103 protein-coding genes (1 of these 103 running past the window's edge) are annotated in these 115,343 nt (G+C 58.8%); 40 read left to right on the top strand and 63 right to left on the bottom strand.

The window, feature by feature from the left end; genetic code table 11:
* On the bottom strand, positions 1-3,168 hold the 5' portion of the coding sequence (locus NLU14_RS03760) for a DUF1631 family protein (RefSeq protein WP_275704837.1). The gene continues 582 nt to the left of window position 1, outside the view; the window shows 3,168 of its 3,750 coding nt (coding positions 1-3,168); the start codon lies at positions 3,166-3,168; the stop codon falls past the left edge of the window.
* 168 nt (positions 3,169-3,336) lie between these two features.
* Between NLU14_RS03760 and NLU14_RS03755 the strand changes: the two genes are divergently transcribed.
* Positions 3,337-4,407, top strand: coding sequence for an aminopeptidase (locus NLU14_RS03755; protein WP_275704836.1), 1,071 nt, complete (start codon positions 3,337-3,339; stop codon positions 4,405-4,407).
* Here NLU14_RS03755 and argA read toward each other — a convergent pair.
* The 7 genes from argA to coaBC form a co-directional block, all read right to left on the bottom strand.
* Positions 4,378-5,688, bottom strand: a complete 1,311-nt coding sequence (argA, locus tag NLU14_RS03750) for an amino-acid N-acetyltransferase (protein WP_275704835.1) — start codon at positions 5,686-5,688, stop codon at positions 4,378-4,380. The genes NLU14_RS03755 and argA overlap by 30 nt on opposite strands.
* Before the next feature lie 180 nt (positions 5,689-5,868).
* Complete coding sequence (gene argE, locus NLU14_RS03745; protein ID WP_275704834.1) at positions 5,869-7,029, bottom strand: acetylornithine deacetylase; 1,161 nt, start codon at positions 7,027-7,029, stop codon at positions 5,869-5,871.
* A 26-nt stretch (positions 7,030-7,055) separates the two neighbouring features.
* Positions 7,056-8,309: an LSm family protein gene (locus tag NLU14_RS03740; protein ID WP_275704833.1), complete on the bottom strand. Its 1,254-nt coding sequence runs from the start codon at positions 8,307-8,309 to the stop codon at positions 7,056-7,058.
* A gap of 71 nt (positions 8,310-8,380) precedes the next feature.
* Entirely contained in the window at positions 8,381-9,277 is an 897-nt protein-coding gene (gene argB / locus NLU14_RS03735) for an acetylglutamate kinase (protein WP_275704832.1), read from the bottom strand.
* A gap of 51 nt (positions 9,278-9,328) precedes the next feature.
* A complete protein-coding gene (locus tag NLU14_RS03730; protein WP_275704831.1) occupies positions 9,329-11,956 on the bottom strand; it encodes a phosphomannomutase/phosphoglucomutase in 2,628 nt (875 codons plus the stop codon).
* Between the two features lie 85 nt (positions 11,957-12,041).
* Complete coding sequence (gene dut / locus NLU14_RS03725) at positions 12,042-12,503, bottom strand: dUTP diphosphatase (protein WP_275704830.1); 462 nt, start codon at positions 12,501-12,503, stop codon at positions 12,042-12,044.
* 12 nt (positions 12,504-12,515) lie between these two features.
* Positions 12,516-13,730: a bifunctional phosphopantothenoylcysteine decarboxylase/phosphopantothenate--cysteine ligase CoaBC gene (gene coaBC, locus NLU14_RS03720; protein ID WP_275704829.1), complete on the bottom strand. Its 1,215-nt coding sequence runs from the start codon at positions 13,728-13,730 to the stop codon at positions 12,516-12,518.
* Between the two features lie 167 nt (positions 13,731-13,897).
* On the opposite strand from coaBC, the gene radC reads away from it, so the two are divergent.
* From radC to rpmG, 3 genes are all read left to right on the top strand, one after another.
* Complete coding sequence (gene radC, locus NLU14_RS03715) at positions 13,898-14,572, top strand: RadC family protein (protein ID WP_275704828.1); 675 nt, start codon at positions 13,898-13,900, stop codon at positions 14,570-14,572.
* Between the two features lie 212 nt (positions 14,573-14,784).
* Positions 14,785-15,021, top strand: a complete 237-nt coding sequence (gene rpmB, locus NLU14_RS03710) for a 50S ribosomal protein L28 (RefSeq protein ID WP_135803957.1) — start codon at positions 14,785-14,787, stop codon at positions 15,019-15,021.
* Between the two features lie 11 nt (positions 15,022-15,032).
* Positions 15,033-15,188, top strand: coding sequence for a 50S ribosomal protein L33 (rpmG, locus tag NLU14_RS03705; RefSeq protein WP_135953841.1), 156 nt, complete (start codon positions 15,033-15,035; stop codon positions 15,186-15,188).
* 54 nt (positions 15,189-15,242) lie between these two features.
* Here the strand turns inward: rpmG and NLU14_RS03700 are convergent, their stop codons facing one another.
* The 6 genes from NLU14_RS03700 to NLU14_RS03675 form a co-directional block, all read right to left on the bottom strand.
* Positions 15,243-15,989, bottom strand: coding sequence for a sulfite exporter TauE/SafE family protein (locus tag NLU14_RS03700; RefSeq protein WP_275704827.1), 747 nt, complete (start codon positions 15,987-15,989; stop codon positions 15,243-15,245).
* A 193-nt stretch (positions 15,990-16,182) separates the two neighbouring features.
* Positions 16,183-17,265, bottom strand: coding sequence for a porin (locus NLU14_RS03695; protein ID WP_275704826.1), 1,083 nt, complete (start codon positions 17,263-17,265; stop codon positions 16,183-16,185).
* A gap of 145 nt (positions 17,266-17,410) precedes the next feature.
* On the bottom strand, positions 17,411-18,391 hold the full coding sequence (locus tag NLU14_RS03690) for a DctP family TRAP transporter solute-binding subunit (RefSeq protein WP_275704825.1): 981 nt from the start codon (positions 18,389-18,391) through the stop codon (positions 17,411-17,413).
* Positions 18,392-18,788: 397 nt separating this feature from the next.
* Positions 18,789-19,649 carry an endonuclease/exonuclease/phosphatase family protein gene (locus NLU14_RS03685; protein ID WP_275704824.1) on the bottom strand — a complete coding sequence of 287 codons (861 nt, stop codon included), beginning with the start codon at positions 19,647-19,649 and terminating at the stop codon, positions 18,789-18,791.
* 59 nt (positions 19,650-19,708) lie between these two features.
* On the bottom strand, positions 19,709-20,347 hold the full coding sequence (locus tag NLU14_RS03680; protein WP_275704823.1) for a thiol:disulfide interchange protein DsbA/DsbL: 639 nt from the start codon (positions 20,345-20,347) through the stop codon (positions 19,709-19,711).
* A gap of 142 nt (positions 20,348-20,489) precedes the next feature.
* Positions 20,490-21,098, bottom strand: coding sequence for a c-type cytochrome (locus NLU14_RS03675; RefSeq protein WP_275704822.1), 609 nt, complete (start codon positions 21,096-21,098; stop codon positions 20,490-20,492).
* A gap of 174 nt (positions 21,099-21,272) precedes the next feature.
* Here NLU14_RS03675 and yihA point away from each other — a divergent pair, with 174 nt between their 5' ends.
* The gene (yihA, locus tag NLU14_RS03670; protein WP_275704821.1) at positions 21,273-21,899 is read left to right on the top strand and encodes a ribosome biogenesis GTP-binding protein YihA/YsxC; all 627 of its coding nucleotides are present in this window, start codon (positions 21,273-21,275) and stop codon (positions 21,897-21,899) included.
* A gap of 13 nt (positions 21,900-21,912) precedes the next feature.
* On the opposite strand, the gene NLU14_RS03665 is transcribed toward yihA, so the two are convergent.
* The 6 genes from NLU14_RS03665 to NLU14_RS03640 form a co-directional block, all read right to left on the bottom strand.
* Positions 21,913-22,911 carry a substrate-binding domain-containing protein gene (locus NLU14_RS03665; RefSeq protein ID WP_275704820.1) on the bottom strand — a complete coding sequence of 333 codons (999 nt, stop codon included), beginning with the start codon at positions 22,909-22,911 and terminating at the stop codon, positions 21,913-21,915.
* Between the two features lie 17 nt (positions 22,912-22,928).
* Positions 22,929-23,447 carry a gluconokinase gene (locus NLU14_RS03660; protein WP_275704819.1) on the bottom strand — a complete coding sequence of 173 codons (519 nt, stop codon included), beginning with the start codon at positions 23,445-23,447 and terminating at the stop codon, positions 22,929-22,931.
* Position 23,448: 1 nt separating this feature from the next.
* A complete protein-coding gene (locus tag NLU14_RS03655) occupies positions 23,449-24,765 on the bottom strand; it encodes a TRAP transporter large permease (protein ID WP_275704818.1) in 1,317 nt (438 codons plus the stop codon).
* Positions 24,765-25,286 carry a TRAP transporter small permease subunit gene (locus tag NLU14_RS03650; protein ID WP_275704817.1) on the bottom strand — a complete coding sequence of 174 codons (522 nt, stop codon included), beginning with the start codon at positions 25,284-25,286 and terminating at the stop codon, positions 24,765-24,767. Before NLU14_RS03650 ends, NLU14_RS03655 begins: the two co-directional genes overlap by 1 nt.
* Positions 25,287-25,352: 66 nt before the next feature.
* Positions 25,353-26,363 carry a TRAP transporter substrate-binding protein gene (locus NLU14_RS03645; protein ID WP_275704816.1) on the bottom strand — a complete coding sequence of 337 codons (1,011 nt, stop codon included), beginning with the start codon at positions 26,361-26,363 and terminating at the stop codon, positions 25,353-25,355.
* Between the two features lie 264 nt (positions 26,364-26,627).
* Positions 26,628-27,326: a TetR/AcrR family transcriptional regulator gene (locus tag NLU14_RS03640; protein ID WP_275704815.1), complete on the bottom strand. Its 699-nt coding sequence runs from the start codon at positions 27,324-27,326 to the stop codon at positions 26,628-26,630.
* 232 nt (positions 27,327-27,558) lie between these two features.
* Between NLU14_RS03640 and NLU14_RS03635 the strand changes: the two genes are divergently transcribed.
* The 4 genes from NLU14_RS03635 to coaD all read left to right on the top strand — a co-directional run bounded on the left by NLU14_RS03635 (position 27,559) and on the right by coaD (position 32,278).
* A complete protein-coding gene (locus tag NLU14_RS03635) occupies positions 27,559-29,004 on the top strand; it encodes a coniferyl aldehyde dehydrogenase (RefSeq protein WP_275704814.1) in 1,446 nt (481 codons plus the stop codon).
* A 183-nt stretch (positions 29,005-29,187) separates the two neighbouring features.
* Complete coding sequence (locus NLU14_RS03630; protein ID WP_275704813.1) at positions 29,188-29,832, top strand: hypothetical protein; 645 nt, start codon at positions 29,188-29,190, stop codon at positions 29,830-29,832.
* Between the two features lie 18 nt (positions 29,833-29,850).
* Positions 29,851-31,440 carry a GMC family oxidoreductase gene (locus NLU14_RS03625; RefSeq protein WP_275704812.1) on the top strand — a complete coding sequence of 530 codons (1,590 nt, stop codon included), beginning with the start codon at positions 29,851-29,853 and terminating at the stop codon, positions 31,438-31,440.
* A 355-nt stretch (positions 31,441-31,795) separates the two neighbouring features.
* Complete coding sequence (coaD, locus tag NLU14_RS03620; protein ID WP_275704811.1) at positions 31,796-32,278, top strand: pantetheine-phosphate adenylyltransferase; 483 nt, start codon at positions 31,796-31,798, stop codon at positions 32,276-32,278.
* Between the two features lie 47 nt (positions 32,279-32,325).
* On the opposite strand, the gene NLU14_RS03615 is transcribed toward coaD, so the two are convergent.
* The 5 genes from NLU14_RS03615 to NLU14_RS03595 form a co-directional block, all read right to left on the bottom strand.
* A complete protein-coding gene (locus NLU14_RS03615) occupies positions 32,326-33,618 on the bottom strand; it encodes a DUF945 family protein (RefSeq protein WP_275704810.1) in 1,293 nt (430 codons plus the stop codon).
* 67 nt (positions 33,619-33,685) lie between these two features.
* Positions 33,686-35,824, bottom strand: coding sequence for a polyphosphate kinase 1 (ppk1, locus tag NLU14_RS03610; RefSeq protein ID WP_275704809.1), 2,139 nt, complete (start codon positions 35,822-35,824; stop codon positions 33,686-33,688).
* A gap of 59 nt (positions 35,825-35,883) precedes the next feature.
* Positions 35,884-36,900, bottom strand: coding sequence for a porphobilinogen synthase (gene hemB / locus NLU14_RS03605; protein WP_275704808.1), 1,017 nt, complete (start codon positions 36,898-36,900; stop codon positions 35,884-35,886).
* A 117-nt stretch (positions 36,901-37,017) separates the two neighbouring features.
* A complete protein-coding gene (locus tag NLU14_RS03600; RefSeq protein ID WP_275704807.1) occupies positions 37,018-38,046 on the bottom strand; it encodes a lipase secretion chaperone in 1,029 nt (342 codons plus the stop codon).
* A 179-nt stretch (positions 38,047-38,225) separates the two neighbouring features.
* A complete protein-coding gene (locus NLU14_RS03595) occupies positions 38,226-38,447 on the bottom strand; it encodes a hypothetical protein (protein WP_275704806.1) in 222 nt (73 codons plus the stop codon).
* Positions 38,448-38,716: 269 nt separating this feature from the next.
* Between NLU14_RS03595 and NLU14_RS03590 the strand changes: the two genes are divergently transcribed.
* The 4 genes from NLU14_RS03590 to panP all read left to right on the top strand — a co-directional run bounded on the left by NLU14_RS03590 (position 38,717) and on the right by panP (position 43,399).
* Positions 38,717-39,349, top strand: a complete 633-nt coding sequence (locus tag NLU14_RS03590) for a TetR/AcrR family transcriptional regulator (RefSeq protein ID WP_275704805.1) — start codon at positions 38,717-38,719, stop codon at positions 39,347-39,349.
* A 2-nt stretch (positions 39,350-39,351) separates the two neighbouring features.
* Complete coding sequence (locus tag NLU14_RS03585; protein ID WP_275704804.1) at positions 39,352-41,055, top strand: isovaleryl-CoA dehydrogenase; 1,704 nt, start codon at positions 39,352-39,354, stop codon at positions 41,053-41,055.
* 199 nt (positions 41,056-41,254) lie between these two features.
* The gene (locus NLU14_RS03580) at positions 41,255-41,596 is read left to right on the top strand and encodes a DUF503 domain-containing protein (RefSeq protein WP_275704803.1); all 342 of its coding nucleotides are present in this window, start codon (positions 41,255-41,257) and stop codon (positions 41,594-41,596) included.
* 126 nt (positions 41,597-41,722) lie between these two features.
* Positions 41,723-43,399 (top strand): pyridoxal-dependent aspartate 1-decarboxylase PanP, encoded by a 1,677-nt coding sequence (panP, locus tag NLU14_RS03575; RefSeq protein WP_275704802.1) that lies wholly within the window; start codon positions 41,723-41,725, stop codon positions 43,397-43,399.
* A 221-nt stretch (positions 43,400-43,620) separates the two neighbouring features.
* Here panP and NLU14_RS03570 read toward each other — a convergent pair whose 3' ends face one another.
* A complete protein-coding gene (locus NLU14_RS03570; RefSeq protein WP_275704801.1) occupies positions 43,621-43,887 on the bottom strand; it encodes a hypothetical protein in 267 nt (88 codons plus the stop codon).
* A 105-nt stretch (positions 43,888-43,992) separates the two neighbouring features.
* Positions 43,993-45,552: an inorganic phosphate transporter gene (locus NLU14_RS03565; RefSeq protein WP_275704800.1), complete on the bottom strand. Its 1,560-nt coding sequence runs from the start codon at positions 45,550-45,552 to the stop codon at positions 43,993-43,995.
* Positions 45,553-45,766: 214 nt separating this feature from the next.
* On the opposite strand from NLU14_RS03565, the gene NLU14_RS03560 reads away from it, so the two are divergent.
* From NLU14_RS03560 to NLU14_RS03550, 3 genes are all read left to right on the top strand, one after another.
* A complete protein-coding gene (locus tag NLU14_RS03560; protein ID WP_275704799.1) occupies positions 45,767-46,873 on the top strand; it encodes a GGDEF domain-containing protein in 1,107 nt (368 codons plus the stop codon).
* Positions 46,874-46,958: 85 nt separating this feature from the next.
* Positions 46,959-47,405, top strand: coding sequence for a flavodoxin (locus NLU14_RS03555; protein ID WP_275704798.1), 447 nt, complete (start codon positions 46,959-46,961; stop codon positions 47,403-47,405).
* A gap of 150 nt (positions 47,406-47,555) precedes the next feature.
* The gene (locus NLU14_RS03550) at positions 47,556-50,072 is read left to right on the top strand and encodes an EAL domain-containing protein (RefSeq protein ID WP_275704797.1); all 2,517 of its coding nucleotides are present in this window, start codon (positions 47,556-47,558) and stop codon (positions 50,070-50,072) included.
* Here NLU14_RS03550 and tesB read toward each other — a convergent pair.
* The 3 genes from tesB to NLU14_RS03535 form a co-directional block, all read right to left on the bottom strand.
* Positions 50,069-50,926, bottom strand: coding sequence for an acyl-CoA thioesterase II (tesB, locus tag NLU14_RS03545; protein ID WP_275704796.1), 858 nt, complete (start codon positions 50,924-50,926; stop codon positions 50,069-50,071). The genes NLU14_RS03550 and tesB overlap by 4 nt on opposite strands.
* An 80-nt stretch (positions 50,927-51,006) precedes the next feature.
* Positions 51,007-52,161 (bottom strand): NAD(P)/FAD-dependent oxidoreductase, encoded by a 1,155-nt coding sequence (locus tag NLU14_RS03540; protein WP_275704795.1) that lies wholly within the window; start codon positions 52,159-52,161, stop codon positions 51,007-51,009.
* 37 nt (positions 52,162-52,198) lie between these two features.
* Complete coding sequence (locus tag NLU14_RS03535; protein WP_150911405.1) at positions 52,199-52,366, bottom strand: rubredoxin; 168 nt, start codon at positions 52,364-52,366, stop codon at positions 52,199-52,201.
* A 265-nt stretch (positions 52,367-52,631) separates the two neighbouring features.
* On the opposite strand from NLU14_RS03535, the gene NLU14_RS03530 reads away from it, so the two are divergent.
* The 5 genes from NLU14_RS03530 (at position 52,632) to phoR (ending at position 56,910) form a co-directional block, all read left to right on the top strand.
* Positions 52,632-53,189 (top strand): hypoxanthine-guanine phosphoribosyltransferase, encoded by a 558-nt coding sequence (locus NLU14_RS03530; RefSeq protein WP_275704794.1) that lies wholly within the window; start codon positions 52,632-52,634, stop codon positions 53,187-53,189.
* Positions 53,190-53,226: 37 nt separating this feature from the next.
* Complete coding sequence (locus NLU14_RS03525) at positions 53,227-53,775, top strand: chorismate--pyruvate lyase family protein (protein WP_275704793.1); 549 nt, start codon at positions 53,227-53,229, stop codon at positions 53,773-53,775.
* A 68-nt stretch (positions 53,776-53,843) separates the two neighbouring features.
* On the top strand, positions 53,844-54,731 hold the full coding sequence (ubiA, locus tag NLU14_RS03520; RefSeq protein ID WP_275704792.1) for a 4-hydroxybenzoate octaprenyltransferase: 888 nt from the start codon (positions 53,844-53,846) through the stop codon (positions 54,729-54,731).
* Between the two features lie 101 nt (positions 54,732-54,832).
* The gene (gene phoB / locus NLU14_RS03515) at positions 54,833-55,525 is read left to right on the top strand and encodes a phosphate regulon transcriptional regulator PhoB (RefSeq protein WP_275704791.1); all 693 of its coding nucleotides are present in this window, start codon (positions 54,833-54,835) and stop codon (positions 55,523-55,525) included.
* Positions 55,526-55,593: 68 nt separating this feature from the next.
* Entirely contained in the window at positions 55,594-56,910 is a 1,317-nt protein-coding gene (phoR, locus tag NLU14_RS03510; RefSeq protein WP_275704790.1) for a phosphate regulon sensor histidine kinase PhoR, read from the top strand.
* Positions 56,911-56,915: 5 nt separating this feature from the next.
* Here the strand turns inward: phoR and NLU14_RS03505 are convergent, their stop codons facing one another.
* Complete coding sequence (locus NLU14_RS03505) at positions 56,916-57,773, bottom strand: response regulator (protein WP_275704788.1); 858 nt, start codon at positions 57,771-57,773, stop codon at positions 56,916-56,918.
* 297 nt (positions 57,774-58,070) lie between these two features.
* Here NLU14_RS03505 and NLU14_RS03500 point away from each other — a divergent pair, with 297 nt between their 5' ends.
* From NLU14_RS03500 to NLU14_RS03490, 3 genes are all read left to right on the top strand, one after another.
* The gene (locus NLU14_RS03500) at positions 58,071-59,258 is read left to right on the top strand and encodes a lytic murein transglycosylase (RefSeq protein ID WP_275704787.1); all 1,188 of its coding nucleotides are present in this window, start codon (positions 58,071-58,073) and stop codon (positions 59,256-59,258) included.
* A 76-nt stretch (positions 59,259-59,334) separates the two neighbouring features.
* A complete protein-coding gene (locus tag NLU14_RS03495) occupies positions 59,335-60,366 on the top strand; it encodes a metal-dependent hydrolase (protein WP_275704786.1) in 1,032 nt (343 codons plus the stop codon).
* Positions 60,367-60,368: 2 nt separating this feature from the next.
* On the top strand, positions 60,369-61,061 hold the full coding sequence (locus NLU14_RS03490) for a pseudouridine synthase (protein ID WP_275704785.1): 693 nt from the start codon (positions 60,369-60,371) through the stop codon (positions 61,059-61,061).
* Here NLU14_RS03490 and NLU14_RS03485 read toward each other — a convergent pair whose 3' ends face one another.
* On the bottom strand, positions 61,062-61,541 hold the full coding sequence (locus tag NLU14_RS03485; RefSeq protein WP_275704784.1) for an asparaginase domain-containing protein: 480 nt from the start codon (positions 61,539-61,541) through the stop codon (positions 61,062-61,064).
* Positions 61,542-61,568: 27 nt separating this feature from the next.
* Entirely contained in the window at positions 61,569-62,483 is a 915-nt protein-coding gene (gene pbpG, locus NLU14_RS03480; RefSeq protein WP_275704783.1) for a D-alanyl-D-alanine endopeptidase, read from the bottom strand.
* Between the two features lie 287 nt (positions 62,484-62,770).
* On the opposite strand from pbpG, the gene NLU14_RS03475 reads away from it, so the two are divergent.
* A complete protein-coding gene (locus tag NLU14_RS03475; RefSeq protein ID WP_275704782.1) occupies positions 62,771-64,948 on the top strand; it encodes a putative bifunctional diguanylate cyclase/phosphodiesterase in 2,178 nt (725 codons plus the stop codon).
* A 17-nt stretch (positions 64,949-64,965) separates the two neighbouring features.
* On the opposite strand, the gene ilvD is transcribed toward NLU14_RS03475, so the two are convergent.
* Positions 64,966-66,642 (bottom strand): dihydroxy-acid dehydratase, encoded by a 1,677-nt coding sequence (gene ilvD, locus NLU14_RS03470; protein WP_275704781.1) that lies wholly within the window; start codon positions 66,640-66,642, stop codon positions 64,966-64,968.
* A 207-nt stretch (positions 66,643-66,849) separates the two neighbouring features.
* Between ilvD and NLU14_RS03465 the strand changes: the two genes are divergently transcribed.
* On the top strand, positions 66,850-67,248 hold the full coding sequence (locus NLU14_RS03465) for a glutaredoxin family protein (protein WP_275704780.1): 399 nt from the start codon (positions 66,850-66,852) through the stop codon (positions 67,246-67,248).
* 70 nt (positions 67,249-67,318) lie between these two features.
* On the top strand, positions 67,319-69,736 hold the full coding sequence (locus NLU14_RS03460) for a phosphoketolase family protein (protein WP_275704779.1): 2,418 nt from the start codon (positions 67,319-67,321) through the stop codon (positions 69,734-69,736).
* 25 nt (positions 69,737-69,761) lie between these two features.
* On the opposite strand, the gene NLU14_RS03455 is transcribed toward NLU14_RS03460, so the two are convergent.
* The 11 genes from NLU14_RS03455 to ald form a co-directional block, all read right to left on the bottom strand.
* Positions 69,762-70,373, bottom strand: coding sequence for a Yip1 family protein (locus NLU14_RS03455; RefSeq protein WP_275704778.1), 612 nt, complete (start codon positions 70,371-70,373; stop codon positions 69,762-69,764).
* Between the two features lie 130 nt (positions 70,374-70,503).
* Positions 70,504-71,466 (bottom strand): carbohydrate kinase family protein, encoded by a 963-nt coding sequence (locus NLU14_RS03450; protein ID WP_275704777.1) that lies wholly within the window; start codon positions 71,464-71,466, stop codon positions 70,504-70,506.
* 35 nt (positions 71,467-71,501) lie between these two features.
* A complete protein-coding gene (locus NLU14_RS03445; protein ID WP_275704776.1) occupies positions 71,502-72,566 on the bottom strand; it encodes a LacI family DNA-binding transcriptional regulator in 1,065 nt (354 codons plus the stop codon).
* Between the two features lie 14 nt (positions 72,567-72,580).
* Positions 72,581-73,717, bottom strand: a complete 1,137-nt coding sequence (locus tag NLU14_RS03440) for an ABC transporter ATP-binding protein (protein ID WP_275704775.1) — start codon at positions 73,715-73,717, stop codon at positions 72,581-72,583.
* A 49-nt stretch (positions 73,718-73,766) separates the two neighbouring features.
* Positions 73,767-75,383, bottom strand: coding sequence for an alpha-amylase family glycosyl hydrolase (locus tag NLU14_RS03435; RefSeq protein ID WP_275704774.1), 1,617 nt, complete (start codon positions 75,381-75,383; stop codon positions 73,767-73,769).
* Between the two features lie 16 nt (positions 75,384-75,399).
* Positions 75,400-76,176 carry a carbohydrate ABC transporter permease gene (locus tag NLU14_RS03430; protein ID WP_420845038.1) on the bottom strand — a complete coding sequence of 259 codons (777 nt, stop codon included), beginning with the start codon at positions 76,174-76,176 and terminating at the stop codon, positions 75,400-75,402.
* A 62-nt stretch (positions 76,177-76,238) separates the two neighbouring features.
* Positions 76,239-77,111, bottom strand: coding sequence for a carbohydrate ABC transporter permease (locus tag NLU14_RS03425; protein WP_420845037.1), 873 nt, complete (start codon positions 77,109-77,111; stop codon positions 76,239-76,241).
* Positions 77,112-77,236: 125 nt separating this feature from the next.
* Positions 77,237-78,508 (bottom strand): ABC transporter substrate-binding protein, encoded by a 1,272-nt coding sequence (locus tag NLU14_RS03420; RefSeq protein ID WP_275704770.1) that lies wholly within the window; start codon positions 78,506-78,508, stop codon positions 77,237-77,239.
* Positions 78,509-78,538: 30 nt separating this feature from the next.
* The gene (locus NLU14_RS03415; RefSeq protein WP_275704769.1) at positions 78,539-79,945 is read right to left on the bottom strand and encodes a carbohydrate porin; all 1,407 of its coding nucleotides are present in this window, start codon (positions 79,943-79,945) and stop codon (positions 78,539-78,541) included.
* Between the two features lie 329 nt (positions 79,946-80,274).
* Positions 80,275-80,847: a glutathione S-transferase family protein gene (locus NLU14_RS03410; RefSeq protein WP_275704767.1), complete on the bottom strand. Its 573-nt coding sequence runs from the start codon at positions 80,845-80,847 to the stop codon at positions 80,275-80,277.
* A 23-nt stretch (positions 80,848-80,870) separates the two neighbouring features.
* Complete coding sequence (gene ald, locus NLU14_RS03405) at positions 80,871-81,989, bottom strand: alanine dehydrogenase (RefSeq protein WP_275704766.1); 1,119 nt, start codon at positions 81,987-81,989, stop codon at positions 80,871-80,873.
* A 159-nt stretch (positions 81,990-82,148) separates the two neighbouring features.
* On the opposite strand from ald, the gene NLU14_RS03400 reads away from it, so the two are divergent.
* Positions 82,149-82,964 (top strand): dienelactone hydrolase family protein, encoded by an 816-nt coding sequence (locus tag NLU14_RS03400; protein WP_275704765.1) that lies wholly within the window; start codon positions 82,149-82,151, stop codon positions 82,962-82,964.
* Positions 82,965-82,973: 9 nt separating this feature from the next.
* Here the strand turns inward: NLU14_RS03400 and NLU14_RS03395 are convergent, their stop codons facing one another.
* From NLU14_RS03395 to NLU14_RS03380, 4 genes are all read right to left on the bottom strand, one after another.
* A complete protein-coding gene (locus NLU14_RS03395) occupies positions 82,974-83,669 on the bottom strand; it encodes a lysophospholipid acyltransferase family protein (RefSeq protein WP_275704764.1) in 696 nt (231 codons plus the stop codon).
* Positions 83,670-83,810: 141 nt separating this feature from the next.
* A complete protein-coding gene (locus tag NLU14_RS03390; protein WP_071265711.1) occupies positions 83,811-84,017 on the bottom strand; it encodes a cold-shock protein in 207 nt (68 codons plus the stop codon).
* Between the two features lie 240 nt (positions 84,018-84,257).
* Positions 84,258-84,638 carry a fluoride efflux transporter CrcB gene (gene crcB, locus NLU14_RS03385; protein WP_275704763.1) on the bottom strand — a complete coding sequence of 127 codons (381 nt, stop codon included), beginning with the start codon at positions 84,636-84,638 and terminating at the stop codon, positions 84,258-84,260.
* A 177-nt stretch (positions 84,639-84,815) separates the two neighbouring features.
* On the bottom strand, positions 84,816-85,730 hold the full coding sequence (locus NLU14_RS03380) for a LysR family transcriptional regulator (RefSeq protein ID WP_275704762.1): 915 nt from the start codon (positions 85,728-85,730) through the stop codon (positions 84,816-84,818).
* 188 nt (positions 85,731-85,918) lie between these two features.
* On the opposite strand from NLU14_RS03380, the gene NLU14_RS03375 reads away from it, so the two are divergent.
* Together NLU14_RS03375 and NLU14_RS03370 are read left to right on the top strand one after the other, a co-directional pair.
* Positions 85,919-87,430 (top strand): CoA-acylating methylmalonate-semialdehyde dehydrogenase, encoded by a 1,512-nt coding sequence (locus NLU14_RS03375; protein ID WP_275704761.1) that lies wholly within the window; start codon positions 85,919-85,921, stop codon positions 87,428-87,430.
* A 28-nt stretch (positions 87,431-87,458) separates the two neighbouring features.
* A complete protein-coding gene (locus NLU14_RS03370) occupies positions 87,459-89,129 on the top strand; it encodes a GMC family oxidoreductase (protein WP_275704760.1) in 1,671 nt (556 codons plus the stop codon).
* A gap of 9 nt (positions 89,130-89,138) precedes the next feature.
* On the opposite strand, the gene NLU14_RS03365 is transcribed toward NLU14_RS03370, so the two are convergent.
* The 3 genes from NLU14_RS03365 to cysZ all read right to left on the bottom strand — a co-directional run bounded on the left by NLU14_RS03365 (position 89,139) and on the right by cysZ (position 95,351).
* A complete protein-coding gene (locus NLU14_RS03365; RefSeq protein WP_275705353.1) occupies positions 89,139-91,592 on the bottom strand; it encodes an acyl-CoA dehydrogenase in 2,454 nt (817 codons plus the stop codon).
* A gap of 103 nt (positions 91,593-91,695) precedes the next feature.
* Entirely contained in the window at positions 91,696-94,560 is a 2,865-nt protein-coding gene (gene rapA, locus NLU14_RS03360; RefSeq protein ID WP_275704759.1) for an RNA polymerase-associated protein RapA, read from the bottom strand.
* Positions 94,561-94,595: 35 nt separating this feature from the next.
* Complete coding sequence (cysZ, locus tag NLU14_RS03355; protein ID WP_275704758.1) at positions 94,596-95,351, bottom strand: sulfate transporter CysZ; 756 nt, start codon at positions 95,349-95,351, stop codon at positions 94,596-94,598.
* Positions 95,352-95,435: 84 nt separating this feature from the next.
* Here cysZ and NLU14_RS03350 point away from each other — a divergent pair, with 84 nt between their 5' ends.
* Positions 95,436-95,849: a VanZ family protein gene (locus tag NLU14_RS03350; protein ID WP_275704757.1), complete on the top strand. Its 414-nt coding sequence runs from the start codon at positions 95,436-95,438 to the stop codon at positions 95,847-95,849.
* A gap of 466 nt (positions 95,850-96,315) precedes the next feature.
* Here the strand turns inward: NLU14_RS03350 and NLU14_RS03345 are convergent, their stop codons facing one another.
* Entirely contained in the window at positions 96,316-96,981 is a 666-nt protein-coding gene (locus NLU14_RS03345) for a class I SAM-dependent methyltransferase (RefSeq protein ID WP_275704756.1), read from the bottom strand.
* Between the two features lie 136 nt (positions 96,982-97,117).
* Here NLU14_RS03345 and mnmH point away from each other — a divergent pair, with 136 nt between their 5' ends.
* The 5 genes from mnmH (at position 97,118) to NLU14_RS03320 (ending at position 101,669) form a co-directional block, all read left to right on the top strand.
* The gene (mnmH, locus tag NLU14_RS03340) at positions 97,118-98,209 is read left to right on the top strand and encodes a tRNA 2-selenouridine(34) synthase MnmH (RefSeq protein ID WP_275704755.1); all 1,092 of its coding nucleotides are present in this window, start codon (positions 97,118-97,120) and stop codon (positions 98,207-98,209) included.
* A gap of 120 nt (positions 98,210-98,329) precedes the next feature.
* Positions 98,330-99,163 (top strand): mechanosensitive ion channel family protein, encoded by an 834-nt coding sequence (locus tag NLU14_RS03335; protein ID WP_275704754.1) that lies wholly within the window; start codon positions 98,330-98,332, stop codon positions 99,161-99,163.
* A 171-nt stretch (positions 99,164-99,334) separates the two neighbouring features.
* Positions 99,335-99,892 carry an aminoacyl-tRNA deacylase gene (locus NLU14_RS03330; RefSeq protein ID WP_275704753.1) on the top strand — a complete coding sequence of 186 codons (558 nt, stop codon included), beginning with the start codon at positions 99,335-99,337 and terminating at the stop codon, positions 99,890-99,892.
* An 86-nt stretch (positions 99,893-99,978) separates the two neighbouring features.
* A complete protein-coding gene (locus NLU14_RS03325; RefSeq protein ID WP_275704752.1) occupies positions 99,979-101,265 on the top strand; it encodes an FAD-dependent monooxygenase in 1,287 nt (428 codons plus the stop codon).
* 38 nt (positions 101,266-101,303) lie between these two features.
* Positions 101,304-101,669: a histidine triad nucleotide-binding protein gene (locus NLU14_RS03320; protein WP_275704751.1), complete on the top strand. Its 366-nt coding sequence runs from the start codon at positions 101,304-101,306 to the stop codon at positions 101,667-101,669.
* A gap of 185 nt (positions 101,670-101,854) precedes the next feature.
* On the opposite strand, the gene phoU is transcribed toward NLU14_RS03320, so the two are convergent.
* The 5 genes from phoU to NLU14_RS03295 form a co-directional block, all read right to left on the bottom strand.
* Positions 101,855-102,577, bottom strand: a complete 723-nt coding sequence (phoU, locus tag NLU14_RS03315) for a phosphate signaling complex protein PhoU (protein WP_275704750.1) — start codon at positions 102,575-102,577, stop codon at positions 101,855-101,857.
* Between the two features lie 33 nt (positions 102,578-102,610).
* A complete protein-coding gene (gene pstB / locus NLU14_RS03310) occupies positions 102,611-103,498 on the bottom strand; it encodes a phosphate ABC transporter ATP-binding protein PstB (RefSeq protein WP_275704748.1) in 888 nt (295 codons plus the stop codon).
* Positions 103,499-103,509: 11 nt separating this feature from the next.
* A complete protein-coding gene (gene pstA / locus NLU14_RS03305) occupies positions 103,510-104,784 on the bottom strand; it encodes a phosphate ABC transporter permease PstA (protein ID WP_275704747.1) in 1,275 nt (424 codons plus the stop codon).
* Complete coding sequence (gene pstC, locus NLU14_RS03300; RefSeq protein ID WP_275704746.1) at positions 104,777-106,165, bottom strand: phosphate ABC transporter permease subunit PstC; 1,389 nt, start codon at positions 106,163-106,165, stop codon at positions 104,777-104,779. The genes pstA and pstC overlap by 8 nt, the downstream gene beginning before the upstream one ends.
* Positions 106,166-106,307: 142 nt before the next feature.
* Positions 106,308-107,360, bottom strand: a complete 1,053-nt coding sequence (locus tag NLU14_RS03295; protein ID WP_275704745.1) for a substrate-binding domain-containing protein — start codon at positions 107,358-107,360, stop codon at positions 106,308-106,310.
* Positions 107,361-107,554: 194 nt separating this feature from the next.
* Here NLU14_RS03295 and NLU14_RS03290 point away from each other — a divergent pair, with 194 nt between their 5' ends.
* Complete coding sequence (locus NLU14_RS03290) at positions 107,555-107,959, top strand: acyl-CoA thioesterase (RefSeq protein WP_275704744.1); 405 nt, start codon at positions 107,555-107,557, stop codon at positions 107,957-107,959.
* 18 nt (positions 107,960-107,977) lie between these two features.
* Here the strand turns inward: NLU14_RS03290 and NLU14_RS03285 are convergent, their stop codons facing one another.
* The 5 genes from NLU14_RS03285 to NLU14_RS03265 form a co-directional block, all read right to left on the bottom strand.
* The gene (locus NLU14_RS03285; RefSeq protein WP_275704743.1) at positions 107,978-108,775 is read right to left on the bottom strand and encodes an ABC transporter permease; all 798 of its coding nucleotides are present in this window, start codon (positions 108,773-108,775) and stop codon (positions 107,978-107,980) included.
* Positions 108,762-109,370 (bottom strand): ABC transporter ATP-binding protein, encoded by a 609-nt coding sequence (locus tag NLU14_RS03280; RefSeq protein ID WP_275704742.1) that lies wholly within the window; start codon positions 109,368-109,370, stop codon positions 108,762-108,764. The genes NLU14_RS03285 and NLU14_RS03280 overlap by 14 nt, the downstream gene beginning before the upstream one ends.
* A 189-nt stretch (positions 109,371-109,559) precedes the next feature.
* Positions 109,560-110,753, bottom strand: a complete 1,194-nt coding sequence (arsJ, locus tag NLU14_RS03275) for an organoarsenical effux MFS transporter ArsJ (RefSeq protein ID WP_275704741.1) — start codon at positions 110,751-110,753, stop codon at positions 109,560-109,562.
* 1 nt (position 110,754) lies between these two features.
* A complete protein-coding gene (locus tag NLU14_RS03270; RefSeq protein ID WP_275704740.1) occupies positions 110,755-111,759 on the bottom strand; it encodes an ArsJ-associated glyceraldehyde-3-phosphate dehydrogenase in 1,005 nt (334 codons plus the stop codon).
* Between the two features lie 25 nt (positions 111,760-111,784).
* Complete coding sequence (locus tag NLU14_RS03265) at positions 111,785-112,549, bottom strand: metalloregulator ArsR/SmtB family transcription factor (RefSeq protein WP_275704739.1); 765 nt, start codon at positions 112,547-112,549, stop codon at positions 111,785-111,787.
* 162 nt (positions 112,550-112,711) lie between these two features.
* Between NLU14_RS03265 and arsB the strand changes: the two genes are divergently transcribed.
* The 3 genes from arsB (at position 112,712) to NLU14_RS03250 (ending at position 115,243) form a co-directional block, all read left to right on the top strand.
* Positions 112,712-113,779, top strand: coding sequence for an ACR3 family arsenite efflux transporter (gene arsB / locus NLU14_RS03260; RefSeq protein ID WP_275704738.1), 1,068 nt, complete (start codon positions 112,712-112,714; stop codon positions 113,777-113,779).
* A 370-nt stretch (positions 113,780-114,149) separates the two neighbouring features.
* Positions 114,150-114,545 carry a hypothetical protein gene (locus NLU14_RS03255; RefSeq protein ID WP_275704737.1) on the top strand — a complete coding sequence of 132 codons (396 nt, stop codon included), beginning with the start codon at positions 114,150-114,152 and terminating at the stop codon, positions 114,543-114,545.
* A gap of 95 nt (positions 114,546-114,640) precedes the next feature.
* The gene (locus tag NLU14_RS03250; RefSeq protein ID WP_275704736.1) at positions 114,641-115,243 is read left to right on the top strand and encodes a hypothetical protein; all 603 of its coding nucleotides are present in this window, start codon (positions 114,641-114,643) and stop codon (positions 115,241-115,243) included.
* Positions 115,244-115,343 lie beyond the last annotated feature (100 nt).

Below are 115,343 nucleotides of genomic sequence, written 5' to 3'. Positions count from 1 at the left end.
GACAAAGTCCTTGCCGGTGATCAGGTTGCCATCATCGTCATACATGCTGATGAGCACTTCATACTGCGCCGCCATGGATGTGCGCGCATGCAGCGGTATCATCTTCTGGCATCGCAACAGCATGCGTTCTTCATCAAGGTCACCGAGATTGGCCACCTTGGCCGCGATCTGTTCCTGGCGGGCGTGATCGTGGGCATCCAGAGAGTACTCCGTCACCTTGCCATGGCCGCGTTTCTTGGCCGCTTTCATGGCTTCCTCGGCCGCCTTCAGCCAACGCTCGGCGTTCGCCAGCGCAGGCATCTCGGGAGCCAGGCCGACACTGGCGGAAAGGTGGTAGCTGCCGCTATCGAAACGGAACTCCATGGCTTCAATGGCCGACACGATCCCGCGGGATGCTTCCAGGGCGTTTTCCGCCGGTAACAACAGAGCAAATTCGTTACCCGATAACCTGGCCAGCGGCATGCCATCGCCAACATGACTGCGAAGCACATCCGCCACCCTGCGCAGGGCCTCATCGCCGGCCTGGTAGCCGGCGGTATCGTTGAGCAGGCGGAACTGTCGCAGATCCAGCCGCACCAGCGCCCGCTCGTCCTCCCGCCGGGCCAGTTGCTGCTCCAGCATGCGCTCGAATTCGCGACGCCCCAGCAGGCCGGTCAGTTCATCGTGAGTAGAGGCCCAGGACAACTGGTCATAGACCTTGCGCACCATCCGGTCGATGCTTTCATCCACCAAGGGCCGTTCATACTGGTTGTCCGGAACAATGATGCCCTTGCGCATCTGCTGAGCGAGGGCCTCCAGTGCCAATTCAACCACCCGCATACCCTGGTGGTTGACGAACACAAAGCGACTGAAGCCGCGGGCCACCCATACCAGGCGGATGTACTGGGGTTCGTCCGGTGTTTCCTGGTCGCGCAACCAGTCACCGGTTCGCAACTGCTGGGCCCGGTTAATCCACCGCTGCAGGCTGCGCTGCTCGCGCTCGGATACTGCCTGCTTCTTGTCGTCCTCACTTTTTATTGGCGGAATTTCCACCATTTCGGGCGGGCTTTCAGGGCTGCGCACCAGGAACTGTTTGAGCTCATCCCGAATCTGGGACGACGGCATGTGATTGCTGGAAATGGACGCCAGTCCGTCCTGGATCACCCGTAGCAGTTCCGGCAGATTGACATTACTCTGGGGATCGTCCGCAAAGGTCATCAGCGAATCGATCACCGACAGGTAGTCCTGCCACAACGGGCTGTCTTCCCCCTGGCGAATCCAGGTCAGCGACAACAGGTCGCGCCAGCCTCCGTCCAGCAGACTGACCACCGCCTTCGGGACTTTCCTGCCGGCCAGTTTCTGCTCCAGCACCCGGGCAACCGCCTTCTTGGACTCGGAGACCTTCTGGGCCCCCTCCGCGGCCGCCGTTACCCGCTCGACGTTGCGACGATACACCAGGTTCTGGCGATCAATCAGCGAATCCAGCTCCTGTACCGCGCTGTCGAACACGCCGGTATCCTGCTCAAAGTCGGTGGCAATTCGCTGGATCAATTCGTCAACACGCCGCTGCACTACCGGATTGATACGGCCACCCTTCACACCCAGTTGGGCCAGGCGGTTCATTACACCGCGTACCGGGCTTTCATGGTCGTCGAAGAATTCCGGATCGCGCATGACCACTTTCAGCACCGGCACTTCCAGTTGGCGCATCCGCGACTGGGCGTATGCACTGAGTTTCGGGCTCTCCACCACGCTGTTGAAGAACCGGTCGACCACATCTAGGGTGGTTTGCTGTTCCTCGCCGAGGGCGTGTTCACCACTCTCCTTTACCCTCTCCACAACCCGTTCCCGCAGGGAGGGCTGGTCCGGGCTGACAGACGCCGACTGCAACTGAAGTTCCTGCAGCTGCTTCTGCAGTTCTCCGGCAGACAGCTCCCGCGCACCCGGTGCAAACTCCACGGGCGCAACGTCACCGCGGGCCAGGCGACTGGCTGAGAGGGTACCCAGTAGGTTCTTGACCGTTGCAAAGGCGGTCTGGGCGGCGCTGGCATAACCCCGGAACTCAGTCGATGCCTTGCGGGCCAGCGGCCGGTTGATTTTTTGTGTCGGTGCCGCCTTTACCTGGGTATCAGACGCTTCGGTCTGTTGCGGCTCCCGCGGCCTGGCGGGCTTTTCTTCACGCTGTTCGGGCTTGTTGGGCACCTGTTCGCTGAGATACTTGCTCAGGTCGAGATCCGGCAACACACCGTGGCGCACGAGGATGTTGTTCAATTCCCGATACAGCGGGCCCAGATGCATCAGCACCGCTTTCTCGAAGGCACGCAAGCAGACTTTCTCCACTTCCCGGTCCGCTTTAAGCTGGCTCAAACCAACGTGAAAGGACTCGCAGATCAGCGACGGACCCAACGGGTTGTGGTGGCCCGTGGAATTGGCCACGCCCAGTTTATCCAGCCTGAGTTTTAACTGAAGCAACTCGCCCCGATACTGGGTATCGGCCTTGGTGACCATCACCCGGATGGTCAGCCAGTCTTCAAATTCTCCCTTGTCGACCACCGACAGTTCAGAACCCGGAAACCCCTTAGGGGCCGGTTTGAGCGGCGACTCCAGGCTGCGCGCCATCTGGTGCCAGATAACCCGCTGACGGGCCTGAAGCTGGCCCGAGGCATCCATGAACTCGTTCGCCTGCTGATCATTGCCTGCCTTCTGGGCAGCCTCCCGCAGGGCGGTGACCATCTGCATAAAGCAGGCATCCATCAACGGTTCTATGTACTGTATAACCGCCTTCGCGGATTGATGCAGTACAAACTGGACCTTGTCACTCGGCGCCCGTAAAGAGGCACGATCCTGATGACGATTGGCCCCGCACTGCTCCAGCATGGCGCTGACGGCTTCCGGGCTGGAGCGGGTAAAACTCACGCCCATGGCACCCTCAATCCGGCGCCGGATGTTCACATGGAGTTCGTGGCGCTTGCGACCATCCGGGCTGCGGAAGCGCACAATCAGTTCCCCGGCACCCCGTGCAAGCACCTGATCCAGTTTCCTGGAGGTTTCCCCGGAATAACGCACGAAAAGACCTTCGGCGCAGAAATCCGCGATCTGGCATGGCAGGTTTTCACCACTGCCAACGTCCAGCTGAGCTGCGAGTTTGATCGGTTGACGGGGGCTCGAACGACGTTCTTTCGGATCCATGAACTACCTGATATCTGGCAAAGCCGGGTGACCTGATAGAGTAAATTGTTCCGGTCACCGGCCGGTATCCCTGAAAGGCAGCGACAGCTACCTGCTACTTGAGGGAACATAGCTGTAATATAACCCCTGACTGATCAGCCAGCCAGCAACAAAATAACAACCTGAACCATGAAACAGCTTAGTCAGATCTATCTCGTTATGCTACTGATAACGACACTTTCGGGGTGTACAACCCTAGGTTATTACAGCCAGGCGGTCAGTGGCCACCTGTCCCTGATGATGTCCACGCAACCGGTGTCGGAACTGATCAATGCCCCCTCTACCCCGCCAGCTTTGAAGCACAGGCTCACCGTAGCAAACGAGGCCCGCCAGTTTGCCGACCACCGGCTGGCATTGCCCGTGGGCGACGCCTTCTCCGACTATGCCGAGCTGGGGCGCCCCTGGGTTGTTGTGAACCTGGTGGCCGCGCCGGAGTTCTCCCTGCAAGCCCATCGATGGTGTTACCCGGTGGTGGGCTGCCAGGCCTACAGAGGCTACTACGAGTTGGAAAAGGCCCGGAATGAGCAGCAATCGTTCATAGACGACGGCTACGATACGTTCATTGGCAGCGTCACCGCCTATTCAACCCTGGGCTGGTTCGATGACCCACTCCACACCGGTTTCACCTCACTATCCGAAAACCGTATGGTGGCCCTGATGTTCCATGAACTGGCTCATCGCGTGGTCTACATCAGCGACGATACGGCCTTCAACGAGAGCTTCGCAACCGCCGTGGAGTTGGAAGGACTCAGGCTATGGCTGGAGGCAGAGGGTGACGAGCTGGGATTCCGGAGAGCTCTGGCGCGGCTGCACCAACGCAACCAGACCCTCGCCCTGGTGGAAGACGCATCCGGGCAGCTTGACGCACTCTACAAGCAACAGGACACGCTGCCAAAGGCCGAGCTCCGGCATCGAAAGGCACAGATATTCCAGGCTCTCCAGGCGGATTATCAGGCCCTGTCGGAAGACTGGGATCAACCGGGCCCCTTTGGTGACAACCCGACCGGGCTGAACAACGCCAACCTTGCCCTGTTCAGTCAGTACAATCAGTACGTACCGGCCTTCCGGCAGCTACTGAGGGAACAGAACGGCGACTTCAGTGCTTTTTACGAAGCCGTGGAAGCCCTGGCCGAGCGGTCACAGGAAGTTCGCCAACACACACTGTCCCAATTAGGACAGCGTTTTCACGAAAACCTTTGAGTTACGCTGGGTATTGTAGGAGGCCAGTTTCGGGCCCGGCAACTCACGCACGGTGGAGGGCTGGAAACCACGCTCCCGGAACCAGTGCTCCGTCTGGGTGGTGAGTACGAACAGCCGCTGGATACCCTGCCCCCGGGCCAGCTTTTCAACCATCGCCAGAATGTCGTCTCCGCGACCGGAACGGCGATAGGCCTGGTCAACCGCAAAGCAGGAGAGCTCACCCGCTCCCTCCTCCGGGTAATGGTAAAGTGCCGCACACCCGACAATCGTGCCGTCCCGTTCGGCTACCACAAACCGGTTGATTTCGGTTTCCAGCATCTCGCGGGAGCGGCGCACCAGAATGCCCTGCTCTTCCAGCGGCTGAATCAGCCCAAGAATACCGCCAATGTCTTCCACCCTGGCCTGGCGAATTTGCTCGTAGTTGTCACCGCTGACCAGCGTGCCGGAGCCGTCACGGGTGAACAGTTCTTCCAGCAATGCGCCATCATCCGCATAGCCGATAATATGGGCCCGGCGTACCCCTTTCACGCAGGCATCACACGCGGCTCGCAGCAAGTCTCCGTCATGGCCCTGCACCATGTCTGCAGCCAAACGGTCGGACGCCTGCCGTGCGGACAGCTCCCGTATCAACTCGCCATCTTCATCCAGCAGGCCCTGATGTTCGGTAAACATAATCAGCTTCTCAGCCTGCAACGCTGCTGCAACCTGGCTGCCCACATCCTCGTAGGACAGGTTGAAGGCATCACCGGTAGGCGAATACCCCAGCGGCGGCAGCAGGACGATGTGGCCCAACTCCAGCAGCTTTTCGATACCGGCCACATCCACCCGGCGTACCCGGCCTGTATGACCAAAATCGATTCCATCAAGGACACCTACCGGCCTGGCAGTAACGTAATTCCCACTGCTGACCCGTATCCGCGCATTGTGCATGGGCGAATTCACCAGTCCCATGGAGAGCCGGCTTTCCAGGAACGCCCGCAAACCACCGATTGCCTCCAGCACCAGCGGTAACTGCTGCTCTGGCGTTACCCGCAACCCTCGATGGAAACTGGACTCTTCGTTCGCATTGTCCAGTCTCGTCTGAATCTGAGGTCGAGCACCAAAAGCTACAACCAGGCGAATACCCAAGCTGCTAAGCAGTGCTATATCGTGGATGATATTGATTAAGTTGCCATGGGCAATCGCATCGCCCCCAATGGTCAACACCACTGTGCGACCCCGGTGAGCGTTTATATAAGGCGATGAGTGACGGAACCCATGCAACCATTCGTTCGATTTCAAACTCTTCTCCTGCGAGTCTTCGGCTATTGAAGTCTTCCGGGTATTGGCGGGACACTCTCCCAAAACACGCCCGTGAATACGTCCCTGTAGGGCTCGGTCGCGCCATCCATGGCGCTTCACGGTTTTGGGAGAGTGTCCCGCCAATACCCTCGTTGTACCTCTGAATTGCCTTCCAAACGATTAGAGGCAGAACTTTGTGATCAATCCTTTGAGGATTTTTACCGCCGGGTCTAACTGGGACAGCTCCAGGAACTCATCGGGTTGGTGGGCCTGGTCGATGTAACCTGGGCCCATGACCAGCGTTTCCATTCCCAGTTTCTGTAACCACGGGGCTTCCGTCGCGAAGGCTACCGCCTCCGCCTTGTGGCCCGTCAGTTTTTCACAGGCACGGACCAGTTCCGCTTCAGCCGGCGTTTCGAACGGAGGCACACCGTCGAACAGCGGCTCAAATGTCAGCGACAGTTCCCGGTTTCTGGCGACGGGTTGCAGCTTATCGAGTATTTCCTGGCGCAGTCCTTTCATGTCCATGCCCGGCAATGGTCGCAGGTCGAAATGCAGCTCACAGCGGGCGCAGATACGGTTGGGATTGTCGCCGCCGTGGATACAGCCCAGGTTCATGGTGGGCACCTGAACCTTGAAATTGGGATTGCTGTACTTCGCCTGCCATCCTGAGCGCAGGGCCAGCAGCTCGCCCAGCGCCTCGTGCATGCCTTCCATGGCGTTGCGGCCGAGGGAGGGGTCCGATGAATGGCCGGACTGCCCCTCGAAAACCAACCGTTCCATCATGATGCCCTTGTGCATACGCACAGGTTTCAGGCCCGTGGGCTCGCCGATGACGGCATAACGGGCCTTGGGCCGGCCGGCTTCGGCCAGGGCGCGGGCGCCGTCCATGGAGCTTTCCTCGTCGGCGGTGGCCAGGATGATCAGCGGCTGCTTCAGGTCCTTGCCCACGAACGCCCGGGCCGCTTCAATGGCCAGCGGGAAAAAGCCTTTCATGTCACAGGTGCCAAGACCGTACCAGCGGTCATCGCGCTCGGTCAGGGTAAACGGGTCACTTTGCCAGCGCTTGTCGTCAAAGGGCACGGTATCCGTGTGGCCAGAGAGCACCAGGCCGCCGGGGCCGCTACCCAGGGTGGCAATCATGTTGTACTTGCCGGGCAGCCCAGGGACTTCCAGCAACTCGACACTGAAACCCATAGGCTCCAGCCATTCGGCGAGGGTGCGTACCACCGGCTCATTGCTGTGGTCCCACTCGGCGGATGCACTGCTGATCGAAGGCTGTGAGATCAGCTTCGTCAGCATCTCGCGAATGCCGGGAAGGTGTTGTGTGGATCCGGACATAGAAATCTCTCCGCCCCGTCTCCGGGTTAGCGCGCCTGGCCGTGACGCCAGACCTCGAAAGTTGCAATCAGTCGAATGGCGATGGGATACGCCACTTCTCCGCCGTCCATCAGCCGTGCGACTTCCATTCGCGAGTCGCCGACGCTGGCCAGGCGGCCTTCCACAACATTACCATTGTCCAGGGTAACTCTCACCGTCCGCCCGACCCAGGCCTCGGCCTTCTCTTTATCGGCCAGGTTCCAGCCGGCGACTACATTCGCGCCCTCGCCATTGGCACTCTCCCCCGCCACACCGGGTTCAAGCACTTCCTCTGGTAATTCGGGTGCCGCTGGCTCGATACGATCAAGATAGACATCGGGCACCATCGAACGGTTGTAACGAACCGTCAGGGTAGCGTTTGCAGAGTCCTCGGTGCGCACGGGCACACCCCACGCCGGCGCGGAAGGGTTCAATTCCACAGTCAGCTCACCACCTTCGGTGAGCCATTGCCGGTACAGTGCCAGCAACTGGTCACTGGCACTGAAGCCACGGGCTGCCAGGGCCTTGCGGAATGCATCCATGACGATGCTGGTCCATTCTCCGGTTTCCACTCCTGATTCCCGGGCACAGTAGGCTGCCACCCGACGCATCATGCCACCATCCCGCAGCGTCACCGTCATAGGCGACTGCGTGGACTCCGGCAGTGCCGCTGGCGATAGTGGCTCCAGGCGGGCGCCGGGCCAGTCCACTTCCACACTGCCGGTGTTGGCGGTCGTCAGCTCTGCATAAAGACCGTCGGCGCTCTGGATAACAAGGGCCTCACCGGAGACGCCTGAGATGCCAAGCCGAAGCAGATCGCCACTGCCCAGATGCTGGCGGTGATCCGGGCCGCAGACCGGAGAAAATAACGCCGGCGTGGTATCGCCAGCTGCGGTCACCCAGTTGCGGAACATGTTGGCGCCCAGGCTCAAACGCAGGTTTTCCGCCACCAGCGACCAGTGCGCGGGCAGATCCGCAGGGTCCAGCAGGGCACTCAACAAGGCCATAGGGGAGCCGGCGTTAAACACCAGCCGATCAAAGTCCAAGGGTTGGGTGAGCCGGAAATCCTGGTAACTGCCGTTACCCAACACCAGCCGCCCTTCAACACCGGAGCGAATATCTCCCCGCTCAATGACACCCATCTCCTCGACTGCATTCCGGGCCTCGGCCAACCGCTGGTCAGCCAGCCACCAGACCGCCCCCTTGAATGACAGGTAGCCTATAAGGGCCAGGACAACCAGAAAGGTCAGCAGGCGCTTCATGTTCAGTCCTCTTGGGGCGTGAGGCCGGCGCTGTCCCGGACCGTAAAGGCCAGTGCAGCGGGCAGCTATGGTCAGTTACGGGAGATCAGCGTGCCCACGCCTTCGTCTGTAAAGATTTCCAGCAAGGTCGCATGGGCCACGCGGCCGTCAATAATGTGGGAGGTCCGCACGCCATTTTCCACGGCGCTCAGGGCACAGCGGATTTTTGGCAGCATGCCACCGTGGATGGTGCCGTCTTCAATCAGGTCGTTGACCTGCTTTGCGGTCAAGCCGGTGAGTACCTTGTCTTCCTTGCTCTTGAGACCGGATACGTTGGTCAGCAGGATCAGCTTTTCCGCTTTCATGGCTTCCGCCACCTTGCCGGCCACCAGGTCCGCGTTGATGTTGTAGGAAGCACCATCCGGGCCGACACCAATCGGCGCGATGACGGGAATGACATTGCTACGGGTCAGCATTTCAATGACTTCCACGTTCACGCTGGCGACTTCTCCAACATGGCCGATATCGATGATTTCCGGGCGCTCAAGTTCGGGAGAGCGATTCATGACTTCCAGCTTGCGGGCCCGGATCAGGTTGGCATCCTTACCGGTCAGGCCCACGGCCGTGCCGCCATGGGAGTTGATCAGCGAAACAATCTGCTTGTTCACCTGGCCTCCCAGCACCATTTCCACCACATCCATGGTCTGGCTGTCGGTGACCCGCATGCCGTTCACGAAGTTGGATTTGATGTTGAGGCGTTCAAGCAGTTCGCCGATCTGGGGCCCGCCGCCATGAACCACGATGGGGTTGATACCCACCAGTTTCATCAGCACCACGTCCCGGGCAAAACTGCTTTTCAGTTCCTCGTTCTCCATGGCATTGCCGCCATACTTGATCACCACCGTCTTTCCGGTAAACCGCTGAATATAGGGCAGGCCCTTACTCAGTACGGCCGCCACCTGCATTGCTGTTTCACGATCCAGAGCCATTCATCTTGCCTTGTTTGTCAGATACGTCTGTTTGCGATTATTCCAGAGCCGTCAGAAGTCCGCGACAAGGTCCGGAGCCGCTTTTTGAAGCTGATCACGGAAGACCGCCTTGATACGCTCGAGCGCTTCCTCGGTTTCCGCCTCGAAGCGAAGCACCAGCACCGGCGTGGTGTTGGATGCCCGGCAAAGCCCCCAGCCGTCAGTAAATTCAACACGGATGCCGTCAATGGTGCTGACGTTGCCGTCGCCGAAATCCCCTTTCTTGCCCAGTTTTTCCACAATCAGGAACTTGGTCTCTTCGGTGACATCCACGTTCAACTCCGGTGTGCTGATATCCTCGGGGAAATCCTCGAACACCTCATCGCAATGCCGGTCCTCGATACCAAGGATTTCCAGCAACCGGGCGGCTGAATACAGTCCATCATCAAAACCCAGCCAGCGTTCGCCAAAGAAGATGTGGCCGCTCATTTCACCAGCCAGCAGGGCGCCGGTTTCCTTCATCTTGGCCTTCATCAGCGAGTGGCCGGTTTTCCACATGATGGGCCGGCCGCCGGCTTCGGAAATCACACCCGCCAGCCGGCGGCTGCATTTCACGTCATAAAGCACGTCTGCCCCCGGATTGCGGGAAACCACGTCACGGGCAAAGAGCATCAGCAGGCGGTCGGGCCAGATAATCTTGCCGGTGTTGGTCACCACGCCCAGGCGGTCGCCATCACCGTCAAAGGCCAGGCCGATGTCGGCGCCTTCCACCTTGACCCGCTCGATCAGATCCGCCAGGTTCTCGGGCTTACCGGGGTCGGGATGGTGATTGGGGAAGTTGCCATCCACTTCGCAGTACAGCGGAATAACCTCGCAGCCCAGTTCCTCTATCAGCAGCGGCGCCAACTCTCCGGCAATGCCGTTACCGGCATCCAGCACCACCTTCAGTGGTGCTGCAACCGCGATGTCACCCACAATGCGGTCCAGATAGGCACGGCGCACATCTTCGGACGACTGGGCACCATGACCACTGGCAAAATCACCGGTGCGGATTCGCTGCAACAGTTTCTGTATGGCCTCGCCGGACAGTGCTTCCCCACCCAGCATGATCTTCAGGCCGTTATAGTTGGCGGGGTTGTGGCTGCCGGTCACCATCACACCTGAGCCGGTACCCAACTCGTGGGTCGCAAAGTACAACACCGGCGTCGGCACGGCGCCCACATGGATGACGTTACAACCGGTGGCCTTGACACCACGCGCCAGCGCATCGGACAACTCAGGGCTGGAATGGCGGCCATCGTAGCCGATACAGAGGCGGTCCACGCCCCGCTCAATGGCCTCGCTGCCAATGGCACGGCCAATTACCGTAACGATGTCCTCCGTCAGCGTTTCACCGACGATGCCACGAATATCATAGGCCCGGAATATGGTGTCTGAGACCTCGGCTTCCGGCAGGCTGACTTCCTCAACGTCCGGCGTATCTTCGGGGCCGCCGGAACCACCAAAACCCAACACGTCGTCATCGCCATCCAGCATATCAATGTCCAGCATGTCCTTGTCCTGGAACAATGGTTCGTCAGCAGCCGCTTTCGCGGGCTGTTTAGCGCCGGGCCTGGGGCGTGCCGACTCGCCAGCTTTGGCGACCCGCTTTTCCACCATCTGGGCAAGTCGGTGCAGCACTTCTGCGGTCGACGCCACCATGTCCCACTTGAATACCGGTGGTTTAACCCGTTCGCCACCGAACACCTTATGAGCCCATTGGATCAGGGCGGTAACGTCCTGCCTCAGTCCGCGCTGGGCCCCGCCAAGCAGTACCCAGACAATAATGGCGGCGACCAGGGCGGGAATCAGGACAAAAATGATCACCAGGATGATGTTGAACATCGGCTGTGGTGCGGAGGCCGGTATGTACTGGAGTTTCCAGTCCGGATTAATGAGGTCACGCTCAAACATCGGACCACTGCCGCTGCCCTGGCTGACAATCGCGCGCGTCGAACCGTTCACGGACTGGACCAGTGCATACTGCCCGCCCAGTTCCTGGTTTACGCCGGAGAGCAGTGGCTGCAGGCGAGCCGCATCGAAAACCACCAGTACACTGCCCGTGACCGCCCGGCTCTGGGGGTTGCGAACTGGTGCTGCCATCTGCAGATACCATTGTCCGTTGCGGGGGAACGCATCCGGGAACAGCCGCTGGCCGGTTTCGGCACGGCGAGCCAGGTCGAGGCCGGCAAAGCCCAGAGTAGGCTCGGTGGATGTGCGGGGAATCTCGCCATAGGGAAAAAGGTAGACCGCCTGAATGTCGGGTAGCACCCGGGCCAAGTCAGCTGCGGCTGCTGTCATTGACGACTCACCCTGCAGTGCGGCACGCACGTAGTCCTGGGCGGCGACACCTTCGACCGTGGACTGCAACAGGGAAAGCTGTTGATTGATGCGCACGGCCGCTGTATCGGCCTCCAGTGCGGCCTGAGCTTCATAACGACGGGTCTCTGCCGGAACCGCCAGCAAAAAATACAGCAAAGCCACCGAAGCCACGCCCGCAAGCACTACAACCAGCGCCTGGGAAACGGCGACAGAACTTAACCGCTTGAGCCGTGGGCCACCTGCCGATTTCTTCTCCTTGCTCTGTTTTCCGGCCTGCTTCTTGTCTGGTTTAGCATCAGGTGCAGCGTCGTCAGAGTTCTTCTTTTTGCCAAGCTTCATAGTCCATCCTGCAGGTGTTTTTTCGCCCGGATTCTTCATTTATCAGGGAAGTATAGACCCTGGGTGTTGTCCTGCGCCTGATCCCTCAGCGGGTCCCAGTGGAACCAAAGCCGCCATCCCCGCGCAAGCTGGCGTCAAAGGAAGACACCACCTCAAAGTCTGCCTGCACAACAGGTACCAAGACCAGCTGCGCAATGCGTTCACCCACATCTATGGTGAACTCGGTTTGCCCCCGGTTCCAGCAGGAGACCATCAATTCGCCCTGGTAGTCGGAATCAATCAGGCCCACCAGATTACCCAGCACAATGCCATGCTTGTGGCCGAGCCCACTGCGGGGAAGAATCATCGCCGCCAGTGAGGAATCGGCAATATGGATGGAAAGACCTGTCCTGATCAGTTCTGTCTGGCCGGGCTTCAGCGTTAAAGGCGTGTCGAGACAGGCGCGCAGGTCCAGGCCGGCAGAGCCTTCGGTCGCATACTCCGGAAAGGGGACCGAAGTGCCGATCCGGTCATCCAGAATGCGTACCTGAAATGTTTTGCGGGTCATTGGTTTTCCTTGTCAGATAGCGCCGGCGGAGCCAGCCTTTTGGTTGAGATGCTCGCCTATCAGGGCGATCAGCCGCTGTGCAAGCGCCGACTTGGTATCGGGCCCGATGGCTTCGCGGCCCTGGGGCCAGAATGCAATGACCGCGTTGTTGTCACTGTTGAACCCCAGCCCCGGGGCCGACACATCATTGGCCACAATCATATTCAGTTTTTTCCGTGTCAGCTTGTCGAGCGCATAGCGCTCAACGTCACGGGTTTCCGCCGCAAATCCCACGGTGAAGGGCGCATCGGAACGACCGGCTATGGTAGCGAGGGTATCCGGGTTACGCACCAGTGACAGGCTCATACCTTCGTCCGATTTCTTGATCTTGTCAGCGGCACAGCTATCGGGACGATAATCCGCCACCGCCGCCGTCGCAATAAACAGGTCGCAGCCCTCATCCACTGCCTTCCCGGCTTCCTCCAGCATGTCCTGCGCGGTAACCACACCGCGCACTTCAACGCCCACCGGCGCAGCAATGGCAACCGGGCCGCTGACAAGAACCACCTCGGCGCCGGCAGCCCTTGCTGCTGCAGCCATGGCATAGCCCATCTTGCCGGAACTGTGATTGCTGATATAGCGCACCGGGTCAATCGGCTCCCGGGTGGGGCCTGCGGTAATGACCACACGCCGGCCCGCCAGCGGCCCCCTGGAGGCACCCACAATCAGGTCAAGCAATGCTGCCGGCTCGAGCATCCGGCCCGGTCCTACGTCGCCGCAAGCCTGGTCACCCTGGTCTGGCCCCCAGAGGGTCACCTGTGCGTCCGAGGCCAGAAGATCAACGTTACGCTGGGTTCGACCATTGCTCCACATGGCCTGGTTCATCGCCGGGGCCACTGCAATGGGCGCCTCCGTGGCACAACACAGGGTAGTCAGCAGATCGTCTGCCATGCCCTGGGCCAGCCGCGCAATAAAATCCGCGGAAGCCGGCGCAATCACCACCTGGTCCGCCCATTTTGCCAGTTCAATGTGCCCCATACCGGACTCTGCTTCCGGATCCAGCAAAGAGGTTCTTACCGGCTCGCCACTGAGCGCCTGGAACGTCAGTGGTGTCACAAAGGCTTCCGCACCGCGGGTCATCACTACCCGTACTTCGTGGCCGGATTTTTTCAGCAGGCGAACCAGCTCTGCGCTCTTGTAGGCAGCGATACCACCGGTCACACCCAGCAGGATTCGTTTAGCGGCCATTAATGGCTCCGTATTCATCACAAAATGAAAGGCTTATAAGATAGCATGCCAGAGCGCTGCCGGCAGCCTCCCGAGCATGCTAGAATTTCAGCTCGCAGAACCGGCCCCTAAAGCCTTTGGCGACACAAGCGCAGGAAGCGCACAATGACAACGGAAAGGACTCAACCATGCCCAATACTGACTGGCCCACCGACGAACGCCCCAGGGAGCGCCTGCTGGCTCACGGTGCTGCAAGCCTCTCGGATGCAGAACTGCTGGCGATCTTTCTGCGTACCGGTACCGCCGGCATGCCCGTAATGGCGCTCGCCCGCCATCTTACCGAGGCCTTTGGCGGCCTGCGCGGGCTGATGACGGCATCCCGGCGGCAATTCTGTGATGTTAAAGGCCTGGGTACCGCAAAGTACGCCCAGGTTCAGGCTGCCATGGAAATGGCCCGCAGGGTGATGGACGAACCTCTGCGCCAGGGGGATCCGCTTCGCTCTCCGGAAGACACCCGGCGGTTCCTCTGCAGCCGCCTCGGCACCTATCCCCACGAAGTGTTTTCCGGACTGTTCCTGGATAACCGGCACCGGGTAATCCGCTACCAGGAGCTGTTCCGGGGCACCATTGACGGTGCGGCGGTCTATCCCCGAGAGGTGGTCAGGCAGGCCCTGGAATTCAATGCAGCGGCGGTTATTTTCGCGCATAATCACCCTTCGGGGGTGGCCGAGCCCAGCCAGTCCGACATTTCCCTAACAAAACGCTTGAAGGAAGCGCTGGGGCTCGTGGATATCAGGGTTCTTGACCATATGGTTGTGGGCCACGGTGAGGTAATATCACTCGCTGAACGGGGGCTGATGTAAATCGAACGGGTGTTCACTGGAAAACTGGCCAAATTCCCAACAATTTTTTGCGTTGGGCGGGCAGTTCTGGTATAAAAGCGTCCCTTTCTGGCGGCGTCTGGCGAGTAGCGTGCACTTTTCAGTAGAAGTTCTTGCACAAGCAAAACACCAGAAACGCGAACGAACGAATTTAAAACGTATTTTCAGGACCCTAGCTCAGGTCGGAGGCAAGTATGTCCAGAGTCTGTCAGGTTACCGGTAAGCGACCGGTATCCGGTAACAACGTTTCTCACGCGATGAACCATTCACGTCGTCGTTTTCTGCCCAACCTGCAGAACCACCGTTTCTGGGTTGAGTCCGAGAAGCGCTTCGTAAGGCTGCGTGTATCCACCAAGGGTATGCGTGTTATCGATAAAAAAGGCATTGACGCTGTGCTGGCCGATCTTCGTGCCCGCGGCGAGAAATTCTAAGGAGCCGCATCATGCGCGAGAAAATCAAGCTGGTTTCATCAGCAGGTACTGGTCACTTCTACACGACCAAAAAGAACAAGCGTAACACTCCGGAAAAAATCGAGATCAAAAAGTACGATCCGGTTGTCCGTAAGCACGTTGCGTACAAAGAATCCAAGATCAAATAATTGATCCTGGCTTTGAAGAAAACCCGGCCTGGCGCCGGGTTTTTTATGGGCTCATCAGTAAAGCACCAACCTCACCAGTATCGCCGCCACCATCACCAGAGTAATCCACTTCACCCATTGCGCTCCCTCCCGGCTCAGGTTCACCCTCACAGCAACGAAAGCCCCCACGATATTTCCCGCGGCCAGGGTCAGCCCCAACCCCCAACGCACCTGACCGTTAAAGGCAAAGATCATCAGGGCCGGCAAGGTGTACAGCAGAATAATGGAGACCTTGAACACATTAACCTGGCGAAGGTCGATGCGCAGCATCCGATAGAGCACCACCAGGAAAAGCGCGCCGACTCCCACCTGGATAAAGCCTCCATAGCAACCAATCAGGAACATCGACAGGTAGACGACCGGCCCCAGTCGGTCCGGCGTCAGAGGCCGGGTATCCAGCGTCGGCTGCGGTAGCAGCATGAACACTGAAGCGCCGACCATTGCCACAACCAGTACGAACTCAAAGACGGCATCCGCCACCCAGGTTGCTACCCAGGCACCCAATAACGCACCCATGACAGCAGGCACGGCCAAGTGCAGGCTGACCAACAGGTTGCCATGCCCCATGCGATGGAAACTGCTCACTGCTGTGACACTCTGGAGGGTAATGGCAACCCGGTTGGTGCCATTGGCAACCTGGGGCGGCAGCCCAAGGAACATGAGTAGCGGCAAGGTGAGCATTGAACCACCGGCCGAGAGTACGTTAATGAAGCCGGCAATGCCTCCGATGGCGAACAACGCCAGCACTTCCATCAAGCTCATCCTGCCCTGCCTGTCACGGTTTCTATCTGTCAGGTTGTTTTTGCCAGACTCAGTGTGGCCCGGTTCTGCCCATAGCGACAGTATGATCTCCCGGTTTCACCATGGAACACTAAAAAAAAGGCCGCACCATCCCTATGGTGCGGCAAAGCCTGTACAACTCGGTTACAGGCAGGACAACAAAATGCACATCGGGTCAGAACTTGAGGATGCCCCCCACCAGCACAGTACTCACATCATCAAAGTCGGCACCATCACGATCCAGTGAGTGGTTATTGTAGCCAGCATAGGCACTGAACCACTTGATGGGCGAGAACACATAGCCCGCACCAATGGTTTCAACGCTATCGCCCTCCTGGACCCGGTCCTTTGCTTCGGCAAAGTGGACATCAAAGGCATGCTTGCCGGATTTGTAACCCAGCTTGACCAGATAGAAGTCGGAATCCGGATTGGCGCTGTCATCATCCTGACTGGTCGAGTAGGATCCGGTCAGGTTGACGCCACTTTCATGCAGCCAGGACAACGAGCCACCGAGGGTTTCAACATCACCGGTTGCACCACCCACATCCTTGGTGGAATAACCCAGGCCGGCAGAGACCTTGCCTCCCAGTTCCCCCGAGAAACGCGCACCCACCTCGGTAACATCGTCATTACCCTTGATACCCTGGCTTATTGCTGCACTGACAGGGCCCAGACCCGGCAAGTCGTAGCGCAGGCGGTCATAGCGGCTCTCGAAATCCTGGTCGCTCATCGCCGCTCCCAACCGAACGTTGCCGCCACCCATGTCGTCCACAAATTCCAGCGCACCACCAACCAGTGCCGGGTTGGTGTAGGAAACAACCTTGGTTCCGGACAGGTCCACTTCCACATTGCCATTCGCCGCACCATCGCCCTGCCCCAGGGAAAGCTTTCCGAAGCCACCGGAGACAAACAGGTTCAGGTGACGCTCGCTAAACTCACCGCCAATGGACCGATTGTCAGGGTCCACCAGGTTGGATGCGTTTTGCTGGTACTCCAGTTCCACATGCGCGCCTACGGTTAAATCAACTTCCTTGAGGTCTCCGCTCAGTTTCACGCCGGCACGGGTTGCACTGTTATCGTTATCAACGATGTAGTGCTCGCTTCCATCCCCGGTATCGCCGACCATAAGACCGTGGTTGATCTGGCCATAGACATCCGCCGATACATTCGACACCGGCGATTGCGCAAAAGCGCTGGATGCAGCAATACTGCTCGCGAGAAACGCAATACACGAAGTCAGTCTTTTTTGTTTTATCACTGATAACACTCCTTTATTGATTATATAATTATGCAGTCGACTTTTAAAAAAGCGAGCTTATTACCTACATATAAATGTCATCTTAATTAATGACACAACTGTAAAGTTATTCGCGTTGAGTAACAGAAATCCAAACTGATAATCATTATCCCGAGCTATAAGCTGCCTTTATTATATCCTCACCGATTATCAGCTCATATTCCTTCCAGATTGGCTCCATACTATCTCTCCATAGATCAACCTCCTTACCTGTTGGCTTAAACACCTTAATTCCTTTCATGGCACGCAACTCGTTCCTGTCATTTATCGATTTGGCTATGGCAACAGCATTTCCATATCTGATCGCCATATTCATCGCGAACTCAAATTTTCGCTTTTCTGACTTATCAAGCGAATCCAAGAAACCATTGCTGGCAATGACCATATAATCCAGAACACCGTGATTGGACTCCATAATGTAGGGCTGATGCTCATAGAACCGCTTTGAAAAAATATTCGACCAGGTATTTTCCTGCCCCTGAATACGGTTGCTCCCAAGAGCGTCGTATACATCCGAGAAAGCCATTGGTACAGGTATGGCACCGATTGCCCGGAACTGTTTGTCGAGAACATCGGAGTCCATGATGCGGAAGCTTAACCCCTCAAGATCGGAAGGCAGTTTGAAGGGCTTGTTGGCGGACAATTGTTTTAATCCATTATGCAGGTAGCCAAGGCCGACAATGCCACGAGACTTCATGCTCTCCAGCAAGGATTGTCCGACCGGACCATTTTGAAAGCGCTCGACGGCATCAATATCAGAAAACAGAAAGGGCAGATCAAATACCTTCAGCTTTTTTGTATAGGCATCGAACTTTGACACAGAAGGCGCTGCAAAATGGATTCTGCCCTCCGAAACGGCATCAATCGCCTCTTCATCATTCATTAACTCGGCATTGGGGTGAATAACAACCGTAAACTTTTCCCCCATCTTGCTCTCCACAATCGACTTGAACATTGCGGCCATTTTCTCCTTTGGGGTATCAGGGCTGACCACATGTGAAAAAATAAGGGATTGGGGATTAGCGCCAACACTGAGTGAAAGCATCAATAAAAGAATGAAAGCCGGTCCGGTTAGCCGCAAACTCATGAGTAATTCCTGCTTCTAGTATTTGTTATTAGTGCTATGGGCACGGTTATTATGTTTTCTTGGTTAGCCACGCCTGTTATCATCAAAAGCAAACCTCAAGCCAACATCAATTCGGCCCGTTATTTATCTAGAATTTCCCTGATATTCCAAGCAATAAGCGTTTTTCAGACAACCAGCCAATGAAAATATCGAGTCAGAATATGGGTGGGCATCTACACATAGACAGGGACAAAAAAGGTGGAAATCCACCCAAACCTGCAATTGCTGCATTCAAAAATGATCGTTATTGGCCCGAGAACAAAAAATGGATAACGGAGATATCGACTGGCGATGGCTGTCACACCCCGGAATCAACATGAGGAAGAATGTTCAGGATTTGAGGAACGGCAAACAGCGCTCAGAATTTCCCGACGTATCCCTTCGGCAGGGCGATATCCATGGCAATAGGCAGGTGATCGGACATCGGGTAGCGAACCACTTCCGAACGACGTATTTCCAGGCTGGGGCTGACCAGTATGTGGTCTAGCGCCCGCTCCGGCCGCCAGCTGGGGAAGCTATGGGCGGTTTCCGGCAGGGGAACAAGGTTGGAATGTTTTAGTGGCGTATTGCTTAACAATTGCTCCGCATGGTTGTTGAGATCTCCCATCAACACCACATGCTGGTAGTCCGCAATCATTTCCTGGATGTAGGCGAGCTGCCTTTGTTGGGCGGCCTTGCTCAGGGACAGATGCATCATCACCAGCACCAGTGGGTCATCCTCGGACCCGTAACGCGCGATGATGGCACCCCGCCCCGGGATCAGGCCAGGCAGCCGGTGCTCAGTGACATCCAGCGGCCGGTAGCGACTCAACAAACCGTTGCTGTGCTGAGCAAATTGCCCAAGATTGCGATTGAGCTGCTGGTACCAGTAGGGAATCCCCGACGCCTCCGCCAGGTACTGGACCTGGTTGATATAGCCACTGCGAAGGCTTCCGCCATCACACTCCTGCAAGGCAACCACATCGTAGTTACTCAACAGCGTGGCAATATGATCCAGATTATGGATACGACTTCGATGGGGAAGGAAATGCTGCCAGCTACGAGTGAAATAGTGGCGATAGGACGACGTATTGATGCCAACCTGAATGTTGAACGTCAGCAGCCGGATATGGCGGTGAGCCTCGAACGCCGGAACATGGTCGTCACCGGAACAGGCTCCGCGAGGACTGTTCGTCGGTTTGAGGATACCATTCAGCTGCTTGCGAATACGATTGTACATGATGGCAGCTCAGACTCCGGACTGGGCCCGGTCATTGCAAACAGACCGGGCCCGGACATTTACTCGGCCTGACCGGCACGCTCCTGCTCAATCAGGTAATCCACGACTTCCAATACCGCCTCATGGCCACCGGCCATCGACGCCGTAACCCGGTACTTCCCATTCACAAGCATAGTGGGTGTACCGGTAACGCGCGCGCCACGAATCTTGGACTGGGCCTGCTGCATCTTGGCATTCACACCAAAGCTGTTGTAATTCTTGAGGAACTCTTCCCCATCCACACCGTGGCTTGCCACGAAATCAGCGAGTGCTTCGCCCGAGTTCAACGGGCGACGTTCACCGGCGAGCGCATCAAACAGGGCGTCGTGCACCTTGTCCAGCTCACCCATGGCTTCCAGCGCATAGAAGGCCTTGGCATGGGGCTCCCAGGAACTGCCCAGAGCGGCGGGAATCTTCACATAATTGACGTCTTCCGGCAGGTCCTCCGCCCAACTTTCAACCAGCGGCTTGAAGGTATAGCAGTGGGGACAGCCATACCAGAATACCTCGGCCACCTCGATACCGCTTTCGCTTGCGGTTCTTACCGGGGTGTCGAGCACCTGGTAGTGTTTGCCTTCTTCCCAGTTGGCGGCGCTGGCCTGTGCCATAAAAGACATGGCCAGGATGGACAGTGCGACGGTCCGGATTATTCGGATCATTCATTATCTCCGGTTTTTCAGATTGGACGATGAGAGAGGATTATGACCCAGCAGAGCCAGAAAGTTCCACCAGGGATAAATTAAAGAGCAGCAAGCAACAAAAAACCCCGCCAGAGCGGGGTTTTGAAACGGCCTGGCTCGATCAGTTCAGACCTGAAACGTAACTGGCCACTGCTTCGATCTCGGCGTCCGTCAATTTGGCGGCAACATCCATCATGATGGAGGCATTCTGGCCAGCGTCACGCTCGCCGTCCCTGTAGGCCTTGAGCTGCTTTTCCACGTACTCGGCACTCTGCCCACTGAGTCTCGGATAAGCTGCAGGTTCGTTTCCCATGCCCCGGGGATTGTGGCAACCGGCACAAGCCGGTACGCCAGAAGCCATGTTGCCGCCACGATAAAGCGACTGCCCCTCATCAACGAGATCGGGGTTCGCCTGGGCGACCGTGATGTCCTGGCTGTCGAAATAGGCGGCAAGGTCCTGCAGATCCTGGTCAGACATGTCATTCAACAGCCCGGTCATTTCGGTAATTTCGCGGTTGCCTGCCTTGATCGCGACCAGTTGCTGGTATAGATACTCTTCACCAATGCCTGCCAGTTTCGGGTAAACCGCCATCACCGGCTTGGCGCCGCCCTGGCCGTGGCACCCGGCACACACCGCTGCATTGGCTTCGCCTGCTTCAGGATCTCCTGCCCCGTGAGCCATCGCTGTGAGGCCAACACCGAGAACAACTCCTGCGATCAGTTTTTTCATGCTCGCTCCGCTTCTCTCATCCAAAAGTATTCTTCGTTATGCAGCCGGCAGGCACTGGCCCGAAAGGCACAAACCGGGGCTGGTCAGCAGCAACGCTCAACGTGCTGCCCGGAATTGGTGTAGCATTATACATTAATCCCTGATAACTGAAATCCAATAGGAATACCAACACCCGTGTCACCTGACCTGACTCAAAAAAGCATCTCTTTCAACAGTGCCCGGTTCCTGATCAGCGCCTCCCGCCTGGAGGAATGCCCTCCGGACCATGGTTCTGAAGTGGCCTTCGCCGGCCGCTCAAACGCCGGCAAGTCCAGCGCCATCAATTGCATCACCACCAACGGCAAGCTGGCCCGCACCAGTAAGACGCCGGGGCGTACCCGCCTGATCAACTTCTTTTCCCTGAATCGGGAAAACTGCCGCATGGTCGACTTGCCCGGCTATGGCTACGCCAAAGTATCCCGGGACATGAAAGACGACTGGCAGAAGCACCTCGGCCATTACCTGAACGACCGCCGCTGCCTGCGCGGGCTGGTCCTGGTCATGGACATCCGGCACCCGCTGACGGATTTCGACCAAATGATGGTGGAATGGTGTGAACATAACAACCTTCCGCTGATGATTCTTGCCACCAAGGCCGACAAGTTGAAATTCGGCCAGGCCAAAACAGCCATGATGGGCATTGCCAGGAAGCTGGAAGCATTTCAGTGCGTGGAACACCTGGTCATGTTCTCGGCAACGTCAAAGCGGGGAGTTGAGGAGTGTCGTGAGGCGCTGACTGCCTGGCTGGAAACCGACGGTTAGACGATCGGGTTAATCAGAGGGTGCCCCCGCGCTCTATCCGGTAACCCAGGTCGATACGCTGCTCACTGATTGCAGCACCGCCCAGGCGGGCAAGCAGCTCTTCAGCGGCTCTCTCGCCGACGGCTTCCCGTGGTGTGATCACGCTCGCCAACGGCGGCACCATGACGCGGCCAACATCGTGACCATGAAAGCCGGCGATGGCGATCTGCGCCGGTACCGGGATGCCCCTGCGCTGGCACTCGAAAAAAGCACCGATGGCCACGTCGTCGTTGGTGCAGAAGATGCCATCGGTATCCGGATTTTCCTCCAGTATCCGCGCCATCAGGGTGGCGCCCACGCTGAATGAGGAACGCTGTTCGCTGCGCAGGGTTACCGGTGTCAGGCCTTCCTCCTCCATGGCCCGACTATAGCCTTCCTGGCGCTGCAGGGTACGGGCATCCAGCCGAACCGCAAGATAAACCACCCGCTTGCGTCCGAGACGGGTCATTTCCCGTACCATGTCATAGGCCGCGCTGACGTTATCAAACCCGACAGCCTGCTCGAACGGGGCCGAATGGGTATCCATGATTTCCACCGTAGGCACCCCGGCGGTCTGTAGCATTCTCAGCGTGCGTGCGGTGTGCTGACTTTCAGACAGAATCACGCCATCCACGTTATAGGACAGCAGCGAGGACAGGCTGCGTTCTTCGATCTCGGGGCTGTAACCATAGTGCGACAGCATCAGGTGATAACCGGCCGGCTCGGTGATCGATTCCACGCCTTTGATTACATCCGCGAAGACCTGGTTGGTCAGTGACGGAAGCAATACCCCGATGGCATGGCTGGTGGACTTGGAAAGCAAGTCGGGCGCGCGGTTGGGGATGTATCCCAATGCCTCGGCTTCGGCAAAGATTCGCTCCCGCATGGGCTTGGAGACATTGTCCGCTCCCCGCAGACAACGGCTGACCGTCATCTTGGTGGCGCCGACCCGGTCAGCAATATCCTGCAATGTCGGGCGTTTGTTCTTTACCATTTACTGCTCCAAAATGGTCAGAAAGACCTATCATACCCGAGCCCGGCGAGGCAGTGGCTGATCACCTGCTCCGGCGTGCCGGATACATCGACGGCAACAGCGTTCTCATCAGGCCCCGGTTCTTCCAGCAGCTGAAACTGGCTTTCCAGCATGGCGCGACCGTTGAAGTAATGGTCCGTCCTCCTGGAATGCCGCGCCCAGATGGTTTCAAAATCGCCCCTTAGGTAGACGAAACGGGTGTCCGGATTGCGACCCTGCAGGCGTTCACGGTAGGCACGTTTCAGCGCCGAGCAGGCCAGCACCAGCCCGCTCTCTTCCCGCCGGATCAGTTCCGCAAGGTCGTCCAGCCAGCCAAGGCGGTCCTCGTCGGTCAGCGGAATACCGGCCGCCATTTTCTCAACGTTGGCGCGGCTGTGGTAATGGTCCGCATCGTAGAAGGGAACTCCCAGCTCCTGCGCAAGCATGGTCCCGGTGAGGCTCTTGCCGCACCCGGACACACCCATCACGACCACTTTCGGTATCTTCCTCTCACTCATGTTACTGCCACCATAGCGCCAACTGGGGGAACGCAATCAGCAGACCGAGAGCCACTATCTGAAGCGCAATAAACGGCAGCAGGGCACGAAAAATCTCCCCCAGGGAAATGTCTTTCGGCGTCACGGTCTTGAGGTAGAAGGCAGCAGGACCGAACGGAGGCGACAGGAAGGACACCTGCATGTTCATGCAGAACACCACCCCGAACCAGATGGGACTGTAGCCCAGCTCGGTCACAATGGGCACGAAGATCGGCATGGTCAGCAATGCGACGCCAACCCAATCCAGGAACATACCCAGGATCAGCAGTATCAGCATCATGAACAGGATGGTGGTCAGGCCATGGCCCCCACTGACGGCGAAGACCATGTCACGGACGAAATCGATGCCACCCATGAGGTTGTATACACCGACCAGCGCCGTGGCACCGATGCCGATCCAGATGATCATGCCGCACACCCGCAGTGTGCTGATGGTCGCCTTGCGCACCATGGCAAGGGACAGCTCACCGCGAATCCAGGTACTGATGGCAATACCCATCACACCCAGGGCCGAGGCTTCCGTGACCGACGCCACGCCACCGTAGATACTGCCCAACACCACAACCACCGAAAGCAGGGGAAACAGCAACGCCTTGAAGAAGTTTGGCATCGGGGTTTCGGGGGCGTCCTGATCCGAGGGCAACGGCGCCATCTCCGGCTTCAGCCAGACCCGGATCAGCACATACCCCATGTAGAGCAGCGCCAGAATCAGCGCAGGCAAGAAGGCGCCCTTGAACAGGTCGCCAATGGACACGTTGGCGGTAAGACCGTAGATAATCAGCACGATACTGGGCGGCAGCATGGTGCCGAGTGCCCCACCGGCACAGGTGGTGCCAATGGCCAGCTTGCGATCATACCCCAGGCGCAGCATCTGCGGCAGCGCCAGGATGCCCAACAAAACCGTCTCGCCACCAATCACGCCGGACATGGAGGCCAGGATCACCGCTACAACCAGCGTCTGGATGGCAACGCCCCCACGGAGCTTTCGCCCCAGGCGGGCCATGGCGTCAAACAGGTCCCTGGCAATACCGGAATGGTCCAGCAGCGACGCCATCAATACGAACATGGGCACGGCCAGGAAGACATAGTTGCCGATAAAGCTGTACAGGCGGCTGCTGACAATGGGCAGGGCATCCGGGCCAAACCAGCCCAGTGCGAAGACAAGAGCGACCAGGCCGGTGGCAAATGCCAGTTGCATGCCGGTCAGGAGCAGGACAATCAGCATGACAAGCATCAACAGGCTGCCATAGCCAATCCCAAGGGAGGCCAGTTCAAACATTATTTATCTCCCTTGCCACGAAGATCGCGAATAAGGTGCAACACGAATTGCAGCATCATGACCACTACCGCAACCAGAATGATCACCTTCAGCAGCGCGGGAAACGGCGGGTTCCAGGCAGAGCCGGAGGTTTCCAGGCGAATGTCGCCCCAGGGAGCCAGTACCGCGCCCTTTGCCATCGACCAACTGGCGAACAGCAGCATGCCACAGAAGGCAAGGCCCAGCAGGTGGTGGACTACCCGCAACCAGCGCTGGGCACGGTGCGAGACGGCGTCATAGATCAACACAATGCGGACGTGCCGATCGGTGGCCAGCGCATATAGCCCGCCAACGACAAACAGCGTGGCACCTGCAAAGGTGACAGTTTCATGCACCCAGAGTGTGGGGGCATCGAAAACATAGCGGCGAATGATTTCGTAGAACGACACCAACACGATCACCGCAAACACCAGGCTCAGTTTCTTGCCCAACCAGACAATGGCCCTGTCCAGCCAGGTAAAGCCTACATCTTCATCCTTCATAACGAACTCCTCGCTCCGGGCACCGGTCAGGTACCCGAAGGCTGATATCGAGGGAACCGGCTTTTGCTAGAGGAGGCCCTGGGACTCCAGGTAGTCAGTCACCGACTGGTACACCTTCTCGGCATTGGGCGACTGTTCGGCGTAGGCCTTCCACTGGTCGCGGGCAATGGCGCGGAACTTACGGCGCTCCTCCGCGGACCAGTCGTGGATGGTGATATCGGGGTTGGCACGGGCTTCACTGACTGCTTCCAGGTCCGCCATTGCCAGTTGCGTGCTGATATCCTGGGCGAAGTCCCTGGCGGACACCGTCATGATGGCCTGGATATCCTCCGGCAGCTTTTGCCATTCCTTGAGATCCATGGCAATTTCAATGAGCGGCAGCGAATGAAACCCCGGGTAAACCGGATGGGCGGCGATTTCGTTGAGGCCCGCCTCATGGTTGGTGGAGAAGACCGTGTAGTCGGCAGCATCGATCACACCCTTGCTCAGGGCGGTGTACACCTCTGAACCCGGCAGGTTCACCGGCGAGGCACCGGCGGCGGCAAACACCGACTGTACCAGGCCCTCTGGTGCGCGCATTTTCAGCCCTTCGAGATCGTCGACACCATCAAGCGGCTTCTTCGACACGAACGACTCGAGGCCGGTGCCACCGCCGCCGATGAACTTCACGCCGTAAGGCTTATACAGCTCATTCATCAACTCGTAGCCACCGCCGTAGTTGATGTAATCAATGAGCTGGTCGGGGCTGGACCAGGCACCCACGGTATTGCCGATCAGGCCAAACGCCGGGTCCTTGCCCGAGAAATAGCCGGTTACCGAAACGTGGCCATCCAGAACGCCCATTTTCATGGCACCGAGGGTTTCCGTGTGGCTGACCACACTACCCACGGGCAACAGGTCAATCTCAACGCGGCCACCGGTCATCGCTTCCACGCGATCGGCCCAGGCCTGTTGGATCTCGAAGTTCTTGACACCGGAAGGGTCTGAAGACTGGAACTTGAAGTTGAAATCAGCGGCATTGGCGCTGAACGCCAGAGCGGCTGACAGCAGACCAGCTGCGAGTCTTGTCGGGAACATATTGGTATCTCCTGATTGTTTTTGTGCCGGCATATGTTACCGGTAACATTGACGAGTTTATTGGATTTGAAAAGCGCTGACAAGGATGCAATGAAAGGTCGGTTTGGAGGGGAATAAAAAGAAAAAGCCGACCTGCCAACAGACAGGCCGGTAAAACGTCAGGGTTTGCGACGTGCTAAAACCTGAGAACTCACTCAGGAGACACCGTGAATGTCCGAATTCCCGATGTCGTAATTCTAGACACGCCGGTTGATCAAAAGTTCCTCAACGGTTCCCGATTGTCTCATTTGGTAACGAGGCCGGTGTCTCCGCCGATTCCGGCAGGCGGGGCCGGTACTTCTCCCGCAACGCCAGGACCTGGTCCCGGTAATCCTCTGTCAGGTAGGGGATTTCCAGGGTCAGCACCTGATAGATGCCCTGTTTCAGTTCGGTCAGGGTGAGGCTCGCCGATTCCTCCGCGGCGTGGGCGGTTTTCAGGAACGCCATCCAGTTGGTAATTACCAGCCATACATTCAGCGACATTGCGGAACGCAGTTCCTCGGGCTGGGGCTGGATAATTCCCGCCTCCGCCAGCTTTTCGAAAATCCGGCTGATCGCCGTCAGGCAGCGGTTGGTGAATTCGCGATAATCCCGGCGCAATTGACGGTCGCTGTCGAGGAGGTATTCCAGGTCGCGGTGAAAGAACCGATAGCTCCAGAGCCCGTCAAACACCGACTCCAGATAGAAGGTCAGGTCGTCCAGGGTAATCGGCCGGTTCTCGGGAATATCCAGATAGAAGTCCACTAGCTTCTCGTACTCGAGAAAGATCTCGTAAATAATGTCGGACTTGTTACGGAAGTGGTAGTAAAGGTTCCCCGGCGAAATCGCCAGGTGAGCGGCAATGTGGTTGGTGGTTACATTGCGCTCCCCCCTCTCATTAAACAGATCAAGGCTCGAAAGAAGAATCTTGTCTCGGGTTTTCATAGGCTCTGCAATGCGTGTTGTTGTGTGTAGGCCTTTACCTGGCCCCTCGCAAAACGGGATGGCCCGATCCGCCATTGGGGCCGGCTTGACTACCTAGAGTATATACTCTAATAATAGCCCCAAGCGCAAACTGAATACTTTTTCACCACTGAATTCCGGAGCCCCCAGCCGGCTCCACGAACAACAAAGACGGTGATCCGGCCGCGCCCGGTGCCGCAAGGAGAGAGCGATTATGGTTGCCACCGTTGTCCAGTTGACTGAAAGCAAAAAGCAGATCCAGCACACCCATCGCGTATTCGATGATCAGAAGAAAGCGTTCCGCAACAATCCGATGCCGTCGCTGACCGAACGCCAGGAAAACCTGAAACGCCTGAAACGGGTGCTGATGACCAATCAGGATCGCCTGCTGGACGCCATCGACCGGGACTTCAGCTGTCGCTCGAAGGACGAGTCCCTGATCGCGGAGGTGATGCCGTCCATCCAGGGCATCAATTACACCCTGAAAAACCTTGAGGGCTGGATGAAGCCGTCCAAGCGGCATGTCTCCATGTTGTTCCAGCCTGCCAGTAATCGGGTCCACTATCAGCCCAAGGGCGTGGTGGGGGTCATCGTGCCCTGGAACTACCCGCTGTACCTGGCGGTTGGGCCATTGGTCACATCACTGGCGGCGGGCAACCGCACGATGATCAAGATGTCCGAATTCACGCCCCATACCTCTGCGTTATTCAGGGAGATTGTCGAATCCGCGTTTCCGGAGGATCTGGTCTGCGTGATTAACGGTGAGGCGGACGTGGCAGCGGACTTCTCCAGCCGGCCCTTCGATCACCTGTTGTTCACTGGCTCCACGTCGGTGGGCAAGCTGGTGATGCGGGCTGCGGCTGAGAATCTGACTCCGGTCACCCTGGAACTGGGCGGCAAGTCGCCGGCCATCGTTTCCCCGGATGTTCCCATGGAGGATGCGGCCCAGCGTATTGCCTTTGGCAAGGCGCTGAATGCGGGCCAGACCTGTGTGGCGCCGGATTATGTGTTGTGCCCGGCGGACCGGGTGCAGGCGTTTGTGGATGAGTACCGTAACCAGTTCGCGGCGATGTACCCGAGCCTGCGGGACAATGACGATTACACTGCGATTATCAATGAGCGCCAGTACGAGCGGCTGCAGGGTTATCTTGAGGATGCGCGGGCCAAGGGCGCGGAGCTGATCGAAATCAATCCGGCCAGTGAGAACCTGAAGGATGGTACCCGTAAGATGCCGATTACGCTGGCGCTGAAGACGACGCCGGATATGAAGATCATGCAGGATGAGATTTTCGGGCCGATTCTGCCGGTGGTCAGTTATGGCAATCTGGATGAGGCGATTCATTACATCAATGACCGTCCGAGCCCGCTGGCGCTGTATTTCTTCGGCTATGACAAGTCGATGCAGGAGCATGTGGTCAATAACACCCATTCCGGTGGTATGTGCATCAATGATGCGTTGATGCATGTTGCGCAGGATGATTTGCCGTTTGGCGGTATCGGCGATTCGGGTATGGGGCATTATCACGGCAAGGAAGGTTTCCTGACGTTTTCCCACCAACGGGCGATCTTCAGCAAGCAGAAGTTCAACAGTGGCAAGTTTGTGTATGCGCCGCACGGAACGACAGCCCACAAGATGGTGTATAAGTTGTTTATTCGGTGACTTGGGTGCCGGTCGCCAGTGAGAGGGGCTTGTCCGGGACACGCCGTGAATACGTCCATGTAGGCTCCTAAAAAACGTCCCTGTTTTTTAGGGTCCCGGACAAGCCCCTTTCACCGGCTCCTGCAACCCTCGGAGTAGTCGGCCAAAAAGGACAAGAAAGACAATAAAAACAAGAGAACATTTATGCCTGAAAACCTTTCTCGATCCGTGCAAACGGAGCTTCCAGATACCGCCATGGACCGCCGGAGTTTTCTCCGGACCGGGCTTGGTGGCGCCATGTTTCTTGGCACGGTGAGTGTTACCGCTGGTTTATCCGGCTGTGCCACTGCGCCCGCCGGTCGGGACTACCCGATGCCGGGGGCGATGGACCAGAGCTACGAGTTCCAGTTCCTGACCCGCGACGACATTGTGCTGTTCCAGGCACTTCTGCCGGCGATGGTGGGTCCCGGGCTGAGCGAAGAGCCGGTGGTTCGCCGCCAGCAGACTCAGGCAACGATCGAGCGCATTGATGCGGGCATTCACCAGTTCGGGCCAGCCAATCAGAAGGAGCTACGGGGGCTGTTTGACCTGCTGAACTTCGGGCTCACACGGGTGACCGTGGCGCGGGTCTGGTCGAGTTGGGAGAATGTCAGCACGGAGACTGCTCATGCGTTTCTGGAGCGTTGGCGTACCAGTGGTATCGGCCTGTTCAACAACGGCTACATCGCGCTGACCAAGGTCAGCAACGTGGCGTTTTACGGCCATGAGGACCACTGGCACCTGTCCGGGTATCCCGGGCCACCCACGTGGGCTATGGACGCCCTGCCCCAATTCAAAGACAACGCCTGAGCCACCGGGAGCGCAACTATGTCATTAACGGATCGTATTGCCCGTGGGCTTGAGGCTGGCTGGAAGGTCTCCGACGGCGCCACGTTGACACGGAACCAGACCCACGAAGCCGATGTGGTAATCATCGGTACCGGTGCCGGGGGCGGTACCACGGCGGAGATTCTGGCGAAGGCCGGGCTGTCGGTGATTCTGGTGGAGGAAGGTCGGCTTTATCACCAGAAAGATTTCAAGATGAACGAGCTGGATGCCTATGCCTCCCTGTACCAGGAGGGCATGAGCCGGGTCACCAAGGATGGTGCCATTGCCATTCTCCAGGGCCGCTGTGTAGGGGGCTCCACCACGGTGAACTGGACCTCCAGCTTTCGTACCCCGGCGCCGACCCTGAATCACTGGGCCAGCCGTTTCGGGCTGGATGACCTCAGCCCGGAGGCCATGCGGCCCTGGTTTGATGGCCGCGAGGAGCGTCACAACATCGAACCCTGGCTGACCGCCCCCAACGTTAACAACGACATCCTCCGACAGGGTTGTGAGGCACTGGGCTGGTCCTGGGAAGTGATTCCCCGCAACGTCAAAGGCTGCTGGAACCTGGGTTACTGCGGCGTGGGTTGCCCCACCAATGCCAAGCAGGGAGCACTGACCACCTCCATCCCCGGCGCGCTGGACAACAACGCCCACCTGTTCCACGGCCTACGCGCCGATAAATTGGTGATGAACCAGGACCGGATCGACCACCTGCAAGCCTCCGCCATGGCCGCCGACGGGGTCACCCCATCCGGTATCACTGTAAACCTGAAAGCCCGGCATTTCGTCGTCGCCGCCAGCGCCATCGGCTCACCCGGCCTGCTACTGCGCTCCGACATCCCCGACCCCCATGCCCGCCTGGGCAAGCGCACCTTCCTGCACCCGGTCAACGCCACCATTGCGGAAATGCCGGACACCGTCGACCCCTACTACGGCGCGCCCCAGTCGATCTACTCCGACGAATTCAACTTCTCCCAGGGCGTCGACGGCCCCGCCGGCTTCAAACTGGAAGTACCACCCCTGCACCCGGCCATGTCCGCCGGCGTCGTCCCCGGCCACGGCGAACAACAGGTCAACGACCTGTCCAAACTGCCCCGGATGAACTCCGTCATCGCCCTGCTGCGCGACGGCTTCCACCCTGATAGCCCCGGCGGCACCGTCAGTCTCCGCGACGACGGCAGCCCGATGCTGGACTACCCGGTCACCGACTACCTCTGGCAGGGCCTGAGAGACGCCTTCTACAAAATGGCCGAAATCCAGTTCGCCGCCGGCGCCCGCAAAGTCCGCCTAATGCACCTGGACTCCCCCTGGTACAACACCTGGGCCGACGCCAAAGCCGGCATCGACAACCTCCCCATGGAACCCCACCGCGTCCGCCTGTTCACCGCCCACCAGATGGGCGGCTGCGGCATGGGCCGCAACCCGGAAGAATCCGTGGTCAACGGCTTCGGCGAACATCACCAGGTTCCCAACCTCAGCGTCCACGACGCCTCGGTCTTCCCCACCAGCATCGGCGCGAATCCGCAGTTGTCGGTATATGCGCTGGCGGCGAGGAACAGCACAAGACTGGCTTCGAGGCTAAGTTAATCCATGGATCAGCTGTCGCAAAACTCGGCAGGAGCTTAGGCAGGCACACAGCCAGAGGTGCCGCATGAGGTGGGCTTCCCAGGATTGTGTAAAGCCAAGGATGGCTTTACTCAAGCGCACATGGGTGAGGCCGAGCGTTTATGAAGCGAAGCTTCATGCGACAGCCGAACGACAGCAATCTGTGATTGCTGGCCGGACCCCGAAGGGGTGCTCGTAGCGTATCCTGGGAAGCCCACCTCATGCGGCACATGCACCAAAGCCCGCAATCCGATGCGAAACTCTGCACCGAAACAGAACATTTTGGTTCAAGACGAAGGCTGCTATCCTGTGCGCTTCCGGTGAAAAGGAGCTCCGAATGCCAAAAGTCATCTACCCGGGTACATTTGACCCAATCACCAACGGCCACACCGACCTCATCGAGCGCGCCGGCCGACTCTTCGACGAAGTCGTCGTCGCCATCGCCTACAACCCCAAGAAATCCCCGCTGCTAAGCCTGGAAGAACGCTGCGAACTGGTCGACAAAGCCACCGCCCACCTGCCCAATGTCAGCGTCACCGGCTTCAGCAACCTGCTGGCCGATTTCGTCCGGGAACAGAACGCCACCGTGATCATCCGCGGGCTCCGTGCCGTCTCAGACTTTGAGTACGAATTCCAGCTCGCCGACATGAACCGCCGCCTGGCACCGGAAGTGGAAAGCGTATTCCTGACGCCCTCCAACCACCTATCGTACATTTCCTCCACCCTGATTCGGGAAATCGCCTCACTGGGTGGAGACGTATCGGAATTTGTCGATCCGGCCGTCGAGGCCGCACTCAAGAAGAAGTTCATCAAGGACTGAAAAGGCGGGAAAATGCTGCCCCCTTGGGCAGCATCATTAACGAAGAATCAGAATATCGGTGGCAGCGGAATCACATTGCCATTAATGTCCAGGGCGAGGTCTTCCAGTTTGCCCTGGATCCGCAAGCGGTCGCCCTCCTGCACAACCATACCCTGCTTGATCAACGGTGCCACCTGCATACCCAGCTCCGGGTGCCGTTCCACCAGAGCCAGGGGCATGCTGACATCCAGGTTGCCGGTCAGCCGCTGCATCACCATCATCATCTGGTCTTTCTCTTCGTCGGACAGCGTCGGGTGCTGCACCAGGATCTCGCCATTAATCGGGCCATAAGGCGTGGCGAAGGACAGCTCCGGGAACCCGAATGAAAAGCCGTTGGCCGCAAGGTCCAGCATGGCCTGATTGATGCGATTCATGGACTCCATCTGCTGCTGCATCATGGCACGGGAATCACCACCCGCACCGTTAAGGGCCGCTGCCTGCATATCCGTCAGTGCCGCTGTCAGGTCACTCCAGCTTTGCACGTCCAGGCCGCTGAAGACCAATTCCAGCCGGTGAGGGCCGAAACTCTCGTTATCCGCCGTTATTTTGTCCAGGGTAACAACCGCCTCCGAATCAATACTTTCACCGTCATCATCGGTGGTGGTCTCACCCTTTATGGCAAACTGGTCGAAGCGAAGGGTGGGCTCGTCCCGGGCCGCCACCTCAAGGCGCGCCAGCGACATGTCCCCGTCGCCCAGCCAGACTTCGTCAGTCAGGTGTTCCATGGTCTGCTCAAGGCGGAAGTCCTCGATACTGATACGCAGATCCGGCGCGCGGATGACTGCGCCCGGCCAGAGCATGAGGATATCGGCATGGGCACCGTTGTCGGTGATTTTCGCGCGGCTGTAGCTTTCCGACATGTCGAAGGACTCGCCGGTTTCCTCATTGATCACGCTCACCGCCGGCACCGAGAGCTCGACCGTTGCCGTGCCCCAGATACGGGTTTCCAGGGTCAGTTTTGGCTTTTCGTCCGGAAAGATTTTCTCGACTTCAGCACCAAGCTCACTGGGCGGGGAGAAGTCCATCAGGCTGCCGGTGACGCCATGGCTTACCTGGGCCTGGTAGTCAAATTCGTGTTCATCACCGGTCTCGGGGTTCTGGATCGTGATGGTGCCGGTAAAATCAGCACCCATGTAACCCCGGTTGTAGTCCCGCGTCTCCAGGCGGAACAGTGGCTGCGACTGATTCACTTCCGTGGTGACGCTCTGCCATTGCTGCTCGGTCACGTAGCCCACTGCCCAGGGAGCGACCACTCCAACTGCCAGTATTGCGGCACCGGCAACCATCCATTGTTTTTTCAACTGTCCATTCTCCATTACAGCGCCCGCACTTCCCTGCACAATTGCCACAGACAGGCACGGGTTATCGTTATTTACCGGTCAGGCGGTCAAGCAGAACCAGTTGCGACGCCAGACGATCCTCACCCTCGGCCGGCTGATTCTGAATGTAACTGCCGTCCAGCTGCAAGACCCAGGACTGACAATTATCGGCCAGGTAGGTATCCAGATCCTCCCGGACTCGGGCTATCAATGCCGGGTCCTCAATCGGAAAGGCGGTTTCCACGCGGCTCAGGAGGTTGCGCTCCATGCCGTCGGCACTGGAACCGTAGACTTCCGGCCGGCCATTGTTGCCGAAATAGTAAACCCGGGTGTGTTCCAGGAACCGGCCAATGATGGAACGCACGCGGATGTTCTCCGACAGGCCCGGCACTTCCGGGCGCAGGCAACAGATACCACGGATGATCAGGTCGATTTTCACCCCGGCCTGCGACGCCCTGTACAGCGCCTTGATCAGCTCTCGTTCAGTGAGGGCATTAAACTTGAAAATAATGCGCCCTTTGGGGCCCAATTCCGCTTCCCGTTCCACCAGTCCCAGCAGGCGCGTGTGCAGGGTGAAGGGCGAATGGAACAGCTTCTTGATCTTCAGTGCCTTGCCCATACCCGTCAGCTGCTGGAACAGCTTGTTGACATCATCACCAATGGATTCATCACAGGTCATGTAGCTGTAATCGGTGTAAAGGCGCGCGTTGCCGGCATGGTAGTTACCGGTGCCCAGATGCACATAGCGCCGCAGTTTTCCTTCCTCCCGCCGTACGATCAGGATCATCTTGGCGTGGGTCTTGTAGCCCACCACGCCATAGACCACGATCACGCCGGCCTCCTGCAGCCGGCTGGCAAGCTCCAGGTTTTCCGCTTCACTGAAGCGTGCCCGCAGCTCAATGATAGCGGTGACTTCCTTGCCCCGGCGGGCCGCGTCCATCAATGCTTCGACAATTTCCGAATCGGCGCCGGTACGGTACAGGGTCTGACGAATCGCCAGCACTTGCGGATCCTTGGCCGCCTGCCGCAACAGGTCGGTCACCGGGCTGAAGTTTTCATAGGGGTGCAGCAACAGCAACGGACGCTTGCGGATGGCATCGAACATGGATTCCTTGGTACGGATCTGCCGCGGAATCGAGGGAGAAAAGCCGGAATAGGTCAGGTCCTGGCGGTCAACCAGCCCCCCGACCGCCATCAGGCGGGTCAGGTTGACCGGGCCGTGAACCTGATACAGGTCGCGGTCGGTCAGGCCAAACTCCCGCAACAGGAAGTGAACCAGCTCCTCCGGGCAGTTATCCGCCACCTCCAGCCGCACACCGTCGCCAAACCGCCGGCTCAGCAACTCGCCCCGCAGTGCCGAGGCCAGGTCTTCAAGGTCGTCTTCCAGCTCAAGGTCGGCGTTGCGGGTCAGGCGGAACTGGTAGCAGCCCTTCACTTCCATTCCCGGGAACAGCTCGTCGGCATGGGCGTGAATCATGGACGACAGGAACACCAGGTTGTCGCCGCCGTTGCACACATCGTCCGGTAGCCGCACCAGGCGCGGCAGGGAACGTGGCGCAGGCACGATGGCCATACCGGTTTCGCGACCAAAGGCGTCCTTGCCGTCCAGTTCAACAATGAAGTTCAGGCTCTTGTTGACCAGGCGTGGAAACGGATGCGAAGGGTCGAGCCCGATCGGGCTGACCACTGGCAGGATTTCCTCATCAAAATAGCGGCGCACCCATTCCGCCTGGGCTTCGGTCCACTCCCGGCGCCGAACAAAGTGGATATTCTCCTTTTCCATCTCGGGAATCAGTACGTTGTTCAGGATGTCGTACTGTTCCCGGATGTACTCGTGGGCCACCCGGCTGATTTCGCCCAATACCTGCTCCGGCATCATGCCGTCAGAGCCCAGGGTTTCCCGGCCATACTTGATCTGCTGGCGCAGGCCCGCCACCCGAATCTCGAAGAACTCGTCCATGTTGCTGCTGAAAATGCAGCAGAACATCAACCGATTAATCAGCGGATGAGTGGTGTCCAGCGCCTGCTTGAGTACCCGGTAGTTGAACTGAAGCTGGCTCAGCTCGCGGTTGAAGTAGTTTTCCTGGGCGGCTACATCAACATCGTTGCCAGGTGCCGGCACTTCCACGGGGGCCGGTACATTCCGGGTATCGACAGCCTTCAGGTTGTTTGCAGATTCAGTACTCATTGCTTACTGCTTCCATTGTCAGGGCGCCGGTACAGCGCCCCGCTTGTGACTGTAGCCTGTCAGGTACGGCTATCGCGCATCATTCGCGCCGCCCTGACGGCAAAATAGGTAAGAATGGCGTCAGCGCCCGCACGGCGCATGGCCATCAGGCTTTCCATCATCACTGCATCGCCATCCAGCCAACCGTTCTCCGCGGCCGCCATGTGCATGGCGTATTCACCGCTGACCTGGTAAACGAACGTCGGTACCTGCAGTTCCTGTTTCACCCGGTAGACAATATCCAGGTACGGCATGCCAGGCTTGATCATCACCATGTCGGCGCCTTCCGCGATGTCCATGGCCACTTCCTGCAGCGCTTCATCGCTGTTGGCCGGGTCCATCTGGTAGGTGGCCTTGTTGCCTTTACCCAGGTTGCCGGCCGAGCCCACTGCATCCCGGAACGGCCCGTAGTAACTGGAGGCGTACTTTGCAGAATAGGCCAGAATCCGCGTGTTCACATAACCGGCGGACTCCAGGGCGTCGCGGATGGCGGCAACACGGCCATCCATCATATCGGAGGGGGCCACGATATCCGCACCAGCGTCCGCATGGGACAACGCCTGGTTGACCAGCGCCTCAACGGTCACGTCGTTCAGCACATAGCCGTCGTTATCAATGATGCCGTCCTGGCCGTGGGTGGTGAACGGGTCCAGCGCCACATCGGTAATAACACCCAGATCAGGGTAGGCCTTCTTCAATGCGCGCACCGCACGCTGGGCCAAGCCATCGGAATCCCAGGCGCCAGAGCCGGACAGGTTCTTGCGCTCTGCCGGCACCACCGGAAACAGCGCCACCGCCGGAATGCCCAGATCCACCAGCTCTGCTGCCTGCTCCAACAGCAGATCAATGCTCAGGCGTTCAACACCGGGCATGGACGGCACAGCCTCACGCTGGCCCTCGCCTTCCAGTACGAACACCGGAAAAATCAGGTTATCGGCACTGAGCTGGTTCTCCCGCACCAGCCGCCGGGAAAAACTGTCGACCCGGTTGCGACGCAGACGAGTGGTTGGGAAAACGCGGTTTGCCGAAAAGCTCACGGAACACCTCCTGTGGAAAATGGGGCTACCGCCCCATCATACACGCCCGCAAGCGGCGGTGGCAGAGCCTGCAGCTGATCCGTCGGCCCAGGCTATCATCACCAGATGAATGGAATGTTACCGGATGGAGTCGAGGGCTTCCGCGCGCAGTTTTTCCGTGCCCTCGAAATAATTGTCCCTGAGCGAATCAATGGCGGCTTCACGCTCAGGGCCGGCAAGCCCCAGATCTTCCAGCTTCGCCAGTTCCCTGCTGTAGGCCTGCCATTTGTTTTCCCAGGCCTGCTGTTCGGCTTCCACTTTTTCCAGCTCCCGGGCAGCTTCTTCACCAAATCGCTGCTCCCGCCAGGCACTCAGCGCTTCCGGGTCGTCAGCAAACTCTGATCGCGCCCGCTGGTAGTCGGTAAACTTGCGGGTTTCCCGGCGGGCTTCGCGCACCGGTGCCGGCAATGCCAGCTCCGCACGCGCCAGCGCCTGCTCCCGCTGTTCATCCGACAGCGAGGGGTCGGTTCTGATGCGCAACTGTTCTACCCGAAAGCGGTCCACGGCTTCGTCAGCCGAAAAAAAGGCATCGGCAGTCTCTGCATCCATCCAGGTGCGCCGCAAGGCGCGAATTTCTGCCATTTGCCGCTGCATTTCCCCGGCATCCAGGGCTCCGGCATTGCCATAGGAGGCTTCCAGGTCACCCAGAGCCAGCTTGTAATCCAGATAATCGCCGAGGGTGGCCAGGGCTTCCGAGCGTGCTGGCTGATCAAGTTGATCAAGTGCCTGCTCTATTCGAGCAATAAGTTGAGGCAAGGTCTCCTCACCCAGGGCGGCAAGGTAATATTCGAACAGTTGTCGCAACTGCGGTGTGGGAACGAGAGAGCCATTGGCATCGGTTCTGGCCCAACCGCCCGGCAGGCTGGTTCCCGCCAGCGATGCCGGCAACTCATCGGGCACCGCCGCACTGGCCTCGCCGACCAGTTTTGAGGGCGTTTCACTCCGTTCCGCTAATGCCCGCCCTGGCGGAACCCCGATGGTGGCGTCGTTGGTGGCTGCACCGTCCCGGGACGTTGCCGGGCCATCCCCGAAGAAAACGACCACGCCGGCAAAGACTACCGCCATGGCGAGAAGCGCCAATGTGGCGAAACGAAGGAATCCTGTCATGGATCGGCCTGTTTAAGAGTCAAATGTGGTGTGTATAACGGTCACGAAAGACAGGACGAGCTATCCTGCTTGGGGCAGCATAGAGGAATGCGGGACGCGGCTCTGAGACCGACGTCAAAACAGGCGTAAAATAACAACGCCAAAACAGGCCGCAGCCCCGAGGCTACGACCTTACGAATTCAGAGGGAGCGATTATTGAAGCCGACATCCACCTTGCGGGAAGAATCCGAGCGAAATGCCGTATCAACTTCCTGAATTCTACCACCCTGGCTCAGAAACGATTCAATATCCTGCTGAAGCTGAGCGCGGATACGCGCACGGCCGGCAATGGAATGTGTATCGTCGCTGTCATGTGTCCAGCTACCGGATTGCTCCAGATTGCTTTCGTCGAATTCACTCATGATTTTCTCCATCAACGAAAACACTACAACGAGCGCACCAAGCCTGTTCCGGCGGGCGGCTCCATCTCAGCGGGAAAGCCTGCTGACCCGCCTTGGCGTCTTTATAATCCGCTTTTGGTTTCAACGCTATTTCCTGACAACGCCTTTTTTGTAATTTTTTGTAACAGATTCCACAGCACTGTTTTTAAACAACAATATGAATCAAACTGTACAGCCTGATTGATTGACACAAAGAATGAATAATGATTCACTACTTATAAGGAACCCGCATGGCCTATCGGGAAACTGAAAAAATGCGCAATCGCAAGGCAGAGGCCCGCAGGCGCATTATCGAATGCACATACGGATGTGTTGCCGGCGGTGGCTTTCGTAGCGCACAAATCACCCGTATCGCAGCCTGCGCGGGCGTCGCCACGGGAACCATCTATCGGCATTTTGAGTCCAAGGAGCATCTGTTTGCAGAGGTCTTCAGGATTGCCACCCAGCGGGAAGTGGACAAGGTCGCCGAAGCGCTGGCCACGGAGGGTAACGTCGTTACCCGGCTGGAAACAGCCCTTCGCCAGTTTGCAGACAGGGCCCTGAGGGGCCCGGTAATGGCCTGGTCGCTGATCGCCGAGCCGGTGGACCCGAAAGTTGAAGAAGAACGCCTGAAGTTTCGCCGTGCCTATGCCCAGTTGTTCGAACAGGCCATCCGGGAAGGCATCGAAGAAGACAGCGTACCGGACCAGGATGCCAGACAAAGCAGTACCTGCCTTGTAGGCGCCATTGCCGAAAGCCTGGTGGGGCCACTGTCCCCCGCCCAGGCAGGCGCCACCGAACCGGCAGAAACCAATGACCATGATCCGCTGGTCGACTCCATCATTTGCTTTTGCATGCAGGGGTTGACTGGCACCAGGAGGTAAACATGAACGCCCGCCAGCCCCTGCCGCAGGACGCAGCACAACCCTCTGGTGACGACCGCTACCTGGCCGTCACCCACGAGGTCTTCAACCAGCCACCGGCCCTGGAGGACTACAACCTGTTCGAGCAGGACAAAGCCCTGCAGGAAGCCGTTGCCCGGGAAGGTGCAGCGGCAGCGACCGGCGACCTGAAACAGTTTGGCGCCTTGGCCGGCGCGACGGAAACCATCGAACTGGGATTCCGCGCCAACGAGAACAAGCCGGTGTTCAACACCCACGACCGTTTCGGCCACCGCATTGACCAGGTGGACTTCCATCCCGCCTATCACCAGTTGATGTCCCTGGCGATGGAAAACGGCCTCCACAGCAGCCCCTGGGCCAACCCCGGATCAGGTGCCCATGTGGCCAGGGCGGCCAAGTACTATATGCACTCCCAGGTGGAGGCGTCCCACTGCTGCCCCATCACCATGACGTTTGCGGCCATCCCATCGATCCGCAAACAACCGGAACTGGCCGCCATCTGGGAAGCCAAAATCCTCGCCAACAACTACGACCCCCGCAACCTGCCGGACAGCGAAAAACAGTCCGTCACCATCGGCATGGCGATGACCGAGAAACAGGGCGGCAGCGACGTGCGGGCCAACACCACCCGCGCCTACGCCACCGGCACCGAGGGCCCGGGCCAGGCCTATGAGCTTGTCGGGCACAAATGGTTCGTGTCGGCTCCCATGTGCGATGCCTTCCTGGTACTGGCCCAGACCCAAAGCGGCCTGTCCTGCTTCCTGATGCCACGCTGGCGCCCGGACGGCAGCAAAAACCCCTGGCAGATCCAGCGCCTGAAAAACAAGATGGGCAACGTTGCCAACGCCTCCAGCGAAGCGGAACTGCGCGGCGCCCTGGCCTGGATGGTCGGCGAGGAAGGCCGTGGTGTGCCCACCATCATCGAAATGGTCGCCATGACCCGCTTCGACTGCATGATTGGCAGCTCCGCCGGCATGCGCCAGGCCTTCGCCCAGGCCAGCCACCACTGCCACCACCGCAGCGCCTTCGGCAACCGCCTCAGCGAGCAGCCATTGATGCAGAACGTCCTCGCGGACCTGGCCCTGGAAAGCGAAGCCGCTCTCGCCTACACCATGCGCGTCGCCCGGTCGCTGGACAACCAGCACCTCGAACACGAACGCCTGCTGGCCCGACTGGCCACACCCGTGGGTAAATACTGGATCTGCAAACGCACCCCCAACCACGCCTACGAGGCCATGGAGTGCATCGGCGGCAGCGGCGTGATGGAAGACTGCATCATGCCCCGCCTGCTGCGGGAATCCCCGGTCAACGCCATCTGGGAAGGTAGCGGCAATGTCCAGTGCCTGGACACCCTACGCGCCCTGCAGAAAGAACCGGACACCCTCGACGCCTTCTTCAACGAAGCCGCCGAAGCCCGGGGTAGCGATGCCAGATTTGACCGCTTCCTGGCCCAACTGCAGAACGACTTCGCCGACATCAGCGACGTCGAATACCGCGCCCGCAACCTGGTGGACCGCCTGGCCCTGCTGATGCAGGCCTCGCTGCTGCTGAGAAACTCCGACACCGCCGTTGCCGACGCTTTCTGCGCCTCCCGGCTGGAACACAACGGCGGCCTGAACTACGGCAACCTGCCCTCCGGCACCAACCCGGCAGCCATTATCAAACGGGCAACGCCTGTAGTAGGCTAGTTTGGACGTCCATCAGGCTGTTATGAAGACCAACCTGATGGACTCCACCTGAATTGTTAGCGAACCGGTGGGGGAGGACTTGCCAAAACTGTGCGGAGCCATGGATGGCGGAGCCCAAGCGCCACATGGATGTGCCGAAGGAGCGTGTTTTGGCAAGTCCTCCCCCACCGGTTCCAGCACCAAAGCCGGAAGCATAGAGATGTCTGAAGCCCTGAGAAAACTCCTGAACCAAGGCAACCCCCAGCAGCCAGTCATCACCCCGCACGTGGGCATCCTGACCCTACACTTCCAGCTCTACGCCTGCGAAGACCTCAAAGCCAAACGCAAAGCCTTCACCGCCATGAAAGCCGTCTGGGGCAAAGAACCCGACCTCGCCGTCGCCGAAACCGCCGACCAGGACGCCCTAGATTGCGTCACCTGGACCATCGCCGCCCTTGGCGGATCCTCCCAGCAGATCTCCCAGCGCCTCGACCAGATCGAAAAAGCCATACAGGAACGCATCGACGCTGCCATACTGGACGTACACCGGGAGATACTTTGACCCTCCCACCAGGCAGGGGCCATGCTGTAGCGTATGGTTTCACGACACCGTATACTACGCCCCCTCAGGGAGAACAGAGCGCCCGGGACAGGCTTGGCGAATGACCACTGATAGTGTGTGGCACCTATGACCGGAAAGAAAAAATCCGCCCAGGCCTCAGTAGAGGCCATGTATCGTGTATTCACCGTGCCCGAGGCACCTGAATCCACCCTGAGCCGGATTGACCAGAACATATCCCGCAACCTTGCCGGCTTCCTGCAGGAACACATCGTTGCGGTTGAACGGGATCTTTCCGACGTCGAGAAAGACTTCTCGGATTACGCCATTCCCGAAAAACCCATCTTCGTCTCGGAACAGGCCCAGTTCCTGCTCGACAAACTGGTCGCCAACTCGGTACATACAGCATCTCCCAGCTTCATCGGCCACATGACATCCGCGCTGCCCTACTTCATGCTGCCGCTGTCCAAGATCATGATTGCCCTTAACCAGAACCTGGTTAAAACCGAAACCTCCAAGGCCTTCACCCCCATGGAGCGCCAGGTACTGGGCATGATCCACAGGCTGGTCTACGAACAGGACGGCGCCTTCTACCGCAAGTGGATGCACGACCCCCGCTACGCCCTGGGGGCCATGTGCTCGGGTGGTACCGTCGCCAACCTGACCGCACTGTGGGTGGCGCGGAACAACGCCTTCCCCGCCGAAGGCAGCTTCCGCGGCATCCATCAGGAAGGGCTGTTCCGGGCATTGCGCTATTACGGCTGTGAAGGCGCAGCCATACTCGTCTCCCGCCGTGGACATTACTCCCTGCGCAAAGCCGCCGATGTACTGGGGCTGGGCCGGGACTTCCTGGTGCCCGTGGACACCGATGACGACAACCGCATCAACACCGATGCGCTGCGGGAAAAGTGCCTGGAACTGCACCGCCAGAAAATCCGCGTCATGGCCATTTGCGGCATCGCCGGCACCACTGAAACCGGCAACGTCGACCCTCTGGACGCCATGGCGGACATCGCCCGGGAATTCGGCGCCCACTTCCACGTGGACGCCGCCTGGGGCGGGCCAACCCTGTTCTCACGCACCCACCGGCACCTGATGCGGGGCATCGAAAAGGCAGACTCGGTCACCTTTGATGCCCACAAGCAGCTCTACGTACCCATGGGCGCCGGCCTGGTCGTGTTCCGCGACCCGGGCCTGGCAAGCGCCGTTGAGCATCACGCCCAATACATCATCCGTAAGGGCTCCCGGGATCTGGGCAGCACCACTCTGGAAGGCTCACGGCCGGGCATGTCCATGCTGATCCAGTCGGGGCTGAAAATCCTGGCTCGGGAAGGCTACGAGATCCTCATCGACCAGGGCATCGACAAGGCCAGAACCTTCGCGGAAATGATTAACGCAGAGACGGATTTCGAGCTAATCACCAAACCCGAGCTCAATATTCTGACCTACCGCTATTGTCCCGAAAAGGTGCAGCAAGCGCTCTCTGTCGCCGATCCCCTGCAGGCCGAGCGGCTGAACACGTCTCTGAACCGCATCACCAAATTCCTGCAGAAAACCCAGCGTGAGCGGGGCAAGGCGTTTGTCTCCCGGACACGACTGGAACCGTCACGTTACTTCAGCTTCCCATGCATAGTATTTCGGGTGGTATTGGCCAACCCATTGACCACAAAAGAAATCCTGGCAGACATATTGAAAGAGCAGCGGGAACTATCAGCGGATGAAGGGATCCAGGACGAAATGGAAATCCTGGATCAGATGGCAGATGCCGTACTGAAACTGCATGAGACTGGAGCTCAGCAGGCCTGACTTCACCCTGCCCGGTCAGAAACCCGAGGGTCGAGGGCCCTCCTCTTCCAAGAGTCGCGCGGCGCCGAGCACGGATTCACCGTGAGCGGGGCGGAACAGGCTTCAGAAACCGTGCGGAGCCATGGATGGCGGAGCCGAGCGTACAGGGAGGTATTCACAGCGTGTTTCTGAAGCCTGTGCCGCCCCGTTCACCCACTCCGCTTTAGCCAAAGCAGAACGGCTCAGTAAAGCGCCTCTTCATCATCAAGCACTTCGTCCAGAATCTCTAAAAACATATGATCGGCGCTGCTCCAGTTTTCCGGAATGCGAATCGTTGTGTTAGCGCTGATCTCCCGGGCGATAAGCTCGTTGGCACCGGGCTGATTACGGTATTTACGGGCAATTTCCACCGATTTCACCGCAATTGTCGGGTCACTGAGGACCTTCTTGATAAACACCCTGAGCTCGTCAATCACCTTCGCCTGACGGCTTTCTTCTGCTGAACTCATGAATCAATCCCCGGACAAGTTGCAATTATTGGGGAGGAAAAACACCTCCCATATCAGAAATAGTATGGGCCAAACAGGCACCTGACAACCAGCCCCGGTTATCCTTTAGAGCAACAGGCCCCGCAGCGTGAAGAACAGGATCGCCGCCATGCAGGCCGACGCGGGCACCGTGATAATCCAGGCGGCAATGATTCGGGTCAGATGGGAACGTTTGACCATTTCCTCGCGGTAGATCTTCTTGAGGCGCTTACGCTCTTTCTTGGACAGGGGCACCTGCTTCTTTTTCTTGGCCTGCTTGAGCAGGTTCTCCATTTGCTCAACCGACGCGTTGCGGAAATCCTCCAGGAACGGGCGCAGGCGCTCACGCTCCTCTTCCTCATGGCTGTCCATGATGTTGTGAAGCTGCGTCGCGTAGTTGGATTTCAGATACTCCCGCAGGAAACCGACACCGAACACACCACCAATGGCAATATGCGTCGAGCTCACCGGAAGCCCCAACTGAGAGGCAATGATCACGGTAAGCGCAGCAGAAAGGGCAATACAGAACGCCCGGGTTTTATCCAGTTCGGTGATTTCGCTGCCCACCGTCTTGATCAGGCGCGGGCCAAACAGCATGAGGCCGACCGCAAGACCAAGGGCGCCCACCAGCATTACCCACAATGGAATGGAGGCGGCGGTTACCACCGCACCCGCCGACAGCGCGTCGTTGATGGCCGCCAGGGGACCGATGGCGTTGGCAACATCGTTGGCACCATGGGCAAAACTGAGCAGGGCGGCGGCAAAAATAAGCGGCCAGGTGAACAAGGTGTTCACGCCGGCAGAGCTGTTCTCCATAGTGGCGGCCCGGCGGCCAACCAGCGCCCTCATCAGGAAGAAGATGACAGCCGCCACACCCAAGCCAACCAGCGAGGCTCCCAGGAAGTCCACCTCAACAATCTTCTTGACCCCCTTGACCATCAGGTAGGTACCAAACGCCCAGGCCATGATGGCCACCAGCCAGGGTACGAAGAGCCTTGCCGCCGACACGACGTTTTTCCGGTACAGCACGGTTTTCTTGATGGCATACAGGAACAGGGCCGCCAGCACGCCCCCCATCACCGGAGAGATCACCCAGCTGGCAACAATCTTGGCCATGACAGCCCAGTCGGCAATGCCCCAGCCACCGGCGGCGATACCCGCACCGAGCACGCCGCCGACAATGGAGTGCGTGGTGGACACTGGCGCGCCCATCCAGGTTGCCAGGTTGAGCCAGAGCGCGCCCGCCAGCAGCGCTGCGGTCATCAACCAGACAAAGGCACTGACATCGTCGAGCCGCTCAGCGGCGATAATGCCCCCCTTGATGGTAGAGACCACATCACCACCGGCAATAATGGCGCCCGCTGCCTCGAATACGGCAGCGATCAGAACCGCGCCACCCAGTGACAACGCCCCGGAACCTACGGCAGGACCAACGTTGTTGGCGACATCGTTGGCCCCAATATTGATAGCCATATAGCCGCCGATAACCGCTGCGGCCATCAACAGCATGCTGTTGGGCATGCCGCTGCTGATTTGCCCGACGGCAAGAAAAATACAGAGCAGGAACAGGAAACTGAAGCCGACTCGGTAACGTTCGGTCGATGGACTGGTCAGGAGAGTATCGAGAAATCCGTTTTTGCCGGCCATATACGTCAGGTCTCGCAACAGGGGGACACAGGGAGTTGCTGTTTCACGTTCTTACGGCGGCAACTATAAATTTTTTGCCATGAAAATGAAACAAAACGGTCATGATGGTGATTGCTTGACCAAAGTCGCTGTAAAGACTTTCCGCTTCGACTAACCTGACCCATAATCGCTAACCACGCAGCCTGCGTAGTGAATCAACAATAACAAGAGCTTCATGACCAGACTCCCTGATCCCAACCAGCAAATTGTCGACGAAAGCGAGGAAGAGCAGGTATCCCGCCTGCTGACCGGCCTGTCAGCCATGGCCATCCTGTTTCTGCTGGGCATCGGTGCCAAGGCTTGGTTCGCAACCCACACGGCCCATGCCTGGTCACTCTGGCTCTTTGCGGCACTGGTGGCCGTGAACATGCTCGCCTTCGCACGGTCCGGCAACCGCCGCCGCCAGAAGGTTGGCATGATCTCCATCGTCGGCCTGTTATTCGGGTATCTGATCGTAACCGGCGGCGAAAATAACACCGGCCCGCTCTGGTTTTATGTTTTCCCGCCCCTGTTGTTTTACCTGACCGACCTGAAAACCGGCACAGCGGTACTGTTGTTCTGTTGTCTGCTTGCGGTTGTCGTCTTCCAGTTTCCGGAATTACCACTGGTCACCGCGGAATACAGCACCGATTTCAAGATACGCTTCTTCGCCACGCTGACCTTTGAGTCCATCTTCTGTTTTGTGCTGGAAGCCAGCCGTCTGAAAGCCCGTAATGAGCTGATGGACCTCGCCCGTACCCACGAACACGCGGCCCGCACCGACGAACTGACCGGCCTTTCCAACCGTCGGGATATGCTGCACCGGCTTAACGAGGAATACTCACGGTATCGGCGTTCCGGCCACCACTTCTCCGTTGTCCTGATAGACCTGGACCTGTTCAAACACATCAACGACGATTTCGGTCACGACGCCGGCGATGAGGTGCTGCGGTCCTTCTCGGAGCTGATGCAAACCGTCATTCGCCAGGCCGATGTGGCCGCACGATGGGGCGGAGAGGAATTCCTGATCCTGCTGCCGGACACATCGCTGCTCCAGGCCCTGACGCTGGCCGAACGGTTGCGCTCTGAGGTGGCCAGCGCCGAGTTCTCCTTCGCCGGCCAACGCATGCCGGTCACCATCAGTGCAGGCATCTGCTCCATCGCCAAGACCGGCACGGTGGACGAATTGCTGAAACAGGCCGACGTTCACCTGTACAGCGCCAAGGAAGACGGACGTAACCGTGTCGCCCCGCGGGTACGAACCTCCAACAAGGAAGCAAGCACACCTGGCACGGGTTCTTGAGCCCTGCCACCTCACCCGTTATGATCGTGCCGCAATACAGGCAGGGCCCAAAGATGACTGCCACTACGAACGAACGGGAAAACTCATGGCCTCTATCCGGATTCTTGTTGGCAGCGTTTACGGCGGCGCCCTGCTGACGGCACGTACCCTGAAGAAAACCCTGGAACAGGAAGGTCACCGGATCACCGTCCTTGAGGAACCAACACTGGAGGAGGTATCCGAGAACGACGAACCGGTACTAATCTGCACCTCCACTACCGGTCAGGGCGAACTTCCGCCAAACCTGCTTCCATTCTACCTCCAGCTTCGTGAACAACTGCCCCAGCAGCCCGGGCGCGCTTTCGGGGTTATCGTGCTTGGCGACAGCTCCTATGGTGACACTTTTTGCGGTGCCGGTGGGCTTATGGAGGAGGCCTTTTACGAAACCTCAGCCCGGAAAGTGGGCGAGACGCTGCGGATAGACGCCCTGGAAACCGCCGAACCAGAGCTGGAAGCCATCCCCTGGGTGCGGGAGTGGCTGGAAGCACTGTAACGCCCGTGTTGGGCGATCCCTACAAACCGGCCATTTCGTCCTTGAGCACCCGATCAGTTAAAGCCATACTTGATCTGACAATCACAACAACATCGGTACTACGTGCGCCATATTGTTCAGTTTTTCGCCCTGACGGGTGCATTGATCATAATGGCTTTCGGAACCCAGGCAAGCCCGGCCCCATCCGGGTTTGCAGAGCCGGATATGGACTACATCCGGGTGGCACCCGCGGAACAGATGGATCTCAAGGAGGCTCTTGCTTCCGACCGCTGGCAGTCACTGGAAGGCGAAAGTCCGAACTTCGGCTACATCCGCGACACCGTGTGGCTTCGTATTCCTGTATCGGCCATACCGGGCGAACGTAAATTACTGGAGATACGCTACCCGCAACTCGACGAAATCACCTTTTACCTGCTTGAGAACGGCGTCGTCCGGCAACGCATCCCGACCGGTGACCATTTCCCGTTTGACCAGCGCCAGATCCAACACCGCAATTTCCTGTTTTCCTTTGAAACCGATCCGGAAAGCGATTATCAGGTGATACTGCGTGTCCGGACCCAGGGAGCCATGCAGATTCCGGTAAGGTTGTGGAACCCCCGCGACTTCTTTGAAGCAACGACCATCGAAGACCAGATGCACGCAATCTACTACGGCATCCTGATCATGGTTATTTTCTTCAACCTGTTTATCTTCCTGGCGCTACGGGAGCAAATGTACCTGCTGTATGTGCTTTCCACCCTGGGCTATCTGCTGTTGATCGGCAGCCTGAATGGCAGCACCTACCAATTGCTCTGGCCCGGGTCGCCCTGGTTGCACAACCAGGCGATGATGCTGACTGTGCCGACGGCGCTGATATTCACCCTGCTGTTTTCCCGTGCCTTTCTCAACCTCCCGTCCACCAGCCCAAGGATGGACAGGCTGGTGTGGTATACGGTGGTGGTCAACCTTGTGGTGGCCGTGATCACCTTCCTGACCGACTACAGCGTAGCCAGCAGGCTTACGGTTGCCCTCGCCATTCCCAGTTGCCTGCTTTTGACGGTGATCGGCCCCCTGCAATGGATCAGAGGCAACCCCCAGGCCAGCTACTACACCATCGCCTGGGGATTGCTCACCCTGGGGAGCGCTGTCACCGCCGCCAACAAGTACGGGCTTGTTCCCACCAACTTTGTGACCGCCTATGGTATGGAAATCGGATCGGCGCTTGAAGCCATCCTGCTGACCATCGCCCTGGCGGCCCGGCTCTACCAGGAGCGTGAAGACAAGGTCCGCGCCCGGGAGGCGGAAATTACCGCCATGGCGGCAAGGCGTGCGGCAGAGCTGAGGCTGATCGACCAGGCCCTGCACAACCCGTTAACCGGACTGCCCAATCGTACCTGCCTGGAGATGACAATCAACGAACTGATTACCCGGGAGCCGGACAGGCGTTTTTCCATCGCGGTGATTCATCTAACCAACCTTCCGGCCATCACCAAAACCCTTGGGCACCGCAATACCGACCGGCTGATCGAACTCGCCGCTCGGCGATTCAACAGTGTCGTGGGGGAGCTCCCGGGCATATGCCCGGTCGAATCGACCGAGCAGCAGAATTTCTATCTGGCTTCGCTGGAAACGGCCACCTTCGGTTTTGTTGTAGAGGCAGACGTTCTTGCGAAGACACCCCGCGCCATCGTCCGTGCACTGGAGGAAATCCGCGCACCGCTGGATTACCTGGGCATGCAATTGCCGCTGGACCCGCGTACCGGCACGGCCATTTATCCAGATCATGCCACCGACGCCACCACGCTGATCCGGCGCGCCTTTATTGCCCAGGGTTCCAGAGATGCCCGGGATCGGGGGCTGGCCCATTATCAGCCCTTCCGGGACTCCTACAGTGCCGACCGTCTCACTCTGGTGTCTGAGCTGCGACATGCGCTGCGGCACAGCGAACTCGCCCTGTACCTGCAGCCAAAGCTGTCACTGAAAACCCGGAACGTGGTCGGCCTGGAAGCTTTGATTCGCTGGCCCGGCCGAAAAAAACCGATACCCGCCGACGAACTGATCGCTCTTGCTGAACAGACCGGGCTGATCAAACCGCTGACCCGCTGGGCGCTGGAGCAGTCCCTGGAACTGAGGAGCCGATTGCTGGACAACGGCTGTCCGCACAATATCTCCGTGAACATCTCACCCAATAACCTACGGGAACCGGACTTCCCGCTGTTTGTTCAAAGGTTAATGAGCCGTTACCACGTCCATCGGGGAGCTATCACCCTGGAGGTCACCGAGACCTCGATGATGCAGGATCCGGTCAATTCCCTGCGCGCGCTCAATTCCCTGCACGCGACCGGCATTCCGCTGTCCATTGATGACTTTGGATCCGGCTACTCGTCGCTCTCCTACATCAAGCAACTGCCCGCCAGCGAGATCAAGATCGACCGCTCACTGGTCACTGACCTGGCCACCCAGGCCGATGACCGGGTGATTGTCCAGACCACTATTGAGATGTGCCACAGCCTCGGCTATCGCGTTGTGGCCGAGGGTGTGGAGAGCGAAGAGACGATGAAACTGCTGGAAGCGATGGGCTGCGACATGGTCCAGGGCTACATCCTGACCCCACCATTGCCCTTCGATGAAATGACCCTATGGCTGAGCGAACGCAACATTCAGGACAACAAACGAAAGATCGGCTAGCCCCGCTGTCGGATCAGCGCTTCCTGGGTGGTCGACGCCACCAGCCGGCCCTGGCGGTCAAAGAAATTACCGCGATTGAAGCCACGCCCGCCGGACGCGCTGGGGCTGTCCTTGTCATAGAGCAACCACTCGTCCATACGGAACTCACGATGGAACCAGATGGAATGATCCAGGCTGGCCACCTGCAATTGCTTGCTCATGAAGGTTACGCCATGGGGATTCAGGGAAGTGCCCAGGAAAGAGAAGTCAGAGGCGTAGGTCAACAGGCACCGGTGCAGCACCGGGTCATCCGGGAGGTGACCCTGGGTCCGGAACCAGCTTTGCTTATAGGGCGGACGCGGCTCCGGCTTCAGCGGGTTCACCGGGTCCACAGGCCGGATCTCAATGGGGCGGTCCCGGGTCAGGGTGTCACGGTGGCGCTCTGGTACGTGGGGTGCCAGTAACCTGCCGTATTCCTGCTCGGATTTGAGGCTCTCGGGGTCCGGCGCCGCCGGCATGTCCAACTGGTGCTCAAAGCCCTCTTCCGCAACCTGGAACGACATGGATCCGGTAAGGATTTCCTTGCCATCCTGGCGCGCAATCACCCGGCGCACGGAAAAACTGCCGCCGTCACGAACCCGCTGGACTTCGTAGTCGATGGGCATGCTGTGGTTGCCGGGGCGCAAAAAATAGGCATGCAGGGAATGAGGCAGACGCCCTTCCACCGTGCGGCTGGCCGCCATCAGTGCCTGGCCCAGTACCTGGCCACCAAACACGTTGGGAAAGCCAAGATCTTCGCTGTCGCCCTGGAAATGGTCATCGCCAATGGGGGCAAGATCCAGCAGATCCACCAGTTTTCTGGTTACTTCAAGCATGCCTGCTCCTGTCGATTTCGTTAGCTCACGAATGAGTTTCTACCGCAAGCCGGGGATTTTCGCAATCCCGATGCCACCAATCAGTTGTGGATCGGCGGAACCTCCTTCGACAGGGCCTGCTTCTCCACTGCGTAACGACCGGTCACCGCAAACCCCAGCACCTCGCCGGAGTCGCTCTTGAACAGGGCACGGACATCCTGGCCATCTGCCTCCACCTCCCAGTCGCCCGTCGCATTGGCCGGTGGCGGGCAGACAGCTGTCGGGCAGCAGGGGGTTTTGACCATGACCGGCATGGTGCCGTATTTCACCTCGGTGCGTTCGGCCACCAGGGTTTTGGCCAGTGAGCGGGCACAGGCCATCAACGGCAAAACATACAACAGCACGTGTCCATCCACTTCCGCGCAATCACCCAGGGCGTAAACATCCGCTGCCGACGTTTCCAGGGCACGGTTCACCACGATTCCACGATTGGTCTCAAGGCCCGCCGCGGCCGCCAGCTCCGTGCGCGGCCGCAGCCCCACCGCAGAAATCACCAGGTCGGCATCCAACTGCTCGCCATTGGCCAGGCTCAGGCGCACGCCGTCGCCGCTCTCGGCAATGTGCTCCACCACCGTCTCCAGATGAAACCGGACACCCAGTTCTTCGAGACCCTCACGCACCGCTTGCGCGGCACGCGCCGGCAGCAGGCCTGGCATCAGGGCATCGGAGGGGGCAATCACATCCACTTCGACATCCCCGTTACGCAGGTCATTGGCAAACTCGCAGCCGATCAGACCGGCACCCATGATGGCCACCCGCTTCCTGCCCTGTAGAGCCTTGCGAAAAGCACGATAGTCCATCAGATCGTTGATGGAGAACACGCGCTCATGGCCATCCCCGGCTATGGACAGGCGAATCACGTCCGCGCCCCAGGCCAGTACCAGTTTGCTGTAGCCCAGCCGTTCATCACCCAGCACCAGTTCGTGGGCGTCCGGATCAATACCGGTAACTGTGGTGTGGGTACGCAACTCCAGGTCCAACTGCTCCACCATGGTATCCGACGAGGCCTGGGCCAGCTCATCGGCCTCCTTGCCCTTGGTGAAACCGGTGGAAAGCATGGGTTTGGAGTAACTGAAGCCATCGTCCGCCGTGACCATCACAATCGGCGTTTCCTTATCCTGCTTGCGGATTTCCCTGGCCAGTGAATAGCCTGACAATCCGGTACCCACAATCACGATGGGGGCGTCTATGCTCATTACCTGCTCTCCAAACCTGTTCGTCAATACCGGCGTATCAGCCGATCTCAATCATCTCGAAATCTTCCTTGCCCACGCCGCAATCCGGGCACTCCCAATCTTCAGGCACATCTTCCCAGGCGGTTCCAGGCTCGATACCGTCGTCGGGCCAGCCCTCCGCCTCGTCGTAAATAAATCCACAGACAACACACTGCCACTTCTTCATGCCACTCCTCCGAAATTCATCAAGGCGCGATAGTAATTGTCAGACAATCATGCGCGCAAGTCATTGTTGCTCCGTCCAGACACCGCTGCCACCGGGAACCCATCATACCCATCGCCGCAGCGTTGACCAATGCCAGCGCAGACAGCCATTCAACGGGTTTTCTGCCAATACCCATAAATACCGGGGCCGCACCCGCAAAACGCCCCCTCCCTTCGGCGCCTCTCCTCCGGTATAATCGACCGTTTTACGACAGGACCCGACCGCTATGACCGATACCGTCGCCGAACTGAATCAGGTAATGGCCGAAGCCGACTGCCTGGTGAGCGAGCAGCAGGTTCAGGCCGCCATCCAGTCCCTTGCGGACGACATCACCGGGCGCCTGAAGAACACCAACCCCCTGCTGTTCTGCGTGATGAATGGCGGACTGATCCTCACTGGCCAGTTGCTGCCACGGCTCACGTTCCCGGTACAGGCGGAATATCTCCACGCCACACGCTATCGGCAGGAAACCACTGGCGGCATCCTGGAATGGAAACTGCAGCCGGAGGCGGACATGAACGGCCGCACCGTACTGATCGTCGATGACATCCTCGACGAAGGTACGACCCTCTGCGCCATTGTGGATTACTGCCTCGCCCATGGCGCCAAAGAGGTCCTGACGGCGGTACTGGTCGACAAACAACACGACCGCAAGGCGAGACCGGATCTCAAGGCCGACTTTACCGGCCTGGAGGTAGAAGACCGCTTCCTGTTTGGCTACGGCATGGACTATAAGGGTTACTGGCGCAACGCCCCGGGAATTTATGCCGTTAAGGGGCTTTGAGCTGTCCGCGGCTGTCGTGGCTGACAACCATACGATAATGCGTATTCCACCCACGGACTGGTACCGGTCTTTTTCCGCTGCCGGGCTGAGAGAGCCAGATATACACGGCCCGCTGGGCCACTGGCTCAAGCTGGAAGGCTCTCTCACCCGCGCCCTTCAGCTTCGGTGCCGGTACCGCTTTCGTGTGGATATCCTGCGCGAAGGGTTTGCCCGGCCAACCCTCGAAGAAGCACGCACGCTGGGCATCCCCCCACGCCAGAACGCCTGGATTCGCGAGGTAAGCCTGAATGGGGATAACACGCCCTGGGTCCTTGCCCGCACCATCATTCCGCTGGCAACGCTGGCGGGGCCTGGCCGGCGCTTGCGCAACCTCGGCCGCAGGCCCCTTGGTGCTTACCTGTTCAGCCAGCCCGAATGGCAACGGGGCCCATTCGAAACCGGCCTTTGCCAACGCACCATAAGCGCCCAGCCTCTGGCGGCAAGACGTTCACGGTTTTTCAGTGGCAACCGCTCCCTGCTGGTGGGCGAGTATTTTTTGCCAACCCTGTTCGACTCGGATCCCAGCCATTCATCCCCCGCCCTTTAACCCATACCCCGCCGCTGGCTATAATCCCGGCTCAGTTGCCCGAACTTCACCCGATACGGACCAAGCCCATGCTGCCCAATGCCGTGCCCGATCACATCCAGGCCCGCCTTGCAGACTATACCCGCCTGTTGCGCCTCGACCGCCCCATTGGCAGCCTCCTCCTGTTATGGCCGACCTACTGGGCACTGTGGCTGGCCGCTGACGGGTTTCCCGGTATCGGCAATTTCATCGTGTTTACCCTGGGCGTTTTCATGATGCGGGCCGCCGGCTGTGCCATCAATGATTTTGCCGACCGCAAGGTGGACCGCCATGTAAAACGCACCAAGGACCGCCCGCTGACCTCCGGCCGCATTGAAGCCTGGGAAGCGGTGGCCCTGTTTGCGGGCATCTGCCTGGTGGCCTTCCTGATGGTGGTGTTATTTACCAACACGCTGACACTCTACCTTTCCTTTGGCGGTGTGGTTCTGGCCTTCATATATCCGTTCATGAAACGCTACACCCATCTGCCCCAGCTTTTTCTCGGCGCGGCGTTTTCCTGGGCCATCCCCATGGCCTGGGCCGCTGAGGCCGGTGAGGTCACGCGGCTGGCCTGGCTACTGTTTACCGCCAACGTCCTCTGGACCGTCGCCTACGACACCCTCTACGCCATGGTCGACCGAGATGACGACGTCCGGATCGGCATCAAGTCCACGGCCATTCTTTTCGGCGAGGCCGACCGGGCGGTGATCGCGGTACTGCAGGCGTTGGTGGTGCTGATCCTTATCCTGGTGGGTCAGCAGGCTGAACTGGGTGTATTCTACTGCCTGGGCCTTGTCGCCATGGCCTGCCTGTTTGTTTTCCAGCAGCATCTGGCCCGCTTCCGGGAACGGGATGGTTGCTTCAAGGCATTCCTCAACAATAATTGGGCGGGGTTCGCCGTTTTCGCTGGTTTGCTGGTTGACCGAATCATCAGTTAGGCGAACAAATCCGGACACAGCCTGCTACTGTCATATACTTGTAACACTACCCGGTTGTAATGAGGCAGCAACAATACTCGGTATGACACAGGTTAATGCTCATGACTGGAAAAACTGTCCTGATCGTCGATGACGAGGCTCCCATTCGCGAAATGATCGCCGTTGCCCTCGAAATGGCCGACTACGACTACATTGAGGCAGCGGATGCCCGCGAAGCGCATGCCCTGATCGTTGATAAACAGCCCGATCTCATACTCCTCGACTGGATGCTGCCAGGCACCAGCGGCGTGGAACTGGCCAGGCGCCTGAAGAAAGAAGAAGCGACCGCTGAAATTCCCATCATCATGTTGACGGCCAAGGTTGAGGAAGACAACAAGATCCAGGGCCTGGAAGTGGGTGCGGACGACTACATCACCAAACCCTTCTCGCCCAGGGAACTGGTGGCACGGCTCAAGGCTGTGCTACGCCGCGCCACGCCCCCTGGCGTGGAAACGCCCATTGAGGTGGATGGCCTGACACTCGACCCGGTAGGGCACCGGGTAACCACACTGACCGGCGCGCTCAACATTGGCCCGACGGAATATCGACTGCTTCAGTTCTTCATGACGCACCAGGAACGGGTCTATACTCGGTCCCAACTGCTGGACCAGGTGTGGGGCGGAAACGTCTACGTTGAGGAGCGGACGGTCGATGTTCACATACGCCGTTTGCGCAAGGCCCTCGGCGACCAATACGATCACCTGATCCAGACAGTGCGCGGCACCGGCTACCGGTTCTCGACGAGGGCGGCATAGTCACAACCGAAGCGGTGCCCTCGAACCCCAACGAACCGGGGCCCGGAACTGACTCAGGGGCAGCAGTAATGCAACACAACTGGTCAAAGTATGTGCGATGGATCATCGCATTCCTGATTGCCTGTACGGCAATCGGGCTCTTCTTTGGCAAACCGCTTTACGGGCTGACGGTGGGGCTGCTGGCCTACCTCTGGTGGACCCTGGCCCAGGCCAAGCGCCTGTACCACTGGCTTGGCAACCCCAGTGCCAGCGATGAAGCCCCGCAAAGCGTCGGCCTGTGGGGTGATATTTTCGACGGCCTCCACAAGCTTCATCAGAACCACCTCCGGACCCAGGACAAACTGCGCGCCCAGATCAACCGGGTCCAGGAATCCACCAACGCCATGCGCGATGGCGTGATCATGACCGATTCACGCGGCGCCATGGAGTGGTGGAACGGATCCGCGGAACATCTGCTTGGCTTTCGCCGCAGCTCGGATAGGGGCCAGTTAATCCATAACCTGATCCGCAATCCGGCTTTCAAGGCCTATTTCGACTCCAGGGACTACCGCGAACCGCTGGAACTGAATTCACCGGCAAAACCGCATATTCACCTGCAGATCCAGATTAGCCTGTTTGGCGACGATGACCGCCTGATCGTGGCCAAGGACGTTACCCGTCTCTATCAACTCGAACAGATGCGGCGTGATTTTGTTGGCAACGTATCCCATGAAATGAGAACGCCCCTGACGGTGATCAGTGGCTACCTGGAAACCCTGGTGGACAACGCCGATGACCTGCCACCCAAGTGGCGGCGCGCCATCAACACCATGGCCCATCAATCCTCACGCATGGAAGCGCTGATTACCGATCTGATATTGCTGTCCAGGATTGAAACCGGCGAGCAGACCGTCAGCGATGCCGTGACAGACATACGGGCGATGATTCATCAGATCTGCTATGACGCCAAGGCACTCAGCGGTGAGCAGGGCCACGAGTTCAATGTCAGCATTGGCGATCGTCATTTGCTGACCGGCGACGAGAGCCAGCTACGAAGCGCCTTTTCCAACCTGATATTCAATGCAGTAAAGTACACACCGGCTGGAGGGAGCATTACTGTTATCTGGGAGACGGACCGCGATGGCGGACATCTGTCGGTGAAGGATACCGGTATTGGTATCGACCCGGTCCATATTCCGCGGCTCACCGAACGCTTCTATCGCGCCGACCCCAGCCGCCACAAGGAAACCGGGGGAACCGGCCTGGGGCTGGCCATCGTCAAGCACGTATTGCTGAACCACGACGGCAACCTGGAAATCCGCAGCCAAATTGGCGATGGCAGCGAGTTTATCTGCCATTTTCCCCGGGAACGGCTGGCGGAAAGGTTGCCTGAGACCGCTTCCTGAGGGGCTTAACCGCCACCACTGCGGAAGCGGGCAATAAAGCGGGAGAGGTCTTCGAGTTTCTTCGGGTCTTCGTCAACAAACCGGATGGTCACGCTCACGAAGTCGGTGTCTTGGCGCTTGTCCACCGCCTGCAACTGATGCACATAACCGTTCAGCCGCGCCACCTGCCCCTCGGCCACTTCAACATCGACCACAGCCTGATCAAGAATGCCCGGAAACTGCTGGTCCCGCTTGGCGATCACCCGGACCTCCGTGAGGGTAATATCCTTGATAACGGATCGGAGGGTGCTGTCTGAAAACCGCACCGACGCCACGCTCATGGCCGGGCGGCCCGAGGTAGCCGCGGTTGTGGATAGCCTGCCCGGACGTGCAGGTGCTGCTGGCTCTGCCGATTCACGCTTCTGAGTCAGCAGGGTCGCGGATTCCTTGAAGGCTTCGGCAGGGCCGCCCATGGATTTGCCGCTGCGGTCCATGGCATCTTTCAGCCGTCGCCCCATGACCTTGATGATCTTGTTGCTCAGCCCCTCGGGACTGAAGGGTTTGCCCAGGTACTCGGACACCCCACCCTTGACGGCCTCCACCACATGATTCTTGTCACCACGGCTGGTGATCATGATGAACGGTGTTTTCGCATACTGGGGCTGCTGACGCATCCACTGCAGCAACTCCAGGCCAGACATCTCGGGCATCTCCCAGTCACACAGGATCAGATCGAACACCGTGCGTGACATCAGTGACTGGGCCCGGCGACCGTTCTGGGCATCGGTGGTTTCAATCACCGGGAAACGCTGACGCACTGTTCGCTTGACCAGATCCCTCACAAAGCTGGCATCATCCACCACCAGCGCCTTCAGCGTTGCCATGATTCGGACCTTTTATCTTTCGGAATGTTGTCGTTCATATCCCCGAACTATAGAACAAGCCGCTAGCCGGGAATAGCCAGACTACAAAAAGACGACACATCCGGAGCTGTGTGAAACGCCAGGTTAAAGAATTGTCACCGAAAGCCGGTGACAACAGTGTTTAAGCCCCCCAAAAACAGGCTACCATGACCCACGAACATCCACCCCAGACCGAGGTTTAGCGTGCCGAGCATATTCACAGGGACATTTCCGGGCCAACGGACGATTCGACACCTTTCACTCGCCGGACTATTCGCCATGAGCAGCCTGCCTGCCGCCGCCGACACCGACGTTGCCAGCGACTTTCCCCAATGCATAAAGCGGCTGGAAAGCCAGGCTATTGAGGCCGGGGTATCTTCCAGAACAGCCGGCGATGTACTGGCCAGCGCGGAATACCTGGAGCGGGTCATCGAGCTTGACCGGCGCCAGCCGGAGTTCACCACCACGTTTGCCGACTACCTAAACCGCAGGGTCAACGAACAGCGCGTCAGTCAGGGTCGTGAGCTGCTGCAGGAACACGAGGAACTGCTCGGCCGTGTCACTCGCAAGACCGGCGTACCTGCGCCTTACCTGGTGGCTTTCTGGGGGCTGGAAACCAATTTTGGCGCCTACTTTGGCAAGATGCCGGTACCCAGCTCACTCGCGACCCTGGCCTGTGACGAGCGCCGCAGCGAGTTCTTCACCGAGCAGCTGATTGCGGCGCTACGGATCATTGACGAGGGCGCGATACCCGCCGAACAGATGGAAGGTTCCTGGGCCGGTGCCATGGGCCACGTCCAGTTCATGCCCACGGTCTTTCTCCGCCATGCCGTGGACGGCGACGGCGACGGCAAGCGGGACCTGTGGAACAGCCTGCCAGACGCCATGATGTCTGCCGGCCACTTTTTGCAAGACCTGGGCTGGGATGGGGACTACCGCTGGGGACGGGAGGTTCTTCTGCCGGACAACTTTGACTATGAGCTGTCCGACGGCCGCAAACTGCCCCTGGAAGAATGGCGACAAATGGGCGTGACCGACGCCTTCGGCAACGCACTCGCCAACGAGCCTATCAAAGCATCGCTGGTGGTTCCCGCCGGGCACCGCGGGCCAGCTTTTCTGGCCTACCGGAACTTCGGTGTCATCATGGGCTGGAACCGCTCCGAGTTCTACGCCATCGCGGTCGGACACCTGGCGGACCGTATTGCCGGCGCCGGCAAGCTACAGAACCCGCCACCGGAGGACATGCCCGCACTGTCGCGGGACAACATCATGAACATCCAGCGGGCGCTGAGTGACAGGGGATTTGATACCGGAGAGCCGGACGGCATTATGGGCCCCAATACCCGTTCCGCGATCCGGGCTTTCCAGTCAGACCGGGGAATTATTGCCGATGGCTACCCCGGCGATACGGTTCTGGACGCCCTGGGAGTCAATCTTCAGACAAACGCCGCCGGGGCCGATACCTGAAAGGCCCCGGGCGTGATCCGAAAACCGATTCCGCGCATAATACCTGTCGGATTTCACTGACAAGGCTTCAATCCCGATGGACTCGATAACCCAGGCGGCTCTCGGCGCCTCTCTGGCTGGCGCGGTTGCCGGAAAAACCCTTGGCCGCTCGGCACTGCTGATCGGCGCGGCCCTTGGCACCCTACCCGATCTGGACGTGGTCATCGACTATGGCACCGCCGTCGCCAACTTTACCCAGCACCGCGGATTCAGCCATTCGCTGTTCATCCTGCTTCCGCTGTCGGTATTACTGGCATTCGCATTCCATCGCTGGCGCCCCGCTCTCAGTCTTGGGCGCTGGTTTGCACTGACCGCCCTCGTACTACTGACACACCCGTTGCTCGATGCCTTTACCACCTATGGCACCCAGTTGTTCTGGCCGATTGGCCCGCCGGTGGCCATCAGCAGCATTTTCATTATCGACCCTCTTTACACACTGCCGCTGCTGGCTGGAATACTGGCTTACCTGGTACGTGGGCCGCACACCAGTGCTCTCATGGCGGGCCTCCTGTTCTCAACCCTGTACCTGGGCTGGAGCGCAACCGCCCAACAGATCATTTCGGAGCGGGTCGGGCCGACACTGGCTGCTGAGGGCCTGGAAGATGCCCCGCGGCTGGTTCAGCCCATGCCCTTCAACACCATACTGTGGCGGGTAACCGTTGTGGGTGAGCACAGGCGGGCGGAAATCGTGACCGGATTCCTGGATGACAATGGGCCTGTCACGGTGGAGTACTTTCCACGCGACCCCAACCTGGAAGCAGCCGCGACGTCACTGCCGGAGGGCCAGCGACTGGCGTGGTTCACCCACGGCTTCCTGCATTACGAGAAAGCCGGAGACCAGTTGACGGCCACGGATATCCGCCTGGGCATTCCCGGCGCGCACCCGTTCACCTTCATTCTGGCCAGATACAATGAGGATGGACTGAATCCGGAGCCCAGTTCGCGCCTGGAGCGCCCCGATATCGGAGGCGAACTGCTCGGCGTACTATGGTCCCGAATGACCGGCTCTGCCGAGGTACTGTGCCTCGCCAGCCTGACACTGCCACCGCCGGGAGAAGGTTGCACCTGAGCATGCGCCTGGATTTTTTCATCGCCAACGCCACCACCCTGTCGCGCCGGGATGCCAGGAAAACGATCAGTGCCGGCCGCGTTCAGGTTCAGGGAAAGATATGTCGCAAAGCCGCCTCTGCCGTGGACGAGGAGGCCAGGATCACCCTTGATGGCGAGCCGCTGTCGCTGCCCGGCGAACGTTACCTCATGCTGCACAAGCCTGAGGGGGTGATTAGCGCCACTAAAGACAGCCAGCAACCAACGGCACTGGATCTCCTGCCCACGGATGTTCGCCACGGGCTGCACATCGCGGGCCGGCTGGATGCCGATACCACCGGGCTACTGTTACTGACAACCGACGGCCAGTGGTCACATCGCATCACTTCCCCCAGGGTAGAGTGCCCAAAAACCTACCGTGTAACCCTCGCCGAACCCATCGGGAACGACGCCATTGGGCGGTTACGAGAGGGCCTGCTACTGCACGGTGAGAGCCGCCCCACCCGGCCAGCGGAAGTCAGTGTGGTGGGTCCCGGAGAGATTGACCTCACCCTGTCGGAGGGGCGTTATCACCAGGTAAAACGCATGCTGGCGGCGGTCGGTAACCATGTGACGAGGCTGCATCGGTGGCGGGTGGGTGCCATTGTACTCGACGCCTCATTGGCGCCGGGACACTATCGGGAACTGACTCCGGAAGAAGTGGCCAGTGTGCGCTGATCAGGTTCGCTCGAACCGCTGGGCCTTGAGGTTCTTGCGCACCGAGCCGGCTTCGAACACCTCGCCGTTCATGGCGATATACACCCCGTGAGGTAATAGCTGAAGGGCGGCCCATGCGAAGCCAATGTTGAAGACTGCGTCGCTACGACGCATCCGGGCCGGCTGCATGGCGCCCATAAGCACAATGGTTTTCCCGGTTACCGATAGCAGCGCTCTGGCGGTTTCCGGCATGGTGTCGGTACCATGGGTGATCAGCACTCGCTCTGCACCGCACTGGCCGACAGCCTCCCGGACAGCCGCCCTGTCGTCGTCCGTCATCTCAAGGCTGTCCTTGCGCATCAACCCGGTCACCGCAAAACCGTCACGGATATTGGACTCCGCAAGCAGTTCTCCGATCAGGCTGTCGCCGATCTCGAATTCGCTGTTGGCGTCGAAATACACCTTGTCGATGGTGCCACCGGTGGTGAATATCTCAATCATCTGCTGCGTTTCCCGAGTCGCTGAAGGTCAATTCACACTGGCGGAGGCCGGTTCCGAAGATGCGTAGGCAGCGTTCTTTTTCCGCTCATACGCCCGCGCTGCCGCGGCCACGCTGCCGCCGGCTCCGGTAGTCAGCCACCGCTTTATCCTCCCGGCGTCCCCCATCGGTGATCGGGTACCAAGGGAATCGAGCAGCACGGTCACTACTGGCCGACCTTCCAGCTCAAACAGCATCACCAGACAACGACCGGCCTCGGAGAGATAGCCGGTTTTACTGACGCCCACGCCCCAGCTCTCGCGGTGAACCAGGATATTGGTGTTTCCGAATGCCAGCCGGTATCTGGGCTGACGGAAACGAGCGGTAAAATAACGGGTGGTGGTGTACTCCCGAATCTGCGGATACTGGCTGGCGGCCTTGACCAGGCGCACAAGGTCTGCTGCCGTGGAACGATTGTCTGCAGACAGTCCGGTTGCATCCACGAAGGTTGTGTTCACCATCCCCAGCTCACGGGCCTTGGCATTCATGGCTTCGATAAATGCGTCATAACCGCCGGGATGATGCCTGGCCAGGGTATAGGCCGCAAAATTCTCCGAGGACATCAGCGCAACCCGCAGCACATCGGCGCGTCTCAACTCCGAGCTCACGCGAATACGGGTGTAGGCGTTGGCCGGCGCGGGAATATGGCGCTCCTGGAAGTCCAGCCATTCAGTCAGTGGTTCGCCGGATTCCATCACCACCAGCGCGGTCATCAGCTTGGTGATTGAAGCAATGGGCACACGGCGATCCGCATTCTTGCTATACACCAGGCTGTCGCCGTCAGCGTAGGCCACGGCGGCATTGACCGATGCCAATTGCAACTCCGCCCTCTCAATAGCCCCGGCCCGGGATACGTTCAGCAAAAACAGGGCTGTCAGCGCCAGAACAACGGCCGTTCGGATCATTTGTTTAACCTTTTTATATGTCATTCCGATGTCAGCTTCCCACTATACCAGCGAAAACAGCCACTGGCTCCGGTCAGGCCCCGGTAAAAGCGTTACCGGTTTGTCAGATCTTCCCGTATCCGGCAACGAACGTTGAATGTCTGAATTCGCTCAGGCGTTTAAAACAGCAAATGCAAAAACTTATAAAATCGCGTAAAATTACATATAAATCATATTGTTACATAATGATTCAGAAAGTAACCAAAGTGTAACCGGAACTGTGGAAAGCGAGCAGGATATCACCGCGAATGGATTCAACCGGAAACCCATCGGCAAGAACGAGCGTCAGTAAAACCTTGCCCATGGACATGTCTGATACCTTCTGGCGCTGGCTGCCGCTTACCCTGCTGGTGTTTGCCATCGTTTACGGATTACTTCTTGCCTCGCTCCTGCCCCAGTCATTGAGCACGGTTAACGGGCTGACAAGTCCGGAAACAACCTCTTCGGACCTGCCGCGGAACCTCATCTCGCTGATCTGGAAAGCCTTTATCGGTGGCATTCTGGCGTTTGCACTACTGTTCAACCTGGTGGTTGTGTTCATGCTGCAACGTCCCGGCCTGGCCTGGCTTAGCGTGTTGATGGCCGGGGTTATCCATAGCCAGTTGGTGCTGGAGGGGTTTGGCCTTTGGTTTATCTGGCCCGACTGGCCACAGTTTGATGCCCTGCTGCACATAAGCCTGCCCCTGTGCCTGATCGCACTGTGTGAGTTCACACCCCACTTCCTGTCCCTGTCACAGCGTTCCGGGCGGATCATTCATGGCATCAGCCTTGCGGCCTTCGTGCATTTACTGGCAACCCCCCTGGATGTGCCACTGATTGGCCAGGAGTCTTTTCTCGCCCTTACCCTGGCAGGCGGCACCTTCATTCTCCTGGTGGTTGTCGGGCAGATTCGCCAGCATGTCTATGCCCGTTACTACGGGCTCGCCATCCTCGCCATACTCACTGGGGCGGTGCTCTCGTCATTACGGACATTGGGTTGGGGACCAAATATCAGCGTTGCCGAGTCCGCACTGTTCCTGGGCGCTGCGGCAGGTTCCGTCATCCTCACCACCGGTGCTGGCCGCCTGCTGCTGGAAGAACGACGAAAACGCCTGAGCGCGGATTTGCGGGTGCAGCGGGAACAACAGATGCGATCCCGGATTGAGCAGGACTACGATCGCCTGCTGAAAACCCACCGGGTAACCGGCAAACCCAACCGGGCCATACTTGAAGAAACCCTGGACAGCATCGATATCGACCAAGCGCCCTACACCCTGTGCATGGTCCGGCTCCAGCGCTTCAACGAGATTGAACAGGCATTGGGGTACCGCACCGCCGAGGAGCTTCTGAAAAGCTACCTGCGCCAGTTGAACGGTTACCTGAAACGCCGTGCGGGTGCCAGACTGGTGGCCATCAACGGTTATGGCTTGGCCACCGTGGACACCATCAACCACGCCTTTGCCCTGTACCGGGAAGACGAAAGTGAACCGACCCTGGAACTGCTCCATGACATCCGCGACTGGCTGGACGATAACTTCCGGGAGGGCCGGTTTTCCTTCTCATGGAATCCCTCGCTGGGTGTCGCCCACGCGCCGGAACATGGCCAGGATGCCGCCGGCATACTGTCTTCCGCAGGCGTTGCCTCACTGAACACCGGGCAGGTCCTCACCGTGTACGACCCGGCCATTGCCGAATGGCAATACCGCCAGCAGATATTGATGCTGGATGTGGAAGACGGTCTTGCCAGCAACTGCATGTGGCTGGAATACCAACCCAAGGTGTGTATCCGGGATTCGAAAGTCAGCTCGGTGGAAGCACTGATCCGCTGGCGTCATCCCGAATTCGGGTATGTGGCACCCGACCAGTGGATACCGCTGGCGGAACAGATGGGGGTTATTCACCCGGTAACCCTTTGGGTCATCGAGCGGGCCTGTAGCGAGTACCGCCACCTGATCGCCCGCTATGGCAGCAACCTGTCAGTAGCAGTCAATATTTCCGCAATGGACCTGACCCATGCCAGTTTCGAGGATGAAATTATCCATATCATCGCTCGCCATGGCATGAAGACTGAAAACCTGATCCTCGAGATTACCGAAACCGCCATGATGACTGACCCGGAGGCTTCCCGCCGGATGATTCATGCTCTCGGCCGCAAGGGATTCCGGATAGCCATGGACGATTTCGGCACCGGCCACTCCTCACTCGGCACACTGGCCAGCTTCGATCTCGATGAGCTCAAGATTGACCGCAGTTTCCTCAAGGACATCCTCGCCCACCCCACCCGCCAGCGTATCTTTCGCGCGGCCCTGGAGCTGGGCGAGGCGCTGGACCTGGATGTGGTGGTTGAAGGTGTCGAGGACGAAGCGGTGGTTTGCTGGTTGCAGCAGTTCCCGGGCCTCTATGGTCAGGGGTATTTCTGGGGCCGGCCGGAACCGGCCTGCCCCTGACGGGATCCGGCGAGCGGTCAGGGCTTATCCGTAACCGCACCTTCTGAAGCGGAGCTTACGGTGCGCGCATACTTTGCCAACACCCCCCGGGTGAACCTTGGAGCGGGTGCTCGCCATGCCTTGCGGCGATGGGCCATCTCCTGGTCTGAAACATCCAGTTCAATACGGTTGGCAACGGCATCAATGGTGATGGTGTCACCGTTCTCGACCAACGACAGCGGCCCGCCTTCAGCGGCTTCCGGCGTAATATGGCCAACCACGAAGCCATGGCTGCCGCCGGAGAAACGCCCGTCGGTAATCAGCGCCACATCGCTGCCCAGGCCCTTACCCATGATGGCGGAGGTGGGCGTCAGCATCTCCCGCATACCCGGGCCGCCTTTCGGCCCCTCATAGCGAATCACCAACACATCCCCGGCCACAACGGTGCCATCCATGATCCGCTCCTGGGCTTCTTCCTCGGAGTGAAACACGCGGGCCCGCCCCGTGAAATGCGTCCCTTCCTTGCCGGTGATCTTGGCCACCGCCCCGGTAGGCGCCAGGTTGCCGTAGAGAATGCGCAGGTGGCTGTCCGCCTTGATGGGGTTGTCAAAGGCGTGGATGATGTCCTGGTTTTCCGGATAGGGCGCGACGTCCTTCAGGTTCTCCGCCAGTGTCTGGCCGGTCACGGTCATACAGTCGCCGTGCAGCATGCCCCGGTCCAGCAACATCTTCATCAACGGCTGAATGCCGCCGATGGCGACCAGCTCGGACATCATGTAATGGCCGCTGGGACGCAAGTCCGCCAGCACCGGAACCCGCTTGCCAATCTCCACGAAATCATCCAGCGCCAGTTCAACGCCAACGGTGCTGGCCATGGCGATGAGATGCAATACCGCATTGGTTGAACCACCGAGGCTAATCACCACGGTAATGGCATTCTCGAACGCTTCCCGGGTCATGATGTCCGATGGCTTCAGGTCCCTGTCAAGCAGGTTGAGCACTGCCGCACCTGCCGCCCGGCAGTCCGCCGCCTTGGTGTCGGAAATGGCGTTCTGGGCCGAACTTCCCGGCAGGCTCATGCCCATGGCCTCAATGGCCGAGGCCATGGTGTTGGCGGTATACATGCCACCGCAGGAACCCGGGCCCGGAATCGCGGTTTCCTCGATCTGCTTAACCTCAATCAGGTCCAGGTCGCCACGGGCGTGGGCACCCACCGCCTCAAACACCGAGATGATATCGGTGTGGTTCTCACCGGGCATGATGGTGCCGCCGTAGACAAATACCGACGGCCGGTTCAGCCGCGCCAGGCCCATCATGCAGCCGGGCATGTTCTTGTCGCAGCCACCGATGGCCACCAGGCCGTCAAACCCTTCGCAACCGGCCACGGTTTCAATGGAGTCGGCAATCACTTCCCGCGAGACCAGTGAATACTTCATGCCCTCCGTGCCGTTGGCAATGCCGTCCGACACGGTAATGGTATTGAACGTCAGGCTCTTGCCCCCGGCCTCGTCGGCCCCGGCGGCGGACTCTTCCGCCAGCCGGTTGATGTGCATGTTGCAGGGGGTCAGGTTGCTCCAGGTGGACGCAATGCCGATCTGGGGTTTGCGGAAATCATCATCAGTGAAGCCCACGGCCCGCAACATCGCGCGGCTTGCCGACTTGCCCAGACCATCCACCACTTGCGACGAGTGGCGGCGGCGCTTGTCATCTGTCATCGCTTTGTTCTCCTGTAAACCGCCGGTAAGCCCGGCTTGCTGTTATGAACAAGAGACTGGCAGAAACACCCCGTGACAGCAATACACCCTCGGCGCCAACGCTGGCCAGGCCTGGCCCGAAACCCGGTCAAATGATACTGTACGCGCTTCCGTTCCTGGTGAGGTCGGGTACCGGCCCACCCCTCTAACCGGAGCCGTATCCCGTCCATGAGATTCATTATTCGTTATTTCTTCCGCACTCTTCGGCTGATCCTGACACCGTTCATGCTGATCAGCGAAAAAATCAGCACTCCAAGCAGCGTCAAGCGCAGCGCTGACGAACAGGCAAAGGTCGACCGTGCCTGCGAGGACCTGGCGCTTTACCAGTTCACGGCCTGCCCTTTCTGCATCAAGGTTCGCAAGGAAATGGCCCGCCTCGGGCTGAATATCGAAACCCGCAATGCGCAGCATAATGACGACCACCGCTCCGCGCTGGAAACCGGCGGCGGCCGCATCAAGGTGCCCTGCCTGCTGATCCACCAGGACGGTGGCGAGGAAACCTGGCTGTACGAATCCGACGACATCAATAAGTGGCTGCAACGGCAGTTCGAACCAGCCGCTAACTGATCTGCATCAACGGCAGTTACGCTCATGGCTTCTATACTTTCTCCATAGTTTGAAGCCACGGAGGCACCACATGTCATCGCCCACCCAGCACGACGCCACGGAAAACACCGGTTCGCCCGTCCCGCCGTACGAACACTGGCGCCGTGGCTACGGCGTTATCCGGCATTCTGAGGCCACCTGCGAGCAGGCCAGGGCCCTGGCAAAAGAACTGGTCGCCGCCGGCCACCAGCCGGACACCGACACCGTCTTTCGCAAACTCGCGGGCCTGGACAGACTGGCCAGCGCCGGGCTCTGGCTGGTGGCACACATGACCTACACCAACCGGGTCGATGTCGCCGGTAACCCGCTATCGCCCCGGGACTTCAAAGCCAGCCCCGAGGGCCACACCGGCGGAGCGCTGAATATGGTGCCTGCCTATGCCGCCTACCTTGCACTGAACAATCTCACCGGCCAGACCCGCAGCTGGCTGATGGGCCAGGGGCACTGCGTTGCGGCTATTGACGCCCTGAACGTACTCACGGGTAACCTCCACCCGGAACAGGATGCCCGCTACTGGGGCGACGAAGGGTTGTCCCGGCTGGTTTCAGACTTCTACAGCTACCGCCAGCGGCCGGATGGAGGGATGGAAGCGCCCCTGGGCAGCCACGTGAATGCACACACGGCTGGCGGCATCATTGAGGGCGGTTATCTGGGCTTCGCCGAGCTCCAGTACACCCATATGCCACTGCCCGGGGAATCCCTAGTGGCCTTTCTGTCCGACGGTGCCGCGGAAGAACAACGCGGCAGCGACTGGGTGCCACGCTGGTGGCGGGCTGAAGACTGTGGTGCCGTGTTACCGGTGATGATTGCCAATGGCCGCCGTATCGAGCAGCGCACGGAACTCGGGACCCGGGAGGGCCTGGAGAGGTACAGCGAACATCTGGCTCATTGTGGCTTTGAGCCCATCCGCTTTGACGGTCGTGATCCGGCTGCGTTCGTTTGCACCCTGTTCACCATGGAACAAAGGCTTGCCTGCTACGGGGAACGCGCCCGCACTGGCGATGTCGGCTACCCGGTTTCAATACCCTATGGCATTGCGGAAACCGCCAAAGGCTATGGCTTCTATGGTGCTGGCAGCAATGCTGCCCACAACCTGCCACTGCCCGGCAACCCCAGGATCGACGCCCGTGCCCGGGAGCTGTTTCATCACCATGCAGGCCTGCTGTGGGTGCCACCGAAGCAGCTGGCGGATGCTGTCAGCCTGCTCAACCAGCATCAGCAGCAAATGCGCCCGCTGGAACGGGATCATCCGCTGGCGGTCCGAAATCCCCCGGAACCGGCAATGCCGTCATTACCGTCGTCAACGGAAAATCGCTCCCCGATGCAGGCGGTCGATGATTTTTTCCGGGCCCTGGTCCAGGCCAATCCCGGCCTGAGACCTCGTGTCGGTAACCCGGACGAGCTCGCCAGCAACCGTCTCAACGGGGTGTTAGAGGCGCTGAAACACCGGGTGAACGATCCCGAAAGCGATCAGGAATCCGTGCATGGGCAGATCATCACCGCACTCAACGAGGAGGCCGTGATATCAGCCTGTCTGGCCAACAAGGCCGGCCTGAACCTGGTGGCCAGCTACGAGGCCTTCTGCGTGAAAATGCTGGGCGCCATCCGCCAGGAACTGATCTTTGCCCGCCACCAGAAGGAAGCGGGCAGACCTGCTCGCTGGCTTGGCTTCCCGATCATCGCCACATCCCATACCTGGGAAAACGGCAAGAACGAGCAGTCCCACCAGGACACCACCTTCTGTGAAAGCCTGCTGGGAGAGATGAATGATGTCAGTCGCGTGCTTTTCCCCGCCGACTACAACAGCACCCTGGCCGCCTTGCCCGGCGTGTACCAGGGGCGTGGGCAACTGTCCTGCATGGTGATTCCGAAGCGCGAACGGCCGACGGTGTTCGACCGTCGTGAAGCCAAGACCCTGGCGAAGAACGGCGCGCTCGTCGTCGACGAGGACATCTCGGCGGGTGACCCCGTGCTGCTGATTGCCAACGGCGCCTATCAACTGTCTGAACTCATCCGCGCCAGTGTACGCCTGCGTGAAACAAGTACGCCTTTCCGGCTGGTGTACATTCAGGAACCCGGCCGTTTCCGGGAGCCAAGGGACCATCTGGAAGCAACCCAATGTATGCAGACTCTGGAGCGAGAGCGCTTGTTTCCCAGGTCTATGCACCGGCGTGTTGCGCTAACACACATGCGTCCGGAGGTATTTCGCGGCCATCTGTCTGTGCTGTTCCCGGAGCCCTCAAACTCCCGGGTGCTGGGATACATCAACCGTGGCGGCACCCTGAATGAAGCGGGCATGTTGTTTGCCAACCGCTGTTCCTGGGCCCATGCCCTGGCGGCCTGTGCAGAGGTACTGGAACGGCCGCCCGGGGAGTGGCTTTCCAGCGCGGAACTGGCTGCCATTGAAGGCCGCGGCGATGCCGCCATCGTTACCCGGGGTTCGGGCTAGACTGGGTTAAACGTCCACCAGGCCGTTAACCCTGTATAAATACCGGGCCGAAACCGTAGTTCCAGAGAATAACGGAACCAACACGGGTGGAAACCAGTATGACCAACGCCACTGTCAGGAGGGCACCGGCATACATCACCGCCTGGTCCTTGGGGATACCCATGACAATCGGCAGGCCGTCGTACATCAGCCAGGCGCCATAACAGGCCGCCACCAGGAAAACGACAGCATTGAACCAGGGTACCGGATAAAGCAGCGCAAATCCGGCCAGGAACAGTGGCGTACAGGAGTATGATGCCAGCGCGATACCATTGGACGGCACCACTTCCTCATGGGCACCATAGGTCTTGGCCATCCAGTTGATGGCATAGCCCAGCGCAAACACCCCCACAAGCATGGCCAAGTAGGTCAGCACACTCATTTGAAGGGCGCTGATTTCCGTCAGTTTGATCACACGTTCGCTACCCACGGTCCAGCCGAAATGCGCCGTCGAGATGTAGGCGCAGATCGGCGCGATGGCTGCGAGGACCAATACATAGGCAACGTATAGCCGTCTGGGAGGCGCATGTTCCTTGCGGATTTCCGCCCACTCACTGTCCGGGTGGGTAAAAAGTCCAAACGCGTGATTCAGGAGCATAGCTCGACCCCCTTGGGTTGATATTATTGTTAGACAAATTGATACGCCCTGCGGACCTGAACAGATCAGGCCTGCCTCTACTTAACTATAGTCAAGAATTGCAGAAGGAAAAGCCGCAGGAGCATGAAATTTATCCGGTTTCCGGTATCATACCCTGCAACTGATCAAATGTTGGCAAGGCCTCGAACGCTCCATAGTGCATGGCAGCGAACGCGCCGCACCGGGCGGAGAATGCCAGTGCCGCTTCAATGTTGCCCGGTTTTTCCAGCCAGTCGTTGAAGGCCATGCTGTCAGCAACCTGCCTGCCAAGTCCATACAGTAAACCGGCAACGAAGGAATCACCGGCCGCCGTGGTATCCTTCGCCTCAACTGTCGGTGGCTGCACGGTGACTTTCCGGTCCGGACTGTAGGCGTGTAGCGGCCCCGCTCCGTCCGAAACCAGCAAGAGCCGAACGCCCTCTTTCAACAGGTTGCCTGAGAGGTCGGCCCCTTCGCCGAACAGCGCCTCCAGTTCCTCACGACTGAATTTGACAATATCCGCCATACCCGCAGCCTTCAGGATATGTTGCGCCGGCACTTCGTCATCAGGCCAGAGTGCTTGCCGGTAGTTCACATCAAAACTGACCAGACAACCGTGCTCCCTGGCCCGTCGCATCATTGCAAAGGTGGTCTTCCGGATGTCTGGCGTCGTCAGGGTGTTTGAGCAAACATGGACAATTCGGGCCTTGTCCAGCGCTTCATCCGGGCACATTCCGGACTCATAGAGCAGGTCCGCCGTCCCGTTTCGGTAGAACGCAAAGCTACGCTCACCCTCGTGGTCGAGGGTGACAAAGGCCAGCGCTGTCATTGCCTCGGTAGTCTGGCGGGTAAGCGATACATCAACGCCATAGCCGGCCAGCGCACTCACAATGTCGCTACCAAACACATCGACGCCCACCTGCCCGACAAAACCAGAGCTACCACCGAGCCTGGCGACGCCAACGGCTACATTGGCCGGGGCACCACCGGGCTGCGGAATGTACCGTCGCCGGCCCGACTGTGTTTCACCGCGCATATCAATCAGTGCCTCACCAAAACAGAGCACATCCGTCACGTTGGTTCTCCTCTGAGTATTTTTCCGGTTGCCGGTTATGGGCAACTCTCCCGCACCAGCAGGCAGGTTGGCAGCAGCACGTTCCGGTCTTCCTTCTCGCCCAGGAAAATCTGCGCGGCGGTGCGGCCTTTCTCGGCGCTCTGTTGGTACATGGTTGTCAGTGAGGGATGCAGGTTGGCCCCTTCCGGAATGCCGTCAAAGCCAACAATGCGCACGTCTTCCGGCACCCTCAGCCCCATTTGCAGGGCAACCTGAATGGACGCGAGGGCAATCCGGTCACTCATACACAGTAGCAGGTCCGGCCGTGGCATGCTGGTAAGGGCCTCGCGAGCGGCCTGGTAGGCATCCTGATGGGTGTTGGTGGGCGTGGACCAGATCCGGTCCGACGACACCCGATGGCCCGCCTGCTCAAGTGCATCCAGGTAGCCTCGAAGGCGCCGTACGGAAATCGCCCGTACTTCATTGAACAACTCCTGGTCACGGATACGGCAGACCCGGTCGGTATCCACCAGCCTCAACCCCATGATGGCAACGTTGGCGGGTGGCTGCCTGAGGGCGTGCTCGGCAATGCATCGCGCGCCCTCGTAGTTGTCTATGTTGACCCAGGTACATCCTTCCAGGTCGAAATCCACGGCCACCATCTGCTTGCCATGCTGTAACAGGCGGTCGTAGGTTCGGCCCTTTTTCAGCCAGCCATAAACGATGAATCCGTCCACCATGGCCTCCTGCAACCGGCTGCGATGCTCATCGTCCTCCTGGGAAGACAGCAACAGCATGTTCATATGGCGCTGGTCGAAAACCTCTGCAAGGCCGTGGAGAAATTCGCTGGCCACCGGGTCCGTCAGGCTGTAGGCAAGGTTGTCCGCCAGCATGACCCCCACGTTGCCGGTCCTGCCGGTTCGCAGGCTCCGGGCGGCAGCGTTGGGGCCCATATAGCCGTGGCGACTGCACTCCTCGAGTATCCACCGGCGGCGGGCGTCCGACAGCTGATCCGGCCGGTTGAACGCATTTGAAATGGTCGCTGTGGACACATTGAGCTTCTCCGCCATCAGCTTGACGGTCAGCCGCCTTGGCCGGTTACCCGTGTTGTTCATCGCCATCCTCGACTCACTCTTTACTGACTGGCCAACTGCACGGCCTCTTCACCAGTGGGAACCGATGCCAACGGTGGCAGGCTGCGGCCATCGGTATCGAACACGTGCAACAGCGCCGGTTCCGCATTCATGGTCACCCTCTGGCCCGCCTGTACCTGACAGGGAACAGATTCACGGACCACAACGAGATCCTCCATACCCGGCATTTCCAGGTAGACATAGGCTTCGTTGCCGAGATACTCGACATTGACCACTTCCAGACCGCTGTCGGGGCCGGAAATTTCGAGTTCAATATGCTCGGGGCGCAGGCCAACGGTCATTTTTGCGCCGTCCTCCAGATGAGAGGTGCCACGGTCCAGGCTCACCGTGCCCATGCCACAGATCTTGATCTGCGATCGATTACCCTGCGCGGATCCCTGCAAGGTGGCGGGGATCAGGTTCATTTTCGGTGAACCGATAAAGCCGGCCACGAACAGGCTGGCTGGCGTTTCATAGAGTTCGTAGGGCGTACCCACCTGCTCGATATGCCCGCCGTTGAGCACCACGATCTTGTCTGCCAGGGTCATGGCTTCCACCTGGTCGTGGGTCACATAGATCATGGTCGATTGCAGCCGATCATGCAGCTTCGCAATTTCCGTGCGCATTTGCACCCGCAGGCTGGCATCCAGGTTGGACAGGGGTTCATCAAACAGCATGATCCTGGGTTCCCGGGCCATGGCGCGGCCAATGGCAACACGCTGGCGCTGGCCGCCGGACAGTTCCCGGGGCTTGCGCTGTAAAAGGCTGGTCAGTTGGAGCACCTCGGCGGTTTTTTCCACCCATTCCTGAATCCTGCCTTTGTTGGCCTTGCCCAGCTTCAGGCCGAAGGCGATGTTTTCATACACCGACATGTGTGGATACAGCGCATAGGACTGGAACACCATACCCACACCTCTTTCTTTCGGGGACAGGTCCGTAACGACCTCGCCCCCGATCTCGATATCGCCAGCGGTGGGTTCCTCCAGGCCGGCAATCAGACGTAACAGAGTCGACTTACCGCAGCCCGACGGCCCAACGAAGACGACGAATTCACCGTCCTCGATCCGCAGGTCCACATTGGGAATAATTTCAATCTTGCCAAAGGTTTTGTTGATTTTTTTCAGTTCCACACAAGCCATGGTGGAGACTCCTCTGTTGGGCCCGGCCGGTATTCCGGGCTCCGATACTTTACTGTTCCGCGAACAGTGCCTGATAAGGGGGCAACACGAGTTCGCCATTTTCCAGGCGGCCAGTAAATCCATGCCCCTGGGCGAGTTTGTTGACGTCGCAGGGTAACGGCACCCTAAGCTCCTTTCCGGTCAGGTTCAGTGCCACCAGCAGGGACTGCTCACCGGTCGTACGGAGCCAACACAGGGCCTCACCGGTACCATCAAGCACCGTGAGGTCGCCGCAGACCAGCGCCGGTTGTTGCTGCCGCCAATGGATCAGCTTCCGTATCGCGTTGAGCGTGGAATCCGGATCCGCCTCCTGGGTGCTGACAGCAAATTCCAGGTGGTCCCGGTCCACCGGCAACCACGGTTTGCCAGAGGTGAACCCGCCCTGGGCCACAGGCTCCCAGACCATGGGTGTGCGGCAACCATCACGGCCCCGGAATTCGGGCCAGAAGCTGATGCCGTAGGGATCCTGCAGCTCTTCATAAGGTACCGACGCTTCCGGTAATCCCAGCTCCTCACCCTGATACATGGACACGCTGCCCCGCAGTGACAGCAGCAATGCCATCAGGATTCGCGGGTAGGCACGCAGATCCTCGCCGCCATCGGCCCAGCGGGAGACCACCCGCACCACGTCGTGGTTGCTCAGGGCCCAACAGGGCCAGCCATCGCCGAGCCCCTGCTGGTAGCTTCGCACCACCTCCCGCACGTAGTCCGGGCCATGGCGGTCAGACAACAGGTCGAAGGAATACGCCATGTGAAGGCGATCATCACCGGCGGTGTATTCCGCCATCCGTTCAAGGGGTTTATCGTCACCGATCTCCCCCACCAGGGTGGCTTCCGGGTATTCGTCCATCAGTGCCCTCAGGTCATTGAGGAACCCGATATTCTCCGGCTGGCTAAGGTCGTTCACATGGCGCTGGTAGGTGTAGGGGTTCATGCCCTGGGCCACAAAGGTCTTGTTTTCCCCGACCGGTACCGCCGGGTTGTCCGCCAGGCTCTGGTTATGGAAATAGAAGTTAACGGTGTCCAGCCTGAAACCATCCGCACCCAATTCCAGCCAGAAGCGCATGTTATCCAGGTTGGCCTGGCGCACTTCCGGATTATGGAAATTGAGATCCGGCTGGCTCGCCAGGAAATTGTGCAGGTAATACTGCCCCCGGCGGGTGTCCCAGGCCCAGGCACTGCCACCGAAGATCGACAGCCAGTTGTTGGGTGGCGTGCCATCCGGCTTGGGATCAGCCCAGACGAACCAGTCCGCCTTGGGGTTGTCGCGGTTGCGGCGGCTCTCCTCAAACCAGGGATGGGCATCCGACGTATGGCTGATGACCTGGTCGATGATGACTTTCAGGTTCAGCCGATGCGCCTCGCTGACCAGGGCCCGGAAATCCTCCATGGTGCCGAAAATCGGGTCCACGCCCCGGTAATCAGACACATCGTAGCCAAAGTCCTTCATGGGCGAGGTAAAGAACGGCGACAGCCAGATGGCGTCAACGCCCAGCGATGCCACATAGGGCAGTTTTTCGGTTGCCCCCCTGAGATCACCGATGCCATCCCCGTTGCTGTCCATAAAACTCCGGGGATAGATCTGGTAAATAATGCCACCTTTCCACCAGGGCTGTGACTGGCTCATACACATAACTCCTCGGTTAACCTTTGACCGCGCCCGCCGTCAGGCCGGACACAATTCGACGTTGAAAAATCAGTACCAGGACCACCAATGGCACGGTGACAATCACCGAGGCCGCCATCAGGTGCCCCCAGGGCAATTCGTGCTGGGATCCGCCGGTAATCAGGGCAATGGCCACCGGAACCGTGCGTTGGTCGTCTGTCAGCGTGAAGGTCAGCGCAAACAGGAATTCGTTCCAGGCCGCTATGAATGCCAGCAGTCCGGTCGTGGCCATGGCCGGGCCCATCAGCGGGAGAAAGACCTTGAAGAGGGTGACCACCGGTGAGGCACCATCCACGATGGCCGCCTCTTCCAGCTCCTTCGGCAGTTGCCGCATGAAGGTGGTCAGAATCCAGACCGTGAACGGCAGGGTGAAAATGGTGTATGAGAACACCAGTGACAACGGGTCGTTATAGAGGTTGAAGGCGCGGATCACCTCAAACAGTCCGGAGAGAACCGCCACCTGCGGGAACATGGACACACCCAGTACGATCATCAGTACCGTGCCCCTTCCGCGAAACTGAACCCGCCCCAGGGCATAGGCCGCAGTCAGGCCAAACAGCATGGCGATCGCCACCGCCGAGGTGGACACCACTACCGAGTTCCAGATGCTGGTCACGAATGAGCCCTGCCCCAGCACCGCCTGGTAGTTCTCCAGGTTGAACGAGGTTATCCAGTAGTCAATGCTGAACAGCTCGGAGCCGCTCTTGAACGACGTCACAATGGCGTAATAGAAGGGAAACACCGTGAACAACATGATGGCGGTGAGCAATAGCCCGAACCCGGTTTTGACCGCTATTTTCCTGAGCAGTTTGCGGTTCATGCATCACCTCCAAACTGTTTGCGCCCCAGATAGAGATAGGTAATCGTCAGCAGGGCGATGATCAGGAACAAGACAGTCGAGGCCGCCGAGCCGTAACCCACGTCCTGGAATTCCACCAGTTGCTGGCGGGCATAGACCGACATCGACATGGTGTCCTCGCTGTTGGAGGTGAGCACGTAGATCACGTCGAACACCCGCAACGCGTCCAGAATGCGGAAGATAATCGCTACCATCAGTGCTGGATAGATCAGTGGCAGTGTGACGCGGAAGAACACCCGCACCGGGTGGATACCGTCTACTTTCGCTGCCTCATAGCAGTCCGAGGGCAGCATCTGCAGGGCGGCCAGTGTGAGCAGCGCCATGAAGGGGGTGGTTTTCCACACATCCACCATGATCACCGCCCACATGGACAGGTCCGCGTTGGCTGTCCAATTCAACGGCTCTGCAATCACCCCCAGGGTCATCAGTAGGTCGTTGATAATCCCGAACTGATCGTGGAGCATCCACCCCCACATCTTCGCCGACACAATAGTGGGAATGGCCCAGGGAATAAGCGTGGCGGCACGAATCCATCCTCGTCCGCGAAACTGAGCATTCAGCGTCAGCGCAATGATCAGGCCCAGTACGGTTTCGGCACCCACCGACACCACCGTGAAGAACAGCGTATTCCAGACCGCACGCCACCAGCTTGGGTCTGCCAGAACGCCATACCAGGCGCCATTGTCGTACACCAGGTAGTTCTCGAACCCGATCATGCTGTAGTTGCTGATGTCCGAGAAGCTGGCGTCGGTAAAGCTGAACCAGATGGTGCGCATCAGGGGCCAGCCGGCTACCGCCGCCAGTACCACCAGCATCGGGATCAGGAACATCCAGGCGGCGCGCAGGCGCTGACGGTGCACCCTGTTGTGCCGCCGTGTAGGGGAAACGGACCGGGCGAGTGACTGCTCGCCCGCGTCCGCGTTTGCCGGAGTTACGGTGGAATCCGCCATGGCCATTACCAGCCGCGACGACCAAGCCGCTGCAGTTCACTTTCAAGCCCGCCCAAGGCCTGTTCCGGTTCCGTCTGGCCGGAAAGCACGTCGTGGGCTGTGTTGAAAAACGCATTGCTGACCCGGCCATACTGGTCGCCGGTAGTCGAGGAGGGCCGCGGAACGCCATTCTTGAAGGTTTCGAACAGTTCACCAAAGAACGGAACCGCAGCCAACACCTCTTCATCGCGATAAAGGTCCGGTATGGTCGGGTTGTAGCTGCCCTCAATGGCCCGGCGTTTCTGTTCTTCATAGCTGGTCAGGAACCGCACCAGGTCGGCGGCTTCATCCACGTTTTCCGAATATTTGGACACCGCCAGCTGCCATCCACCCAAGGTTCCGGCATGCTGCCCATTTTCGCCGCCCTTGGGCAAAGCGACAACGCCCACCTTGCCTTTGACCGGGCTGTCCTCGCTCTGGGCAAGGCTCCAGGCGTAGGGCCAGTTGCGCATGTACAGCGCATTACCGGACTGGAAAACACCCCTTGCCTCTTCCTCCGTATAGTTCAGGACACTGCGGGGCGATATGCCGTCAATCCAGGTGCTGGCCAGAGCGAGAGCCTCTGCAGCCTGCTCATTGTTGACCGTAACCTCACCCTCGCCGTTGACAATCGTGCCGCCGTTAAAGCTGGCAATCCACTCCAGTGCATTGCAGGTCAGCCCTTCGTAGGCCCGGCCCTGCCAGACATAACCCCAGAAGCGGTCGTTGCCGGCTTCACGCTCCCCGGCCATCACGGTTTTGGCGGTGTCGGTCAACTCCTGCCAGGTCTCCGGCGCCTCCAGGTTGTACTTTTCCAGCAGATCCTTGCGGTAGTACAGAACACCGGCGTCGGTAAACCAGGGCATGGCCACCAGGCTGCCATCCACCGTATTGTTCTCTACCAGCGCCTCAAAGTGACGGCGCTCCGCCCCGTCGGTGTATTCCGACAGGTCGACAAGATGGCTCGCGAGCATACCCGGCCAGACCACGTCGATCTGGAACACATCCACATCGCCCGAGCGGGCGGCGAAGAGTTGCTGGTAAAGCGACAAGCGTTCGGTCGCGGAATTGGGCGTGGAAACAACCTGGACCTCATGCCCGGATTGTTCCGACCAGGCCTGGGTACCTTCTTCACAAAGCTGTTTCTCTGCTCCGACGGCGCCGCAGGAAATGGTGATGGTTTTGGCCTGCAGGCCACCAACCAGCACGCTGGCGGCCAGGCCGCCTAGAATCCACTGAAATCCACGGTTTCTGGACATGGTGCTTACCTCATCTTGTTGTTGTCAGTATCAGAACCAGATTTCCATCTGGGTACCAAAGGTCCACTGGCTGCCGCCAAAGTCTTCCTGGCCGAGGGCGTCACCGCCATCAAAACCGTTGAGGTCGTCGTCCCAGGTAGAATAGCTGGCAAACACACGGATTTCCGGGCGGTTCCAGAACCCGCCTACCTGAGGCTTGAAGGTCGGTGCAACGGTGAAACGGGCGTAGTCGCCATCCACGTCACCGCGCCCTTCGTAGCCCTGGGTTTGCAGATCCATCACCTGCCAGGAGGCCTCGTACTGCATCTCGAAATTAGCGCTCAGTTCGTTGGCCAGGCGGGTGTTGAAGGTCAGCCATTGATACTCGTCCCCTTCCACATAGCGGTCTTTGCTGGTTTCCGCCAGTATCATCGGGGCGATACGCCAGGTATCACTCAGGTAGGTGGTGCCGTATATCCCCAGGCGCGTGCTCACGGCGTCTTCATGCAGGTTGCCATCGGCGCCGATGTTCTTGACCTCGGCACCCAGGCCCTGGCCGTGCAGCAGCGCCACCTTGAAGTTGCCATCGGAGATGCCGAAGAAATTGCCGCCATGGTAAGCCAGCATGGTGTTCACACCAGTGTCGGCTGCTTCCATAACACCGCCAACGATACGCTCGTCGTTGTCCGCGGCAGACATACCGTTGATCATCCATTGCATGTTGCCGAAATAGTTGTTGGCGGTGAGGACCAGATTGTCGGTGTCAGACGAGCCGTCGGTGGTGTTGGGGTCTGAGGGAAAATCCAGGAAGCTGCGGCCGTAGAGGGAGAAGTTCGACGTCACCGAGTCGCTGAAAGCCACGTCGTAGATACCGGCCCCGGTGCCCGCCAGGAACACGAAATCACTGTCGAGCCAGTGGATGTCGAAGTTGTCCCGGTCAAAGCGCTTGCCGGCCCAGATGGAAGAATCCTCGAAAATGCCGGTGAAACTGGCCAGGTTGCTGAATTCCACATAGGCCTGACGCACGTTCAGGGCGCCATCACCGGCCGTCCAGTCGTTGCTGGAGGTGGTGGAGTCCGCAATCATCAGGCGGTAATGGGATTGCGTGCCGTTCTCCGCCACGGTCTTGTAGTTGAGGATGGCTTCCAGATAGGTGTCCGGCTCGTTACCCAGCCGGCCCACTGCCCCGCCAACGGAGCCAGCCGGTGTCAGGTAGGGGCCGCCTGGCGCACTTTTGCCATCGCTGTTGAGCAGCAATCCGGAGCGGGCGTAGGTGTTGAAGGAGAAACCCTGCTCGCCCCGCGCATGAGGTTCAACCTCTGCCAGTTGTTGCTCCAGGGCGGACAGGCGCTCTTCAACGCTTTCCTGGGCATGGAGACCCACAGGGAGCCCGGCGAACATGGTCAGGGTTGCTGCAGCCGCCACAGGACGGTGACAGAGTGCTTTACGAAAAATCATTGTTGGAACCTCGTTTTGTTTTTGTAAGGTCTGATTTTCATACAGCTTTGAGCAGAAACTTAATGCATTAAGTTACATAAGTAAGAAAGTTCACTCTTTGCCGCTTTCGTTATAGAGTCAATGAATCAGAGGCTTCACACGCATCTTAGCTGTCTTCGTTCCTTAATCATTTTTTCCGGCTACACTTCGGATGCACACGAACTTAAATGATTAAGTCGTGACCAACGATAATTTTGATAGATAGGATCTGCAACCTTGGCGGGTACTTAATTTTTACTTAATTTTTTCGGGAAGGGACCGGGCCAGGCAACAACCGGCCCGGCAATTCATCAGGCCTGGCGAGGGTCAGTACGGCTCACGATGGGATTGTCGAGGTGGTGATCCCGAAAACTGAGCAGGCTCTCAACGCCGGTAAAATCCACCAGGTTCCGGAAGTCCATCCAGTCCACCAGGCAATAAAGGCAAATGGCCGGATAGTTCCACTGGCTGAACTGCCCCTCATCAACCATGGCCGCCAGAGTTCTGAACGTCATCATGATGCGTTCACGCTGGAGATTAAAAAACATCTTGTCCTCACTGGTATCGATACCCGAGCGGGCCGACAGCAACAGTATGACGGCAGAGTCGTTGGCGGCATCAATCAGTGTCAGCTGGTTCTCCTGGTCCCAGCTCAGGGGGGCGAGGCCCTGCTTTTCACCGATATAGCGGGCAATCACCCGAGAGTCGTACACCTCCTGGTTGCCATCAATCAGCATGGGGATTTTCAGCGCCGGGTTGTTGCGCCTGAGCTCATCCCTGCCCTCGCCGTAGATGTCGAGATTCACGAACTCATAGTCAGTATCGGCCAATAGCAGCCGGATACGCCTGACATAGGGGGATGTGGTAGAGCCAATCAGTTTCATGGGATCTCCTTGTTTGAATGGGATTACGATCCGAGCAAAGTGTCGGGATCTGCAAACTCATACCCGGTGGACTCGGCCACCTCGCGGAAAGTCACTTTGCCCTGGAATACATTAAGTCCATTGCGCAGATGCGGATCCTCCTTCATCGCCTTCTCTGGGCCCTTGTTGGCCAGGGCGGCGATAAACGGCAGTGTTGCATTATTCAGTGCCAATGTGGAGGTTCTCGCAACCGCCCCCGGCATATTGGCCACGCAGTAATGCACCACACCGTCCACCACATAGGTAGGCGCATCGTGTGTAGTGGGTTTCGAGGTTTCGGTACAACCGCCCTGATCAATGGCCACATCCACGATCACACTGCCCTCCGGCATGCGGCTGACCATATCGCGGGTAACCAGCTTGGGCGCCGACGCGCCGGGAATCAGCACCCCGCCAATCACCAGGTCCGATTCGGTGACCGCCTCATCCAGGGTTGCCGCCGTGGAGAACAGGGTGCTGATGCGATTACCATACAGGTGGTCGAGATATCTCAGCACATCCATGTTCCGGTCGAGCACCATCACCTGTGCCCCTAACCCGATCGCCATGGCGACTGCGTTCTGCCCCACTACGCCACCGCCGATCACCGTCACCCGTGCCGGGCTGACACCGGGCACGCCGCCCAGAAGAACACCGCGACCGCCCAGGGACTTTTCCAGGCAATGGGCACCGGCCTGGATCGACATTCGCCCCGCCACTTCCGACATGGGCGCCAGCAACGGCAGGCGCCCATGTCTGTCGGTGACCGTTTCATAGGCGATGCAGGTTGCTCCCGATGCCACCAGGTCATCGGTCTGGGCCTGATCCGGCGCCAGGTGCAGATAGGTGAACAGGGTATGGTCCAGCGTCAGCAACGCTCTTTCATTAGCCTGGGGTTCCTTGACCTTAACGATCATGTTGGCCGCCTCAAACACGGCGGCACCGTTCTCAAGGATCACCGCTCCCGCTTTCGTATAATCATCGTCGGTGAAGCCGATGGCGGCCCCGGCGTCCTTTTCTACATAGACACGGTGACCATGACCGCACAACTCGTGGACCGCTGCCGGTGTCATCCCCACCCGATATTCATGATTCTTGATCTCTTTCGGTACGCCGATCTTCATGCCTGGCCCCTTGAATCCTTCGCGTAAACGATGTCTCATCCCGTAAAGTGTAGTAAAAAGGTCTGACACCGGCAGTAGCAATTGAGTGCATCGGTTTGATGGACCCCAGCATAAATTCTGGAGCAATCCACGCAATCGACCCAAACGGAGCAGGAACCCATGAGAAGACACAGGCACGCCCTGGCGGCAGCCCCGCTTTCACTCGCAGCAGCCCTCACACTGGCAAGTGGACAGGTAACAGCTGAAATGCAGACAGAAACCGTGGAATACACCGTAAACGGTGAAACCTTCACCGGCTATATGGCTTATGACGACGAAACCGAGGGCAAACGCCCCGGTGTTCTGGTGGTTCACGAATGGTGGGGACACAACGAATTTGCCCGGGAACAGGCAGAGCGGCTGGCCGCAGCAGGCTACACGGCATTTGCTCTGGATATGTACGGATCCGGCAAGCTGGCGGAACATCCTGAAGATGCCCAGAAATTCATGAAAGAGGCGACGAAGGACATTGATCAGGTCAAGGCCCGGTTCATGGCCGCCAAGGATTTACTGCAGCAGCACGACAGCGTCGACAGTAGCAAAATTGCGGCCCAGGGCTATTGCTTTGGCGGGGCGGTGGTGCTGAACATGGCCCGCCTGGGCGTGGACCTGGACGCTGTGGTCAGCTACCACGGCGCCCTGGGTAGCCCCATCAAGGCCGAAGCCGGCAAGGTCCAACCCCGGATTCACGTTTACACCGGTGGTGCAGACAAGATGGTGCCGTCAGACCAGGTTTCCGGCCTGGTGAAAGAAATGCAGGACGCGGAAGCCGACCTGACCCTGGTCAGTTTCCCGGGAGTTCTGCACTCCTTCACCAATCCCGGCGCAGACAAGGTCGCCGAGGAATTCGATATGCCCATTGCTTACAATGAGGAGGCCGCAACCCGTTCCTGGGACGGTACCATGCGGCTCTATGAAGAAGTGTTCAGCGACTGACCCGAACGCTCAAAGGGCATCTTCTATGGTGTCCTTCACTTCCTCCCGTACAGCCTCCACCTCGCGCCCGGCTGTGGCAACCGGCGGGTGAATGACAATTTCGATCACACCGGGCACAAAAGCCGCCGTGCCCTTGGGGAGGCGGTCATGAGAACCCCGTATCGTCACCGGCAATATGGGCAGCTTGCCGTCGCGGGCAATCACAAACCCGCCCTTCTTGAAAGGCAGCAATTTGCCATCCCATGACCGGGTTCCCTCGGGGAAAATCAGGATGCTGGTACCCTCCGGCAATTGCGCCACACCCCGCTTGATGCTTTCCAGCGCATCGCTGCCTTTGGAGCGATCAATGAACAGGTTGCGTGACGTTTCCAGCGCCAGGCCAAACAGCGGTACTTTGCGCAGTTCTTTCTTGATTACCCAGCGATACTGCAACCCCAAGGCCAGAACCAGGGCCGGCGGGTCGAAATAGGACGCATGGTTACTGAGGATAACGTAGCGCTGCGCTGGGTCGATGTGCTCCAGCCCAATCACTTTCAGGCGGATACCAGTCAGCTTGAGAATGCACCAGGCGTAAACCTGGGTGCCGTGAAAGGCGGCGTTGCCACTGCGGCCGGCAAGAGCAGCAATCACGATGGGCAGGAACAGGATCAGTGTGAGCAGTGCGGCCCAGAACAGAATCCAGACGGCTTTCAGGATGTTCAACATAGTGGGCCCTGAGCAAAATAACGGTTCGGCGATCGCCGGCGGCAGGGGGTAAAAGAATACACAACCGGGCAGGAATCACAAAATCCGGCCACAAAAAAAGGCAGCCGAGGCTGCCTTTTTGGCGGGTACTCTGTCTGTTATTTACAGAGGAGTAACGTTTTCCGCCTGAGGACCTTTCTGGCCCTGGGTAACGGTGAACTCAACCTGCTGGCCTTCTGCCAGGGTCTTGAAACCGCTGCCCTGAATTGCGCTGTAGTGAACGAATACGTCCGGGCCGCCTTCACGAGTGATAAAGCCAAAGCCTTTAGCTTCGTTGAAGAACTTAACAGTGCCGGTAGTAGTAGACATACTTAAACATTCCTGAAATCAATCATTTTATCTTGCCGCCAGGCTATCGACATGATGCCTGATCAGCGTTTACGGAAATACAGAACTCGCGGAATCAAAAACAGGACGGTCACTACTTAACTGCGGAGTACGTCTTATTCATGAAAGCTTTGCTGAATCATTTCCTACAAAATGACTTTACTCTTTGTTTTCAGGATTGCCAAGCCTATTTTGAATTTATTGCATAAGTAGTGGTACCCATCATCCCCGGACCAGGCCAAAGGTGTAAATTCCCAGCGCGGTCATGAGGATAGAGCCAATCACGTGGGCCAATATGCCGGCCAGGGCCATGCTCCATTTGCCTTCCTGGATGGCGGAGAGCATTTCCAGGGAGAAGGTGGAGAAGGTGGTAAGCGCACCGCAAAGGCCGGTGATGGCGAACAGGCGCCACTCGGGGGCCAGGGAGGTGCCATGCACGAAGTAGCCGATCAGCAGGCCGACGAGCCAGCCGCCGGAGAGGTTGGCAGCGAGGGTGCCGTAGGGGATGGCGTGATAGCTGCTGTTGAGCCAGAGGCCCAGGGCCCATCTCAGGTTAGCGCCTATGACGGCTCCGGCGCTTACGGCCAGGACTGATAGCCACATTCTTCTTGTTTACCTCATGCTTGGGTGCACGCCGGATGTTGCCATCCCTTCCCGGGATACGCTACGAGCACATCCATGTGCGCTTGAGTGAAGCCGTCCATGGCTTCACACAATCCCGGGAAGGGATGACAACACCCGGCACCAGTCCCCGGAGTATGCCGTCAATCGCCCTCGAAGTTAAGCAGCTGCGCCATCGAGACCCCAGACCCTTGTCAGAGCCTCCAGCGCTTCGGCAATCAGTGGTTCATCCTGCCGGTCGCGGTGCCAGATGAAACTCAACGCACAGGGCAACTGAACCCCTTCCACGACCACCAACCCCCTCTCCTGGCGCTCGGCCATGGCCAGGGCGTCCCTGGCGAGACTGAGGCCGACTCCGGCCCGGACCAGGTCCAGCATGCAGGCTTCCTGGTCGACCTGGGCGACGCCGTGGGGCGTCAGCCCCAGCGGCTCCAGGGTACCTTTGAGCAACCGGTGGTGAACGGAGTTCTCGGGGGTGACGATCCAGGGCATGGCGGCCAGTTCGGGCCACTCGTTGGAGAGAATCCGTTGGCCCCAGCCCGCCGGGGCAATCACATAGTAGTGAAACCGGGTCAGCTCCCGATGGGTCACCTCGGGTGCCAATGAGCCCGGGCCGACACCGGGCGGGGCCAGGAAAAAGCCGACGTCCAGGCGGCCATCGCGGACCTGTTCCAGTACGCTGCCGCTCATGCCCTGCCGCAGCTCTGTTTCCAGTTGGGGTGCGCGCTCCACCAACCGGTGCAGGAATGCACCCAGGCGAATGAACTCGGGATCGACGATGGTGCCTATCCTGAGACGCCCCCGCAGGGTGCTGTGCAGTGCCCGGGCGTTCTGCTCGAATGCCGCCATGGCTGCCAGCGCCTTCTCCGCCGACGGTAACAGTGCCTGCCCATCAGGCGTCAGGACCAATCCTTGGGGCCTACGCAGGAACAGTTTCAGATCCAGTTCATCCTGCAGGTGTTTGAGTTTCAGGCTAACCGCCGGCTGGGTCAGGTGAAGGCGGGCCGCTGCGCGGGACACACTGCCCTCGCGGGCAACCGTAACAAATGCCCGCAGGCTCTGGAGCGGATGCATAAGGGGCCTCGTTCGCATCGGAAAGATATAAGGTTACCTTATATCTGGCTTTTAGAAATCTCAATTGCTTTGACCACTGATCCACTCTAGCCTGAATGATCAAATATCCACCAGCATCGAAATAAAGCCCGGTATCGCCCTGTTAATGGCGTTTTCGGAAGGTTTTACGGGAAAAGGTCGAGGCATCCATGACGAACTCAAACATTCTGCATTATATCAATGGCGAAATATCCGCCGGCACTTCCGGGCAGTCCCAGGACGTGTTCAATCCGGCCACCGGCCAGGTGACCGGCCAGGTTGCCCTCGCCAATCGTGCGGATGTGGATGCCGCCGTCGCCGCGGCCGATGCGGCCTTTCCCGCATGGGCAGACACTCCGCCTATTCGCCGCGCCCGGGTGATGTTCAAGTTTCTGGAACTGCTCAACCGGCACAAAGACGACCTGGCCCGGGCCATCACTGCGGAACACGGCAAGGTCTTCACCGATGCCCAGGGCGAGGTGGCCCGGGGTATCGACATTGTGGAATTCGCCTGTGGCATCCCGCAGTTGCTGAAAGGGGATTACACCGAGCAGGTCAGTACCGGCATCGACAACTGGACCATGCGCCAGCCCCTGGGCGTGGTGGCCGGGGTCACTCCTTTCAATTTTCCGGCCATGGTGCCCATGTGGATGTTTCCGGTGGCCATCGCGGCGGGCAACACCTTTGTGCTGAAGCCCAGCCCGCTGGACCCGAGCGCTTCGCTGATGATTGCCGACCTGCTCCGCCAGGCGGGCCTGCCCGATGGCGTGTTCAACGTGGTTCAGGGCGACAAGGAAGCGGTCGAAGCCCTGATTGAGCATCCGGATGTGCAGGCCCTGAGCTTTGTCGGCTCCACCCCGATTGCCAACCTGCTCTACGAAAAAGGAGCAAAATACGGTAAGCGCATCCAGGCCCTCGGTGGCGCCAAGAACCACATGGTGGTGATGCCCGACGCCGATCTGGACAAGGCGGTGGACGCGCTGATTGGCGCCGCCTACGGCAGTGCCGGTGAGCGTTGCATGGCCATCAGTGTGGCGGTACTGGTTGGGGATGTGGCGGACCGGATCATGCCCCGACTGGCTGAGCGCGCCCGCACGCTGAAAGTGAAAAACGGCGAGCAGCTGGATGCCGAGATGGGCCCCATCGTCACCGCCGCCGCACACCAGCGCATTACCGGCTACATTGATAAAGGTGTGGCCGAAGGTGCTGAACTGGTGGTCGACGGCCGGGAGTTTGATGCCTCGAACACCGGCGAAGGTTGCGACGACGGTTTCTGGATGGGCGGTTCCCTGTTCGATCACGTCACCCCGGACATGACCATCTACCGGGAAGAGATTTTCGGGCCGGTTCTGGCTTGCGTGCGGGTTCCCGATATCGCCACCGCCATCCGGCTGATCAATGACCACGAATTCGGCAACGGTGTCAGTTGCTTCACCGAGAGCGGCAGTGTGGCGAGGGAATTCGGCCGCCGTATCCAGGTAGGCATGGTGGGCATTAACGTACCGATCCCGGTGCCCATGGCCTGGCATGGTTTCGGCGGCTGGAAGCGGTCCATGTTCGGCGACACCCATGCCTACGGCGAGGAGGGCGTGAAGTTCTACACACGCCAGAAATCCATCATGCAGCGCTGGTCTGATTCCATCGACGCCGGTGCGGAATTTGTCATGCCGACGGCCAAATAAAGGCTGGGCCAGCTGCGGAGAAAGCGCCATGTCCGACAACAAAAAAGCACAGGGACACCCGGAGTTTGATTACATCGTGATAGGCGCCGGCACCGCCGGCTGCCTGCTGGCCAACCGCCTGAGCGCGGACCCGGCCAACCGGGTATTGCTGATCGAGGCCGGCGGCCGGGACAACTATCACTGGATCCATATTCCGGTCGGCTACCTGTACTGCATCGACAACCCCCGCACCGACTGGCGCTTCCGTACCGAGCCGGACCCGGGCCTTAATGGTCGCTCGCTGATCTACCCCCGGGGTAAAACCCTGGGCGGCTGCTCCAGCATCAATGGCATGCTCTACATTCGTGGCCAGGCCCGGGATTACGATCAATGGGCCGGGTTCACCGGAGAGGACGCCTGGCGCTGGGACAATTGCCTGCCCGACTTCATGCGCCACGAGGACCACTACCGTCTCGATGAAGGCGGAGACGCCGACCCGGAACATGACAAGTACCACGGCCACGGCGGTGAATGGCGCGTGGAACATCAGCGCCTGAAATGGAAAGTGCTGGAAGACTTTGCCACCGCCTGCGTCGAGGCCGGCATTCCACGGACACGGGATTTCAACCGGGGTGATAACGAGGGGGTGGACTACTTCGAAGTGAATCAGCGCTCGGGCTGGCGCTGGAGCACCTCCAAGGCCTTCCTCCGGGACGCCGAAAAGCGCCCCAACCTGACACTCTGGCACTCCACCCACGTGCTTGGGCTGGAAACAGAAACCTCCACCACCGGCCCCCGCTGCACGGGCGTGCGTGTTGACCGACCGGGTGACGGTGAAGTCATTGCCGGGGCCCGGCGGGAGGTCATCCTCTCCGCCGGTGCCATTGGCTCCCCGCAACTGCTGCAGCTATCCGGAATCGGCCCCGCTGATCTCCTCAGGGAGCATGGCATTGACGTGGTCGCCGATTTGCCCGGGGTGGGTGAAAACCTCCAGGACCACCTGCAGATTCGGTCTGTGTACAAGGTGAAAGGGGTCACCACCCTGAATACCATGGCCAATTCCCTGATCGGCAAGGCCCGTATCGGCCTGGAATACCTGCTTACACGTTCCGGCCCCATGAGCATGGCGCCGTCTCAGCTCTGCCTGTTTACCCGCAGTTCCGAGGAGTACGACTACGCCAATATTGAATACCACGTCCAGCCCCTGAGCCTGGAAGCCTTCGGCCAACCGCTGCACGACTTCCCCGCCATTACTGCCAGCGTCTGCAACCTGAACCCCACCAGCCGCGGCACGGTACGTATTCGCAGTAACGACCCGCAGCAGGCTCCGGCCATTGCCCCGAACTACCTGAGCACACCGGAAGACCGGAAAGTGGCGGCGGATTCACTGCGGGTGACCCGGCGCATCGCGGAACAGCCGGCTTTCATGCAATACCAGCCGGAAGAATTCAAACCCGGCCTGCAGTACCAGACCGACGACGAGCTCACCAGACTGGCGGGCGATATCGGCACCACCATTTTCCATCCGGTGGGCACCACCCGCATGGGCCGCGCCGACGATGAGCTGGCGGTGGTGGACCCTCACCTGCGGGTAAGGGGCGTGGCAGGTCTGCGGGTTGTCGATGCCGGCGTCATGCCCACCATTACCAGCGGCAACACCAACTCGCCCACACTGATGATTGCGGAAAAAGCCGCCCGGTGGATCCTGGGCGGCGAGTAGTGTTCCTGATCAGGCCGGGTTGTGGTCGATCAGTGTGTCCTTGTTGCGGGCGAACTCGTCGAACGGGAAGTCGTCGACAGTCAACATTTCCAGGACCAGCGCTTCGTATTCACGCATGAACTCGGCTTCTTCCTTGGTGAAGATGTCCGCTTCCAGCGCAGCCTCGAAGCGCTCTTCCGGATGCAGTGCATCCATCGGCAGTTGCCCCTTGGCGTAGGCTTTGGTCACCTTGCGGTAGAGCTGTTCGGCCTTGTCGTAGTCTTTCAACAGAGTGTTGTACTGGGAAATGGGGTTTTCAACCATACCCTTGCCTTCGCCAGCGGTGGTCCAGGCACCAGCCAGCAGTTTTTCCCGCACCGGGCTGTCGGTGGAGATGGCTCGCGCCAGCTTGCGGGACAGGTCGTCGTGGGGAGCGTCCCAGCGGCGGCCCAGCGGCATGGTTACGGCACGAAGCGCCAGGGCAACCGGGCGGTTGGGCAGGTTCTGGAGGAATTCGTCCATGGCATTCTCCACGCGGGAGAGCAGCATTGCCATGCTGTACTCCATCAGATCCCGCTCGCCGTCAACCGGCTGGGTTTCGTGCCAGTTCTTGAGCACCATGGAAGCCAGGTAGAGGTTGGCCAGCACGTCGCCAAGGCGGGCCGAGATCAGCTCGCGCATTTTCAGTTCGGAGCCCAGCGTGGTCATCGCGGCATCCGCGCACAGGCCGAAGGCGGCACTGAAACGGGCCACGCCCTGGGCGTATTTACGGGCAGCGTGGTCGAACGGGACATCCGCCCTGCCCAGCCCCAGCGCCTGGGTGAAGGCCCGGGCGGCGTTGCCGAAGATCAGGCCGGCGTGGCTGAAGAAAGCGTCGTCGAAGGCATCGATATCGTCGTTGTCCTTCGCCGCCAGCTCCTTGAGAACGTAGGGATGGCAGCGGATCGCGCCCTGGCCGAAGATCATCAGGCTGCGGGTCATGATATTGGCGCCTTCGACGGTGATGGAGACCGCCGCACCGCTGAAGCCAATGCCCAGGTAATTGCGTGGGCCAAGGGTGACGGTTTTGCCACCGTGCACGTCCATGGCGTCGGTCAGGACCCCGCGCTGGAATTCGGTCAGGTGGTACTTGAGAATCGCCGAGGGTACCGCCGGTTTTTCGCCCTTGTCGATCATGTTTGCGGTGTGGTTCACCGCTGCCTGGGCAATGTAGGTCTTGGCGGCAATGCGGGCCAGGGGCTCCTGCACACCTTCCATGTCCGCCACCGGGGTATTGAACTGGCGACGGATACGGGTAAAGCCGCCCGCCGTGCCCACGGAATAGGCGGCCGCGCCAGCCGCGCCGGAGGGCAGGGTAATACAACGCCCCACGGAGAGGCACTCAACCAGCATGCGCCAGCCCTGCCCCGCCATCTCCTGGCCACCAATGATGTAGTCCAGCGGAATGAATACGTCGGTGCCCTTGATGGGGCCGTTCATGAACGGCGTGCCAATGGGGCAGTGGCGGCGGCCGATTTCGATACCCTTGGTATTGCGCGGGATCAGGGCGCAGGTAATGCCATAGTCCTTGGTGTCGCCCAGCAGGCCGTCGGGGTCGAACATGCGGAAGGCCAGGCCGATCACGGTGGCGATGGGGGCCAGGGTAATCCAGCGCTTCTCGAAATTGAGGCGCAGACCCAGTACTTCCTTGCCCTCGAACTCGCCCTTGCAGACGATGCCGGTGTCCGGCAGAGAGGTGGCGTCGGAGCCGGCGCGGGGGCCAGTGAGGCCGAAACAGGGAATTTCACGGCCATCCGCCAGGCGTGGCAGATAGTGGTTCTTCTGCTCTTCGGTGCCATATTTCACCAGCAGCTCACCGGGGCCGAGGGAGTTGGGCACACCCACGGTAACCATCAGCATTTCGTTGGCAGCCAGCTTTTGCAACACCGCGGTCTGGGCTTTGGCGGAGAAGTGAAGGCCGCCGTATTCCTCGGGAATGATCATGCCGAAGAAGCCTTCCTTCTTGAGGAACTCCCACAACTCCGCCGGCAGGTCGGCACGTTCAACCGCCAGGTCCCAGGCGTTGCACACGGAGATCGCCTGGGTGCACTGATTGTCCACGAACGCCTGTTCTCTTTCTGACAGGCCCGTGTTGCGGTTGATCAACAGGTTGTGCCAGTCAGGGCGCCCGGTGAACAGCTCGCCGTCCCAACCCACGGTACCGGCTTCCAGGGCCACTTTTTCGGTATCGGAAACCTTGGGGGCCACTTTCTTGAACGTTGCGAACACTCGCGGGGTCAGCCAGCTGCGGCGAAAGCCCGGCAGGCCGGCTGCGGCAGTCACGGCGGCGCCGATAAACAGGATAAGCGCCAGCAGCCCCGACGCCAGGAACAGCGAAAGTACACCTGTCACTACCATGACCCCGATGGCGGGTTTGGCACCGGATTCCTTGCGCATCACAACAAGAAGCCCGGCAACAGCAACAAGAAACAGTATGAAAGTCATCATGGATACTCTCTGTCGTCCGTGGTTTTGAATGTCAAAAACTACAGTTTGTTACGTTCAAACTACCTGATCAGATGAATCGTGACCAGCAACTGGTTCACCATCAGGCAGTTACAATCACACGAATACCTTCCAGCGACAGGGTGGCCTGGCCCAGGGCCGTTTCCGCTTCTGCCAGCTGTCTGCGGAAGAAGTCGATCTCGTCGTTACGGATGGCCGGGTTCACCTTTTTCATTGCTTCCAGCCGTCGGATTTCCGGACCAAATACCTCCCTGACCTGGGCCAGCGCGGAGGTTCGCAGGGGCTCCAGGTGCGGCTCGGCCAGGCTCTCGGCATGATCCACCATGGTTTCCACCTGGGGCCGGATCTGGGGCACGATGGCCTGTGCCGTACGCCGGCGAATATTGGAACACATGTCGTTGAGCCTGTCGTGAGGCAGGGTTGCCGACAGGTTCCGACCATTCACGTCCACCAGAAGCCGCAGTGGTGAGACCGGCAAATAGCGGGACAATTGCAGCGATTCCGGTGCTGGACAATGCACCGTGAACAGGGCCTCCAGCAACAGCGTGCCGGGTGGCAGGGCCTTGACCGTCATACTGGCCAGGGCCGCCTTGCCCAGCCCGGAACTGGTAACTGATTCCATAACGCCGGTTACCAGCGGATGCTCCCAGCTCATGAACGCCATATCTTCACGCTCAAGGGCCTGCTGACGGCTCCAGGTGACGGTCAGCCCGTCTTCCGGCAATTCGGTCACATGCCCGGCCTGGTATTGCTCCCCCGGGCGCAGCACATCCGCGTGTTCGGAGTGGTCTTCCACATCCACGCCCAGGATGTCGCAGGCCTCAATCATGTAATCCCGAACCTGGGCGGACTCTTCCTCGGATTCAATCTGGCTGATCAGTGCGTCTGCCACGTCCGGACGGCAGGAATTGAGCTCGATCAGCGCATCCCGGCCGTTGCGCAGCAGCGTGCGCAGGCGTTCGGCCTCGGTTTGCGAGGCTTCCAGCAGTGCCGGCAACTCATCAACCTGGCCTTCGATGGCGGCCTGCCACTGCCCGGCCACATGGTCGTGTACTGCGACACCCACGGAGCAACTTTCACTGAAGGCGTCCAGGCCTTCTTCAAACCAGCGGTACTGGACCTCCTGGGCCGTTCCCTGCAGGTAGGGGATGTGAATATCGATGGTATCGGTCTGGCCAATGCGGTCCAGCCGACCGATACGCTGCTCCAGCAAGTCCGGGTTGGCGGGCAGATCGAACAGGATCAGGTGATGGGCGAACTGAAAATTGCGGCCTTCGCTACCAATTTCCGAGCAGATCAGCGCCTGGGCGCCCTGCTCGGTGTCAGAGAAGTAGGCGGCTGCCCGGTCCCGCTCGATCAGGCTCAGGTGCTCGTGGAACGCGGCGCTGCGAATGCCGGCTCGCAGTTGCAGGTAATGCTCCAGCGCCATGGCAGTGGAAGCGTGGGCACAGATCACCACCACCTTGGCGGGTTTCAGTCCGGTCAGGGTCTTTTCCAGCCAGGCGACGCGGGGGTCTTCCGCCAGCCATTGTTCTTCGTCCACGGCGGTTTCGGGGGTCAGGCCGGCAGTGCCCTGGCAAATATCTCCCTGCTGGTAAAGCGCCGGGCAGGGCAAGGCAACCGGTAGCGGATGGCGCTCCGGGAATCCCCTGATCGCCGCGCGGGTGTTGCGGAACAGCACCCGGCCGGTGCCATGGCGGTCCAGCAGTGCGTCAATCACTGCCTGTTCCGGCTCCCGGGCCGCCATCAATCCTTCCAGTTCATCACCCAGCCAGTCCTTGAGGGCCTTTCGATCCCCGTCGGAGACGGCAGTTATTCCCTGCTCGCGAATGTGGGAAACCACCCGGTTGATGACTTCGTACTGCTTTTCCTCTTTCTTGAAGGCCTCCAGATCGTGAAAGCGCGCCGGGTCCAGCAATCGCAGGCGGGCAAAGTGGCTGGCCACCCCTACCTGCTCCGGTGTTGCCGTCAACAGCAACAAACCGTTGCTGGCCTCCGAAAGCTGCTCAACCAACCGGTATTCCGGGCTGACTGCTTCCGGGCTCCAGGCCAGGTGATGGGCCTCGTCCACCACCATCAGGTCCCATCCGGCGGCGATGGCATCCGCCTGGGCCTGTTCGCTGGTCATCAGGAAGTCCAGGCTGCACAGCGCCAGCTGTTCGCTCTCAAAAGGATTTTCATCGGCATCGGTCAGGTCGTCATCCTCCTCCGACAACCCCTCAAGGTCTTCCATGGCTTCATAACGGCTGCGATCAATGATCGAGAACCGCAGGTTGAACCGACGCAGCATCTCCACCAGCCACTGGTGTATCAGCGAATCCGGCACCACGATCAGCACGCGACGGGCACGGCTGGTGTGCAACTGATAGTGCAGAATCAGGCCGGCCTCAATGGTCTTGCCCAACCCCACTTCGTCCGCCAGCAAGACCCGCGGCGCATAACGTGTCGCCACTTCATGGGCAATATAGATCTGGTGCGGCAGGTGTTGTGTACGAGCGCCGATAAGACCCTGGGCGGACGATGCCCGCAACCGGTCCTGGTGTTGCGCGGTTGCCATCCGCAGGCGAAACGCGCCATTGCGATCAAACTGGCCGGCAAACAGACGCTGGTGGGGAGCGGAAAAATCCACTGAACTGCTGAGCTTCACCTCAGAGATCTGGGTCAGGTTTTCCCCGCCGTCATCAGCGTGATACATCAACACACCGCCAACCTCTTCAACCGCCCGGACGATGTAGTGCGCGCCGTCAAAGGTCTCGATACGCTCGCCGATCTGGTAGATGATTCTCGACAACGGGGCATTGTCGATGGCGTAGGTGCGTTCCTCGTCTGCGGCGGGAAAGCCCAGCGTCACCCGACGGCCGGAAATATCCGTGACAATGCCAAGACCCAACGCAGTATCACTGTGACTGACCCAACGCTGGCCGATTACAAATTCCGATGTATCCAAGAAACCTCCGACAGATTTAACTCACCATAACCGCTTTACACGTCTTTGTTCGAGGGCCCGTTCTCGCGCACCCAGTAGGCCGTGGCGCCGCATACCGCAGCAGGAACCACGACCAGATTCAATACCGGAACCATCGCTGCCAGGGCCACTGGAAGCCCGAACCCCAGGGCAGACAGGCGGGTGTCTCCCAACAGGCGGCGCAGGGCGGGAAAGCTGACCCGATGGTTGTCCGCCGGATAGTCCACGTATTGCAGCGCCATCATCCAGCAATTGAAAGCAAACCACAGCACCGCCGCCACCAGGTTCACCACCGGGATAACGCCGATGATAAACAGGCCTATGGCCCTGGGCAGGTAATAAACAATTTTCTGGACTTCACGCCAGAGCGAACGGGGGATATCCCGCACAATCTGGCTCCAGCCATCATCGGTGCTGACTTCCTGGCCAGTGAGGTGTTTTTCGGTCAGTTCCGCCAGATAACCGTAGAAGGGAGAGCCGATCAGGTTCGCAACGATCACAAAGCCATAGGCCAGCATTAACAGGATTACGGCACCGTAGAGAATCCAGAACAGCCAGTCGAGACTTTGCAGCCAGGCCCAGTCCGGCAACCAGGCCATGGCGGCGGCAATCATCGCGGAGAAGATTTCAGCCAGGAAATAGAACAGAAGGCCGAATAACAAAACATTAATAACAAGGGGAATGGCAACGAACAATCTCAGCCCCGGCTGCCGTATCAACCGGAATCCTTCTCCAAGGTAACCCAGGCCGCGGAAAAAATTACCTTTCAACATACCTCGCAGCACCTCAGCTTCAATGACAGTGACGGGGCGCAAAGCATATCATGTTGCAAACTCCACCACAGCCCGACGGTGTACATGGCTTTTCTGAAACAACGCATCCGGTTTTTGCTTGAGTATCAGCCATTGTGGCGGGCGATATTGGTTCTTTCGGCAGCAGCCGTCATATACCTTGCCACCACCAGCCAGCCCTACCCCATTCCCTCCGCAGCCAGCGACAAGCTTAATCACCTGCTGGCCTTTTTCCAGCTCACGGTGGTTACCCGGCTGGCATGGCCGGGGCTCGGAAAGCTGTGGATCATCCCCGGCCTGCTGGCATTCGGCCTGGCCATTGAGCTCGTCCAGGCCCAACTCCCCTATCGGACGTTTGCGCTAACCGACATTCTTGCCGATGCCGCCGGCATTGCCATCGGGCTGTTACCCTGCCCGGAGTTTATCAGGCCACGAGACGAAAACCGCGAGTCTGACGCGCAGTCCGACACCCAGCGATAGGGCTCCACGGAGCGGATTAAGGATATTCGCCCGAATCCGTGTGAGATATTTCCTACAGAGACGTAGGATCTTGCTGCGACATTACGTACGCTTACCTGACAAAGCAAATGAATAGAATTCCAACTTATTGATATTAATCGATTTAAAACTCCAGTGGCCGGTCGCCCGACACCGAGGGCGTGCACGGTTCACACGTTTGTAAAATGGCGATTGGTATAGTGGTCACATCAAGGATGACAGGGAAAAGGACGACGCACTGGAAGCACCCCCACACTTGGATGCGGGGAGAGGCAAGGACACAGGGACGCTTGCTTAAGGGATAACTATTCGGATCGCCGGCTCGGACGCCGGCACCAGGGACTGGCAAGGGAAACCGGCAACAGGGCAGTTGCCAATTGCGCATGGACGCGACACCTGTTCCGAGAGAGGGTAACCCGAGAGGTTGCCCTTTTTTTTTGCCTGCCTTTCAGGCGATGCAGGCCTGCTCCACAAGATACACCCGCACCCGATTGAACTCCTCGAACTCGTTCAGGTCTGGCCAGGTTCTGGCTTCGATCATCTCCTGCTGCCGGTAGTGATCATCACCAAGGTTCCGCAATCGGGAGTCAGCCAGAAGCACCGAAGACGCCGCATGCCTGAACACGGATAGCAACGGGCGATTTTCCGGGTCATACAACACATCGGCCGCTGTCACAACGTCCACATCCTGTGGCCGCGCATGCCAGTCATTGCACAGTGAGACCGATACACCATTCAGCCTGGCGTTTGCTGCGGCCGCATCCAGTGCCGCAGGGTCAATATCGCAGGCGATGGCCTCCCGTGCACCAGCCATTGCAGCGGCAATGGCCACAACCCCGGAACCGGAACCAAAATCCATCACTTTCCTACCCTTCACCAGATGCGGGTTGGCCAGAATGTAGGCTGCCAACACTTGTCCGCTGGCCCAGCAAAAAGACCAGTAGGCGGGTTCGGCTACCACCGCCTGGGCTTCTTCGTGGCTCAGCGGTCCCTCGAGCACCCGCGGGTCAAACAGGTACAGGGAGATATCAGGACAACCCGCCGGGGCCGTTGCCGCAACCCGTCCACGGCTGAGGGTTTTCGCAAGATGCTGATTCAGAATGTCGGGATCCATGGTTACTCCGGAACACGGGCCAGGCGAGGGAGGTATTGTAGCGGCCGCGCCGTCGGGGAACACCCGCGGGCGAGCAAAAAACCAGCATGTCCGTTATACTGCTGCCTCATTTCCAGCACGAACCCAAAAACCTGCCATGCCGTCCAGACCCGATACCAGCGACTACCTTTCACTGTTCCTGAACGACGTTCCGCTCCTGGATGTACGGGCACCGGTCGAGTTCAATAAGGGCAGTTTCCCCGCCGCTATCAATGCACCACTGATGAATGATGAGGAACGCCATCGTGTGGGTATCTGCTACAAGGAAAAGGGACAGGACAAGGCCATCGAACTTGGCCACCAACTGGTGTCAGGGGATCTGAAGGCACAACGTATCGAAGCCTGGAAGCGCTTTACGGCCACGAATCCGCAAGGCTACCTGTTCTGTTTCCGCGGTGGTCTGCGCTCACGACTGACCCAGCAGTGGATCAGGGACGCCGGGATTGAGTTTCCCCTGGTAAAGGGCGGCTACAAGGCGATGCGCCGCTTCCTGATCGACAGCCTGGAAGCCCTCATTGAATCCTCTGAGTTCGTCATTCTCAGTGGCCGTACCGGCACCGGTAAAACCCGCGTATTGCATCAGCTACCCAACCCTGTTGACCTGGAAGGCCTGGCGAACCACCGGGGCTCCAGCTTCGGTCGTCAGGTGACGCCCCAGCCATCGCAGATCGATTTTGAGAACCTCCTGGCGGTTGCCATGCTGAAGGCGCATTACCGGGTCGGCGGACCGATATATCTCGAAGACGAAAGCCGGCTGGTCGGACGATGCGCCCTGCCAGAAAGCTTGCGCACCAGAATGGCGTCAGCACCACTGATGGTTCTCGATCAGCCGATTGAGGAGCGAATCCGGATAATCCGTGAAGACTATGTAGACCAGATGGCGGCCGACTACACCGAACGCGACGGCGAAGAAGCTGGCTGGCTCAACTTCCGCGACTATCTGCTCAGCGCCCTGGACAGAATCCGCAAACGCCTCGGCGGTGAACGCCACAGCTGGCTGCGCAGCATGATGGAGGATGCCCTTGCACTTCAGCACCGCACGGGAGAGGTCAGCGCGCACCACGAGTGGATTCGGGCGCTGCTGGAGAACTACTACGACCCCATGTACGACTACCAGTTGGGCCAGAAAGAGGGCCGCATTGTTGTGCAGGGTGGGCCAGAAGCCATCAGGGAGTGGACCACTCGCTAATCGTCAACGTAAACAGCCCGACCAGACCGGGTATGTGTGTTGTACGTTTGCCACAAACCTCTGCTATAACAAAACCTAGGTAAGTCTGGTACTCGACAAAACCGAACAAGGAGTCACTGAATGGAAGATCTTCTGGGAGCCAATATTAACGCGGCGGAGCTATGGGATCAGGCGCTAGCGCTGATCATGACCTACGCGCCGAAATTTGTGCTGGCCATCGTCACACTGGTTATCGGTCTCTGGCTGATCAACCGGTTCATTGGCGTTCTCGACAAGAAACTGGGTGCAAAAGACCCTACCCTGAACAAATTTCTCTGCGGCCTGATAAGCGCTATCTTCAAGGTGATGCTGCTGATCTCTGTCGCATCAATGATCGGCATTGCCACCACCTCCTTCATCGCCGTCATCGGTGCCGCCGGCCTGGCCATAGGTCTGGCCCTGCAGGGCAGCCTTGCCAACTTTGCCGGGGGCGTACTGATCCTGATCTTCAAGCCCTTCAAGGTGGGCGACACCATCGAAGCCCAGGGGTTTCTTGGCGCAGTGGCTGAGATCCAGATCCTGTACACCGTCGTCAACACCTTCGACAACCGCCGCATCGTAATCCCGAACGGCAGTCTGTCCAACGCCACGCTGACCAACGTTAGCATCTACAGCACACGCCGCTGCGACATGACCTTCGGCATTCACTACGACGACGATATCGACAAGGCCAAGGCCATCCTCCAGCGCCTGTTTGATGAGGACGAACGGTCCCTGAAAGACCCTGAACCACGAATTTGTGTCGGTGGACTGGGGGACAACTCCGTGGACCTGATGTTCCGTGCCTGGGTGGCCACCGATGATCTGTGGCCGTACTACTGGGACATGCACGAAAAAGTGAAAAAGGCGTTCGATGCCGAAGGGATCACCATTCCGTTCCCGCAGCGGGACGTGCACGTCTACAAATCAGAGTGATTGGTATCTCATTAACACAGACTGTTACTCGCATTCTGTACAGGCTCAACTAAGCTGACCAATAATGGCGGTGCAGTCGCAACAGCGGCTACACCGTCAGTCACCGGAACCGGTTCAACAAGAAACCACCGGTTCCAGTACCGCTGTCATTGCTGGTAGGAGGTTGTCACTATGCCGGTACAGCAGTTGAAGGAATATCTGGATCAGGCAGGCGTGGAATATATGTGCCTGTCTCATCCCCCTGCGTTCACTGCCCAGCAACTCGCCCATCACGTCAAAATCGCCGGTGACCGGGTGGTAAAAACCGTCATCATCGAACTGGATGGCAAAATGGCCATGTTGGTCATGCCCGCTACATGGCGTATCCGCTGGGACCGGTTGACCCGCATTCTCGATACTGATTTCGTTGATCTTGCGGACGAACAGGAGTTCCAGGACCGTTTCCCCGAATGCGAAGTAGGCGCCATGCCACCACTCGGTAATCTTTTCGACATGTCAGTGTATTGTGCCGAGGCCCTGACCCGGCAACCGGAGCTGGCCTTCGCTGCCGGTACCCACACCGAATCCATCCACATGAAAACCGGGGACTTCCTGAACCTGGTGCACCCCATGGTGCTTGAGCAGGGTTTTGTTAAGCCGGGGGCACAGAAGCCCGCCTGGCTCAAGGGCCGTGCCCGCAGGGCGGAGTCGCTGACCGACAGCCACGCCGCCAACCTGGCAGGCTACTGACAGCGGCGATCGCTGCCGGCTTGGTCCGGGCCGCTTGTCTGGATGCGTCCATCGCGTAAACTGGGCGTACCAGACAGGAACCCGTTATGACTCAAGCCTTTGATATTGTAATCGTCGGTGCCGGCATGGTCGGCGCCGCCCTTGCGACCGGCCTTGGCCGCAGTGGCTTTCGCGTGGCCCTGGTTGACCGTGGCTCCGCGCCGGTATTCGATGCCTCGCTCTCGCCGGACATCCGTGTTTCAGCCCTGAGTGCCGGCAGTGAGAGATACCTCAGCGAACTCGGTGTCTGGCCCGACATACTCGCCATGCGGGCCACACCCTACGCCCGTCTGGCGGTATGGGACGAGACACCGCACCCGCTCAGCAACCTGCTCCCCCGCAAGATTGCCGATGTGGTGTTTGACGCCAGCAACCTGTCGGCCCGCCATCTTGGCCATATCGTGGAAAATCGGATTACCCAGCAGGCGCTCTGGAACTGCGCAGCATCACTACCCACGGTTTCCCTGTTCCCCGACAAAGCCGTCACCAGCCTCGACAACGGCGATGACCACGCCGGCGTGACCCTGGAGGACGGTACCGATCTGACCTGCCAACTGGTGGTTGGTGCCGACGGTGCCGCCTCCGGTGTCCGGGATCTGGCCGGCATTGGGATTACCCGCGACCAGTACCAGCAACAGGCCATGGTAATCAGCGTGCGCTACCAGGGCCCGGTTGAGGACATCACCTGGCAGGGCTTCTATCCCTCAGGCCCTCGGGCTTTCCTGCCGTTGCACTCCGCCGGCAACGGCGAGAGCTGGGCTTCCCTGGTTTGGTATGACTCGCCAGAGGAACTGGCACGGCTGAAATCGCTGGATAACAGCGCGCTGATGGCAGAGATACAAAACGCGTTCCCGCCGGAATTGCCGCTGCTGACCCACATCGACGCCAGGGCAAGCTTCCCCATTGTCCGTCAGCACGCCAACACCTATGTGAACAACCGCGTGGTGCTGGCCGGTGACGCGGCCCACACCATCAACCCACTGGCGGGCCAGGGTGTAAACCTGGGTTTCCAGGACGCCCGCTGCCTGCAGTCGGTGATCCGCGAGGCCAAACGCGCCGGCTGCGACCTGGCGGGCCCGGCATGGCTGGTAAAATACGAACAACAACGCCGCCCGGCCAACCGCCGCATGATGCTGGCGATGGACGTGTTCTACCACCTGTTCAGCAACCGCACACCGCCACTGCACCTGCTGCGCAATCTCGGCCTGGGCGCAGCGAAAGCCATGCCGTTTGCCAGAAACCGGGTGGCCAAATACGCTATGGGTATCGATGACGAATTGCCCCTGGTTATCCGTCAATTGACGGAGCGGTTACCGGGGTTCAAGCAACTGTAAACGTTTTTCTGGCACTCATTCACAAAAAGGGACCCACTATGTCGGAGACTATCTTCACCAAGATCATCAACCGCGAAATTCCGGCGGATATCGTCTATGAAGACGATACCTGCCTGGCGTTCCGGGACATCAATCCGCAGGCGCCGGTACACCTGCTGATCATCCCGAAAAGGGAAATCGCAACGATCAACGACATCGAAGAGGGCGACCGCGAACTGGTAGGTCACTTGTATTGGGTTGCCGCCAAACTGGCCAAGGAAATGGGGTTCGCGGACGATGGCTATCGGGTAGTGATGAACTGCGGGGAAAACTCCGGGCAGACGGTGTTCCACATCCACCTGCACCTGCTGGCCGGAAAGCCCATGGGATGGCCGCCGTATACCGATAAGAAGAAGCAGGCCTGAGAATCTTGAGCCCAGGCGCTATCTGAGAGATTAGCCAGCAGGGCCGGGGACACTGTTCAGGACCGTGGAGCGCCAGGGATGGCGCGACCGAGCCCTACATGGACGTATTCACGGGCGTGTCCTGAACAGTGTCCCCGGCCCGGCGAAAACTCCCAAGCCAGCAGGCTACAGAGGCAAAACCGAACTCAGCGCCCAACCACCTTCTCGGCTTCTTCCACCGGCGTATGCCGAACATCCTCGCCTTTGACCATGAAGATCACATTCTCGGCAATGTTACAGGCGTGATCCCCCACCCGCTCCAGGGCACGAAGAATCCACATCACCGACATACAGCGGGAAATGTTGCGGGTGTCCTCCATCATGAACGTCAGCAACGTCCGCGTAGCTGCCTGGTATTCCTCATCCACCCGCTTGTCTTCCTTCATGATTCGTAGCGCCTGCTCCGAATCCAGGCGGGCGAAGGCGTCAAGGGCATCGTGCAACATGCCAAGCACGTGATTGCCAATGTGCCGTACCTCCACGTAACCACGGGGGGCCTGACCTTCCTCCGACAGCTTGATGGCAAATTTGGCGATTTTCTTGGCCTCGTCACCAACCCGCTCAAGATCCGCCACCATCTTGATGACGGAAATCACCAGCCGCAGATCACGTGCGGTGGGCTGGCGACGGGCAATGATCAGGGTAGCTTCCTCGTCGAGGTCAATCTCCATCTGGTCGACTTTCTTATCGGTGGCACGGACCTCGTCCGCCAGGTGGCCATCGTTATCCACCAACGCAGCGATCGCACGGTCGACCTGGGACTCCACCAGGCCACCCATTTCGAGGAATTCGCTCTTCAGGGCCATCAGTTCGTCATTAAACCTGTGCGATATATGATCGCCGTACACATCGTCCTTTTTATCTGGCATGACTCTATTCTCCAGTGTTCAGCAATACCGGTATTAACCAAAACGACCGGTGATATAAGATTCCGTAAGCTCGTGTTCAGGTGACGTAAACACCTTGTTGGTTTCGTTGACTTCAACCAGGTGCCCAAGGTGGAAATACGCCGTTCGATTCGATACCCGGGCTGCCTGTTGCATTGAGTGGGTCACGATCACAATGGTGTAACTCTCAGACATCTCCGCCATCAATTCCTCCACCCTCGCCGTTGCAATGGGGTCCAGGGCCGAGCATGGCTCGTCCATAAGGATGACCTCGGGGCTCACGGCAATGGCGCGCGCAATGCAAAGGCGCTGCTGCTGGCCACCCGACATACCGGTGGCGGTCGCATCCAGACGATCTTTGACCTCACCCCAAAGCCCGGCCTTTCGCAGACTGTTTTCCACGATCTCATCGAGATCCGACTTACGGTTTGCCAGGCCATGGATGCGGGGACCATAAGCCACATTGTCGTAGATGGACTTGGGGAACGGGTTCGGCTTCTGAAACACCATCCCCACCCGCGCACGCAGCTCTACAACGTCCCGACGGCGGTCGTAGATGTCCTGATCGTCCAGTTGTAGCGATCCTGTCACCTTGCAGATCTCAATGCTGTCGTTCATGCGATTGAGGCATCTCAGGAAAGTGGACTTGCCACACCCTGAAGGGCCAATAAAGGCAATCACTTCGTTCTTCGCAACATCGAGGCTGATATTCTTGATAGCCCGGGTGTCGCCATAGGAAACGTTGACATCGCGAAGCTTGAACTTGGCGTTGTCGGCAAAGGGCCGACCAACCGTTTTGCCTTCCTCAATGATGGTTTCTTCAGGTTGCTCCCTCACCGGTGCAACAGGCTCAGCCTGATACTGATCGGCTTCACTGGTGACCGCTGGATTTATCGTGTTCATCGTTTATCTCCTTACCACCGACGCTCGAGGCGCTTGCGAAGCCCGATGGCCAGTGCATTCATACTAACCAGGAAAGCCAGCAGCACCATGATGGCCGCTGACGCACGTTCTATAAAGGCGAGTTCCGGGCTGCCTGCCCAGAGGAAAACCTGAACCGGAAGTACTGTCGCTGATTCGAAAAAGCCACCAGGTACATCCACGATAAACGCCACCATACCGATCAGCAAAAGTGGCGCTGTCTCGCCCAGCGCCTGCGCCATGCCGATGATTGACCCCGTCAGCATACCCGGCATGGCAAGCGGTAACACATGATGTAGTACCACCTGCATTTTGGAAGCACCGATACCTTCCGCAGCCTCCCGAATCGAGGGTGGCACACTCTTGATGGCCGCCCGGCTTGAAATGATGATGGTTGGAAGGGTCATCAGTGTCAGCACCAGACCACCTACGACTGGAACCGACCTCGGCATGCCGAACAGGTTGATAAACACCGCCAGCCCCAGCAAGCCGAAGATGATCGACGGAACCGCCGCCAGATTGTTGATGTTCACCTCAATGAAATCCGTCAACTTGTTCTGAGGCGCAAACTCTTCCAGGTAAATGGCGGCGGCGACACCGATCGGGAACGACAGAACCAGCGTCACAATCATGGTGAGCAATGAACCGACGACGGCGCCAAGGATGCCAGCACGCGAAGGGTCCCGCGAGTCGCCACTAGTGAAGAACACGTCGTTGAATGAGGTTTGCACAACTCCCTTTTCAATCAACTGATCGACCCATTGCTGCTGCCGCTCGCTGAGCTTGATGGAATAGGCGCTATCCCCGGCGTGCTTGGCATACACGTCAACATCCGTATGGGCCAGCACCGTCAGCGTTTGCGTGGTCCCCAACCAATCCGGGTTGGCCTGAAGCATTTCGCGCAACTCATTGGACGCGTATGGGTTCAGCAAGTCACGAACAGCCTCCCTGTTTTCTTCAGTGGCACCTGGCACTTGCTTGATCAGTGCCTGAAGCAACGGCTCCACGAAGTCCGCCATTTTCATCTGCTTTTCATCAGTGGCGTCGTCCAGGTACATCATCTCACCATCAAGATTGACTTCCATGGTGATGGTGGTTTTGGTAAAGCCGGTATAGCCTTTACCGATAATGTCCGTAAACAGCACAACCAATGCCGAGAGTGCAATCGCAATGGCCAGTATGCCGTAGGCCCGGAAGCGGCGCTCCTTGCGGTACCGCCGCTTGAGTGACTGGCGAACAATCTCCGCCTGTGAACGTTGATCAGTCATACTGTTCCCGATATTTGCGAACGATTTTCAGGGCCACCACATTCAGTAACAGGGTAGCGAGGAAGAGCATCGCGCCGAGGGCAAATGCAGCCAGGGTCTTGGCGCTGTCGAATTCCTGGTCGCCGGTCAGCAGGGTGACAATCTGCACGGTCACCGTGGTGACGGTTTCCAGCGGATTGGCGGTCAGGTTTGCGGCAAGGCCCGCGGCCATCACCACGATCATGGTTTCACCAATGGCACGGGAAACCGCCAGCAAAACCCCACCCATGATGCCGGGCAATGCCGCTGGAAATATCACTTTTTTCATGGTTTCGGACTGGGTTGCGCCCAGCGCAAGAGAACCATCGCGCATGGTTTGAGGCACGGCGTTAATGACATCATCCGACAACGAAGAAACAAAGGGGATAATCATGATCCCCATGACCCCGCCGGCAGCGAGCGCGCTTTGGGAAGAAGCGTCAATCCCCATTGAAGCTGCAAAGTCGCTGATGAAAGGTGCGACGGTAAGCGCTGCGAAGAAGCCATAAACCACCGTCGGAATACCCGCCAGCATCTCGAGCAGCGGCTTGACCACGCTGCGAACCTTTTTGTTGGCATACTCGGAAAGGTAAATAGCGGACAACAACCCGACCGGGACCGCGACCAGCATGGCGATGGCGGAAATCAGCAGCGTGCCTGTAAACAGTGGAATCATGCCAAAGGCACCCTGAGCCGCGACCTGATCGGCGCGCAGCGCCGTTTGCGGACTCCACTGGGAGCCAAAGAAAAACTCGGTAAACGGGATTAGCTGGAAGAAGCGGAAGGTTTCCAGAGCAACGGAAAAAATAATGCCGACAGTGGTCAGGATCGCCAGCGCTGCACAGGCAAAAAACAACCACTTCAGGATCGCCTCTACCTGGGTTCGCGCATTTGCCGCGGGGCGAACACGAATCCAGCCGAGGAATCCCGCCAACACCGACACGGACACCACCAACACCGACATGAACAGACGGCTCTGTTCCCTAAGAGCCTTCAGCCTCTCCGCAGCTTCCAATATCGGCGCCTCGGCAAAGCCCGGGGGCAGGCTGCCATTGGCCACGTTGCTGATCTTGCTCAGCAACAGGCTGGCCCGGCCTTCTGAAGCCGGCAGCATTTCCTGGGGCAGGGAGCTGATAACCAGGGTCTGGATGACCTTACCCTGAAAGGCTGCCCACAACCCCAGCACGATGAGCGCGGGTATGCCACACCAAAGAGCCGCTCGCGCGCCATAATAAAAAGGCAGGGATTTGAGATAACGAATGCCACCCATTGGCATCGCCAACGATCGCGATCGGGCGTAACCCAAGCCGTAGGCAACCATCGAAAGCACGATGGTCAGTAAAAGCAGATTGGCCGGTTGCATGAATATTCCCGTAACAAACTAGAAAGGACCATAAGTGTAATCATTCAGAGAGCCGTTCGCACTTGACGCTGTGCAGACGTGCGAAAGGGTGCGAGCCTGGTAAAGACCCGCACCCTTGTAAGTCAACCTCCCGTCGACTTGCTTACATCAACTCTTCCTTGGTCAGGCTCGGCATGTTGGATGCCTTGTCCTGGAGCTCCATCAACGCATCACGCGGCGGTACGATCAGACCGACATCCTTCAGATATCCGTTCTTACCCATTGCACTCGGGCTCACGAAGAACTCGGCGTACTCGGCAATACCCGGAACCACACCGACGTGCGCCTTCTTAACGTAGAAGAACAGGGAGCGGGCAACCGGATACTCGTCTGCCGCGATTGCCTCGGCGGTCGGAACCATACCATTAAGGGTGGCTGCCTGCAGACGATCAGAGTTTTCTTCCAGGAAGCTGTAGCCGAATACACCGTAAAGGCCACTGTCGTCGATCAGCTTCTGGACGATCAGGTTGTCGTTTTCGCCGGCCTCAATAAACGCACCGTCTTCACGGACGCTCTGACACACACTTTCCATGTCGTCTTCGCTCATGTTGGCAACCGCCGGAAGGTCTTCACAACCACCCTGCAGCGCCAGCTCGTTGAAGGAGTCACGGGTGCCGGAAGTCGGGGGAGGCCCCATCACACGAATGGCAACGTTTGGCAGGCTGGAGTCAATGTCACTCCACTTCTCATAGGGGTTGGCCACCAGCTTGGTTTCATCATCCGGTGAAGGTACTTCCTTGCCCAGGGCCAGGAACAGTTGCTCAAGCGTGATATCCAGATTCTCAGCGTCTTGCGAGCTGGCAATCACGATACCGTCGGAGCCGATACGGAACTCGGTAATCTCCTTTACGCCGTTTTTCTGGCACAGGTCATACTCAGAGGTTTTCATGCGGCGGGAGGCATTGGTGATGTCAGGGTGTTGGGTACCGATACCAGCACAGAACAGCTTCAGACCGCCGCCGGAACCGGTGGACTCAAGCTTCGGGGTCGGAAAATCGGTGTTAACGCCAAAACGCTCGGCCACAACGGTAGCGAACGGGTAAACAGTAGAAGAACCTACGATGCTGATGGTCTCGCGCGCCATGGCAGGCGTCGACACGGCGGCAATGCTGCCTGCCAGCGCCACAGTTGTAAGGGCTGTTTTAAGTTTGATCACGTTGAGTCTCCATTTGTCACTTTGACTTTATTTACGGGTTTGCTTCACCGATGGGTGAACAATAAAGGCACTCTGTGACAACTTTGTTACAACCATTGAAATATAGAACAGGACGTTCAATTTTTCTTGCAGACGCCGCACAGGCCGCTAACATGCGGGGTACTAAAACAATTCCGCACTATAAGGTTGAATCCATGACGGCGCTTGATGACGACAAACCCACGCCCCGGGGCGAGCTGGTAATCCAGGTAATCCCCCTGCCCTCCGACACCAACCCCAACGGCGATGTGTTTGCGGGCTGGCTGGTCAAACAGATGGATATTGCCGCCGCCACCATGGCGGGACGGATTTCCCTGGGCCGAAACGCTACCGTTGCCATGGACCGGATGGAGTTCCTGTCGCCATTGCGAGTTGGCTCCCAGGTCGGCTGTTATGGTGAGCTGGTCGAGGTGGGGCGCAGTTCAATGAAGATCAACATTGAAGTCTGGACTCTGGACCGCACGGCAAAAGCCCCCCGCAAGGTAACGGAAGGGCTCTTCGTTTATGTTGCGATTGACGAGCATGGACGTATTCGCGAGGTGCCGGCACAAAACGGGTAAAAGGTTGGCACCGTTGGTTCAGGAGTTTCCCAACCGATCCAGCCGCAGGCGCTCGCGCTCATCAAACAGCCGGCGACCGCCCCAGGAGACTGCCATCACCGCCCCGAAGCCGGTGCCAACGGTAATGATCAGCATCACCAGGATCTGGTACTTCACCGCCACAGCGGGCGGGCTACCAGCAAGGATCTGACCGGTCATCATGCCCGGCAGGCTGACAATGCCGGCCGCCGCCATGGCATTGATTGAAGGCATCATGCCACTGCGCATGGCATCCCTGCGGATATCCTCAAGCGCCTGCTGCCAGGCTTGCCCCAGCATCAGCCGATTTTCGATGACCGCCCGCTGCCGCCAGACTGACTCATTGAGCCGGTCCAGAGCCAGGCTAACCCCTGTCATGGTGTTGCCGAGCATCATGCCCAATAGCGGGATGGCGTACTGGGGGGCATACCAGGGATCGGGGCCAATGACTACGGTCAGGGCCAGGATCGTGACCGTGAAGGATGAGACAAACATGGCTCCGGTGCCAATGCCGAAAGCCCACCAGCCTCGCAATCGACGGCCTTGGCGCGCCACCACTTCCCGGCCCGCGACCAGAAGCATGACTACTGCAAGAAGGGCAATCCAGTAAAATTCCGAAGATGCAAACAGGGCTTCCAGCACCAGCCCGATCAGGGCCAGTTGGATAACCGTGCGTGTCGCAGCAATCAGCAGACTGCGGGTAATCCCCAGCCTGGCCAGATACCCGGTAGCGGCCAGGGCGAGAATCAGCAGTGCCGCCAGCGCCAGCTTCCACCATGCCAGATCAATCACTTCCATTGGCAGGCTCCAGGCTGGTTCCGTGAATCCGGGAGTGGGCGTCAGCTACCCGCCGAATTTGCCCAGGATCGTGGGCCACCCAAAGGGTCGGAATCTGTCGCTGCCGGATCTCTCCGAGCAGCCATTGCTCAACCGCTTCAGTGGTCTCGCTATCCAGGTTGGCGGTGGGTTCGTCCAGCAGCAGCGCCTCCGGCTGCAGGGCAAGAGCCCGCCAGAGTGCAAGCCGCTGTCGCTCACCGGAGGACAGCCGGCTTACCGACCAGCCCATTACTTCTGGCGGGAAACCCAGAGCTGAAGGCAGTCTCGAAGCGGCATCATCCGGAAAGTGCCCTTGCACTTCATCAAACCACCACTGACTGTCTGCTGGCACCATAACCACCCGGCTTCGCCACTGATGGGCGGGAACATCCAACTGGACGGCATCACCCAGAGAAACCCTTCCGCCATGTGGCTCCAGGTCCGCCACGGCCCTCAGCAGACGGCTCTTGCCACTGCCCGAAGGGCCAGACAGGCAGACAACCTGTCCACCCGGCACCGTCAGTGACACATTACTCAGAGTGCCAACACTGAGATTTTCCAGCATCAAATCTGTCAAGATAGCATCACCAGGGCCTGCCAAAGTTCATAACGGCTATACCATTGCACAGTGTCCTGCCGACAACCAGCCACACAGGCCACGGATGTATGAAGCTTCGATCTCTTTTCACGTTCACTCTGGCATTTGCACTGATCACCCCTCCGGTGGCAGCGGACGCAGGGCTGGCCGTTCGGTTCTGAGGCCCGCTCAGGCTGTTACTGGCCGCCGCTCGGGCAACAACACCGACAGCAACGCTGCCATGGCCACCAAGCCCGACGATATCCACAAGCAGACCTCCAGTCCCCAGGCCTGGTAGACCCAGCCGGACAGGATCGTTCCCAGCAACCGACCGGCGGCATTGGACATGTAATAGAAACCCACATCCAACGACACGCCATCACCCCGGGCATAGCTAACGATGAGATAGCTATGCAGCGACGAGTTGACGGCAAACAGCACGCCAAACAACAGTAAGCCACCGACAATCACGATCTGGGGTGGCCAACCCGCCGTCAGGCCAATGGCAATCGCTGCCGGAATCAACGCCAGACCTGCCGCCCAGAGCACAGCAGGCTGTTTGCCTTTCATGTTTCCGGTGATGCGCGGTGCAATCGTCTGGATAAATCCATAGCCGATAATCCAGGTGGCCATAAAGCCACCCACTTTCCAGAAGTCCCAGCCAAAGACCGTATGCAGGTAGACAGGAAGCGCCACCACAAACCACACATCCCGGGCGCCGAACAGAAACATCCGGGCAGCGGATAGCACATTAATGGCTCGGCTCTTCGACAGGATCTCACTGAACTTCGGTTTGGCCTTGCTCTTGCCCAGCTCCTGCTTGAGCAGGAACAGGCTCACCAACCAGACCACGGTGAGGGCAACAGCCATAATAATGACTGCGCCCGTGAAGCCGGCGGCCATGAGCAGTACGCCGCCGAGGAAAAAGCCCACGCCCTTGAGGGTGTTCTTAGAGCCGGTCAGGATCGCCACCCACTTATACAGAGTGCCCTGCTGCTCATCCGGCACCAGCAGCTTGATGCCGCTTTTGGCGGACATCTTGTTCAGGTCCTTGGCAATACCGGACAGCGCCTGGGCCGCCATCACCCAGGGCACCGTGAGCATCGCCGCGGGGACCGCCAGCATGCCCAGAGCCACTATCTGCAGGAACAGCCCGATGTTCATGGTGCGGTTCAGCCCCATGCGGGCGCCCAGGTAGCCACCCACCAGATTGGTCACCACGCCGAAGAATTCATAGAAGATGAACAGCAGGGCGATTTCCAGCGGCGAGTAGCCCAGCTGATGGAAATGCAGCACCACCAGCATCCGCAGGGCGCCATCAGTGAGGGTGAACGCCCAGTAATTGCCAGTGATAACCAGGTACTGTCGGATGGCGGCGGTCATATCAGACGGAACCCACCCGGCGGGCCAGTTCGGCGGTGCGGTTGGCGTAGCCCCATTCGTTGTCGTACCAGGCGTAGATTTTTACCTGTGTGCCGTTGACCACCATGGTGGACAGGGCATCGATAATGGATGAGCGTGGGTCCGTCTTATAGTCGATGGACACCAGCGGGCGTTCCTCGTAACCCAGGATGCCCTTGAGCTCGCCGTCCGCAGCCTCTTTCAGCAGCTGGTTCACGATGTCCCTATCCGTGGGTGTTTCCACTTCGAACACGCAATCGGTAAGCGAGGCGTTGGTCAGCGGTATTCGCACGGCATGGCCGTCGAGCCGGCCCTTAAGTTCCGGGAAGATCTCGATGATCGCGGTGGCTGAGCCAGTGCTGGTGGGAATCAGCGAACTGCCGCAGGCCCGTGCGCGGCGCAGATCCTTGTGAGGGGCATCGATGATGGTCTGAGTGTTGGTCAGGCTGTGGATGGTGGTGATGGAGCCATGCTTGATGCCCAGCTTCTCGTGAATCACTTTCACCACCGGGGCCAGGCAGTTGGTGGTGCAGGAGGCCGCAGTCACAATGCGGTCGTTAGCTGGATCAAAAATATCGTCATTCACCCCGACGACAATATTCTTCGCCCCTTTTTCCTTCACGGGCGCGGTAACAACAACACGCTTCACACCCTGATCCAGGTAGGCCTGGAGTACTTCCACAGTCTTCATCTTGCCGCTGGCCTCAATCACCAGATCGCAGCCAGACCAGTCGGTTTCCTCGATGGTTTTATTGCGAGTGACCCGAATCGACCTGCCGTCAATAACAATATTATCGCCGTCTGCACCCGCTTCGTGGTTCCAGCGGCCGTGAATGCTATCGAAGTTCAGCAGGTGCGCCAGCGTGTGGGCGTCGGCACCCGGATCGTTGATCGCCACAAATTCCATATCTGGCCACTGCCAGGCTGCCCGCAGGGCCAGGCGACCAATCCGGCCAAATCCATTTATTCCGACTTTAATCTTGCTCATGGCGTACTCCAGAAAACATTATCCATTAAATAAAGCGCACAACCGGCCTGTCGGGCATGGCCGCAAGTAGCTCAAGTTCGGTGTTAATCAGGGCTGGGTTGCCATCGGCGGTTTCATCCAGAACCCGCGACACCCAGTGCGGTAACCGGGGGTGCAGGGAATAGTACATCCACTGGCCCTGACGCTCGGCGTCCAGCAGGCCCGCCTCCCGCAGGGTGGCCAGGTGCCGGCTTGCCTTGGGCTGGGAAATATCCAGGGCGGCGGTCAGTTCGCATACGCACAGTTTCTTCTGCTGCCGGATCAGCATCAGCGCGGCCAGGCGAATCTCATCACCGAGGGCCTTGAATACGGTCACAGGGTCAAAATCCACTGGCTTCATACCGGTTTCTTTCCGGTGCACCAGGGTAAACAGGCCAATGCGCTCGCGAATTTCCTTGAGGGTCAGCGCGAAGGTGGCGTGACGGCCACTGGGAACGGGGTCGGGAAAGTCCCAGGCAATCTGCTGGGCGGGCTGGCAGACGTTACCGCATTCTTTCGAGGCCTTTTCACAGAGGGTGATCACGTAATCCCAGTCTTCACCTTCCAGATTCGCCAGTGACTTACTGTGCAGCCCATCGACCGGATAGCCCGCTTCCTCAAGAACCTGAATGGCCATGGGGTGGGGTTTATCAGGCTCAGTGCCCGCACTGGCGACTTCAAACTGGTCACCGGCCATTTCCCGCAGCAGGACCTCAGCCATCAGCGACCTTGCGCTATTGGCGGTACAGACGAACAGAACCCGGCGCTTCATATCCGACTCTCCATATATTTGTTTTTTCACATATATAATTTAATGCATAATAGGATGCTCAATAACATGAGTAAAGAGACGGTTTCATTACAATGAGCCTCCAGAACCTTCCCAACATCGATACAAAACGAGTCAACCAGCGATTCACGTGAGAGGAAAGCCATGAATAGCAGTGTGGAAACCACGCCCGAAGGCACCGGCGGTGGCATGGATCTGTTCGGGAAATGCCTGTCGGTCTGGGTGGCGCTGGCGATCATCGCCGGTGTGGCCCTGGGGCAGCTGGCGCCCGTGGTGCCGGAAACACTTTCCCGCTTTGAGTACGCCCAGGTATCCATTCCCATTGCCATTCTGATCTGGGCCATGATATTCCCGATGATGGCGCAGATTGATTTCAGTGCGGTGGTGGGCGTGAGAGAAGAGCCGAAAGGCCTGGCCATTACCACCATCGTGAACTGGCTGATCAAGCCCTTCACCATGTTCGCCATCGCCTGGTTCTTCCTGATGGTGGTGTTCGAGCCGCTGATTGCCCCGGACCTGGCCAGCGAATACCTGGCCGGCGCCATCCTGCTGGGCGCCGCGCCCTGCACCGCCATGGTTTTTGTCTGGAGTTATCTCACCAAAGGCGATGCTGCCTATACCTTGGTGCAGGTGTCCCTGAATGACCTCATCATGCTGTTCGCCTTCGCGCCCATTGTGGTATTCCTGCTGGGCATCTCCAACATCCAGGTGCCCTGGGACACGGTCATCCTCTCCGTGGTGCTGTACATCGTCATTCCGCTGACCGCCGGCTACCTCACTCGCCGCACCCTGATCGCAAAGCGGGGACAAGACTGGTACGACGATGTATTCATGAAGCGCCTGGGGCCGGTAACGCCGGCAGCGCTGATCGTCACCCTGGTGCTGCTGTTTGCGTTCCAGGGCGAAGTAATCCTGAACAATCCGCTGCATATCGTGCTGATTGCCGTGCCGCTGATCGTGCAGACTTTTCTGATTTTCTTCCTGGCCTACGGCTGGGCAAGATTGTGGAACGTCCGCCACTGCATCGCAGCTCCAGGTGCGATGATTGGTGCCAGTAATTTCTTTGAGCTGGCAGTCGCGGCGGCCATTGCCCTATTCGGCCTGCAATCTGGTGCGGCGCTGGCGACGGTGGTTGGCGTGTTGGTGGAGGTGCCATTGATGCTGGTTCTCGTTCGGATTGCCAACCAAACCCGGGGGCGGTTTCCGGCCTAGTTAGGGGACGCTCAATAGGTCCACTTTTAAACAAAAGCGGACATTGGAGTCAGGGCTTTCCTCCGGAGCCTCCAAGCTAATCACAGCCATTTCATCCAATATGATTGGCGGAGTAAATTGCAGACGCTGAATGATTACATGGCAGAGATGGCCGTGCTCGGCTAAGCTCTTGTTTTATCGGTTTATGTGCAGCGTGATTGATAGCTCAAAGTCAGTAATAATGACGCAGTTCAATTTCTGCAATGATAAAGCGCAGTGTCTAATTACTGATATGCATAAAAAGATCCCGCTATAAACTCAAAAAGTTCTTGCTATAAATACTATAAAAGCTACTATTACTCCTATAATTACTGAGCAGGAGTACCTAGTCATGGCAGCTATCGAAGTTGATTTTGAAGTTTTCAAAGAGCTCACAGTTCGCCGTACGGCCGAATCGATGACCGAAAATGACGTGATTCGGTCGCTCCTTGGGCTTGACGGTCCAGCATCTAAACCTACAGCAGGTAACGAGACCACAGGCGGAAATCCATGGGTATGTAAGGGTGTTACCTTCCCCCATGGGACCGAATTTCGCGCAACCTATAAGGGCCAGCTGTATTCCGGGGTTGTAGCCGAAGGCGCACTTGTAGTTCAGGGCAAGCGGTTCACTTCTCCCTCGTCTGCTGCCGTTGCAATAACAGGGAATCCTGTCAACGGCTGGAGGTTTTGGGAGTGTTTGCTTCCAGGGAGAAAGCAGTGGAAAGTTATTGCAGAGTTACGGAACTAAACTTGCCTATCAAGGTGCGTCAGTCGGATGGCCTTTACGCCGCTTCGCTATGTAAAGGCCACCGCTGCGCTCAGCGTTAACACTCGGGAGTAATTTTGAATCCACGGTTGATTGCTGTTTTGGCCGTCCTCGCAGCTGTTACGGCGGTTGCGATTTATGGCTACCAGTTTAACGGGTCACTGTCCCCCGACCATTCTCGTTGGGGTGAGTTTGGAAGCTTTTTTGGCGGCGTACTAGGTGCGACATTCGCTTTTTTTACTCTGATGTATCTTGCGAAGCAGGTCGAGAACCAATGGAAGGAGAGTAAGGCAGCCAGACTAGAGTTAGAAATGAGTCAGCGTGAGCGGTATGTTGCCAGTTGCCTTGGCTTGTTATTGCCGAAATTGAAAGAAATCGATGAAGCAATTGATGCACCGCTTTCGCAATTAATTCTTCGTGCGTACAGAGACGAAGAACAGCGCCGAGTACAAGAATTCATTGAGCTCCTGCGTGAAGGGCTTTCAGCCCGTTCTGCGGTTATGGCCTTGTGGGTAAATGTTTCCTCGGCTCTCTCTTTTTTGGAAGTGCATGACGAAGTTAGGTATCTCAATCAAAAAACACTCGTCGCGGTCCAGGTAGGTTATGACTTATGTCGTGCGTTGGACGAAACAGTCAGTATAGCGACGGAGATAGACTTTGAACGTCACTTCGACCGCTAAAGTGCATACACGTCAGGCCAGCGGGTAATCCCCCCGAAAAAAAGCGGTTTTCAAAAGTAGAATTTTCCGTAAGCTAAACGCAGGGAGATTCTGCATGAAG

It is taken from the genome of Marinobacter iranensis (genome assembly GCF_029207565.1).
In the GTDB taxonomy this organism is placed as follows: domain Bacteria; phylum Pseudomonadota; class Gammaproteobacteria; order Pseudomonadales; family Oleiphilaceae; genus Marinobacter; species Marinobacter iranensis.
This window is presented reverse-complemented; position numbering and strand designations above follow the sequence as displayed.

Coding starts and splice junctions, on each gene's coding strand:
- NLU14_RS03755 (WP_275704836.1), top strand. CDS start 3,337: ATGAAACAGCTTAGTCAGATCTATCTCGTTATGCTACTGATAACGACA.
- argE (WP_275704834.1), bottom strand. CDS start 7,029: ATGTCCGGATCCACACAACACCTTCCCGGCATTCGCGAGATGCTGACG.
- NLU14_RS03740 (WP_275704833.1), bottom strand. CDS start 8,309: ATGAAGCGCCTGCTGACCTTTCTGGTTGTCCTGGCCCTTATAGGCTAC.
- argB (WP_275704832.1), bottom strand. CDS start 9,277: ATGGCTCTGGATCGTGAAACAGCAATGCAGGTGGCGGCCGTACTGAGT.
- NLU14_RS03730 (WP_275704831.1), bottom strand. CDS start 11,956: ATGAAGCTTGGCAAAAAGAAGAACTCTGACGACGCTGCACCTGATGCT.
- dut (WP_275704830.1), bottom strand. CDS start 12,503: ATGACCCGCAAAACATTTCAGGTACGCATTCTGGATGACCGGATCGGC.
- coaBC (WP_275704829.1), bottom strand. CDS start 13,730: ATGGCCGCTAAACGAATCCTGCTGGGTGTGACCGGTGGTATCGCTGCC.
- radC (WP_275704828.1), top strand. CDS start 13,898: ATGCCCAATACTGACTGGCCCACCGACGAACGCCCCAGGGAGCGCCTG.
- rpmB (WP_135803957.1), top strand. CDS start 14,785: ATGTCCAGAGTCTGTCAGGTTACCGGTAAGCGACCGGTATCCGGTAAC.
- rpmG (WP_135953841.1), top strand. CDS start 15,033: ATGCGCGAGAAAATCAAGCTGGTTTCATCAGCAGGTACTGGTCACTTC.
- NLU14_RS03700 (WP_275704827.1), bottom strand. CDS start 15,989: ATGAGCTTGATGGAAGTGCTGGCGTTGTTCGCCATCGGAGGCATTGCC.
- NLU14_RS03690 (WP_275704825.1), bottom strand. CDS start 18,391: ATGAGTTTGCGGCTAACCGGACCGGCTTTCATTCTTTTATTGATGCTT.
- NLU14_RS03685 (WP_275704824.1), bottom strand. CDS start 19,649: ATGTACAATCGTATTCGCAAGCAGCTGAATGGTATCCTCAAACCGACG.
- NLU14_RS03680 (WP_275704823.1), bottom strand. CDS start 20,347: ATGATCCGAATAATCCGGACCGTCGCACTGTCCATCCTGGCCATGTCT.
- NLU14_RS03675 (WP_275704822.1), bottom strand. CDS start 21,098: ATGAAAAAACTGATCGCAGGAGTTGTTCTCGGTGTTGGCCTCACAGCG.
- NLU14_RS03665 (WP_275704820.1), bottom strand. CDS start 22,911: ATGGTAAAGAACAAACGCCCGACATTGCAGGATATTGCTGACCGGGTC.
- NLU14_RS03660 (WP_275704819.1), bottom strand. CDS start 23,447: ATGAGTGAGAGGAAGATACCGAAAGTGGTCGTGATGGGTGTGTCCGGG.
- NLU14_RS03655 (WP_275704818.1), bottom strand. CDS start 24,765: ATGTTTGAACTGGCCTCCCTTGGGATTGGCTATGGCAGCCTGTTGATG.
- NLU14_RS03650 (WP_275704817.1), bottom strand. CDS start 25,286: ATGAAGGATGAAGATGTAGGCTTTACCTGGCTGGACAGGGCCATTGTC.
- NLU14_RS03645 (WP_275704816.1), bottom strand. CDS start 26,363: ATGTTCCCGACAAGACTCGCAGCTGGTCTGCTGTCAGCCGCTCTGGCG.
- NLU14_RS03640 (WP_275704815.1), bottom strand. CDS start 27,326: ATGAAAACCCGAGACAAGATTCTTCTTTCGAGCCTTGATCTGTTTAAT.
- NLU14_RS03635 (WP_275704814.1), top strand. CDS start 27,559: ATGGTTGCCACCGTTGTCCAGTTGACTGAAAGCAAAAAGCAGATCCAG.
- NLU14_RS03630 (WP_275704813.1), top strand. CDS start 29,188: ATGCCTGAAAACCTTTCTCGATCCGTGCAAACGGAGCTTCCAGATACC.
- NLU14_RS03625 (WP_275704812.1), top strand. CDS start 29,851: ATGTCATTAACGGATCGTATTGCCCGTGGGCTTGAGGCTGGCTGGAAG.
- coaD (WP_275704811.1), top strand. CDS start 31,796: ATGCCAAAAGTCATCTACCCGGGTACATTTGACCCAATCACCAACGGC.
- ppk1 (WP_275704809.1), bottom strand. CDS start 35,824: ATGAGTACTGAATCTGCAAACAACCTGAAGGCTGTCGATACCCGGAAT.
- NLU14_RS03600 (WP_275704807.1), bottom strand. CDS start 38,046: ATGACAGGATTCCTTCGTTTCGCCACATTGGCGCTTCTCGCCATGGCG.
- NLU14_RS03595 (WP_275704806.1), bottom strand. CDS start 38,447: ATGAGTGAATTCGACGAAAGCAATCTGGAGCAATCCGGTAGCTGGACA.
- NLU14_RS03590 (WP_275704805.1), top strand. CDS start 38,717: ATGGCCTATCGGGAAACTGAAAAAATGCGCAATCGCAAGGCAGAGGCC.
- NLU14_RS03585 (WP_275704804.1), top strand. CDS start 39,352: ATGAACGCCCGCCAGCCCCTGCCGCAGGACGCAGCACAACCCTCTGGT.
- NLU14_RS03580 (WP_275704803.1), top strand. CDS start 41,255: ATGTCTGAAGCCCTGAGAAAACTCCTGAACCAAGGCAACCCCCAGCAG.
- panP (WP_275704802.1), top strand. CDS start 41,723: ATGACCGGAAAGAAAAAATCCGCCCAGGCCTCAGTAGAGGCCATGTAT.
- NLU14_RS03570 (WP_275704801.1), bottom strand. CDS start 43,887: ATGAGTTCAGCAGAAGAAAGCCGTCAGGCGAAGGTGATTGACGAGCTC.
- NLU14_RS03565 (WP_275704800.1), bottom strand. CDS start 45,552: ATGGCCGGCAAAAACGGATTTCTCGATACTCTCCTGACCAGTCCATCG.
- NLU14_RS03560 (WP_275704799.1), top strand. CDS start 45,767: ATGACCAGACTCCCTGATCCCAACCAGCAAATTGTCGACGAAAGCGAG.
- NLU14_RS03555 (WP_275704798.1), top strand. CDS start 46,959: ATGGCCTCTATCCGGATTCTTGTTGGCAGCGTTTACGGCGGCGCCCTG.
- NLU14_RS03550 (WP_275704797.1), top strand. CDS start 47,556: ATGGCTTTCGGAACCCAGGCAAGCCCGGCCCCATCCGGGTTTGCAGAG.
- tesB (WP_275704796.1), bottom strand. CDS start 50,926: ATGCTTGAAGTAACCAGAAAACTGGTGGATCTGCTGGATCTTGCCCCC.
- NLU14_RS03540 (WP_275704795.1), bottom strand. CDS start 52,161: ATGAGCATAGACGCCCCCATCGTGATTGTGGGTACCGGATTGTCAGGC.
- NLU14_RS03535 (WP_150911405.1), bottom strand. CDS start 52,366: ATGAAGAAGTGGCAGTGTGTTGTCTGTGGATTTATTTACGACGAGGCG.
- NLU14_RS03530 (WP_275704794.1), top strand. CDS start 52,632: ATGACCGATACCGTCGCCGAACTGAATCAGGTAATGGCCGAAGCCGAC.
- NLU14_RS03525 (WP_275704793.1), top strand. CDS start 53,227: ATGCGTATTCCACCCACGGACTGGTACCGGTCTTTTTCCGCTGCCGGG.
- ubiA (WP_275704792.1), top strand. CDS start 53,844: ATGCTGCCCAATGCCGTGCCCGATCACATCCAGGCCCGCCTTGCAGAC.
- phoB (WP_275704791.1), top strand. CDS start 54,833: ATGACTGGAAAAACTGTCCTGATCGTCGATGACGAGGCTCCCATTCGC.
- phoR (WP_275704790.1), top strand. CDS start 55,594: ATGCAACACAACTGGTCAAAGTATGTGCGATGGATCATCGCATTCCTG.
- NLU14_RS03505 (WP_275704788.1), bottom strand. CDS start 57,773: ATGGCAACGCTGAAGGCGCTGGTGGTGGATGATGCCAGCTTTGTGAGG.
- NLU14_RS03500 (WP_275704787.1), top strand. CDS start 58,071: ATGAGCAGCCTGCCTGCCGCCGCCGACACCGACGTTGCCAGCGACTTT.
- NLU14_RS03495 (WP_275704786.1), top strand. CDS start 59,335: ATGGACTCGATAACCCAGGCGGCTCTCGGCGCCTCTCTGGCTGGCGCG.
- NLU14_RS03490 (WP_275704785.1), top strand. CDS start 60,369: ATGCGCCTGGATTTTTTCATCGCCAACGCCACCACCCTGTCGCGCCGG.
- NLU14_RS03485 (WP_275704784.1), bottom strand. CDS start 61,541: ATGATTGAGATATTCACCACCGGTGGCACCATCGACAAGGTGTATTTC.
- pbpG (WP_275704783.1), bottom strand. CDS start 62,483: ATGATCCGAACGGCCGTTGTTCTGGCGCTGACAGCCCTGTTTTTGCTG.
- NLU14_RS03475 (WP_275704782.1), top strand. CDS start 62,771: ATGGATTCAACCGGAAACCCATCGGCAAGAACGAGCGTCAGTAAAACC.
- ilvD (WP_275704781.1), bottom strand. CDS start 66,642: ATGACAGATGACAAGCGCCGCCGCCACTCGTCGCAAGTGGTGGATGGT.
- NLU14_RS03465 (WP_275704780.1), top strand. CDS start 66,850: ATGAGATTCATTATTCGTTATTTCTTCCGCACTCTTCGGCTGATCCTG.
- NLU14_RS03460 (WP_275704779.1), top strand. CDS start 67,319: ATGTCATCGCCCACCCAGCACGACGCCACGGAAAACACCGGTTCGCCC.
- NLU14_RS03455 (WP_275704778.1), bottom strand. CDS start 70,373: ATGCTCCTGAATCACGCGTTTGGACTTTTTACCCACCCGGACAGTGAG.
- NLU14_RS03445 (WP_275704776.1), bottom strand. CDS start 72,566: ATGGCGATGAACAACACGGGTAACCGGCCAAGGCGGCTGACCGTCAAG.
- NLU14_RS03440 (WP_275704775.1), bottom strand. CDS start 73,717: ATGGCTTGTGTGGAACTGAAAAAAATCAACAAAACCTTTGGCAAGATT.
- NLU14_RS03435 (WP_275704774.1), bottom strand. CDS start 75,383: ATGAGCCAGTCACAGCCCTGGTGGAAAGGTGGCATTATTTACCAGATC.
- NLU14_RS03430 (WP_420845038.1), bottom strand. CDS start 76,176: ATGTTGTTCACGGTGTTTCCCTTCTATTACGCCATTGTGACGTCGTTC.
- NLU14_RS03425 (WP_420845037.1), bottom strand. CDS start 77,111: ATGTTCCTGATCCCGATGCTGGTGGTACTGGCGGCGGTAGCCGGCTGG.
- NLU14_RS03420 (WP_275704770.1), bottom strand. CDS start 78,508: ATGTCCAGAAACCGTGGATTTCAGTGGATTCTAGGCGGCCTGGCCGCC.
- NLU14_RS03415 (WP_275704769.1), bottom strand. CDS start 79,945: ATGATTTTTCGTAAAGCACTCTGTCACCGTCCTGTGGCGGCTGCAGCA.
- NLU14_RS03410 (WP_275704767.1), bottom strand. CDS start 80,847: ATGAAACTGATTGGCTCTACCACATCCCCCTATGTCAGGCGTATCCGG.
- ald (WP_275704766.1), bottom strand. CDS start 81,989: ATGAAGATCGGCGTACCGAAAGAGATCAAGAATCATGAATATCGGGTG.
- NLU14_RS03400 (WP_275704765.1), top strand. CDS start 82,149: ATGAGAAGACACAGGCACGCCCTGGCGGCAGCCCCGCTTTCACTCGCA.
- NLU14_RS03395 (WP_275704764.1), bottom strand. CDS start 83,669: ATGTTGAACATCCTGAAAGCCGTCTGGATTCTGTTCTGGGCCGCACTG.
- NLU14_RS03390 (WP_071265711.1), bottom strand. CDS start 84,017: ATGTCTACTACTACCGGCACTGTTAAGTTCTTCAACGAAGCTAAAGGC.
- crcB (WP_275704763.1), bottom strand. CDS start 84,638: ATGTGGCTATCAGTCCTGGCCGTAAGCGCCGGAGCCGTCATAGGCGCT.
- NLU14_RS03380 (WP_275704762.1), bottom strand. CDS start 85,730: ATGCATCCGCTCCAGAGCCTGCGGGCATTTGTTACGGTTGCCCGCGAG.
- NLU14_RS03375 (WP_275704761.1), top strand. CDS start 85,919: ATGACGAACTCAAACATTCTGCATTATATCAATGGCGAAATATCCGCC.
- NLU14_RS03370 (WP_275704760.1), top strand. CDS start 87,459: ATGTCCGACAACAAAAAAGCACAGGGACACCCGGAGTTTGATTACATC.
- NLU14_RS03365 (WP_275705353.1), bottom strand. CDS start 91,592: ATGACTTTCATACTGTTTCTTGTTGCTGTTGCCGGGCTTCTTGTTGTG.
- cysZ (WP_275704758.1), bottom strand. CDS start 95,351: ATGTTGAAAGGTAATTTTTTCCGCGGCCTGGGTTACCTTGGAGAAGGA.
- NLU14_RS03350 (WP_275704757.1), top strand. CDS start 95,436: ATGGCTTTTCTGAAACAACGCATCCGGTTTTTGCTTGAGTATCAGCCA.
- NLU14_RS03345 (WP_275704756.1), bottom strand. CDS start 96,981: ATGGATCCCGACATTCTGAATCAGCATCTTGCGAAAACCCTCAGCCGT.
- mnmH (WP_275704755.1), top strand. CDS start 97,118: ATGCCGTCCAGACCCGATACCAGCGACTACCTTTCACTGTTCCTGAAC.
- NLU14_RS03335 (WP_275704754.1), top strand. CDS start 98,330: ATGGAAGATCTTCTGGGAGCCAATATTAACGCGGCGGAGCTATGGGAT.
- NLU14_RS03330 (WP_275704753.1), top strand. CDS start 99,335: ATGCCGGTACAGCAGTTGAAGGAATATCTGGATCAGGCAGGCGTGGAA.
- NLU14_RS03325 (WP_275704752.1), top strand. CDS start 99,979: ATGACTCAAGCCTTTGATATTGTAATCGTCGGTGCCGGCATGGTCGGC.
- NLU14_RS03320 (WP_275704751.1), top strand. CDS start 101,304: ATGTCGGAGACTATCTTCACCAAGATCATCAACCGCGAAATTCCGGCG.
- phoU (WP_275704750.1), bottom strand. CDS start 102,577: ATGCCAGATAAAAAGGACGATGTGTACGGCGATCATATATCGCACAGG.
- pstB (WP_275704748.1), bottom strand. CDS start 103,498: ATGAACACGATAAATCCAGCGGTCACCAGTGAAGCCGATCAGTATCAG.
- pstA (WP_275704747.1), bottom strand. CDS start 104,784: ATGACTGATCAACGTTCACAGGCGGAGATTGTTCGCCAGTCACTCAAG.
- pstC (WP_275704746.1), bottom strand. CDS start 106,165: ATGCAACCGGCCAATCTGCTTTTACTGACCATCGTGCTTTCGATGGTT.
- NLU14_RS03290 (WP_275704744.1), top strand. CDS start 107,555: ATGACGGCGCTTGATGACGACAAACCCACGCCCCGGGGCGAGCTGGTA.
- NLU14_RS03285 (WP_275704743.1), bottom strand. CDS start 108,775: ATGGAAGTGATTGATCTGGCATGGTGGAAGCTGGCGCTGGCGGCACTG.
- arsJ (WP_275704741.1), bottom strand. CDS start 110,753: ATGACCGCCGCCATCCGACAGTACCTGGTTATCACTGGCAATTACTGG.
- NLU14_RS03270 (WP_275704740.1), bottom strand. CDS start 111,759: ATGAGCAAGATTAAAGTCGGAATAAATGGATTTGGCCGGATTGGTCGC.
- NLU14_RS03265 (WP_275704739.1), bottom strand. CDS start 112,549: ATGAAGCGCCGGGTTCTGTTCGTCTGTACCGCCAATAGCGCAAGGTCG.
- arsB (WP_275704738.1), top strand. CDS start 112,712: ATGAATAGCAGTGTGGAAACCACGCCCGAAGGCACCGGCGGTGGCATG.
- NLU14_RS03255 (WP_275704737.1), top strand. CDS start 114,150: ATGGCAGCTATCGAAGTTGATTTTGAAGTTTTCAAAGAGCTCACAGTT.